Below are 110475 nucleotides of genomic sequence, written 5' to 3'. Positions count from 1 at the left end.
GGCAGCAGGGACATGATGCCGATAATCAGCACCAGGTTCGCGATCAGCGCGGAGGTCGCAATCAGACCAAACTTCTTATAGAAGAAGATCATGAAGAGGATAGAGACCACCAGACCGGCCAGACACGCTTCCAGGCCCTGCTGGATGTTTTGCATACCCAGAGTTGGACCAATGGTACGTTCTTCAACAATCTGAATTGGCGCTATCAGCGCACCGGCACGCAGCAGCAGGGAGAGCTGACGCGCTTCGTTCGGGTTGTTAATACCGGTAATACGGAAGCTGTTACCCAGACGAGACTGGATATTGGCGATGTTAATCACCTCTTCCTCTTTCACCAGCACAGCACGGCCGTTTGCATCTTTCTTACCGCTGTCTTTGTACTCCACGAACAGGGTCGCCATCGGTTTACCGATGTTGTCCTTAGTGAAGTTAGACATGATGTTACCACCCGCGCTATCCAGCGAGATGTTAACCTGCGGCTGGTTGTATTCATCCTGGCTCGACGTGGAGTCGGTGATGTGGTCACCGGTCAGAATCACGCGTTTGTACAGCACAACCGGCTGACCTTCGCGGGTCTGTTTCACTTCGGAGTCACCCGGAATACGGCCAGAAGCGGCAGCAGACTGGTCAACGTTGGTATTCACCAGACGGAATTCCAGCGTTGCGGTCGCACCGAGAATCTCTTTCGCACGCGCGGTGTCCTGGATACCCGGCAGTTCAACCACGATACGGTCAGCCCCCTGACGCTGTACCAGCGGCTCGGCCACGCCCAGTTGGTTTACACGGTTACGCAGAATGTTGATGTTCTGCTGAACGGCATATTCACGCGCTTCTTTCAGGCGCGCATCGGTCATCACCGCGCGCAGCTGGTTGCTGCCCTGCGAGGAGATCACCAGGTCACGGTGACGTTGGGTCAGGTAATCTACAGCCTGATCGCGCGCCGCGCTGTCGCGGAACGTGATGCTCATGCCGTAGTTATCTTCTTTACGCACGGTGGTGTAAGCGATGCCTTTATCACGCAGATCGCTGCGCAGGCTGTCGATATTCTGTTCCTGCAGCTTGCCGAGCGCGGTATCCATATCCACTTCCATCAGGAAGTGAACGCCACCACGCAGGTCAAGACCGAGTTTCATTGGCTCTGCATTCATCGCAGCCAGCCAACGCGGGGTTGCAGGGGCAAGGTTAAGCGCCACGACGTATTTATCACCCAGCACGCCCATCAGCGCTTCACGTGCGCGGAGCTGCGTGTCGGTGGTGTCGAAGCGAGCAAGAATTGCGCCCTCTTCCAGTGCCACAGACTTAGCGGTAATTTTTTCTTCTTGTAACGTTTTCTGGACCTGGATCAGCGTTTGCTCACTGGCGGCGACACCGCGCGCGCCAGTGATTTGAACAGCCGGATCCTCACCATACAGGTTGGGAAGCGCGTACAGCAGGCCGACGAGAATCACGACGACCAGCATGATGTACTTCCACAAAGGATAACGGTTTAACACGGCAGTTCCCTTTGGGAAAAGTTGGGATTACAGCGCCTTCATGGTGCCTTTCGGCAGAACGGCAGCTACGAAGTCACGTTTGATGACCACTTCAGTGGTGTCGTTCAGGGCGATTGCAATGTAGCCACTTTCAGCCACTTTGGTTACGCGACCGACCAGACCACCGTTGGTCAGCACTTCATCGCCTTTCGCGATGGAGTCCATCAGCTTTTTGTGCTCTTTGGTGCGCTTCTGCTGCGGGCGCAGGATCATGAAATAGAAGATCAGACCGAACACAACCAGCATCAGAATCAGAGACATTGGGCTGCCCTGCGCTGGAGCGCCTGTTGCTGCTACCGCATCAGAAATAAAAAAGCTCATTCAAATTCCCTCATTATTAAAATTAATCAACGTTCAACGGTGGAACATCCCGCCCCTGACGTTGGTAGAAATCGGTCACGAAGCTCTCTAATTTACCCTCTTCGATAGCCTTACGTAAACCAGCCATTAAGCGCTGATAATAACGAAGATTATGAATGGTATTGAGACGCGCGCCCAAAATCTCGTTGCAACGATCGAGATGATGCAGGTACGCGCGAGAATAATTGCGACAGGTATAGCAATCGCACTCGGAATCGAGCGGGCTGGTGTCACTCTTATGCTTCGCGTTACGGATTTTCACCACGCCATCGGTAACGAACAGATGGCCGTTACGCGCGTTGCGGGTTGGCATGACGCAGTCGAACATATCAATGCCGCGGCGTACGCCTTCAACCAGATCTTCCGGTTTGCCCACGCCCATCAGGTATCGTGGTTTATCCGCCGGGATTTGCGGGCAGACGTGCTCCAGAATGCGGTGCATGTCTTCCTTCGGCTCACCCACAGCCAAACCGCCGACAGCGTAGCCATCAAAACCTATCTCTACCAGACCTTTAACAGAGATATCGCGTAAATCTTCGTAAACGCTGCCCTGGATAATGCCGAACAGCGCATTTTTGTTCTGCAGGGAGTCAAAACGGTCACGGCTTCGCTTCGCCCAGCGCAGAGACATCTCCATGGAACGCTTGGCGTAGTCCCAGTCGGCCGGATACGGCGTGCATTCGTCGAAGATCATCACGATGTCAGAGCCGAGATCGTACTGAATCTCCATTGATTTTTCGGGATCGAGGAAAATCGGATCGCCGTTGATCGGGTTACGGAAGTGAACGCCCTGCTCGGTGATCTTGCGGATATCCCCCAGGCTGAAGACCTGGAAACCGCCGGAGTCGGTCAGGATAGGGCCTTTCCACTGCATGAAGTCGTGCAGGTCGCCGTGGAGCTTCATGATCTCCTGACCCGGACGCAGCCACAGGTGGAAGGTATTACCGAGGATAATCTGCGCGCCAGTGGCTTCAACTTCTTCCGGCGTCATCCCTTTTACGGTGCCGTACGTGCCCACAGGCATAAACGCGGGGGTTTCCACCACGCCGCGATCAAACACCAGGCGACCGCGGCGCGCGCGACCGTCGGTGGTATCGAGTTCAAATTTCATTTTTTCTCCGACGTCAGAAAAACAGTCCAACGTTGTAAAACGGTGCCGCGGACTTATTCCCCGACACGCTCATTCAAAGCCTGCGGATTGTACGTGATAAACATCGCGTCCCCGTAGCTAAAAAAGCGATATTTTTGTTCTACCGCAGACTTGTAGGCATTCATCGTATGCTGATACCCCGCGAACGCGGAGACCAGCATAATCAGCGTCGATTCAGGCAGATGGAAGTTGGTCACCAGCGCGTCAATCACTTTGTACTGGTAACCCGGGTAGATAAAGATCTGCGTATCGCCAAAGAACGGCTCAATCAACTCGCTTTTCGCGGCCTGCGCGGCGCTCTCCAGCGAGCGCACAGACGTCGTACCGACCGCCACGACGCGGCTACCGCGCGCTTTCGCCGCCAGCACCGCGTCCACGACATCCTGCGGCACTTCAGCATACTCAGAGTGCATGATGTGGTCTTCAATGCTGTCCACGCGCACCGGCTGGAAGGTTCCCGCCCCGACGTGCAGCGTTACAAACGCCATCTCAATGCCTTTCGCGCGCAGTTTTTCCAGCAGCGGTTCATCAAAGTGCAGGCCTGCCGTCGGGGCCGCGACCGCGCCAGGCTTCTGGCTGTAGACGGTCTGGTACAGCTCGCGGTCAGCCTCTTCGTCAGGACGCTCAATGTACGGCGGCAGCGGCATGTGGCCGATGGCGTTCAGAATATCGAGCACCGTCCGCTCGTCGTTGAACTCCACCTCGAACAGCGCGTCGTGGCGCGCGGTCATGGTCGCCTTGATGCTCTCGTCATCGCCCAGCAGCAGCTCCGCGCCCGGCTTTGGCGCTTTGGATGCGCGAATATGTGCCAGAATACGTTTATCATCGAGCATACGTTCGACCAGCACTTCAATCTTGCCGCCGCTGGCCTTACGGCCGAACAGGCGCGCCGGGATCACGCGGGTATTGTTAAAGACCAGCAGATCGCCAGGGTTGAGCTTGTCGAGCAAATCGGTGAAAGTACCGTGCGTCAGCTCGCCCGTTGGCCCATCCAGTGACAGTAAACGACAGCTGCTGCGCTCAGGCATGGGATAGTGAGCAATCAGGGATTCAGGTAGTTCAAAGGAGAAATCGGCGACGCGCATGACGTATACTCGTGACTTAAAAACAGGCGGCATAGTCTAGTGCTCACACCCTTTTGCTGCAACAACTAGCCGCCCCCGGACAAATAAAACGCATGAATTTTCTCGCTCACCTGCATCTCGCTCACCTCGCTGACAGCTCCCTGTCCGGCAATTTGCTGGCCGATTTCGTACGCGGCAACCCCGCGGAAGCGTACGCCCCTGAGGTTGTCGACGGGATTTTTATGCACCGCCGCATCGACGTGCTGACGGATAAGCTGCCGGAAGTGACGGAAGCCAAAGCGTGGTTTCGGCCGGAAACGCGCCGCGTTGCGCCGATTACCCTCGACGTGATGTGGGATCACTTCCTGTCGCGCCACTGGGCACAGCTCTCGCCGGAGCTTCCCCTGCCGGAATTTGTGCGTTATGCCCATCAGCAGGTGTCGATCATTCTGCCCGACTCGCCGCCGCGCTTTGTGAATCTGAATAACTACCTGTGGTCAGAGCGCTGGCTGGAGCGCTATCGCGAGATGGATTTCATTCAGAACGTGTTGAATGGGATGGCGAGCCGTCGCCCGCGCCTGGATGCGCTGCGGGATTCCTGGTATGACCTGGATGAACATTACGATGCGCTGGAGACCCGCTTCTGGCAGTTTTACCCGCGCATGATGGCGCAGGCGAAAAACAAACAGCTCTGACAGAATTCGTATTGATAGGTAAAAGCTGGCGGAACGATTGTCACCACCTCTTTGTCTTATCCATGAACACTCTCTATACTGGCTCGCGTTGCGTTCCAAATAACCTTAGTATCTACAGGAGAATCATATGGTTCTGGTAACTCGTCCGGCTCCGGATTTTACAGCTGCAGCAGTTCTGGGCAACGGTGAAATCGTTGAAAACTTCAACTTCAAACAGCACACCAACGGTAAAGCGACCGTTCTGTTCTTCTGGCCAATGGACTTCACTTTCGTTTGCCCGTCTGAGCTGATCGCGTTCGACAAACGTTATGAAGAATTCCAGAAGCGTGGCGTAGAAGTGGTTGGCGTCTCCTTCGACTCTGAGTTTGTACACAACGCATGGCGTAACACCCCTGTCGACAAAGGCGGCATCGGTGCGGTGAAATACGCAATGGTTGCGGACATCAAACGCGAAATCCAGCAGGCTTACGGTATCGAACATCCGGACGCTGGCGTTGCGCTGCGCGGTTCCTTCCTGATCGACGCGAACGGCATCGTTCGTCACCAGGTTGTGAACGATCTGCCGCTGGGTCGTAACATCGACGAAATGCTGCGCATGGTTGACGCGCTGCAGTTCCACGAAGAGCACGGCGAAGTGTGCCCGGCTCAGTGGGAAAAAGGTAAAGAAGGTATGGCTGCTTCCCCAGACGGCGTAGCTAAATACCTGTCTGAAAACGTATCCAGCCTGTAATCGGCACGGTTTACGAGAAAGGCCCGCTTATGCGGGCCTTTTTTTATGCCTTGCGCTGCGTTTCCCGCCAGATGCGCCAGGCCATGCCCGCCAGCAGGATTACGCCCGCGATCAGCACGCCCCACACCAGCAGGGCGTTCATCCAGCTCGCCCGCTCGCCTGCAGAGGTGGCGTTTAGCCGCCCCTCACCGCCCAACGCGACATCATCCAGAATATCGGCCTGCGGCAGGTTCGCCATATCATAGGTCTTGCGCAGATCGGCTGGGATCAGCATGTCAGGTTCCACCTGTGCAGGCTTTGCGGCGCCGTTGCCCCAGGCGAGCACGTACGGCGCTTTACCCTGCGCGTTGAACACCAGGTCATAGCGGTCGCGATGCCCCGTGACGCTCGGCAGGTATTCTGGCAGACGCGCATTCAGCGTCGTGATTTTCACGGCCTGCACCAGGTCCCCGTTAAGCGAAACCGGTCCGGATGTTTTCCCCTCCAGGCGGTAAATCACCTCTTTTTTCAGGGGATGCCATGTGTCTTTTTCCGTACGCCGCCACGCGATCTCCACGGGAAGGACGCCATCGCCGTTCAGCGAGATGCTGACAGCGCTCAGCGGCTGCGGACGCGTCCAGCGCCACTGAGCTTCGGTTGTCGATAACTGCTCCCCTTTCCCCTCAAGATTGATCTCTTCCGGGGCCGCCTGCGCAGGTGCGCTGATTGCGTTTACGCCGGTCAACGTTACCCCCTGGCTCTGCGTATTCAGCACCACCATGAGATAGCGATTCGCCTCGGGAGATAAAACCGTGTCGGTATCGATCCGATCGAGCTTAAGGCGATCCTGGCCGCTGGCGACGTCCAGCAGCGGCATATCTTCGCGAAGGGTATACCAGCGCTTAAGATCCTCGCTGTAATAGACCGACGCCGTTCCCTGCCACGGCGTCTGCGGGGTATTCCAGAGCAGCTGCAGCTGGGATATGGCCAGCTCACCCGACGTCTGCTCCGGCAAGCTCAGCAGGTAATGTTGCCCGGCTGCGGCGGCTTTTTGCCCCTCCAGCACAATCTCAACGCCGTTTCGGGAACGGAGCCGGATCTTATCGCTGTCACCGGCGTCTGAGGCAGCCGCGAGCGGCGAGGCGTCCAGCGGAAAGAGGCGCAGCGCCGTGGATTGCGCTGTGGCCTGCGGGCGCGTCGCGGCGATCAGGCTAAAGGGAACCGGCTCACCCGACTGGTTAAAGACGCGAACATCATGCAGATCCGCGGATGTGCTCTGCTCATAGACGGCAAGCGGCAGCATCACTCGATACCACCGGGAAGGAACGGACGTGTCGAGTGAACGACCAAAGGCGTAGTCACGTGGCGATTCCGTTGATACTTCGTCACAGAACGCCGGGCCGGAAAGCGCCAGCAGCGCGGTACACGCTACCGCTTTCATCCATTTCATTTTTCATCTCCTGTTTTTGGCGGTAGCGGCGAGAAATAGCCCACGATCAGCACCAGTATCGCCACGCCGATAAACGCCACCGCGCGCGACAGACCGCCTCCGCCAGCGCTGTCCACCAGCATCAGCTTAACCATCACCACACCCAGCAGCGCGGCCCCGCAGAGCCACTCCTGCCGGGAAGCCCGACGGGTGGCATGGATCATGACCACCAGCGCACTCAGCATCCAGAACAGGGCAAAGCTGGTCTGGATAAGCCGCGAATCCCACAGCGATGCCATATTCCAGGCCACGTCGCCGTACCAGGCCAGGGCGCGCATCAGCGCACCGTTCAGCCACCAGAAGCCAAACGCCATGAGCGCGACGCCAGGCCACGGACGCGCTTGCGCAAGCAATGCCGGGTAGTAGCGATCCACCGCCCGATAAAAGACCACCAGCCCCAGCAACGCGAACGCTGCGCCTTCCTCAAGCGGGTTTACCAGCGGGAGCCAGGTCTGGCGATAGACCACGCCGTCCTGGAAATTGGTCACCACCAGCAGTACCAGCAGCGCCACGACGGCAGGGATCGGTGCCAGACACGCATAGAGCGCAGGCCATTCCCGGAACGGCCACGCGCGACGCCGTACCGCAGCAGAGAGCGCCATAATCACCCCGCCGCCTGCGGCCATCGCTAATCCGCTGCCCCAGGCCGCCATGCCCCACGGCAGAGACCGGGCAAACCAGTAAAGCTCGGCGGCCAGCGCCAGTAAAATCATCCAGCACAGCGACAGATGCAGCCCCATCGCGATACGCGGCAGAACCCTTTCACCATCGCGCCGCAGCAGCATCAGCGCGGCAGGAAGCGAAATGCACCAGGCCAGGTTTGACCAGCCGGCGGCAACGATCTGCTGATGCCAGATCTGATACCCCACCATCAGCAGCATTACCGGCCACAGCAGCCATTTGCTGGCGTCCAGCTCTCGCCACGCCAGACGAGCGGCCACCTGCCGCCAGCCCCAGGCCGACGCCGCCGTCAGCGCCAGCACGCCCGCCAGAATCGGTAATTCTTTCGTGAGTACAAGCTGCGACGCACCCAGCTGCGCTACCAGCCAGAACAGCAGCCCGCCTGCCAGCAGCGCCCAGCTGACCGGCAGAAAAAGAGTCCGCCACAGCCAGGCCGCTGCCAGCCAGCAAAGGCTGAGGATGGCGAAGATAAGGAGCAGGCTCAGCGACGTAACGCCGTCCGTTTGCGCCCACAGCGCGCTGCCGAGGGCCAGCACCAGCAGCGCCGTCCCGCTATAGCTCATGCGCCGCTGGTGCTGCTGCACGCCCAGCCAGAGAATACCCAGCCCCTCCAGCGCCCAGGCCATTGCCGTCCAGCGCGCCGACAGCGCCAGCGGAATGGCGAGCGTGGCGAACCCGCCGCCGATCGCCAGCGCTGCCATGACCAGCGGCCGTCCGAGGGAGGGATAGCGCCGCAGCGCGAGGTACGCGAGGGTGAGATAAAATGCGCCGTATCCCAGCGCGCTCAGCGCCGGGCCATATTCCCAGTATCGAGTCATGCCGTACTGCATTCCGAAGCCGATCAGCGGCGGGGCAAACAGCAGCACACCGTCAACGATCTGCTTCCCTTTTTCCTGCGCCCGCAGCGACAGCGCCACGCTCAGCACGCCGAAGATCAGCGTATTGGCAATCAGGAACAGCTGGCAGATCCAATAGTCTTCAGGCTGGTAATCACTCAGCCCCCACAGGCCGCCCACGCCGAACGTGAACAGCAGCCCGAGCAGGTTCAGCTCGCGCCAGTGCTGCCAGATGCTGATAGCAAGAATGCCGATGGACAGCAGGAGATAGAAAGAGAACAGCGCGACAAAGCTGCCGCCCCCGGTAGACAACAGCAGTGGCGCAAGATACCCGCCGAGGCTCGCCAGCATGGCAAGGCTCAGGGCCTTCTGCAGCACCGCCAGCCCGACGCTCGCCGCGCAGATCACCACCAGCAGCGCAAAAGCCAGCGTCATCGGCAGCATTTGCCAGAGCCGGAAGGCGCCAAACACCGTCAGGTAGAGCACGCCGGTCGCCCCGCCCTGGAGGATCAGCGCATAGACCCGCTGCCTGTGCCGCAGTCGCCACCCAATCGCCAGCAGAACAACGGCAAACAGCGCCGCTGCCACGAGGCGCAGCTCAAGCGGGAACAGGGAATGTTCGACGGTATAGCGCAGCAGGAAAGAGAGGCCGAGGAAGAGCAGCAGAATGCCCAGCTTCGCCAGTGGATTGCCCTGCATGAACCAGCGCGCCAGCGACGTCAGGATGCCGCCAAAGGCTGAAGGCTGTTTTGCCGCAGGGGTCGGGGCCTGAGAAGAAGCGGGTTCTGCCACCGCTGCGGGAATATCGGGTCGCCAGGGGTCGACAGGCGCGAGAGCGTCCTCCACCACTGGCGCGGTAATTGCCTCCGGCGCGGCGGTCTGCACCGGTTCCGACGCGTTCTCAGGCACGCCGCGCTGCTCAAGCGCCTCTATGCGCTGGCGCAGCCGAGCGATCTCCTGCTGCGCCGCCGTACTGCGATTAAACCCGATAACCGCAAGCACGGGCGCAACCAGCAGCGCAAAAACCAGGAATAAACAGCCAAGGATGTAAAGCTCGTCCATGTTTCCACCTTCACCGTAAACGATCTGTTAAGATTGACACAAATCATTGCATTTGCGCCATCTTAAAAGGTGGAAACAATAGCGTATTAGCTGCCGAACCAGATCGTCGCGGATATTGCAGGCAGCGCCAGCACGCCGTCCTGTATTGTCGCCTTGCCCTCTTTACTCTTCCACGCAGCGACATTCAGCAGCGGTGAATCATCCAGCACCACTTCGCAGGCCTCGCCCCGGTTAATCGCCACCAGCACGCGCTGCTGGTTATAAACGCGGGCAAAGACCACGACGTTATCATGAGCGTATACCGCCTGGCAGCCGCCGTAGCGCAGGGCAAGACTCTGCTTACGCAGCTTCGCCAGCCGCTGATACAGGCTGAACAGCACTTTGTCCTGTTTCTCTGGTGCCCACGGGAAGGTTTTGCGGCAGAACGGATCGTTGTTGCCGTCCAGCCCCACCTCGTCTCCGTAGTAGATGCACGGCACGCCCGGCCAGGTGAAGAGCCAGGTGACCGCCAGCGGCAGACGCGCGACATCCTTGCCCAGCAGGGATTTAAAACGCGCGGTATCGTGGCTATCGAGCTGGTTAAACATCCGCAGCTGCTGCTGATGCGACAGCCCGGCGCGGTAGTTCTCCATCCACGCCATGCAGGTTTCCGCGTCGATATGATTTGGATCGTAGGAGATATCGGTGTTGGCGAGGAATCCCCACAGCGGGAAGGTAAAGCCGCGATAGTTCATCGCCGCATCTTCCGCATCATTCTGCAGCCACTGGCGCGCGTCACCAAAGTGTTCGCCAAAAACGAACGCTTCCGGCTGTGCGGCTTTTGCCGAGCGCGTTATGCCGGCGACGTGCTGAAGGTTGTTCCGCGCCCCGCCCGCTTCGCCGAGCATATGCACCACGTCCAGGCGCCAGCCGTCCATATTCCACGGCGCCTTCAGCCAGTGTCGGACGATGCTGTCTTCGCCGCCGTAGATTTCATTAACGAGCGTTGGCGACTGGAAATCCAGCTTCGGCAGGCTCGGGTAGCCCAGCCAGTCCAGCGCGCGGCCCTCCTCGTTAAAGCTGTACCAGTCGCGCTGCAGCGAATCCGGGTTATGACATGCCCCGCCCATCGACTGGTTATGCCGATCAAACCACGCATGCGAATCGCCGCTGTGGTTGAACACGCCGTCCAGGATCAGGCGCATCCCCTCTTTTTGCGTATTCTTACGCAAGCGCAGCAGCGCCTCGTCGCCGCCAAACTGCGCGTCAACGTGGCGATAATCTTCGGTATCGTATTTGTGTACGCTCGGGGCTTTAAACACCGGGTTGAGGTACAGCGCCGTCACGCCCAGTTTTTTCAGGTACGGCAGCTTTTCGCTGATACCGTTAAGATCGCCGCCGTAGAAGGTCGAGCCGCCCGCCTGCGCGGTTAACGGCTCATCCCACGCTTTCATGATAATGTCGTGGCCCGCTGCATGGTGGTAATAGATCTTATCCTGGTCGGCAGTGCGCTTTTCGCTGCGCGCAAAACGGTCCGGGAAAATCTGGTAAAAGACCTGATCGTTAACCCACTGCGGGCCGTTATCCGGATAATCGACCGCAAACTGCTCCAGCCGTGCAGGCGGGAAACGGCTAAACCCCTGCGGGGTAAACCACAGCTGGCGGTTGTTCCACAAAAGCTTAAAGCTGTAGCGGCGGCGCGGCTGTCCGCTACTCAGGTCGATATTCGCCCGCCAGGCGGTGATCCCCGGCTGCGGCTGGCTGCGCAGCTTGTGCATTTTCAACCCGGTCTCTTCGTTATCGATTTCGGCGCGGAGCGTCACGCGATCGGGCTGGTTTTCCCCCGCCAGCCAGAGCGTAATCACAAGGTTGTCTTTGTTTTGCTTAACAAATGGGGCAACCGGAAGGTGCCAGGCGTTTAACATCACGAATCCCCTCTGATGAAATTGACGTCACCTTGCCACAGGGTGGTTAAGGATAGCTCACCATGATGGGATTTATTGGGGGAGGAGGACGGGGGAGGAGTTTTTTGGGGGGTAAAAGGGAGTGTAGGCCGGGTAAGCGCAGCGCCACCCGGCATTTTTACCTTACTGCGCTTCCGCCAGCTGACGGTCGCGGCGGCATTTGAACACCCAGCCCACCAGCAGCAGCACGATCCACGCGCATCCCACGTAGAGCGAAATGCGGGTGTCCGGATGGTAGCCAATCAGGCCAATGATAAACACCAGGAAGATCAGCCCGACGACGGTCGTCGCAACGCCGCCCGGTACTTTGAACTTCAGCGCTTTCGCCTCATCCGGCGACAGGCGACGGCGGAAGGCAATCTGCGACAGCAGGATCATGATCCACACCCACACCGTCGCGAAGGTCGCCAGGGATGCAATCACCAGGAAGACGTTCTCCGGCATGATGTAGTTCAGATAAACCGAGAACAGCAGCGCCACGGTCATCACCACCACGGTCACCCACGGCGTGCCGCGGCGTGAGGTTTTGGCGAACACCTTCGGCGCGCTGCCCTGCTCTGCCATGCCGTGCAGCATACGCCCCACGCCAAAGACGTCACTGTTGATCGCCGAAAGCGACGCGGTCAGCACTACAAAGTTGAGAATGCTGGCGGCAAACGCAATGCCCATATGCTGGAAGGTCAGGACAAACGGGCTACCGTTGGTACCCACCTGATTCCACGGGTAAATGGACATGATCACAAACAGCGTACCCACATAAAACACCAGAATACGCATCGGCACCGAGTTGATCGCACGCGGAATGGATTTCTCCGGGTCTTTCGCTTCACCGGCGGTGATACCGATGATCTCGATACCGCCGTAGGCGAACATCACCATCTGCAGCGACATCACCATCCCGAGCCAGCCGTTGCTGAAGAAGCCACCGTTGCTCCAGAGGTTATGGATCCCGGTCGGCTGCCCGCCGTTGCCAATCCCCCAGATGATGATCCCGAAACCGGCCACAATCATGATGATAATGGTGGCGACCTTGAAGAAGGAGAACCAGAACTCCAGCTCGCCGAACACCTTCACGCTCATCAGGTTGACGGCGCAAATGATCAGCACCACGCTCAGCACCCAAATCCAGTGCGGCACCGCCGGGAACCAGACGCCCATATAGATGCCAAACGCCGTCACGTCGGCTATTGCCACGATCAGGATTTCGAAGCAGTAGGTCCAGCCGGTGATAAACCCGGCCAGCGGGCCGAGGTTTTCCTGCGCGTAGCGGGAGAAGGAGCTGGCGGAGGGGTTATGAACCGACATTTCGCCGAGGGCGCGCATGATGATATACGCCGCCACGCCGCCGATGATGTACGCCAGCAGCACGCTTGGACCGGCCATTTTGATGGCATCTGCCGAGCCATAAAAAAGACCGGTGCCAATAGCAGAGCCCAGCGCCATAAAGCGGATGTGGCGCGTGCTCAATCCACGTTTAAGTTTGTTAGTGCTTTCCATTTAAATCTTGCCATTCAACACGAAAAAAACAAAAAACCACGGGGCCTTAAGCCCCGTGGTTAAACAGTTTGTTGCCGTTGATTAATGGGCGTTCGATGCGACCTGACGCCCTGCAGCACGATCCCAGATAACCGCCAGAACCAGTGCAACAACGGTAGGCATCAGCCAGGCCAGGCCCTGCTCGGACAGCGGCAGACGCTGTGTCCAGGCTGGCAGAATTTCAGCGAACGCTGATGCTTTAATCCCGTCAAGGATACCAAAAATCAGGCTGATAAACATGGCTGGCGCAATAATTCGTGAGGAGTTGTTCCACCACGGGCGGGTGAAGCTCAGCACCACCAGCACGATGCACGGCGGATAGATCGCCGTCAGTACCGGAATAGAGACCTGAATCAGGTGGCTCAGACCGAGGTTGGATACCGCCATGGAGAAGATACCGAGGATAAACACCAGGGTACGGTAAGAGAGCGGCAGGTACTGCGCAAAGAACTCAGCACAGGCACAGGTCAGGCCAACCGCGGTAACCAGGCAGGCCAGGAAGATGAGCGCCGCCAGCAGCATACTGCCCGCACCACCGAAGGTGTGCTGGACGTAGGCGTGCAGGATAGCCGCACCGTTGGCGTTCTGGTCGACCAGCATCGCGCTATCGGAGCCCAGGCGGAACAGCGCCAGATACAGCAGCGTCAGGCCTACACCGGCCATCAGGCCAGCCCAGATGGTGTAGCGGGTCAGCAGACGCGCTTCGGTCACACCGCGGGAACGCGCGGCGTTAACGATAACGATACCAAACACCATCGCGCCCAGCGTATCCATCGTCAGGTAGCCGTTCACAAAGCCGTTAGAGAACGCGGCGTTTTTATAGGCGTCCATCGCGTCGCTAATCGGGCCTGCAGGCCAGACGATAGCCGCCACCGCCAGAACAATCAGCGCCACAATTTTCAGCGGAGCCAGGAAGTTACCCACGGTATCCAGCAGCTTGCCCGGATAGAGGGAAACCAGAATCACGATAGCGAAATAGATCAGGCTGTAGATGAACAGCGGCATCGCGCCGTCACCGGTCAGCGGAGCAATACCCACTTCGAAGGAAACGGTCGCGGTACGCGGGGTGGCAAACAGCGGACCCACGGCCAGGTAGCAGACGGTAGCCAGCAGAACGCCCGCCACTTTGCCAATCGGGGTGCTGAGGCTATCCACACCGCCGCCGACTTTCGCCAGCGCGATGACGGTCAGCACCGGCAGACCCACGGCAGTAATCAGGAAACCAAACGCGGCGGTCCAGACGTGTTCACCCGCCTGTAAGCCAACCATTGGAGGGAAAATGATGTTGCCTGCGCCAACGAACAGCGCAAATGTCATAAAGCCCAGCGCGATGATGTCACGCGATTTTAAGTGATGGGTCATAAAACCTTACTGCCTGTGGATGTGGTGTTGAAAACATTGAGATTTTCGCTGCCCCTGACGGGACGATACAGCCGAAAATTTGCTCAATTTTAGCGGGATATGCTCCCGTCCTGGCGTGGAGAAGAATAGTTTTTCGATTTACCACGCAAATACAGTCGGTCTGACAGTATCTGGGGGGCAATTTAAACGCTTATAACGTTTAAAGGCAAGGTGGGATCGTAAAACCAGAACAATATGCCAGCATGAAAATACACTCCAGCACAATACGCTAATTATAAGAAAAACCCATGGCTAATCATGCGAACAAAAAACAGCCAGCCGTATAAAATTCACACGCGTTTCGCTTGGCTGCAAAGCAAACGGGCCAGCGATGGCTGACCCGTGGAAAGGTAAAATGACACACCTGCCGTCAGGCGATCTTTTTGGCAATTAATCGTTCCGGGATCACGAAGCTGAAGCGGGTTCCTTTACCCAGGGTACTCTGAATATCGAGACGGCTTTCATGGTGATTCACCGCGTGTTTCACAATCGCCAGCCCCAGGCCGCTTCCGCCCGTCTGCCGCGATCGCGCTTTATCCACGCGATAGAAGCGTTCGGTCAGACGCGGAATATGCTCCGGCGCGATCCCCGGCCCGTTGTCCTCCACGCTAAACTCGGCCCCCGTTGGGGTATGCTGCCAGCGCACCACGATCTCCGTCCCTTCCGGCGTATGGTTTACCGCGTTATACACCAGGTTGGAGATAGCGCTGCGCAGCTCATCTTCACTGCCCAGCACCTTTAGCGTGTTGTCGACCTCAAAGGTCAGGTGATGCTTTTTGTGGCTTAACGTCTGCGCTTCACGCTCCACGACTCGCAGCATCATCGGCACATCGATGGTGTCATTCAGCGCGAGCGTGGGTGCCGCTTCAATCTTCGAGAGCGTCAGCAGCTGCTTCACCAGGCCTTCCATCCGGTGCGTTTGCTCGCGCATGGTGTGCAGCGCTTTTTCACGCGGCGCACCTTCCAGCGTTTGCTCCTGCATCATCTCCAGGTAGCCCTGCAGCACGGTCAGCGGGGTACGCAATTCGTGACTGACGTTGGCGAAGAAGTTGCGGCGCGCCCCTTCCAGCTGGTGCATCTGGGTGACATCGCGCGCCACCATAAGCCACTGCTTATCGCTGTAGGGCATCACGCGGATCTCCAGATGGCGACCGTTATTGAGCTTGAGATTGTGCGGACGGGTAAAATCACGCTTTTTCAGGTACAGCGTAAACTCGGGATAACGCAGAAGGTTGAGGATATTCTGGCCATTATCATCCGGCCAGCGCAGGCCCAACAGCTGCTGCGCCAGGCCGTTACACCAGAAGATCGTCCCTTCTTCGGTGGTCAGAATGACCGCATCCGGTAGCGACTCCGCACCGCTGCGAAAACGCTTAATCAGGCTTCCCAGCTCGCGGCGGCGCTTTTTATTTCGCATCTGCATCTGGTGCAGACCGTACAGCAGCGGCTCCCAGCTGCCGCTTCCGGGCGGCGGCGTCATGCTTCGGTCAACCCACAGCCACCAGGAGAGGCGCAGCAGGTTCCAGAAATGCCAGATCAGCAGCCCGGTGACCGACGCCAGCAGAAACCACGGCAGATGTCCAAGAAAGGCCCCCAGAATGAAGGCCGGAATACAGCATAAGATCAGTTCAAAGACGAGCCTTTTCCATGACAGACGTTCCAGCACGCGTCACACTCCTGTCATTGTTCAGAAACGGGTAGAAAAACGATAACCCGTGCCGCGGACCGTCTGCACCATGCGATCGTGGCCGCTCAGTTCCAGCGCTTTTCGCAGGCGGCGGATATGTACGTCAACCGTCCGGTCTTCGACATACACGTTAGTTCCCCAGACGTTATTCAGCAACTGCTCGCGGCTGTACACGCGTTCCGGGTGGGTCATAAAGAAGTGCAGAAGTTTAAATTCGGTAGGCCCCATGTCGAGGGGATTTTCACCGGTCATCACGCGGTGAGAAGTCGGATCAAGGCTCAGCCCCTGCATCTCAATCACCTCTTCCACCGCCATCGGCGAAATACGGCGCATCACGGCTTTAATGCGGGCCACCAGCTCTTTGGGGGAGAACGGTTTGGTAATGTAATCGTCCGCGCCGGTCTCCAGACCGCGCACACGATCCTCTTCTTCTCCGCGCGCCGTAAGCATCACAACCGGGATGTCGCGGGTCAGCGCTTCACGCTTCAGGTGTTTGATAAACTGCAGTCCGGAGCCGCCGGGCAGCATCCAGTCCAGCAGAATCAGATCGGGCCAGGGTTCATTCAGCTGGTTCACTGCGCTGTCATAATCTTCCGCTTCAACCGGCTGGAAGCCGTTTTGCTCGAGCACGAAGCACACCATTTCACGAATTGGAGCTTCATCTTCTACGACCAGAATACGTCTCGCCATACTTTGCCCTGTCTTATCTTATTTACGTTACAAGTTTGTAATTCGGCGCCATTATGCGTCAGATTTATGACAGATTTATGAAAAACAGTACCACTATAAATGGCAAACTGTTGTTTTATTACAGCGGTTATTTTCCCTTCTCTGAACGTTTATAATCCTGCTTTCTCTTTTTTGCCACGGATCAGCTATGCGCATACTTCACACCTCGGACTGGCATCTGGGTCAAAATTTTTACAGCAAAAGCCGTGCGGCTGAACATGAAGCGTTCCTGAACTGGCTGCTGGAAACGGCCCGGACGCATGAGGTGGACGCGATTATCGTGGCGGGAGATATTTTTGATACCGGCTCGCCGCCGAGCTATGCCCGTGAGCTGTACAACCGCTTCGTGGTGAATCTGCAGCAAACCGGCTGTCATCTGGTGATTGTCGCCGGCAACCATGATTCCGTCGCGACGCTTAACGAATCCCGCGACATCCTGGCGTTTCTCAATACCACCGTCGTCGCCAGCGCCGGGCACGCCCCGCAGATCCTGAAAAAGCGCGACGGGTCGCCCGGGGCGGTACTGTGTCCGATTCCCTTTTTGCGTCCGCGCGACATCGTGCAAAGCCAGGCGGGGCTGTCGGGCGCGGAAAAGCAGCAGCATTTGTTACAGGCGATCGCCGACTATTACCGCCAGCAGCACGCCGAAGCCTGTGCCCTGCGCGGTGACCAGCCGATTCCGGTGATTGCGACCGGGCACCTCACCACCGTCGGGGCCAGTAAAAGTGACGCCGTGCGTGACATCTATATCGGCACGCTGGATGCCTTTCCGGCGCAACACTTCCCGCCCGCCGACTACATTGCGCTCGGGCACATTCACCGGGCGCAGATCGTCGGCGGCTGCGAGCACATCCGCTACTGCGGCTCGCCCCTTTCGCTCAGCTTTGACGAAACGGGCAAAGCCAAATCCGTACATCTGGTGACCTTCTCCGACGGAAAACTCAGCGCCGTCGACACGCTGGAGGTGCCCGTAACTCAACCGCTGGCGGTGCTGAAAGGCGATCTCGATGCCATCACCGCCCAGCTGGAGCAGTGGCGCGGCGTCGAGCAAGATCCCCCCATCTGGCTGGACATCGAAATCACCACCGACGACTACCTGCACGATATGCAGCGAAAAATCCAGGCGCTGACCGAAGACCTGCCGGTAGAGGTCTTGCTGGTGCGCCGCAGCCGCGAGCAGCGCGAGAAAATTCTGCTAAGCGCTCAACGCGAAACGCTCAGTGAACTGGGGGTCGAAGAGGTATTTGAACGCAGGCTCTCACAGGAGGAGATTGACGATGCGAAGCGCGCAAGACTCAGCGAACTGTTCAGCCATACCCTGCATGCGCTCAATGACGAGGAAGAAAACGCGTGAAAATTCTGAGCCTGCGCCTGAAAAATCTCAACTCCCTCAAGGGCGAGTGGAAAATTGACTTTACCGCTGAGCCGTTTGCCAGCAACGGGCTGTTTGCCATCACCGGCGCAACCGGGGCAGGTAAAACTACCTTGCTCGACGCCATCTGTCTGGCGCTTTATCACGAAACGCCGCGCCTGAATAAAGTCTCCCAGGCGCAAAATGACCTGATGACCCGCGACACCGCCGAATGTCTGGCGGAAGTGGAGTTCGAGGTAAAAGGCATCGCCTATCGCGCCTTCTGGAGCCAGAACCGGGCGCGCAACCAGCCGGACGGTAACCTGCAGGCGCCGCGCGTGGAGCTGGCGCGCTGCGAAGATGGCAAAATCCTGGCCGACAAAGTAACGGATAAGCTGGAGCAAACCGCCGCGCTCACCGGGCTGGACTACGGGCGCTTTACCCGCTCGATGCTGCTCTCTCAGGGGCAGTTTGCCGCCTTCCTTAATGCCAAACCGAGCGATCGCGCCGAGCTGCTGGAAGAGCTGACCGGCACCGAAATCTACGGTCAGATTTCCGCCATGGTGTTTGAGAAACACAAAGCGGCCCGCAGCGTGCTTGAAAAGTGCGAGGCGCAGGCGGCGGGCGTCGTGCTGTTGAGCGAAGAACAACAGCAGCAGTTACAGCAAAGTTTGCAGGCACTTACTGACGAAGAGAAAACCCTGCTGGAACAGCAGCAAAACCAACAGAAACATTTTCAGTGGCTTACGCGCCATGATGAGCTCGTGCGCGAGCAACAGCGCGTCGCCGCAATGCAGCAGCAGGCGCAACAGGCGCTGACGGACGCTGCGCCTGAGCTGGCAAAGCTCCAGCTCGCTCTGCCCGCCGCCCAGCTTCGCCCGCTCTGGGAACATCAGCAGGAGCAAACCGCGCGTCTGGCACAAACGCAGCAGCGAATTATCGAAGTAAATACTCGCTTACAAGCCAGAACCGCGCTGCGTTCACGTATTCGCAATACCGCCCTGCGTAACCACGAGCTGCTTCAGACCGAACTGACGGCGCTGGCGCAGTGGCTGACGGAGCACGAGCGCTATCGTCTGTTAGGCCAGGAGATTGCAGGCTGGCGCGCCCAGTTCTCGCAGCTTAACCGCGATAAAACGCAGTTAGCCTCGCTTGCTGCGCGGATAGGTGAATTACGCAACAGGCTGGCTGCGATGCCGGAAAACGCGCTGACGCTGACGGCGGATGAGGTCAGCGCGGCCATGGAGCAGCAGTCCAGGTCCCGCACGCTGCGCCAGCAGCTGACGTCGCTGCATGCCCGCTATCAGCCGCTGCAAAAGCGCCTGCGCCAGAGCGGTGAAAACGTGCAGAAGGCGCAGGCCGAACAAAATAAACTCAATGAAACGCTGACCCTGCGCCGCCAGCAGTACAAAGAGAAAAACCAGCACTATCTCGACCTGAAAGCCCTGTGCGAAACCGAAGCAACAATCAAGAAGCTGGAGCATTACCGTTCGCAGCTTGAGGCGGGTAAACCCTGCCCGCTGTGCGGTTCCTGTGAACATCCCGCCGTTGAGCAATATCAGTCACTTGAGCTGACGGATAACCAGCGCCGCCGTGATGCCCTGGAAAAAGAGGTCGCCGCCCTTAAAGAGGAAGGCCTGCTGGTGCTGGGACAGGTCAATGCCCTGACTCAGCAGATCCAGCGCGAGACAGACGACGCGCAGACGCTTTCTCAGGAGGAGCAAGCGCTCACTAAAGAGTGGGTGGCGGCCTGCACGTCCCTGAACATTACCTTGAATATTCAGGACGATATCGCGCCATGGCTGAACGAACAGGAACATTACGAGCGCCAGCTTTATCAGCTCAGTCAGCGTCTCACCCTGCAGAACCAGCTCAACGAACAGGACGCGCAGGAGCGGCAGTATCAGCAGCAGCTGGCGGCCACGCGGCAGGCGCTGGAACATGCCCTGCTCGCGCTCTCGCTTAACGCACCTGAAGAAGGTCAGGAAGCCGCCTGGCTTCAGGCCCGTGAAGCGGAATTCGCGCAGTGGCAGGAGAAGCAAACGCAGCACGGCGTGCTTCAGGAACGCATAAACGCCCTGAAGCCGCTGCTCGACGCGCTTCCGGCAGCGAACAGCGAAGACGCCGAACCGGTTATTCCTGATAACTGGCGCGCCATCCACGACGAGTGCGTGTCGCTGCAAAGCCAGCTGACCGCGCAACAGCAGCAGGAAGCGCTGGAGCGAGAGCGCCTGCAGCAGTCGCAGACGCAGTTCACCGCGGCGCGCTCGGCGAGCTGCTTTGCCGACCAGGACGCGTTTCTTGCCGCGCTGCTGGATGACGATGCTATTCGCCACCTTGAACAGCTGAAACAGTCGCTGGAAAACCAGATCCAGCAGGCCGCGGCGCTGTCCGGGCAAGCGAACCAGCAGCTGCAGTCTCATCTGGCACTGCGGCCGGAAGGGCTCGATGCCGATGCCGCCACGCTGCAAAGCCAGCTGCAGCAGCTGGCGCAACAGCTGCGCGAGAACACCACGCATCAGGGCGAGATCCGCCAGCAGCTTAAGCAGGACAGCGATAACCGGCAGCACCAGCTGGCGTTGATGCAGCAAATTGAAGAGGCCGCGCGCCAGGCGGATGACTGGGGTTATCTGAACGCGCTGATCGGCTCCAGCACCGGCGACAAGTTCCGTAAGTTCGCCCAGGGGCTGACGCTGGACAATCTCGTCTGGCTCGCAAACCAGCAGCTTAACCGCCTGCACGGGCGTTATTTATTGCAGCGTAAGGCCAGTGACGCGCTGGAGCTGGAAGTGGTGGATACGTGGCAGGCGGATGCGGTCCGCGATACCCGCACCCTCTCCGGCGGCGAGAGCTTCCTGGTCAGCCTGGCGCTGGCGCTGGCGCTTTCCGATCTGGTGAGTCATAAAACGCGGATCGATTCCCTGTTCCTGGATGAAGGGTTCGGCACGCTCGACAGTGAGACGCTGGATACGGCGCTGGATGCGCTCGACGCGCTGAACGCCACCGGGAAAACCATCGGCGTGATCAGCCACGTCGAGGCGATGAAAGAGCGTATTCCGGTGCAGATCAAAGTGAAGAAGATTAACGGGCTGGGGTATAGCAAGCTGGATAAAGAATTTGCCGTGCAGTAAAGGTCCACTCAACATGTAGGCCGGGTAAGGCGTAGCCGCCACCCGGCTTTTTTATTGTGGCTGCCTGAATTCGCCCGATGGCGCTTCGCTTACCAGGCTTACAGAGCCGTTTATTCTGGCCACAGCCACGCCGCGCCGCGCACGCCGCTGGAGTCCCCGTGGACGGCTTTGCGGATCGGCGTTTCACACTCCCCGCCGAAGACCCACTGCTTCACCAGGTTCGGCACCGTGGCGTACAGCCGGTCGACGTTGCTCATGCCGCCGCCCAGCACAATTACGTCTGGGTCGAGAATATTCACCACGTGCGCCAGGGATTTCGCCAGCCGCATTTCATAGCGGCTCAGGGCCAGCTCCGCCACCGGATCCTGCGCTTCGACCAGACGCATGATCTCATTTCCCTTGAGCGGCTGGCCGCTCAGGCGGTGGTAATCGGTCGCAAAACCGGTACCGGAGATAAAGGTCTCAATACAGCCCTGTTTTCCGCAGTAGCACGGCACTTCGGTGCGGTATTTGAGTTCGTCTTCATCCATCCACGGCAGCGGGTTGTGCCCCCACTCGCCCGCGGTGCCGTTACCGCCGGTATGGGCGCGCCCGCCGAACGCTACGCCCGCACCGCAGCCGGTGCCGACGATCACGGCAAACACGGTCTGGGCACCGGCCGCCGCGCCGTCGATGGCCTCAGAGACCGCCAGGCAGTTGGCGTCGTTGGCCAGACGCACTTCCCGCTTCAGGCGCGCGCTTAAATCTTTATCAAACGGCTGACCGTTGAGCCAGGTGGAGTTGGCATTTTTAACCACGCCGGTATACGGCGAGATCGACCCCGGTATCCCCATCCCGACGCTGCCGGTTTGCCCTGTCGCCTGCTCGGCCATCTCGACCAGCCTGGCAATCGTCTCGATAGTCTGGTGATAATCATCGCGCGGCGTTGGCAGACGATGGCGAAACAGCTGCTCCCCCTGCTCGCTCAGTGCGATGACTTCTGTTTTGGTGCCGCCCAAATCGATCCCAATACGCACAAGACTCTCCTCATTATTTTGATTATCAACAGAGTAGAAGCACGCTTCCCGATTAGCAATGCAAGCGATGCGACAATTCGTTATCATGCCCGCTGATTTAACGACAAGGCCGTGGAAATTATCATGCTGTGGTTCAAAAATTTGATGGTTTACCGTCTCAGCCGCGACGTTTCGCTGCGTGCAGAAGAGATGGAAAAACAGTTAGCCGCTTATACCTTTTCCCCTTGCGGTAGCCAGGATATGGCGAAAACCGGTTGGGTTCCGCCAATGGGTTCACAAAGCGATGCACTGACCCACGCCAGCAGCACGGGTCAAATCATCGTCTGCGCCCGTAAAGAAGAGAAAATACTGCCGACGCCGGTGGTTAAGCAGGCACTCGAAGCGAAAATTCTCAAGCTGGAAGCCGAACAGGGCCGCAAGCTGAAAAAGACCGAAAAAGATTCGCTGAAAGATGAAGTACTGCACTCCCTGCTGCCGCGCGCCTTCAGCCGCTTCAGCCAGACCATGATGTGGATCGACACCGTTAACGGGCTGATCATGGTGGACTGCGCCAGCGCCAAGAAAGCAGAAGATACGCTGGCCCTGCTGCGTAAAAGCATCGGCTCGTTACCGGTCGTTCCGCTGGCGCTGGAAACGCCGATCGAGCTGACGCTGACCGAATGGGTACGCAGCGGTGCTGCGGCTCAGGGTTTCCAGATCCTTGATGAAGCCGAGCTGAAAGCCCTGCTGGAAGATGGCGGCGTGATCCGCGCGAAGAAGCAGGATCTGGTGAGCGATGAAATCGCCGTCCACATCGAAGCGGGTAAAGTGGTCACCAAGCTGGCGCTCGACTGGCAGCAGCGTATTCAGTTTGTGATGTGCGACGACGGCTCCGTGAAGCGTCTGAAGTTCTGCGACGAGCTGCGCGATCAGAATGAAGATATCGACAGGGAAGATTACGCTCAGCGTTTCGACGCGGACTTCATCCTGATGACCGGCGAGCTGGCCGCGTTGATTCAGAATCTGGTGGAAGGTCTCGGCGGCGAAGCGCAGAGATAACGGGCAAACCGTAGGCCGGGTAAGCGTTAGCGCCACCCGGCTAATTTTTTATTTCAGGTAGCGGCACAGATAAGAGGTAGGTTCAGCCACCTGCAGATGGAACTCACTGTGGCCAGGGACGTTGAAAACCTGTCCGGCTGCGTAAACTTTCCATTCCGTTTCACCCGGTAGTAAGACGTTCAGCGCCCCGCTGACGACCGTCATCTCTTCCGCTTCCGCCGTGCCGAAGGTGTATTCCCCTTCCGCCATGACGCCAACGCTGGCCCGGCCAGTGCTGCTGCTGGTAAAACCAATGGATTTCACTTTACCGGAAAAGTATTCGTTACTCTGAAGCATGAACTGGCCCTTATATTTTTAGATAAAAATTCACTATAGGGGCCATGCTCATCACCTGTCACGCAAAATCATTACATGAGCAGTTCCGAGGCCAGGCGAGCCATCAGAACGTTGGATAACAGCACCGGCACATCCAGCGCTTTTTGCAGTAAATCACGATGATGCTGGTGGAACCCCAGGCAGTCCAGAATCAGGACATCGGCCCCTCTTTCCAGCAGTTCCTTCCCGGCCGCAATGAGTTTGGCCTCGCTGTCCCAGAACGGATTCGCCAGCGCGTACAAGGGCACTTTTTCCAGCACGTGCCATTTTGCCTCCTGGTTATCCATGAGCTCCTCGATGGGGACAATCACCCCCACCTGATGACCATCCACGATGGAGGCCACCAGCGGCGGAATGATGCGCATCGGTTCCAGCAAAATCGCATTGCGCGCCGTAAGTCCCTTTATGGGGGCGGTGCTCATCAGCAAAATAACGTCATATCCCTGATTATCGAGCACTTCTATTACGCCCTGCAGCGAGCGCTCGATCTTCTGGCGGGAAACATGCGCCAGTTTACCGTCACTTAATAACGTCGCCAGGGGATCCTCCCCCGCCTCGACAGCGTAGTCTTCCATGACCTCTTCCCGACTCATCTTGCCCAGCAGGCTGAGATGCGTAATCTGTTGTTCAGATACATGCTCGGTTAAGAGCGGTAACACTTCGCTTACAGGGACCACACCAATGGTGAGGATCGCCAACGTTGCCTTCATCTTTATCGCCTTCCATTACTCCAACATCGTGCACACAGGTACAGGCTCACTACGCTGCACAGTTCGTTTTTTCAACAAAACAGCACCAAGCGTAGCAGGTGATCCCGACACCGAAATGTAAAGATCGCCTGCCGATACCAGAGTTACTTGTATTAACTAAATATTAACTCCTGCTTAACTTTTACGATGAGTAAAAAGTGTGATTCAGGCACGATCCTGGAGCGTTTAGGAAACCGCTCAGGTTATGTCGGGATCTTCATAGCGCCGCTTCGCATCCAGCGCTTCCTGTTCCGTCTCGTGTTCACTGATCAGCGAGTCTGGTTTGGGGTGATCGGCACGCAGTTGATACCAGGTCACAGTGTGACCTGTCTGGCCTTTTTCAACGGTCACAATGCGCGCTTCACGCGGATAGGGAGGTCTTGTTGGCATAGCTCATCCTTTTTTTATGTCTGAGCTATAAGTATAGACACCGCTTAGCTGGCACACGCCAAACGCAGGGCGGTAATAATCTGAATCACAACGTCTTCGGGAGAGGCGGACGCATCCACCACGTGGTGAGCCGCTTCGCGGTATAACGCATCGCGCTCGGCCAGCACTTCACTCACCTCTTCGTTCAGCGGCCTGGAGGTCAGCGCAGGGCGTTGCCCCTCTTCCGGAAAGGCTTCCAGACGCCCAACCAGGGCCGACACCGGCGCGCTGAGGTAAATCACAATCCCCTTTTCGCGCATAAAGTGACGATTACACTCCGCCAGAACAATGCCACCGCCGGTGGCGATCACCGCGGACGGGGTCGTGACCGCTTTCAGCGCGGCCGTTTCGCGTGCGCGAAAGCTCTCCCAGCCTTCCTGCTCAACAATGTCGGCGATAGTTTTTCCGGCCTCGGTTTGCAGCCAGTGGTCGGTATCCACAAACTGGCGATGACACACGCGTGCCAGCTCCAGGCCAACGGTGGTTTTCCCACAGCCGCGGGGGCCAACTAAAAAGATGGGTTGGGTCATAGCCAGGTGTTCCCCTTGATGCCGGAAGGCTGAAGAGTGTAAAGAAATAATTGCAGAAGATGTTGCGATTACTTTACTGCAAAGCGGTACGGGATGACAACCCTGTGGAGGCCACACTGTACCACACATTGACAATAATTATCATTTCGCTGTACGGCGCTTCACTTCCAGCAGCCATTTATCCAGCTCGGCAGCAAACTGCTGGCGATCGCGCTGTGAGAGGCTGTCCGGCCCACCGGTCTGCACGCCGCTGGCCCGCATGGTATCCATAAAATCGCGCATCGTAAGCTTCTCGCGGATGGTCGACGGCGAGTATCGCTCTCCGCGCGGATTGAGCGCCGCCGCCCCTTTCTCCAGCACGTCGGCCGCCAGCGGAATGTCCGCCGTGATCACCAGATCTTCCGCGCTGCACAGACGGACAATTTCGTTGTCTGCCACGTCGAATCCGGCAGGCACGCGCAAAGAACGAATGAAGCGCGAAGGCGGCACGCGAATGTTCTGGTTCGCCACCAGCGTCAGCGGCATCTGAACGCGCTCGGCGGCGCGAAATAAAATCTCTTTAATCACGTTCGGACACGCGTCCGCATCAACCCAAATCGCCATATTGTCTCCCCATAATGACTCTGCCGACTATTGTCGCCTGCATTTCGTTGTTAAGCTATCAATCAGAGAAAACAACGCATAATGACGGAGGATCGTGATGGACAAGAAAATCGGGTTTATCGGCTGCGGTAACATGGGCAAAGCCATTCTGGGCGGCCTGATCGCCAGCGGGCAGGTGCTGCCGGGTCAGATTTGGGTCTACACCCCGTCACCGGACAAGGTCGCCGCGCTGCGCGATCAATACGGGATTAACGCCGCCGAAAGCGCGCAGGAAGTGGCCCAGGTCGCCGATATCGTCTTTGGCGCCGTCAAGCCGAACATCATGATCAAAGTGCTGAGCGACATCACCTCCAGCCTGAATAAAGAGACGCTGGTGGTGTCGATTGCCGCGGGCGTGACGCTTGACCAGCTGGCGCGCGCGCTGGGCCATGACCGCAAAATTGTTCGCGCAATGCCCAATACCCCCTCGCTGGTTAACGCCGGCATGACCTCCGTCACGCCTAACGCGCTGGTGACCCCGGAAGACGTAGCCGATGTGCTGAACATTTTCCGCTGCTTCGGCGAAGCGGAAGTGATTGCCGAATCGATGATCCATCCGGTGGTGGGCGTGAGTGGTTCTGCGCCTGCGTATGTCTTCATGTTCCTGGAAGCGATGGCCGATGCCGCCGTGCTTGGCGGAATGCCGCGCGCCCAGGCGTATAAGTTCGCCGCGCAGGCCGTCATGGGCTCCGCCAAAATGGTGTTGGAAACCGGCAAACACCCGGGTGAACTGAAAGATATGGTTTGCTCCCCAGGCGGTACCACCATCGAAGCGGTGCGGGTGCTGGAGGAGCGCGGATTCCGCTCGGCCGTCATTGAGGCAATGGCAAAATGCATGGAAAAATCAGAGAAGCTGAGTAAATCCTGATCGTTTCAGTCGGGCGTCAGGCGGCCACTTCGGTGCGGCTGCGCCCGGCATTTTTCGCCCTGTACAGCGCCACGTCAGCCGCCTTTAGCCATTCCCGATAATGTGCAAACTGCGGCCCCCAGGGGGCAACGCCCACGCTGATGCGCAGCGCCTCTTTTGGCGCGCACGGTAGCGACAGCTTTTCCAGCCGCTCATGCACCCGGGACATGACGGCGATGGCGCTTTCCGCTGCGGTCTGCGACATAATCACCGCAAACTCATCCCCGCCAAACCGGCCGATGGCATCACCTGACCGCACCGACATCTGAAGCTGGCGCGTGATGGCAATGATCGCCTCGTCGCCCACATCGTGCCCCCAGGTATCGTTGATATTTTTAAAGTGGTCGATATCAATCAGTAAAATCGTGGCGGTGCAGCGATCGCGGCGGCAATGCTCAAATTCATTTCGCAGCAGCATTTCCCAGTGTCGGCGATTATAGACCCCGGTCATGCCGTCGCGGGTGCTCATCATTTCCAGCCGCTGTTTATGTTCCGCAAGCCTGACGGCGGTGCGGTGGCTGAGCCAGGCAAACAGCATGGGATAAAGCACCAGTACGGGAAGCGTTAAGCTCCACTCCACGAGGTCGGGGTTGAAGACGGCCACGCGCCCAACAAGCGGCAGCGTCACCAGCGCGGAGAGCAGAGTCAGCAGGATCCCCGGGATAAACAGACGACAGCCCCCGGAGCCCATCATATTCATCCCGACCATCATCACCAGCGCTGCCGTGGGTAACGCGCTCATCCCCATCACGCCGATCCAGAGCCCGGCAATAATGGCATCGATCTTAAGATTGAACTCTTCCTGCTGATGAGGTGACGCGGCCCGGCAGGATAACTGCCAGGCGAAATGGGGCCAGACGAACGCCCACCCCACCAGTAAAAGCCACCAGCCTCCGGGTAAAAAATGGGTGACCAGCATGCCCGCAACCGGGAAAAACATCGCTGCCAGCCCCACGGCGCGCGCCAGCCGAACCCGCCGGGCAAACTGAATGCCGGCGCGGTGAGGGTCATCCTGAGAAAGGGTTAAATTCCACTCTTCCCGAATGCGCTTTGTGTTGTAATACGTTTCATCATTCATCATTTTTGGGAATATTCTGAAACATTTTCCCAAATTATAGAGAGGGGGTCTGCGGGGAAAGTATGAAATTTCGGGTGAGCCGCCGGAGCCGCTCACCCGTTCGAACTACACTTTTTTCTTCAGGCAGGCACTCATGAACTTGCTGCGGTCATCCCCTTTCAGAGACTGTTCGGTGGCCTTGGCATTACACTCGCGCATCTTTTGCTGCTGAGGCGTCAGGCTTTTTTCAGCTGGCTTCGAGGCGCCGTTTTTGAGGCAGTCGCTCATGTAGGTCTTGCGGGCATCGCCCTTCAGACTCTGAGACGTCGCCTGTTGATTACAGGTGGTCATACGCTGCTGCTGCGGCGTTAATGTTTTCTCTTCCGCGTTCGCCGATGCGACCAGGAACAGGCCGGAGAGCAGAGTAACCAGTAATGTTGTTTTCATTGCACCATCCTTTTGTGAACATTCCCTGTAAGTCTGGTTCGTGACAGGAAAAAAACCACCCGGCAGATGTGATTTCCGCCGGGAATTTATCATTTCAGACCCAGCGCCGCCTTCATGGTGTAGAACAGATCCGTTTGATCGGTCAGGCCTACCACATTGGCCGCGTGCGGGCCGTAGGCGGCAATGCGCAGCTGGGTGCCGGTGTGCTCCATGGACTCTTCTTCAGAGTTGCCGTAGCTCATTACCATGACGGCGCCATCTTTTGTGTTGAGCGCCTGCGTCAGGCCAGGGGCTTTGGTATCTGGCGGAACGATCTGGCTGGCGTGCGCGTGATCCGCAGTGACGATCACCAGGGTGTTACCGTCTTTTTTCGCGAACGCGAGCGCCTTCTGCACCGCTTCGTCCAGATCGACGGTTTCGCCAATCTGACCGCACGGATTTGCCGCATGATCCTGCTTATCGATCGACGCCCCCTCAACCTGCAGGAAGAACCCTTTTTCGCTCTTGCTCAGCAGATCGATCGCTTTATCGGTCATCGCCGCCAGCGTCGGTACGCTGTCCGTGCGTTTAGGGTTAGGCGTACAGGTCACCGCTGGCTTATCGATATTGCCGTGATATGAGGCTTTTGGACCTTCCCAGCGCACGGGCATGTTGCCGTCAGAGAACAGCCCCAGCAGCGGCTTGTCCTGGTTCGCCTCGGTTATCGCCGCCAGCGAATTTGCGTCACTCACCAGCTGATAGCCGCGCGCCTGCGCCTGCTCGCGCAGCGTTTTGCCCTGCCACTCGCCCGCCGTCGCAGTTTCCGCGAAGGTTTTCGCGCCGCCGCCCAGCGTCACGTCAGGACGCGCATTCAGCAGCTGTTCCGTAATCGAGCCTTTGCCACCTTTTTCCAGCGCGTTCGTTGGGCATTTTTCGCTGGTCACTGACGGGCCGTAGCATTTACGCGAGGTCACGTGTGCCACCAGCGCCGCAGGCGTCGCATCCTGAAGTTCAGCGGTGGAGACGTTACCGGTCGCCAGGCCCGCCGCTTTTGCCATCTCCAGAAGGGTTTGACGATCTTTTTCGTGAATATCCACGCCCAGCGCGCCATTATAGGTTTTCACGCCGGTGGACCACGCCGTGGCCGAGGCCGCAGAGTCCGTTACGTAATCCGGTTTACCGGTTTTTTTATCCAGCGCGTAGTGGGTATATTGTCCGGTCAGCGGTAATGCGTCGATACCTTTAAAAAAGCCGCCCGCCCCCTCGGCATAATTTCGCGCCGCCGTGATTTCGGAATCACCCATTCCATCGCCAATCAGCAGAATAATATTTTTCGCCGGTTTTTCATTAAGCGAAGCGCGAATGGCGGCGGTTTGATCTTCCGACAATCGGCGCGCGCCGCCGGGCTGGGTGATATCCCCTTTTGCCGCACGATTATCCAGGACGCTGGTTTGCGTCGTGTCAGCATAAATGGCAGGGGTAATTAACAGAGGAAGTAATGCGATGAAAAGTGCGCTCTGTTTCAATTTATTTTCTCCATGTAAAAATACATAAAAATAAAAACAGAGCGACTATAGGCATCCTGCATGACAATTCTATGACACGTCGTTACGTCCTGTGACGGTTTAGCTGCGCGGATGCCTTAACAGCTTCTTTACGTACTGGTGGAGCATCTCAGCATCTTCAACCGGTACCTGCGATTCAGGCCTGACGCTCTCCAGCGCGCCTTCCACGCTCTCAATCAACGCCTGCTGATCGGTTTTCGCCATTTGTCGCAGCAGCGCGGTGACCACAATTTCAAGCGCTTCGACCTGGGCCACCAGCTCTTTTGACTCTTCTTCCTTTTGTGCCAGCTTGACCAGCAATTCAGCAATGAGGTTTTTCATCGTGCCAGTTCCTTTTCAGTTTTATCTGACGTTATCACTCTGAATCCATAATGCAAAGAGAAGAAATTAATTATGGTATGCAAAAGTGATACAGAAACGGAAATAAAGAGACCTCGCCGTGAGCGAAACGTTTTTCTATAAAAAGACGCCGCATTTTGTTATATAAAAATGCGGCTACCATAAGAATATATAATACATCTGCGAAAGCGTTATCTCGCCGATTTCGCCTCCGCCATTTGTCTGCGGCGTCGCAGCGCAATAGCCAGCTGGATAATATTGATTAAAACGACAATCGCCGTCGCCGCAAAAACCCAACGAAAACCGGCCATCGCGGAAACGGAGGCGCCAATAAGCGGACCGGCAACATTGCCCAGATACATAAATGACTGGTTATATCCAAAAATACGCCCCGTCACCTGGTCGCTGGAATATTTGACCAGCAGGGTCTGTACCGCAGGCAACATGGCGCCATCGGCAAACCCGAGCAGAAATCGCAGTACGCCAAGCTGAAGCGGAGAGGTGACGAACGACATCGCAAAGAAGAGCACCACCGCAAAGATCAGCGTCGCCATCAGGATGCGCGCCGTACCGATCCTGTCACCCAGTTTTCCGAAACGCGGCGCGGAAATCAGGGCGGATACGCCCGGCACGGCGGCAATCATGCCGCTTAAAAAAGCGATGTTCGTGCTCTCCGGCTCCATTGACTTGATAAACAGCGCCAGTATCGGCCCCACGGAACCGTTACAGAGCTGGATCACCATGGTGGTGACAAACAGGCTGATCATCAGCCCCGGATAAGGCAGCGAGGCGAAAACGGCCTTGCCGCTCAGGCGTTCAGATTTACTGATAACCGGGCGGCCTCCCTCTTTAATCAGAAAGAGCGTGACCAGAAAACTGACCACCAGCAGAACCGCAGTGATGATAAATACCGCGCGCAGTCCGACGTGGTCCGCCAGAAAGCCCCCCAGCAGCGGGCCACCGATGACGCCGCTGATCTGCGCCGTGGAGAGCGTGCTCAGCGCCCAGCCGCTCCGCTCGCGCGGCACCTGAGAGGCGACCAGCGCCATGGCGTTTGGAATATACCCGGACGTCAGCCCCATCACCGCCCGCAGGAAGAACAGCTGCCAGACGTTGGTGGCGAAGGCCTGCAGCAGAATGGCTATCGCCATCCCGAGCGAGGCGCGCAGCAGCATCAGTTTTCTGCCTTTTCGATCGGCCAGGCTGCCCCACATGGGTGACACAATCGCGGAAACCAGAAAGGTGACGCTGAACGTCAGGCCGGACCACATGGAGAGCGCTTCGTGCGAGGTGACCCCCAGCTGCGAGACGTACAGCGGCAGGAACGGCAAAATCTGGCTGATGGCCAGCCCGGTGAAGAAGCAACCGAACCAGACCGAGATGAGATTAACTTTCCAGGATTCCATACAGAATAGTCTTCATTTTTAGGCGAATTCGCCGTCAGATTAGCAAGTTACGCGTGTTAACGTCGCACCAGAGATGCGGCCTGACCGACTTTGGTGTTTTATCTTCCCAGTCATCATATTTGTGAAATAAGTCACAATTCATCCATTTTCTGGCGGAATATTATGCTTCACCGGCACAGGCCAAAACCGCGCATTCCGAGATGAAAATGGTTGGCATGCGCCGCGTTGTACTCTGGCCCCAGACCGTTCCCGTAGTACCCGCAGCTTGCCGCCAGCATCGCCTTCAGCCAGGGCTGCGTCGTGGCCGCCTTCCAGCCGTTCAGCACCGTGACGCGTTCGCCGTTCGCCAGACGAAAAGCGGCAATATCCAGCGCCTCCGCCGTGGCATGCTCGCTGCGGCGCGCGTCAGGGCGGTGGTAAATATTGCGGCAGGCAAAGCTGCCGAGGTGATCGATACGCGCGAGGTCGCTGCCCGTATAGCGTTTTGTCAGCGGCCGGGCCTGCTGGCTGATAAAGAGGGCTGAACTGAGCGCCAGCGGACAGCTGGCAAGAAAACTGCCGTTCAGGCCGACCGGGCCGAAGTTGCGCACGCGCACGACGTTGCTCAGCGGGCATTCCCCGGCGCTGTCAGCGACCGGCTGGGTGCGGATGAGATCGCGTTGATTAGCCTGCGCAAGCAGGCTTGCGCAGGCCTCGGGCGTTAAGCGCCGAAGCTTATACTGGGTGATTCGGCCTGGCGGATCGTCAAGCGTCAGCGGTATGAAAGGGTTGTAGTAAGGCGGCAACCAGCGGTAACCCACCGTTGCGACGGCGATAAGAATCAAAACGGTCAGCAGCGTTTTTTCTTTCACTCGCCCCCCTGAACATTCCCCCAAACATTATGGCAGAAGGTCGCGAAACCCGCCGGGCATCGTGGTATGTTATTGGCTTTTCGTCAGACTGGAAGAGAGTGAGATGGCTAAGCAGCGCGTAGGTATTGTCTTTGGGGGAAAATCAGCGGAACACGAAGTGTCATTGCAATCGGCTAAAAATATCGTTGATGCGATCGATAAAAGCCGTTTCGACGTGGTGCTGCTGGGCATTGATAAGCAGGGCCAGTGGCACGTTAACGATGCCAGCCAGTATCTGCTGAATGCTCACGATCCGGCCCATATCGCCCTGAATCCTTCAGAAATTAGCGTCGCCACCGTACCCGGCGTCGCGAAGGGGCAGCTTATCGATGCCGGCAATGCTCAGGCACTCGCCCAGATCGACGTCGTCTTCCCTATCGTTCACGGTACCCTGGGGGAAGATGGTTCCCTGCAGGGGATGCTGCGCATGGCCAACCTGCCGTTCGTCGGCTCGGACGTACTCGGCTCCGCCGCGTGCATGGACAAAGACGTCACCAAACGCCTGCTGCGCGACGCCGGGCTGAATATCGCGCCGTTCGTCACGCTCACCCGCGCCAACCGCGACAAGCACAGCTTCGCGCAGATTAGCGCTGAATTGGGTCTGCCGCTGTTTGTGAAGCCGGCGAACCAGGGCTCCTCCGTGGGCGTCAGCAAAGTGACAAGCGAAGCTGAGTTCACACAGGCCGTCCGCCTGGCGTTTGAGTTCGACCATAAAGTGGTGGTTGAGCAGGGTATCAAAGGCCGTGAAATTGAATGCGCCGTGCTGGGCAACGATTTTCCACAGGCGAGCACCTGCGGCGAAGTGGTCTTAAACAGCGACTTCTACTCGTACGACACCAAATACATTGATGATAAAGGCGCGCAGGTTGTCGTGCCTGCGGATCTCGATCCGGCGGTTAATGATAAGATCCGGGCGATCGCCATTCGCGCTTATCAGACGCTCGGCTGCTGCGGCATGGCGCGCGTGGATGTGTTCCTGACGGCGGAAAACGAGGTGGTGATCAATGAAATCAACACGCTGCCGGGGTTCACTAACATCAGCATGTATCCGAAGCTGTGGCAGGCGAGCGGCCTGAGCTACCCGGAACTGATCACCCGCCTGATCGAACTGGCGCTGGAGCGTCATGCTGCCGACAGCGCGCTTAAAAGTTCCGTAAACGGTTAATCGGCGCGCTTCGCCGACGCTGCCTCATCCGCTGTCGTCTCTTCAGGACGGCGGCGGATAATCAACCCCGCCAGCCAGAAACTGATGACCCAGGTCACCAGCCCAACGGCATAGGTTTGCCAGCCTTTTGCCTCAAACCCCAACAGGCCCACGACACCGTTAAGAATAAAGATCAGCCCGATAGCGAAGGCGTAGTAGTGCCAGTCACGGCGTAGTTTGGACGTGAGCTTCATAACAACTCCGGCAGGAAAAAAAGACATCCTCTCACAGTTTTACGGCCAGGTCTGTGGCAGATACGGAAATTCTGAAACGCGACGCAATTTCACTTAAGTTAATAAATTGTGACGTGCTGCAGAAATCAACAATCCAGGAGGATTCCGGCGCGTAAATTACCACGATTCTGATATTGACAAATGCGATGACCTGTCAAACTCACCCTGTACGAAGCGTATTAACAGAGCGATTTATCCGGAGGTCATCATGGCTGACTTTACATTGTCGAAACCGATTTTTGGCGGAAAACCAAAAACCTCCACGGCGGGTAATATCGCGTATGCCCTGTTTGTTCTGTTCTGCTTCTGGGCTGGCTCGCAGCTGCTCAATATGCTGGTCCATGCGCCTGGCGTTTATGAACACCTGATGCAGGTGCAGGATAACGGACGCCCGCGAGTTGAGATTGGCTTTGGCGTCAGCACCCTGTTCGGCCTGATCCCCTTCCTCGCGGGGTGCATGATTTTAGGCGTTGTCGCGCTCGTCCTGCGCTTTCGCCGTCGCCATTAAAGCCCCATACAGCGAGCCCGGCGATCGTCCACGCGTTTCGCGAACCACGCGGTGGTCAGGTTACGCGTGATCTTCGGGCTTTCCAGCTGGATCCCCGGCAGGATAGCCCTCGGTAACGTTTTCCCGCTTTTCTTATCGGCAAGCGCAAACACCTTCTTGTAGAGATCCGTTTTCTCAAAGGCCAGGCTGTCGCCTTTCTCAAGCTGACGGCGAATGTCGCTGTTGCTCATATCAAGCGTTGTCGATAATTTCCGGATCGCCCGCTCGGTGCTTCCCGCCTCGCTGCTGCCGTAGGCGATAAGATCGCCGTCCAGCGCCAGCTTAACGCCGCTTGCGCGGCTGACCGCACTCTGGAATGCCGCATTACGGCTGGCATACCAGCCCGCGTTAAAGTCGGCAAAGCGGTACAGCGGCTCATCGTAGTTCGCCGGGTAGTTCAGCAGGTGATACGTGCCGAACCACAGTCCGCCGCGCAGGGAGAAGACCTCCTGGCGCACCGTACCGTCGATTTTCCACGGATAGCCGTCGGTGTGTTTCTCCGCGAACGCGATGCTTACCTGCATTGGGCCACCGGTGTGGACCGGGTTCAGTGAGCCAAACAGCTTCTGCCCCATCGGCACCATGTTGATGAAATCATCGAAAATAGCGCTAAGCTGTTTTTCGGTTTTCACCGTATCCAGCCGTTCGCTGTAGCTTTTGCCGTTCGGCGAGGTGATTTTAAGCGCGGTATGCACGAGGAACACCGGGATATGCATGGACTCCGCGCGGCGGTCGATCTCTTTCCAGGCGATTTTATTCAGCCCCGGCACAGCCGGGTCTGACTGGTACATCGACTCCTGCTGTGCCACCGCCAGCACCGAACAGATGTTTTCCTCGGTCGGCGCAATCTTTTGGCTCTCAAAGGTTTTTGCCAGCGCGTCTGCCCACGCATTGCGATCTTTCACGCTGGCGGGCATTTTCTGCCGCACAACGCTCGCCACATCAACGGGCTTCTCGCCCTTTTTGAGCGGAGCGGCCCCCTTTTCGGCACAGCCTGCCAGCACAAAAGCGGCCAGTATGGTCAACGGTAACGCGCGCGGTACGGCAAAAGGCATAGCAACGTCCTGTATTAGCTAAATGTGTTGGTGACTTCCTGCAGGTCACGATCGTCCAGCTCGCGTTCAAAGCTGCGCAGACGTTTGTAGATGGACATCAGTTCCACCAGCGTGGTCCAGGAGCTGATCAGGTACTGGAATGAACTTCTGACCTGATCGAAAACGTTAGTAATTTGGGTCATCAGTCCCAGGGTAATCGTCCCTGCAACAATTGACGGGAACAACAGGACTATTCCAAAAACAGTATCGGCCTGAAGATATAAAATACGAGCTATGTTGAAATACATGTAGTGGAAGTAGAGCTTAAAGTAGTTAAAACGGACGTTCTGAAATAACTCTTTTACCGTTGGTGGCGCAGCTCGTGATGGGTCATCCTCACCGTAAACGAGTTCTTTACGGTAAGCCGCTTCCACGCGCTGATTTTTAAATTGTAACCCCGGCAATTTGATCCCCACCACAGCAAGAAGCCCCGTTCCCATAAGAGACCAGACCAGTGCGGCAATAACCAAACCATAGGGTAAATGACCAACAATTGGAAGTTCAGGCACATGGGGTGAAAGTGCAATCAGAATCGGTAAAAAAGCGATAAGTTTCATCACAGCATTAAGCAAGCTGACCCCCATGTCCTCCAGCGTTGAGGCAAAACGCATGGTGTCTTCCTGTACACGCTGTGCAGCACCTTCGATGTGCCGCAGTCGTTGCCAATTTGCCATGTAATATTCGTTCATAGCAGTACGCCAACGGAAAACGTAATGGCTAACGAAGAAATTGTTCAGCACTGCCACTGTTACTGCAATCATGGCAATGCCGGTAAAACTAACGAGACTGGCATAGAGTTCACCAATCGGAACCTTATTCGGGGCGCTTAGTGCTTTTTGGATCAAATCGTAGAAGGGTGCATACCATGCATTAATTGCAACGCTCACTTCCACCATGAACCAGGTAACGAAAATGATCAGTGCAGATCCCAAAATCGACCAAAACTGCCAACGATGCGGAGAATACTTGAACCAGAAGAGTGCAAACAGCCCCACACATACCGTGTAGTAGGCATAAAATACGATAAAGCTGAGCGACCAGAAGCGCGCCGCGCTAATCGGCACCTCACCTGTCGCCCCCGTGATGCGCGTCAGCCATGCGCCGCCGCCCGCCTGCCAGAAAATGACAGCGATCAGTGCCCAAATAAATGCCGACAGGAAAAAAGGCCCCGGCTTTGGGAAAAAAGACTTAAACATAATGCTTCCTTCTTGTTGTTATGGCTGTTGCTGTGTACAACACGTCACCACACGAAAACCTGCCCGCGCCAGACTCCCGGCCCGGGCAAAAAGGTCAGACCCACGGGTTGATTATTAGTTCGCTTTCCAGTTTTCGAGAATTGTTTCGGTGCGTTTCACCGCGAGAGGATTCGCTGGCGCAATGAAGTTACGCCAGACGTCGTTGTGATGGTTAATCAGGATCTGTGCGTCAGCAGCCGGACGGTTGGCGGTGGTATGGGCATCTTCGGCAACGGTGATGTGATAACCCCGGCTAACGCCGTTCTTGATCGTCGCATCGACGCAGTAATCGGTGGCGCAGCCGCAGATGACAAACTCGCGAATGCCCAGCTCCCGCAGCAGCGCCTCAAGCCCGGTGTTGTAGAAGGCATCGCAGGCCGTTTTGGTCACGTAAAGCGCGTCGGCAGGCTGATGGAGTTCAGGCAGTAACGCAAACCCTGCACTCCCCTCTTCCAGCCCCCCGGCCTCGGTATGCTGTATAAAAATCACCGTATCGGCTGCCTGCGTAAGCTGGTTGATCAGAGAGACACACTTTTCGCGCTGATGACGAGGGGTTTCAAACACCCCGTTTTGCATATCGACAACCATAACCACACGCTTCTCAGACATACCGTTCTCCATAAGATTGAGTGACACTGGTGCCTATCATAAGCCCGAAGTCACAAAATGGGAGATGGCTCGCAAGTAAATTGTTCATATTTACCCATGGTTACGTTTTTCTCGCTATCGTTATGCAATTCGGGGCATTGCACGGTACCGATTAGTAGTATAAATACCCATTACTTTCCTCATTCACTTCATGGATGCTTTTCGTTGAAACGTTGTCTGCTCTCTTTTGCCGCGCTGTGTGCGGTGAGCTTCTCTACCGCCCAGGCAGCCCAACCGCTGACGGCTCCCGTTTTAGCTTCAGATATTGCCGATCGCTACGCGAACCTTATCTATTACGGCAGCGGCGCGACCGGTATGGCGATGGTCGTTATCGACGGAAACCAGCGTGTATTTCGCAGCTTTGGCGAAACGCGCCCGGGCAATAACGTTCACCCGCAGCTGGATTCCGTTATCCGCATCGCATCCTTAACCAAGCTGATGACCAGCGAAATGCTGGTGAAACTGCTCGATCAGGGCGTGGTGAAGCTCGACGATCCGCTCAGCAAATACGCGCCGCCAGGCGCCCGGGTCCCCACGTATCAGGGTACGCCGATCCGGCTTGTGAACCTTGCTACCCACACCAGCGCCCTGCCGCGTGAACAGCCAGGCGGCGCGGCGCATCGTGACGTATTCGTCTGGCCAACGCGCGACCAGCGCTGGAGCTACCTGAGTACCGCCACGCTGAAGGCGGCGCCGGGTTCGCAGGCCTCATATTCAAACCTGGCGTTTGACCTGCTGGCGGATGCCCTCTCAACGGCGGCTGGCAAACCCTACACCCAGCTGTTTGAAGAGCAGATCACCCGTCCGCTGGGCATGAAAGACACCACCTTTACCCCGTCCCCGGACCAGTGCCGTCGCCTGATGGTGGCAGAGAAAGGCGCCAGCCCCTGTAATAACACGCTGGCGGCCGTGGGCAGCGGCGGGGTTTACTCCACGCCTGGCGACATGATGCGCTGGATGCAGCAGTTCCTTTCCTCGGATTTCTACTCTCGCAGCAGCCAGGCCGATCGTATGCAGACCCTGATTTATCAGCGTACTCAGCTGCATCGGGTCATCGGGATGGACGTGCCGGGTAAAGCCGATGCGCTCGGCATGGGCTGGGTCTATATGGCACCGAAAAATGGCCGGCCGGGGATTATTCAGAAAACCGGCGGCGGCGGCGGATTCATCACCTATATGGCTATGATTCCGCAGTCGAACGTGGGCGCGTTTGTGGTGGTCACTCGCTCCCCGCATACGCGTTTCGTCAATATGAGTGACGGTGTTAATAACCTGGTGGCGGAATTGAGTGCCAATAAAGCCCAGGTGCTTACCGCATCCAACTGAGATTAATATTCCGTGGGCAAGCGGTTGATGCTGACCAGCTTGCCCCGGCTCATATTGATATAATTTCCCTGTCGCAGGGCGGCCAGAACCTCGGCAACAACAGAACGTGAAATGCGTGTGCTTTGCTGAATATGATTCATCACACCGATTTTTGAACGCAGCGTTTCATCCCACTCGGCCATATTAAGCAGCATCGCGCGGATCTGGTGATAGGAGTTATTGCCAACCAGCTGCTTATCGCGCTTCTCAAGAATGTAATTTATCCAGGATAACCAGCTGAAGGCCTCTTTCCACAGTGAAAATTGCTGGATTTGTTGTCGGGTAGTTTCTGTGGATAAATAAAAACCGGTACAGGCCGTTTTAGCAATCACTCTGTATTCCTGTGAATGATTAATCATCACCGTAGCCAGACCAAAAATAAAGGGGGCAGTCGCAATCCCCACCAGAAGTTCATCAGAAGGGCGATAGATCTCAATAACGCCGGTTTGTAATACGATCGTGCGAGGCTCATTCGATTCGCCCGACGTAATTAATTGTTGGGGTGCACATGTAAAAGGGGTACTGGCTGCTATTAACCCCTGTTCGAGCCGGCGTAATTCAGAAAGTGGTTTCGCATTAACGTTCATGCAGACCTCAAGTCATCCGTATTTGTCGGTTCAATATTATTTTTATTGCTTCGCTAAAAAGCGGAGGAGATACCCCCTCCCCCGCTTTATTCATTACCAGGTATATTTCACACCCAGGTTTGCGCCCCAGTTCTGGTCAACGTCGCCGCCGCCAAGATATGTGGCATCCGTGTAAGCGCTGAAGTTCTTCGTGAAGCTGAACTGGGTGCCCAGCCCAACACGAACAGCTGAACCTTTCACGCCGTTATCAATGCTGTCACCGTTAATATCGGCATTGTTATCGGCGTCGTCATAAACCCAGGCCAGTTTGAAGTAAGGGGTCAGAGCCTGATCGCCGCCGTAGTTGAAGGTGTAACCCGTATCAACACCGAGTTCATAACGCGGGCTATCCTATGATTGTCCATCCATGCGCATGTCATTGCTGAGGCGATAATCATCGCCTGACTGGAACAGACCCGATACGGCTGCGTATGGCGTTACGTAGCCAGAGAGGTTTGGCTTCCAGTCATAGCCCAGCTTCAGACCAAAGCCAACAGCGTCACTGGTGGTATTGCCGTCAACATACTGACCGTTGCTCATGTTAGCGGAGAGATCGTTGTTGAAGCGGGTGTAGCTCAGGGAGCTGTCGAGGAAAAGATCGTTCATGAACTTCGCTGACGCGTAGATCATCGCCGTCTGGCTATCCTGATCGACCTGACCGGTACGATCGCTGATATCGCCCTTCGCGAAACCTGCCGCACCACCGACGATCCACTTCGCGTTATTACCGTCAATCTGGGTATCCAGACCCACCATAATACCGCTCACGTCCTGATCGTAGCTGATAACGCCGTTGTCACCGTCGAAGTTGCCGCCGAAGTAGCTCACCCACGCCCCGCCGTTATCCGCCAGGCCGTGACGGCTGTTGGTCAGACGCGCACCTACGGTATCCTGCTGCAGATTCCAGATATTGGTATTAGCAGAAGGGATGCTCAGCGCCATATTGGCATAGTCGGTCAGTTCTTTCTGCTGCAGAACGACGGTGTCACCCTGCTGCTGCGCCTGGTAGGTATAAGCACCTAAATCGGCTTTGTTTGCGGCAGTAAAGCTGGCCGACGTATCCGCGTTATTGTCATAGACACGGACAATCTCTTTATTTTTGTAATCAGCGACGGAACCTGCTCCGGTCGCGTCGTCGATACGGACTTTATAGTTGCCTGCGACGTCACCGTTCACCGCCAGATGGCCGTCAGAGTGAATGGCCACTACGCCGTAGTCATAATCGGCGCTGCGCTTGTCGTTAGTGATATAGCGTGCGTTGTTCAGATCGCTGTTCAGCACGTAATCGCGGCTGGCAACATTCAGCACGCCGCCATCGGTCAGAACCATAGTGTGCGTATCAACCTGGCCCAGACCCAGGGCCAGCTCTGCACCGTTATCCACGGTGATGGTGTTGGCATACAGCTCGGCCGTTTCTTCCGTCAGTGCCGCACGGCTATCGCTGTCCAGATACAGATGGTCGGTGGCCACGCCGCCGTTGTCGCCGATGTTCAATGAGGAAGCATTGGTCAGAGTGATGGTATCCGCCAGCAGGCCTGAGTTTTCAACATTGACCTGAGACTGGTTGTTTACCGTCAGCGTGTCAATGTTTGACATCTTGCGGGTATCCCACTCGGAGCCGTTATCCAGCGCAATGTTAAACAGACCGCTCTGATACACCGCTTCACCCGCAACATGTGCGTTGCTGTCATAGGTGGAATCCGGCCAAATGCTGTTCGGGGACAGCGTGCGCCAGTCTACGTTGCTGTAGCCCTGGCCATACATCTGCGTCGTGCCGATAGCCTCAACGCTGGACTGCGCAGCACCGACCCATTTGCTGCCGTTGGTCAGGGTGACATCCAGCTTATCGGTGCCGTCCCAGCCGTTGGTGGTAGGGTTATAGACGCCGTCTTCGGTGGTATCGGTTGCCGGATCGCCGTTCGGGTAGAAGTTGTTGTCGAAGGTGCTGGAGAACAGGATGTCGCCCGTAACGGTGGAGTGATCGAAGGTGGCAGCGGTCTGCATCGCGTTATCAGACGCGCTGGCGGTAACAATCAGCGCGGCATCATCTGCCCCTGTCGCGTCGGTTTCACTATAGTCGCTCGGCTTCGCAGTCTGGCCGTAGAATCCGCTGGTACCTAAATCGCGGTACGCACCGGAAGTCAGTACCGAATCTTTTACCAGTAGCGTGTCGGTAAAGACCTTGCTGCTGTTGGCTACGCCTTCAACGCCGTCGTACGGGGTATTATCCCGTTCCTGATACCCCTGCGTCAGGGTAATCCCCGCGACGTGAGAATTATTCTGGATAACAATATCTGATTCCACGTCCAGGGTAATCGCATTACCCATATCATATGTATCCAGATAGTGTCTTTCCGTATTTTCACCATTCACGACATCATACGCATAATGTTCATACGTATCGTTAATGGTGGAATTATCAACGGTCAGGCTAAAACGGTCGTATTGAGCATGTTGGGTGCCGTCGGCATCCAGACCATCAGCACAGGTGGCGGTCATACACTGAGAGGTAATCATGCCATTAATGGTGCTGTTGGAAATACTCAACGCATTCGCCCGACCATTGATGCCATCATCGAGATAGTACGTTGAAATAACACCATTCACGGTGGATTTATTAATCACCGGGTAAATATCACCATCGTGGATGGCATCTGAGAAATCCCAGTCGGCATAGCCATAATACCAGGGAGTGGTCGCTGTATTATCGTATCCGAAGGTATTATATGTCGTACCGGAAATATCCTTCGCATTGGCCTGAGAAGCGATAGCCAGGGTGCAGGCTAATGCAAGTTGAGATACAACGAGTTTCTTTTTCCATGTTTGCATTGGGTCATCCCTCCTCAGGGACGTAAGCAAGTTTGTCCATCAATGAATTTGCAATATTTAATTGCGGAGGGAATTATGCAGTTTCATTTCGAAAAGGTTCAATGAATGTTTCCATTAAGTCCGCATTCAGACAAAAAACAGATTCAGACCACAACGCACAGGGCGACATAAAATAAATATTATAAAAACAAAATGTTAATGCACAGGCAAAGCAATCAGGGAAATATCATAATAAATAATAAATCATTTTTAATGATACATTCATTTCCATATAGAAATAACACAAATATCTCATTCTTCTCTCAGCGTTATACTGTCCTGCATTATATATTATTGGTAACAAGCAAACTCATCTGCCGCATTTCGCAAAAGCAAAATGCCCACTTTAGTAAAACACCCGTCGCCACTTTGAGGTACACTAGCCCTCTTTGTTCCACAAACATCAGGCATACCATGACCGATTTAATTGCACGTCCCCGCCGTCTGCGTAAGTCACCTGCACTGCGCGCTATGTTTGAAGAGACAACCCTGACCTTAAACGATCTGGTGTTGCCGATTTTTGTTGAAGAAGAGATCGATGACTACAAAGCCATCGAGGCCATGCCGGGCGTCATGCGCATTCCGGAGAAATATCTGGCGCGTGAGATTGAACGTATCGCCAACGCGGGGATCCGCTCGGTGATGACCTTCGGCATCTCCCATCATACCGACGCCACCGGCAGCGACGCGTGGAAGGAAGATGGCCTCGTCGCCCGCATGTCCCGCATCTGCAAAGAGACGGTGCCGGAAATGGTGGTGATGTCCGACACCTGTTTCTGTGAATATACCTCTCACGGCCACTGCGGCGTGCTGTGCGATCACGGCGTGGATAACGATGCCACCCTGCTGAACCTCGGCAAGCAGGCGGTCGTCGCGGCCGCTGCGGGTGCGGACTTCATCGCACCGTCTGCGGCGATGGACGGACAGGTTCAGGCGATTCGTCAGGCGCTGGACGCGGCCGGTTTCACCGACACCGCCATCATGTCCTACTCCACCAAATTTGCCTCCTCCTTCTACGGTCCGTTCCGTGAAGCAGCCGGCACGGCGCTGAAGGGCGATCGTAAAACCTATCAGATGAACCCGCTGAACCGTCGCGAAGCGATTCGTGAATCCCTGCTCGATGAAGCCCAGGGCGCAGACTGCCTGATGGTAAAACCGGCTGGCGCATATCTTGATATCCTGCGCGACATCCGCGAACGCACCGAGCTGCCGCTGGGCGCTTACCAGGTGAGCGGCGAGTACGCAATGATCAAGTTCGCCGCGCTGGCAGGGGCGATCGACGAAGAGAAAGTGATCCTTGAAAGCCTGGGCGCGATCAAACGCGCGGGCGCGGATCTGATCTTCAGCTACTTCGCCCTGGATCTGGCCGAGAAGAAAATTCTGCGTTAATCCGCTTTAGCGCCGGGTGGCGGCTTCGCCTTACCCGGCCTGCTCTCTGCTCAAATCTTCACCCAACTGCAATACAATCGACATCTGCGCCTTCTACTGTCTTCGCAAGACGGCAGGAGGAGTGACCATGTTTAGCCTCGATAGCGTTCTCGACGATCTTTGGCCTCAGGCGAGGCCCGCACCCTGGCAAAAAAGTCTGTTAAAAAGACTGTTCTACGAAGACGAGTTTCAGCAGTTTGCCGCCGCCCACCGCCACCTGAAAGGGCTGGATATGGTGGAGCAGGTTCTGGAACACCTGGATATTCTCTGCACCGTTTCCGCCCGCGATCTCGAACAAATCCCCGAACATGGCCCGCTGGTCATCATTGCCAACCACCCGACGGGTACGCTGGACGGTCTGGCGTTGCTGTACGCCGTCTCCCGCGTGCGGCGCGACGTTAAAGTCGTGACCAACCGGATGCTGACCCACCTTGAGCCCCTCAGCTCGCTGTTTATTCCGGTGGACAATATGGGTGGCAGGACGGCGAAGTCGTCGCTGGTGCAGATGGAACAGCACCTGCAAAACGCGGGCGTACTGATCTTCTTCCCGGCAGGCGAAGTTTCCCGCCCCACGCGCAAAGGCATTCGCGATAAGAAATGGCACTCTGGCTTTATCAAACTCGCCGGCAAGCTGCGCGTCCCGCTGCTGCCGGTGCATATTCAGGCGCACAACAGCCTGCTCTTTTACGCCAGCACGCTGGTCTCTCCGACGCTGTCGATGCTGCTGCTGATGCAGCAGATGTTCCGCCGCCGTCACAGCCAGCTGCCGATTAAAATCGGCCAGCAGATTGCGTGGCATCACTGGCACAGCGCCACCCTTTCGTCGCGTGAGATGGCCGAGCAGTGCCGTCAGCACGTGATGCGTCTTGGCAAGGGAGTGCCCGGCGTCTTTAAAACCCAGTGCGCGATTGCCCGTCCGGAAGACCGGGCCACTTTGAAGCGCGCGCTGGCGCAGGCCGAATCTCTGGGCAAAACCAGCGACGGGAAAACCATCTATCTTTGGCAGCGCAACGGTCAGGAAGACGCCCCGCTGCTGCGGGAGCTGGGCCGCCTGCGCGAGATTGCCTTTCGCGCGGTGGAGGAAGGGAGTGGCAAACGCCGGGACACCGACAGCTACGACGATGATTATCTGCACCTGATCCTGTGGGATGAGGACGATCTGGAGATCGTCGGGGCGTATCGCTTTATGCCGACGGCCATGCAGATCGAAAAGCGCGGCGTTGAGGGGTTGTACAGCTATAGCCTGTTCCACTACGACGACAAAATGCAGGACGTGCTGGAACACGGCATTGAGCTGGGGCGCAGCTTTATTCAGCCGCGCTACTGGGGGCGCCGCGGCCTGGACTATTTATGGTCCGGCATTGGGGCGTATCTGGCGCGTTATCCGCACTACCGCTATCTGTTTGGCCCGGTCTCGATTTCCGGCGGCTTACCGCCTGCCGCGCGGGATCTGCTGGTCGCCTTTTACCGCCTGTGGTTCCCGGCGACGCATCCGCTCGCCGCCTCGCGCCAGCCGTATCCCGCGTCCCTGCCGGACGTGCTGGCGCAGTTTGGCGGCGTGGATTACGTGGACGATCTGACGAAGCTGAAATCCCTGCTCGGCAATCTTGGCTGCGGCATTCCGCCGCTCTACAAGCAATATTCCGAGCTGTGCGAGCCCGGCGGCGTGCAGTTTATTGATTTTGGCAGCGACCCGGCGTTCAACAACTGCGTTGACGGGCTGGTGCTGGTGGATTTGTGTTACCTGAAGGCGAACCGCTATCAGCGGTATATTGAGGCGCACCTTTAAATGTGCGGTATTTTGTAGGCCGGGTAAGGCGTAGCCGCCACCCGGCAATTGTGCACCGTTTTCGCCGGGTGGCGCTGCGCTTACCCGGCCTACAGGTACTACAGGATCAGGGGCGGTAAAACGGCTTATCGCCCAAAATTGTCGCCCGCTGCATAATCCGGCGCTGCGGCAGATAGTCCGCATTGGCATAATGCTGCGTCACGCGGTTATCCCAGATCGCCAGATCGTTCTCCTGCCAGCGCCAGCGCACCTGGAACTCCGGCTTGGTGATATGCGCGAACAGGAAACTGAGCAGCGCCTCACTCTCTTTTTCCGTCACGTCCACGATGCGCGTGGTGAACCCTTCGTTGACGAACAGCGCTTGCTTGCCCGTCACCGGATGGGTCCGCACGACCGGGTGCAGCAGCGGAGGATGTTTCGCCACCGCCTCCTGCCAGCGCTGATGCTCCTCTTCCGTTTTACGGTACTTGTACTCCTGGAACGATTTTTTGAAATCGTGCTCCGCCCGCAGCCCGCTCAGCAGCGTCCGGAACGGCGCGGAGAGCGCCTCATACGCCGCAATCCCGCTGGCCCACAGCGTATCGCCCCCCGTCTCCGGCAGCCGTTTCGCCGCCAGAATCGCCCCCGCAGGCGGCGTCTCGATAAAGGTCACATCGGTGTGCCAGTTATCGTTATCCGGCGGGTTATCGTTGTGGGTGTCGAGGACGATAATCTCTTCCACCCCTTCCGCATGCGGATAGACCGGGTGGATATGCAGATCGCCAAAGCGCAGGGCCAGCGCGCGCTGCTGCTGCGGGGTGATCGCCTGCTCGCGCAGGAACACCACCTGATGGCGCAGCACCGCGTGGTACAGCTGCTCAAACTGGTTATCGCTCAGCGGACGGGTCACATCCAGGCCCGATACCTGTGCGCCAATGTACGGCCCCAGCGGGGTAATGGTCAGACGTTCACTCATTGTATTTCTCCATGCCAGGGCGTCAGGCGGCGCTGTAACGCGCGCAGCCCCAGTTCTAATCCGAAGGCGATCGCGGCGATCACCGCGATCCCTGCCAGCACCACGTCAGTCGCCAGGAACTCTCCCGCCGACTGCACCATAAACCCTAACCCTCGCGTGGCGGCAATCAGCTCAGCCGCCACCAGCGTGGACCAGCCCACGCCGAGGCCGATGCGCAGCCCGGTTAAAATCTCCGGCAGTGCGCCCGGTAAAATCACGAACAGCAGCACCTGCGTACGGCTGGCCCCCAGCGACTGCGCCGCGCGGATCCGCACCTGCTGGGCGCTCTTCACGCCCGCCAGGGCCGACATGGCCACCGGGGCGAAAATCGCCAGATAGATCAGCAGGATTTTTGAGGTTTCACCGATGCCGAACCAGATCACCATCAGCGGCAGATAGGCCAGCGGCGGGACCGGACGATAAAGCTCAATCAGCGGGTCGAGGATGCCGCGCACCGTCGGGCTCAGCCCCATCGCAATCCCCACGGGAATGCCGATAATCACCGCCGCCAGCAGCGCCACCAGAATGCGCGCCAGGCTGGCGCCTAAGTGCTGCCAGAGCGTGGCATCCATAAAGCCCTGCGGCCCGGCGATGGTAATAAGTTTGCTCAGCACCTGTCCCGGCGGCGGCAGAAACAGCGGGCTGACCCACTGCAGGGCAGCAACCGCCCACCACACCGCCAGCAGCACCAGCAGCGTGCCGACGCTCAGCGTAATTTGACGTGAGAAAGGCCAGCGCAGCGCCAGACGCGTGCGGCGCGTTTTTTCACTGAAGACGATGCTCATGAGAAGGCCTCCCGCTGTTCAAACACGCGGCTTAAAACGTACTCACGCTGTTCGATAAACAGCGGATCGGATTTGATGCTGCGCACGGGTTCCCCCGCGACGTAGCGGCGGGCGAATTCCAGCGGCAAGCGCTCCAGCACGCGGCCCGGCCCCGGGGACAGCAGCACCAGCTCGGTGGCCATAAACACCGCCTCTTCGATATCGTGGGTAATCAGCAGCACCTGCTTGCCCGTCTCATGCCACAGGCGCAGCAGCAGGGTTTGCATCTGCTCGCGGGTGAAGGCATCCAGCGCCCCGAACGGCTCGTCCAGCAGCAACAGCTGCGGATTCGCGGCCAGCGCGCGGGCAATCCCGACACGCTGCCGCTGGCCGCCGGAAAGCTGCCAGATATAGCGTTTTTCCGCGCCTTCCAGCCCCACTTTTTTCAGCATCGCCCGCGCGGTTTCCAGCCGCTGTTCACGATGGATGCCCGCAAGCTGCAGCCCAAACGCCACGTTTTCCTGCACGTTGCGCCACGGGAGCAGGCCTTCATTCTGGAAGACCACGCCGCGCTCGGCGCCGGGGCCCTCCACCTTTTTGCCTTCCAGTTGAATGGTGCCATGCTGATAAGGGACAAACCCGGCGATGAGATTCAGCAGGGTGGTTTTTCCGCACCCGGACGGGCCCAGCACCACCAGCAGCTCACCGCTGTCCAGCGTCAGGTTGATGTCCTGTAAGGCGGGTTTACCACCGTAATCGGCAGACAGATTTGTAATATTCAGCATGGCGAACTCCTTATTTCACAAAACGATCGGTCACGTACTGGCTGTAATCCGCCGCTACTGCGGGCACTTTGCCCTGCTCCTTCAGGAAGGTGGCGGTATCCACAATCGCTTTGTTAACCGGCCCGGTCAGCTGCTGCACCTGCTGCGCGGGCGTCAGATAGGTATTGCCCTTCACCAGCCCCGGCACGTCCGCTTCCGGCACGCCGCTCAGGCGGGAGAGTTTTTCCAGGTTGGCGGGCTGCTTCAGCCATTCATCCGGGTTACTGATGTACGGCTGCTGGGCGTCAATCGCGCTTTTCGCGAAGGCTTTCACCACCTCAGGATGTTTCTCGGCGAAGTCTTTGCGCACGACCCACACGTCGAGGGTTGGCGCACCCCACTGGCCCACTTTTTCGGAGTCGGTCAGCACGGTGCCGTCTTTTTCCAGCTCGTTCACCGCAGGCGCCCACACATAGGCCCCGTCAATGTCGCCACGCTGCCAGGCCGCGATAATCGCCGGCGGCTGGAGGTTGATGATTTGAACCTGACCCGGCTTGATGCCCCAGTGTTTCAGCGCCGCCAGCAGGCTGTAGTGGGTGGTGGAGATAAACGGCACGGCGATGCGTTTGCCGATCAGGTCTTCCGGTTTGGTGATGTTTTTCTTCACCACCAGCGCTTCAGAGTTACCGAGCTGCGAGGCGAGCAGGAACACCTCAATCGGCACCTGCTGGCTGGCCGCAACCGCCAGCGGGCTGGAGCCGATATTGCCGATCTGCACGTCGCCGGAGGCTAACGCACGCACTACGGACGCGCCGCTGTCGAACTTGCGCCATTCAACTTTCGCGCCGCTCTCTTTGGCAAAGGTGTTATCCGCCTGCGCGACTTTCGCCGGTTCCGCAGAAGTTTGATACGCGACGGTGACGTCCACCGCCTGCGCCTGAAATGCCCACAGCGCCAGTGCGCCGAGTAGTGTGATTCGCGATGAAATTGCCATAGTGCCTGCTCCCCTTGTTGTTATGAGGGCAGTATTTCCAACGCGGGAATTTTGATAAAGGAATAAAAATGAATCGCTCATAACGATTCGTTTTTAGATAAAAAATGGGAAAGGATAGTTGGTTTTGTGCGGTTGTTTTATGCCGGGTGGCGCTGCGCTTACCCGGCCTACACATTGTGCGATCCGTAGGCCGGGTAAGGCGCAGCCGCCACCCGGCAAAAAACTCAGCGCTTCGCGTTAAGCTCAGCAATATCCTTCGGCGTGGTGCGACAGCAGCCACCAATCAGCTTCGCTCCGGCATCCAGCCACTGGGGCAGATACCCCGCCAGCGTCTCACACGCTTCGCCCTGGTGGTGCCAGGTTTTGGTCACCGCATCATAATGCTCGCCCGAGTTCGGGTAGACCACCAGCGGCAGCGACGTCAGGCTCTGCAGGTGCTTCAGCGCCGCCGTGGTATTTTCCAGCGCGATGCAGTTAATGCCCAGCGCGACGATATGCGGAGAGTCGGCCAGCACGCTGACCACGTCACGCAGCGGCGTGCCGTCGCTCAGGTGCTCGCTGTCCCGCAGGGTAAAGGAGAACCACGCCCGGGCGCGGGGATACCCGGCCAGAAGGGCCGCCAGCGCCTTAATCTCAATAAAAGACGGCAGCGTTTCGCAGGCCAGCAGGTCAGCGCCCGCATCCAGCAGCGCTTCCACGCGCGGGCGGTGGAAGGCAGTAAACGCCTCAGCGCTGCGCACGTAATCACCCCGATACTCTGAGCCATCCGCCAGATAGGCACCATACGGCCCAACGGAGCCCGCCACCAGCAGCGTGCCCGCATGCGGATTTTCAGCCAGATACGCTTCACGCGCCTTACGCGCCAGCTCCACGCTTTTGCCAATCAGCGCCCGGGACTGCGCCTCGTCCAGGCCGCGCGCCGCAAAACCCGCAGGCGTGGCCTGGTAGCTGGCGGTGATCGCCACCTGTGCCCCCGCGCGGTAGTAATCAAGGTGCACTTCACGGATAAGCTCCGGGTTTTCCATCAGCACTTTGGCAGACCAGAGGCTGTCTGCCAGGTTACAGCCGCGCGCTTCCAGCTCCGTCGCCATCGCGCCATCCAGCACCACAAACGGCTGCTTTTCAAGGAGGGCGGTAAGCGGATTATTCTGCGACATGTTCAGGCTCCTGCGATGTCATATTTCGGGTCAGGTAGTAGGCACCATAACACAGGGCGACAAACGGAATCCCGCAATAAAGGGCAATGCGCTGGCTTGGGTCAAACCACAGGCCGACACAGGCCACCACGCAGAGGATAAAACCGAGCACCGGCACCAGCGGATACCACGGCGCGCGGTACTGCAGCGCAGAGAGCGGCTGCCCGGACTGCAGATGGCGACGACGGAAAACGAAGTGCGACGCGCAGATGCTGATCCAGACGGCCACCACCGCGAAGCCAGAAATCGCCGAGAGCGCGACAAATACCGTGTCCGGTGCCACGACGCTTGAGAACAGCGCCAGCACGCCGCCGAGCATAGAAACCGAGAGCGCCGTCAGCGGCACGCCGTTTTTGTTCACGCGGGCAAAGCAGCGCGGGAGCGTTTTCTCATTAGAGAGCGACCACAGCATGCGCCCGGAGGCGTACAGCCCGGAGTTCGCCGCCGAGAGGATCGCCGTCAGGATCACGAAGTTAAAAATATCCGCCGCGTAAGGAATACCGACCTTTTCAAACACCAGCACGAACGGGCTCTTTTCCACGCCCGCCTGCTGCATCGGGATCAGCGCCGCCAGCACAAACACGGTGCCGATAAAGAAGATGATCAGGCGCGCAATGGTGGTACGGATCGCCACCGGAATCACCTTGTGCGGATTTTCCGTTTCCCCTGCGGCAATACCGATCAGTTCGGTCCCGGAGAAGGCAAAGTTCACCGCCACCATGGTCATCAGGATCGGCAGGCCGCCGTGCGGGAACCAGCCCTCGGCGGTGATGTTGCTTAAGCCCGGCGCGGGTGAACCGTCCTGCATCGGGATAAAGCCAAAGACCGCCGCGCCGCCAAGAATAATAAAGGCGATGATGGTGATGACTTTCACCAGGGAGAACCAGAACTCACCCTCCGCAAAGAAGCGCGTGGAAATGACGTTCAGGCCAAATATCACCACGCAGAAGACCACGCACCACGCCCAGACGGGCACCTGCGGGAACCAGTACTGCATGCAGAAGCCCGCGGCGGTAAAGCTCGAACCGAGCGCCACCGTCCAGGTGAGCCAGTAGAGCCACGCCACGGTGTAGCCCGTCGCCGGGCCAAGATAACGCGCGGCATAGACGTGGAACGCGCCGGTTTCCGGCATCGCCACGGAGAGTTCGCCCAGACACTGCATCACCAGCCAGACCACCAGCGCACCTATGAGGTACGCCAGCAGCGTGCCCGCCGCCCCGGTTGTGGAAATGATGTAGCCGGTATTAAAGAATAACCCTGTCCCAATCACGCCACCCAGCGAGAGCATTATAAGGTGGCGTGTTTTCATGGTGCGCTTAAGCTGCCCATTTTCTTGTTGTGTTTGCATATTACCTTCTATACGTATGGACATCTAAACATCCAAAGAAGGTGTGTTATACCGCGATTGTTAATAAAAAGCTAGATGACCAGACGCAAACGGGCGCGCCGCGCGCTGAGTCTGGGGTGGGTTGTGAGGATCACATAGAGAATCGGACGCCAGGCCATAAGCACCTCCGCAAGCAGATACTTACAGCATGGTGCGGGAAAAGTCGATCTTCGGTCAGTCGAAAGTGGTATCCGTAAAGCGCGAAGTCATACCGTAACACTCCCCGTAGGACGGGTAAGGCGCAGCCGCCACCCGGCGCAAGGTTGGTAATTCTCACAATCAGTTCTATAGTCGTCACAGTTTCTTAGTAACCAGGACTGACTGATGCGCTTTAACGGACTGACTAAAGGTTTCTTTATTTTCATTCTCGCCCTTGTGACCTGGGCCTTTTTCGACGTGCTGTCGCCCTACTTCTCCGCGATACTGTGGGCCGCCATTCTGACCGTTATCTTCAATCCGGTAAAAAACAAGCTTCGCGCCGCGCTGGGGGATCGCAACGGGCTGGCCTCGCTGTTGACCATCGGTATTATCTGCCTGATCGTCTTTATTCCGCTGATGGTGATCCTCTCCTCGCTCGCCATTGAGCTGAACGTGGTTTACACCAAACTGCAGGAGAACAATACCCAGTTCCCGGAAGTGGTGGCGAGCATCTTCAACCACCTGCCTGACTGGGCCAGCGGCTTCCTGGCGGATCACAACCTGACCAACGCGGCGCAGATCCAGAAAAAACTCTCCGACGTCGCGCTGCAGGGCGGACAGTATCTGGCGGGTAGCGCGTTCCTGATCGGCAAAGGCACCTTTGGCTTTGCGATTAGCTTCGGCATCATGCTGTATCTGCTGTTCTTCCTGCTGAAAGACGGCCCGTATCTGGTACGCCAGATCCTCGACTCCCTGCCCCTGTCCGATTTTGCCAAGCAGCATCTGTTCGCCAAATTCGTCGGCGTGTCACGCGCCACGGTAAAAGGGACGGCGGCGGTGGCCGTGGTTCAGGGCATCCTCGGCGGGATTGCCTTTGCCATTGCCGGTATCGACGGCAGCGTGCTCTGGGGCGCACTGATGGCGTTCCTTTCCCTCGTGCCCGCCATCGGCTCGGCAATTGTCTGGGTGCCCGCCGCTATCTTCCTGTTCGCCACGCACCAGATCTGGCAGGGGCTGTTTATTGTCGGTTTCTTCGTGATCGTCGTCGGGCTGGTGGACAACATCCTGCGCCCGCTGCTGGTGGGGAAAGACACCAAAATGCCGGACTACCTGATTCTGATCTCCACCCTCGGCGGCATGGAGCTGTACGGCATTAACGGCTTTGTGATTGGGCCGCTCATCGCCGCGCTGTTTATCGCCTGCTGGAACCTCTTCTCCGGACGCGATCACGAAGGTAACGCCGAAGAGCTGGACGCGGATTTCATCGAAGAAGGAAAAAATCCTCCAGATTTGTAAGGACGTGACGATAAAGACCACACCAGGCGGCGCCGTGCCGCCTTTTTTTTCGCCTTAAATCAGACGTTTTCTATAATTTGAAGAACGCCATCCTACTCATGTCGTAAAAGGATCATCTGGTGCGAATCGCGACGATAACAAACTGGGCCTATGGGGCCACGGTCTGCCTGACCATCGCCTCCGGCATCATCATGCTGATGGCGTCCAGTGCGGATACCCTCGAGCGTCAGGCCGTTGAACAACGGCAGAAATTTGATCAGCTGACGGAAGATATCGAAACCGATATCTGGGCGCAGTCTGATTTAGCGCGGCTGTACGCCATTAAAAAAGATCCTCAGGTACTCAAGGAATATAACCAGGCAGAAAACAGCCTGAAGCGCATCGAGCTTCGGCTTGAAAAGCTGCAGGATAACGGCGCATCGGATGAAGAACTGGCCCTGCTGCATGAAGGAATAAAGATCGTCGATGAGCTGCAGGACGAGCAGCAAACCGCCCTAGAAAGCCTGGAACGCGGTGAAGACGCCCAGGCCGTAGCCTTGCTCTATGGCCAGCCCTATGAGCAGGAGCTTGAGCGCGCGCAGAATCAGCTCGATCACTTCCGCCAGATACTCGACAAGCGCGTCATCGCTGCCGTTCAGGAGGCGACCAAAAAATCGAAAGCGCTGCGTACCGCCTCTGAGCTGACTGTCGGCCTGACCGCCCTGCTGTTCCTGTTTGTGCTCGGCTTTATATTAAAACGCCGCGTGCTGCGCCCCGTGGTCCGCCTGAGCGACGTGGTGCACCGCCTGGCATCCCAGGATTACGCGGTTGAAACGCCCAATTTCAACCAGATCGATGAGATAGGCGATATGGCTCAGGCCATCAGCATCTTCCGTGAAAACGGCCTGGCGCGGCAGCGTCTGGAAAAAGAGCGCGATGCCGACTGGGCCATCCGCGAGCTGCTGGCGCGCATGACCCAGCGGCTGCAGGGGTGTGAGAACTTTAACGATGTGATTAACGTGGCGGAGCTGTTTGCCCCCAATATCGCGCCGGGGATCGCGGGCCGGCTCTACGTCCTTGACCGCGAGCCGTGGCAGATGCGCTGCGTCGCGCAATGGCTTTCGCCGGTGGGTGAAGAGACGACGTTCCACCCGGACGAGTGCTGGGCCGTGCGTCGCGGGCAGAGTCACCCGCCGGTGAACGGCGAGCCGGATATTGCCTGCTACCATCTTCCGGCATCCCAGGCGGAAAGCGCGCTTTGCGTGCCGCTTATCGCTCAGGGCGAGGCCATTGGCCTGCTCTCCTTCCAGAATATTACAGCGGACAATGCACCTTCCCGCGCGTATCTGGAGCTGATGGCCGAGGCGCTCGGGCTGGCGCTGGCCAACCAGCGTCTGCGCGACGCGTTGCTGGAAAAAGCGTTGTTTGACCCGCTCACCGGCCTGCGTAACCGTCATCATCTGGAAGATACCCTGCAAACCCAAACGGCACAGGCGATACGCACCGGCGTGCCGTTAAGCTGCATGATGATTGATATCGACCACTTCAAGAGCATTAATGACCGTTTCGGCCATGAAGCGGGCGATCTGGTGATCAAAAGCGTGGCGTCAATTGTTCAGCGGGCCGCACATGACAACGGGCTGGCATTCCGCTACGGGGGCGAGGAGTTTCTGGTGCTGCTTTCCGGTGCCGATGAAGCAGAAGCGTACGCCTGCGCGCAGAAGATTTACACCGGCGTGCATGAGCTGTCGCTTCGCTACGGGCTGACCGAGATTGGGCCGGTGGACGTGTCGATTGGCATTGCCAGCTACCCACAACATGCCCAGACCGACAACCTGCTGCGCGCTGCGGATGTGGCGCTATACCGGGCAAAAGAGCTGGGACGCGCGCGTATTGTGAGTTTTGGGATGCTGGAGGCGGGTTAGCTATTATTTTCACGCCACTGCTTTACCATCTCATCTGTTACTTCATTTTTATAACAAATGGGAGCATAGCCTCCCGCCTTACTCCATGCGCTGCGTCTCCCGCAAGCGCTTCCGTTTCTGGCCCGGTTAAAAGGACAAGCGCATACACCGGGATAAGATGCTATCGACTCTGCAATAACGTTCTCTTTAACCTGTTCACTGGAAACTGAACTGTTTTTTGCCATGGCGATGTCCGCTACAAAAAAGCAGCACACAGCACAAAGCACCATCAGGAACGGTCTTTTTTTCATTTTTGATTCGTTTTAAGGAGGGGGTGTACACGATAGGCGGCGAATGAAAGAGACATCATGATTTAAGTCAATAAATCTGTTCCGGCAGGGACAACGAACCTTACGCGTTCTCGCAAAAGGTGGACGCATTATGCACGTTCTCGCTCAGTTGGGTACAAGGCAGCTATTGCAGTTCCCCTGGGAATTTTAGCCTGGCGCGTTTTACTTCGCGCTTCACCGAAGTAACGCACGTTTGCACAACGTAGACTGGGTCTCCTTTAATCAGAGGATGATAAAATGAAAACCCAGCAGGTCGATTTTGCTTCTTTATATTTTGGTACACCGGTCGCCATTATCTCCAGCCAAAATCCTGACGGTTCAACCAACCTGAGCCCGGTTTCATCATGGTGGATCCTTGACCGGAATATCGTGTTCGGGCTTGGCACCTCCGGAAAATGTTATGAAAATATCACGGGTAACCCCGATATTGTTCTGAACATACCGGACAGCAGGCTCTGGCAGAATATTGAAGCTATCGCAAATAAAACGGGAAAAGCATCGCCACCGGAATGGAAGAAAAAGAGGGGGTATGTTTTTGAACAGGACAAATTTAGCTGCGGGAATTTCCATAAGGAAAAAGCGGTGACGATTAACTCGTGGAGAATTAAAGAGTGTCCTGTACAAATAGAGGCTCAAGTTTGCGGGATATCGCCCCTGACCGGTTCGCAAGGGAACCTGGTGTCCGTTGATGCCACGATAACCTGCGTCCACATATCTGAGGCATTATTAATTCATACTCAGAGAGGAGTAAAATTTAATGTGGAGAAATGGAACCCCCTCTATTATCTATTTCGCCACTATTTCTCGCTGGGTCACCGACTCGGTCACAACTTCCGCCACGATGAGTAACCCGGTCTATTGCAGCGGAAAGGTTTAAACTTTTCGTGATATTCTTTCTTTACGCCCCTTAGTTCCTATACTCGAGCCATATTCGCCACTGTATTAACACCTGTCACGCGCAACACGTTGCGCATGACAGGTGAAGATATTTTGTTCTGGAAAAACGTCTATGTCGAAACTGGATTTGAGGTCCAAAAAAACCTGGGGCGCGCTGGCAGCGATCGCCGTTGTCGCCGGTACGCTGGCATCTGCTTTTGCATGGACGGCGGGCTGGCTTGGGTCACGCACGGTCAGCCAGGCACTGGTAGGGGAAACACCGAAACCCTTCCCGGCGGGTTTTCGCCGCGCGCATGGAAAAGGCATCTGCTTTGCCGGCACCTTTACGCCAAACGGCTCGGCGGATTCCCTTTCAACCTCCCGCCTCTTCTCACAGCAGGAAGTGCCCGTGGTGGGCCGATTCTCTATTGGTAATGGCGATCCGCATGCCCCGGATAGTACGACCAAAACCCTGAGCATGGCGCTACTGCTAAAGACAGATGACAAGCAACAATGGCGGATGGCGATGAACAACGAGCCTTTCTTCGCCACGCACAGCCCGGAAGGTTTTCTGGCCTTACGAAAAGCCACGGCCGTTGATGCGGCCACCGGGAAACCGGATCCGCAGCGTCTCAAAGACTTTTTAAAAGCGTACCCGGAGGCGGAGAAATACCTTAAATGGGCGGCACAAAAACCCGCTCCCGGCAGCTTCGCGGGCGCGACGTTTTACAGCATTAACGCCTTTTACCTTGTGAACGCGCAGGGGGAACGTCAAGCCGTTCGCTGGATGATGCGTCCGCACGAGCCTTTCCTGTCGATAAGCGATGAACAACGACAAAAAGCCGATGACAACTTCCTGTTCGAAAACCTGCGCCAGCGCCTGGCGCAGAAGCCACTCTACTGGGATTACGTTTTGCAGCTCGCACAGCCGGGCGATCCGGTGGATGACCCTTCCCAGCCATGGCCGGACGATCGCAAAAAGAGGGTGGCCGGCACGCTGGAAGTGACGCGCGTCGAAGCACAATCCACAGGCGCGTGCCGCGACGTTAACTTTGACCCTTCTGTCGTTCCTGCAGGCGTTGTGGTGTCTGACGATCCCATCTTAAACGCCCGCTCCGCGGCCTACTCCCACTCTTTCAGCCGCCGTGAGCGGGAAATTGGCTACGGCAAAGCCACCGAAGCCGTGCAAAAGCAGGAGGTAAAATGAGCTCAAATAAAGACAGGCGAGAGCACGCGCCGCAGCATTTCAATACCCTGGCGCGAAGCCTGCACTGGCTGATGGCGGTGATGATCCTGGCTATGCTGTTCATCGGTGCCGCGATGATGACGTCATTACATCACCGGATCTGGTTAATCGATCTGCACCGGCCGCTGGGTATCGCCATTTTACTGCTGGCACTGGTTCGTCTGGTCAACCGACTTCTGAGCCGGACGCCCCCACTTCCTGCCGATTTGCCCGTCTGGCAGGTGCTTGCCGCAAAGGCATCACACTGGATGCTGTATGGGTTAATGCTGGCAATGCCGCTGCTGGGCTGGGCGCAGCTGTCGGCAGCGGGCCTGCCAATTGTCATGTTTGATGGTGTCAACCTGCCGGCAATTGTCCCGACCAGTCCGGCACTCTTTGCCTGGTGTCACGACGCCCATAGCCTTCTGGCAAAGTTGCTTTTTGCTGTGGTGCTGGTCCATCTCTCTGCCGCACTCGTTCATGCGTGGATCTACCGAGACGCAGTGTTTGCCAGCATGGCGAAAGGGGGTAAGCCGGTGTCAGCCATCCGGGAGGACCTGAAGTAAGGCAAGCGGTAGGGGACACGCACTGTCGGAATGTTCGTGTCCTCGCTTGTCATCATCCTGAAACAACGGACACAACCGGAGCACGTATTTGGTCTCCAGATTCGCGCGTCAAAACGCCACGAACACCCCACAATTGTCTTAAAAGATAATATCCCTCAATTAAAGCGATTATTTTTTAATCAAAAGAGCATTTATGCCCGCAATTTTAGCTTTTATCAAAAAGTTAAGTGTCGCTTGAGTATCAAACACTCTGTCACCCACACCACCTAACAGATTGATTTTATTGACATCACATCAATAAAAACGATAAAACCCCTGACTTCCCAACAAAATATATCAACTCGTGTGATATCTAAATTATAATTCTTATACTTCTGTTAAAAGGTGGAGGTCAAAATGCGATTAACCCTACTGCTGTTATGCTGTCTGGTACAGAGTGTAACCTGGGCTGGCGACCTGCCAAAACCAGTTGGTAAACCCATTTTAACGATTTCCGGTAATATAGAAAATACCAATGAAAATGGAAAAGCAGTGTTTGATCTCGCCAGCCTTGAAAAACTGGGTGTCGTGAGTTTCGAGACAACCTCCCCCTGGTATAACGGTCGTACGAAGTTTGAGGGTGTGCCAATGAGCAAGCTCATGGATTATGTGGGTGCAAAAGGTACGAACGTGAATGTTATTGCGCTCAATGATTACTCAACCATCATCCCTCTCAGCGACTTTAAAAAATACAACGCCATCCTTGCCTTAAAGGTCAATGGCGAATATATGCGCATCCGCGATAAAGGCCCATCGTTCATTGTATACCCCTATGACAGTCTTCCTGAGTTGAATAATCAGATTTATTACTCACGATCAGCATGGCAGGTAAGCAAAATGAAGATTGAGTAGTCGTTCAGGAGAACATAATGAACAGGATACTGGTTGGTATCATTTTTTCTCTTTTTATCACGACAGGATATATTGCATACCTTGTTTATGATCGTCAGCAAGAATTGCAAAAACTGACTCAATACACTGAGTCCTGGTCCGTGGCACAACTGGTATCAGAGTATTACCGTTTTGAATCATGGCTTGGTCTATACGCAACCGATACCGATGACGTTACGATAGACCAGGTCCGCATGCGCCTCGAAATTATGCTCAGTCAGGGCGATTTAATGAAGGGGGGCGATTTAGGTCGCTACATTGACAGCGATAAAACGCATCAAGAACTCGCTTTACGCTTAGAAAACATACTGGCCTATCTGGATAGCCATCTTGAAAATATGAGCCACCCGGAGTTAAAAGCATACCTGACAAATATGCATGAACTTGATGCACCGCTAAGCCAGCTTTCTGCCACGGCATTAACAAAAGATATTAACACAGTTAACGAATCCAATAAGAAAATACAGATACTGTATTATATCTACTCGGCACTTTCATTGCTCCTGGTGATTTTAAGCTTTATTCTCGGCTTCTTAATGATCTACCAGAATAAAAACATTCTGAAAGCACATATGCAGGTTAAAAGCCTGGCTGACGAACTTCAAATATCAAAAGAAAAGCTGCAAATTCAGAACGCGAAGCTGGAGTATGATGTTTATCATGACTCCCTCACCGGCATGAAAAACCGCCTTTTCTTCTGGGACGATCTCAACAAAATTAATCTTCAGGCAGATAAAAACCACGTCCCCGTCACCGTAATGTTATTTGATTTAGACCGCTTCAAAGAGGTCAACGATACCTATGGCCATGATACGGGAGATTTGCTGCTGAATCAGGTCTCCCGACGGCTGACCTCGATGAGCAGCGCAACGGATACGTTTTACCGTTTGGGCGGCGATGAATTCGCCCTTCTCTCCAGCGGACTCACGGAAACCGCCGCTGTTTCGCGCGCCAAAGAAATCAGCGATCATATCAGCCAGCCCTATACGATTAATAATCAGCTAATAAAAATTGCCACCTGCGTGGGTATCGTTTTATCTGATAATGAACGACGCTCTGATTATCTATACAAATTTGCCGATCTGGCCCTTTACGAAGCGAAAAAAGAAGGTTCGCAGCAGATCAAAGTCTTCCGTCAGTGGATGCTGCAAAGACTGCAGGAAAGCAGAACCCTTGAACATGATATGGCTCTGGCGATCGATCACAATGAATTCGTTGTCTATTACCAGCCTATTGTCGATTCATTCAGCAATGAAATTTACGGCTATGAAGCGCTTATTCGCTGGATACACCCGGTGAAAGGGATACTCGCGCCAGATTATTTTATTTCCGTCGCTGAAAAAACGGGAATGATCAATGAGATCGGCAAGTCGGTGCTTGAGATGGCCTGCCGGGAAGCGGTGTCCTGGGCGGTGCCGGCCAGGATCTCGGTGAACGTCTCCCCCGTTCAGCTAGGCACAAAATCGTTTACGACGATGGTGCAGTCCATCCTGAAAGAGACAGGGCTACCGGCCAGCCGACTTGAGCTAGAGGTAACAGAGTCTTCGCTCTTCAGTGACAGCAACATGCCGATCACTATTCTCAAAAAGCTCCGGGCACTGGGTGTCAAAATTTCTATCGATGATTTCGGAACGGGATATTCCTCGCTCTCACGACTGAGTGAACTGAATTTTGATAAAATTAAAATAGATAAATCTTTTGTGAATCCGATATCCACGCAGGATGATGCCCTTAATATCGTTAAGTTAATTACCGGCATGGCGAAGAGCCTCAACATGCGGGTCATTGCAGAGGGTGTTGAAACCGAAGCGCAGCTTGAACGGCTTCAGGCGCTTGGCTGCGATCTCGTGCAGGGATACCTGTTCGGAAAGCCACAGGCTGAGATTGACAGGAAGATTAGATACGGTTGAAATGGTTGTCCGGTTGTTTCTGGCCAAAAATCACGTAGACGGTTGATAATCAAAGGTTAAACAATGAAAAAAACAGCCCCGGAGTATACGCCTGTTGATTTATCTCGTTGGCCAAGGAAGGAGCATTTTGAAGTCTTCCAGTCATTTGCTGAATGCACAATTAACCAAACCGTTCTCATCGACATTACCGCGCTGCGAAAACATATCAAAGCGGTGGGCTGGAAGTTTTACCCGACGATCATTTTTCTCCTGTCTAACATCATGAACCGGCATCCTGAGTTCCGTATGGCCATGAAGGACAATGAGCTTGTCATATGGAATGAAGTTCATCCCAGCTACACCATTTTCCACCCCGAAACGGAGACGTTTTCGTCACTGTGGAGCCACTATGACGGCAATATTCATCACTTCCAGAACACGTATGCAGAAGATACGGCCCGCTATGGAAATAGCCTTTCATACTGGCCTAAGGAAGAGTCCCGGGAAAATGTCTTTTTCGTCTCGTCTATTCCGTGGGTAACGTTTACCAACTTTAATATGAACATTGCGCACATGAAGAACTTCTTTTCGCCTATGTTCACGTTTGGAAAATACTACGAGCAGGATGGAAAAGTGCTGCTGCCGCTCGCGGTGCAGGTCCATCATTCGGTGTGCGATGGCTTCCATGTGGCAAGGATGTTTAATGAGTTGCAGGAGATGTGTGATGGTTTGTCGGGGCTGTCGGAAGAAAGTTATAGATGAGTCGCAATAAATCTCTATGAAAAGAGGTAAATGTTTTTTATTTGGTTGTAAAAGGACAGCGTGAAAGATGGTTCGATAATAGGAACAGCACCACACGCTTAAGGCATTGATTTTAAATCATTTTTTATAATGCGATTATGAAAGTACCCCCAAAGATACCCCCAATAACTATTCTATTTCTAAACTTTGTGGAGCTTAGAACTGCGATTATCATATTTAGGAATAATATACTTTAAGTGCTATGGCTGCGAAGGCATAGCACTTCTACTCACCTCGCAGAATTTACTCTCCTAATTTATACGCATAATCACCCACAATTGACGAAAACAACTCCAACAGTTCTAACTTAGTTCTTCCAGCAGCTGCTATTCTAACTAATTCATTGAAGTCAATTTCAATGTATTTGTTTGCTCTTGGATTTAGTAATACACCTGTCTTCCATTCATTCATACCGCCCTCAATTGAGGATGAAAAACTTAATAGCCAATAAATTAAAATCTGACGATAATCAGAAGACGAAAAATTTCTATTTGTGCATTTTACTTCAATCAGTCTCTGGCCGATTGAAAAATCTCCTTGGCCTTCTGCTATCCATTGAAATCCAGGAATGATGGGGGCCCTAACTACATTACCTCCCCCCCACCCCTCTCTCAAATACCTTATTGATTTTATTAGATTATTGGCAGTTTGATTAGCTATTTTAATCTCAACAACTGATAAGTGATCTGGTAAAACCGCATCAAAATATCTTGATTGCCGGCTCAGAGCTATAGACAAACATTCATTCCAATCTTCATTTTTTCCTTCAAGAATTTGCTCTGCTCTAACATAGGCAACTTCAAATAACATAGCTGCATTTGTATTTATCCCAACCAACATACCTTCATCAATAATAGTACAACCGGGTATAGGTTGGGCTTCGCGATTGAGATGTGCGATTATTGCTGGTAGCAATTGTGGAAATAACAAATCACAGATACCTGGAATATCTCGCGCTACAGTTCTCGGATCTTTGACAGGTAATCTTAAAAATCTCATTTATTATTTACCTCTTGGCACCAATTAATAAATATTTCAGAGAATGATGACTTTCCTTTTTGTTCAATTCCAAGTAACCATGAGTTAGATATTGCTTTTTTAACTTGATCCCTAAAATGTTTTCCATCATCACCGAATTTATAGGATGCGAGCCAAAGTATCCTTTGTACCTCCGGTGATAATTTTGACCATTTATTCCTCTCAGAAATAAATGAGGGTCTATCTTTCCAATTCCTTATACAATCGAGACACGCTCTTTTTATAGTTTCAGACGAGCTTTCATTTAGTAAACTATGAACATATGCAGCCCTATTATTTGTTCGTGTTACTCTTATAGAGCGTAAATAATGCAAACAGTTAGCTTCTGGTAGCAGTAGATGCTCAGAATGAACAAAAATATCGTCTACCATCCTATCAAGCATTTGATAGATTGAGGAATATCGCTCATCATTCCTGATAGAGTTTACACCCTTAATAATTGTAGAAAAAGAGCTTCTAAAAGAGTGTAAATTTTCAGGAGAGAGTAATGTTATACATAGCTGTAATGCTAAAGCAGGCTCCTGAAGTTTCAATGTTCTACTTATTTGATTAACTAAGAAAGTGTCAGGCTGACTTTTATGAATTTCCAAATCAAGCAAGGCTTGTACATTTAGTTTCTCAACAGTTTCAACTAGTTCATCATAATCAGCGACAGGGTTGTCAGAATATGGGTCAAAATGTAAGTCAATTTTTTTAAGTTTACTAGACTTATCATCATCTACAAACAATTGTGTATAAACAAAATTTTTATAATGCTGAGCTTTTAGAATTGTTGTTTTAGTTCTATTTAATGACAACCCATAATCAGCCAAAGCATTAGATAGAATTGAAATAGCACGATAAGCGTCAGCCTGATCACTGGCAATTATCGTAAAATCATCTACATACCTATGCCAATTGAGTTTTGATGATGTCAAAAGTTGGTCTACTGAGGTCATTAGTAGCTCAGCTAAAACTCTTGAGCACTGCCCTCCGACTGGCAAGCCAAATGATCTACCCGCTGACAACTGACTTAATAATCTATCTATTTGAGTTGCAACTGTTGAACCTTCCCCAAACAAATCATTAATACAATTTTCGATACGATGATGATAAATATGCTCGTAAAAGCTTGATATATCCGTTTGAATAACAACAGCACCCTCATTATTTAATGCCGCATCATTAATTGTTGCTTCTTTATATGCCCGCCACGACTTATCTCTATCAAATAAATTCACACCAGTTTCAACATAACGATATGAATGTGCATTTTGACTTCTTTTAGATTCATTTATTTCTGCAATCGCGATAGCCAGACCATTAAGATATACATTCCAAAATGGATGGATCTTCGTTGAAATTCTAAAGCCACTTGCACCAGTTGGAGAAAGCAATCTCTCCGAGTAAACCTGAATTCCATTTAAAATATTTCTTGCATTCGGCCTGCCATCTTTCTCAAGCCTTTTAAAAAAATCAAAAGCAATATTTGCTATCTGCTCCTTCGACTCCGAAATAAAAACAGTATCGATATCAAAAGGCAACATGTCATTATCGCCATGAGCGCCAACATCTTCAATAGCCCTTATAAAGTGCTCAAGTTTCACTGTATTCATCATACCCACCGACTCATTAATATCATTTATATTAAGATATAGAAAGTTAACTTATGACAAGATTCTTAAATAGGCAAGTTCTTATTTTTTGAAAAGCAAAATACAGTCAGGATTAATATCAGATGCCATTTCAGACAACTCAATTATTTCAATGACAATGATTTACATTGTTTATTATTCCAAAAAAAATTTATCAAAGTGCATCATTTTAAACTACAAGTATCGAATCTGACTGAATGAAGCAACTGTAACTTAGAGCGCGTTCTGCCAAAAATCCCCACTGGCGCTGCCGGTGGGTGACAACTTTTGACAACTCAATCTGAACGCCAGTGTCCGGGCAAACTAGAACAGCGATCTGAAAGAGGCTCGAGGATGGTTGCAAAGGGGGAGTGCTTAACACCTCCCCTTCACGAGTTCGTGTACCTGAAGTTTTCTGAAGCGGTAGCAGTTGACACTTCCCCCTAGTTTTCCCTAGTAAGGCATAACAAACCATAACAGGCTGACACCTGCCCTGCTTCGCATCAGGATTAACAAAAGTTAACAGCCAAGGCTCAACAAATCTCAACGCCAGCCCTTTACACTTCTGCTGTAGCTGCTGTTCGTAGGCGTCAGGATCCGTTAGGTTGGGTTGACACTTTTCCCAGTTTCTCGTGAAAAAGTGTCAAGTTTGAGGGCTGGGGGGTTTACAGTTTTTCGCCGTCCAGCAGGCAGAGCGCCCTTAATCTTGTTTTGCTCCAGTCATCCGGCGTATCGGGGTGCATTGTGGAAACGTAGGCCAGCTCAGAACGAAGAAACCGTAAAGCGCCCGCGGCACGGTCTTTGCCATAGAAGCTGTGGGTTTCTTCATCCGGCCGGAAGAGAATCAGCAATTGTTCATCGGGCTCGTGCTGAACATCAAAACCCAGCTCAGCGGCTGCTGCCTCTATTCGCTGGCCAGCATTAATATCAGCCGGCAGCTCTTTCCCGCCGTCATGCACCCATACCCACGCGGCGGCCTGCGCCCACGTCATTGCATTGTGATGATCACCAGCACCAGCACCAGCACCAGCACCAGCACCAGCACCAGCACCAGCACCAGCACCAGCAGAATTTTGTTTAGCCTGCGATGCTTCGACATCCACTTTATCGCCTGAAATTACAATTTCACCGCGGGCTATCCAGCCGTAAACAGTTTGCCGGCTGACGCCCATATGCCTGGCGTAGGCTGACTTACTTAATAGCATCGTGATGTTTCCCTCCGGGCAGAAAAAAGCCGCCCTCAGGCGGCCTGCTTCTCTTCTGAATGTGCCTGCCGCTGGCTGCCTTTGAGCATCGCGCTGACATGTTCGCTTAACTGGTCAAGGCCGGTCATGCGTGGCTGTACGTCTGATGGATCGTCGTTCTTCCCGTACACGAGATTGTTATACCAGGTACGGACAGCTGTAATTTGTGCGACGTCTTTCCTTACCGCGTCGACCAGATCGGCAACCGCGCTAATCACCTGCCCATTCTCTGATGCGATACGGGAGAAGCCGAGACGTTTTAGCTGTTCCGTATCGAGTCCCGAACACACAGCATGCGCCCTTAGTAAGGCGTCCGCCAGCTCCTGATGCTTTCCACTGTGCATCGACAGCAGCATTTTTTCCTGGCTGCGGCGATCCAGCCTTGCGAATGCCTGGCGCATTTCGCTGTCACGCATGAATCCCTGAACATCATCAGATGCCAGGGGATTAACCGGAGCGAGCTTGTTCTTCAGGTAATCGAGAATGTTTGCGGCCTGCTCGCTTACGGCTGCCACCCCGCGGGTAAAGTCTTTGAGCGTGTCCGGGTTCCGGGCTTCACCTGCCCTGCGGTTTTTTGCCTGTTCGTTCAGATCCGGATCGTTGCGGATAACGTCCAGCAAATCCGCCTCAGCTTCGGCCTGCTGCGCCGTTGTCCTCAGGCTGGTGAGTTCGCCCGCCATGCCACGGAATAAAGCGGCCATCTGAGTATTTGGCGCAACAACCTTACCGGCATAACCTGCCAGCTCGATACTGTGTTTCCCTATTTTGATTGAGTAGCTCACTTGCCAGCCTCCATTTTCGATAGCCCTGCATCAAATACCTTGCGTGCAACAGCATGGATTGACGGCGCGATCCCCATGCCCGACTTCTGGCGCTCCCTCTCCTGAATGGTTTTCAGAGCCTGAATCTGTTTCCCGTTCAGCAGAACGGGCTTAACGTTAACCTTGCTCATGATGCCCCCTGTAATAGCGACCGTTAAAGTTCCATTAATCGCAACAATCAAATAATTGATTGCGGTTTATGAAACGATGTTAATGAAATTGCAGGGGTGCACAACGCGGAAAGTATGAATGCGTTTTAAAGAATTTGCCCTCAAGGTATACATGGTGTTCATAAATCCAAAAAATTACTTATAAAACAAAATATTAACCTATGAACACCAGCCTACATTTTAGGATTTCAGGTCTACACGGTATACATCATTCTGTTTAATAAACCATCAGATGATTAATGAGAGAATGAACACCATGTACACCCTGTGTATACCTGAAAACAAGGTATACATGGTTTATTTAGCTGATTTATATATAAATTATCTTCTCGATGTATACCATGTATACCTTTCTCCATATTTATCTGAACTTCATTCTTTATGACCGGCTACAGGATGCGTCTGAGGTAACCAGTCTTCCGCACTTTCCGAAAGTTCGACGTTAGTCACCATGCCACGGGCTTTCCGTTCCTTACGGTACTCGTGATTAAACTCCCTCATCGCGCTTTCCATCCCCTCTGCGAATTTATTCAGCGTCAGCGGTTTGTCGAAACCGTTGGCCTCAAGGAATGCCAGATAAGCGTGATAGAGATAAATTCGCGGATAGTGAGGCGGATTGCGGTTTCCTACCATCATTCCCGCACAATCAGCCAGGCGCTCCAGATGCGCACAGAAGGCGTATAGCGGATCCGTTTTCTGTTTTACCTCTAATGCCTCTTCGCTGTTCCGTTGCTCCAGTAGCAGCGCCCGCGCTTTTTCCGGGTTCGCAAAGTTCGCCAGCAGCCGGCGAACAACCACCGGAATTTCAGCGGATATCTTTTCTGCCAGGTCGGGATCTTTATCCTCTTCGCTGACGCGCCGGTTAAACTGGAAAATTACGCGGCGCCGGGAAACGCCCCCGGCACGTTCGGTGAAAATCATCGGCGTGTTGTTCGTGGCCACAACCACCGCCCGCAGAACGGCGGTGTACTGGTGCTCGTGTTTCGGGTCGATCTCCACCGCATCCCCGCCGGTGATTGCCTTTATGCCGGTGCCCTCACCTGAATATTTGGGCTGATCAGGAAGCGTTATCATGCTCTTGCCGACGAACTGCGCCCGCCCGCGTGCGCTGTCGAGCGCCGCCATGTTCCCGCTGGCAGTGTTATGCGCGCCGGCCAGCATCGTGGCGATGTGGGTAAAGACGCTTTTCCCGCTGCCGCCCTCCCCGGTTATCTCGAGGAACAGCTGCCAGTCATACCGGTTCGCCAGCACCATAAAGAGCGCTGCAGCGATGCGCTGCATCTTAATTGCGTCTCTATCTGATGCGTAACTTAGCCACTTATGGAAGTTCGGCGCGTGGTCGCGGAGGTTTTCGCCCGGCACCGCCGGCGTGTAGGTCACGCCGTTGTGGTTGGTCAGCCAGTTATCCTGGCTGTGTTCGGAGAAAACGCCGGTTTCCATATCGTAGACACCGTTTGCAAAGGGGATCAGGCTGCGCCGCGGCTCCCCCATTACTGGGATAACAATTTTCAGGGCGTCGATAACGTTGTTGATCGCGCGCTTGCTGAAGTTGGTTTTGTTCTCGTTGTAGATAGCCACCATTTCGCGGCTCAGCTCGAGCAGAGACGTTTTCTCCCAGATGCCGGCACGGTAGACGTACACGCCTTCGCTGTTTTCATTGATCGCAATGCCGGTGTAACGCGCGGCCAGTATGAGCGCCTTTTCGTTATCAGCCAGGTCGCGAAGGTTTACATCCTTCAGCGGTTTGCCGATCACCATGCTTTTGCCGGCTTCCGCATCGGCTTTGAGGCGCGGCAGCTGTGGCGTCCAGTCCTCCAGAAGCTGATAACCTTCAGAGTAGAATTGCGCGCGCTCCACGCCGGCCACCGCCAGCTTTGTAGAGAGAATGGTTATCTGCCGTTCGGTCAGATGCCCGCCACGACAAACGCGGGCATAGAGCCGGCCATCATCCACAATCCGGATATTCTCCAGCTCCGCCAGCTGCTTTTTATCCAGCACGACCGGCGGCACGGTGTCGCCAATCGGGTTCATTTCCTGCCATGCTTTAGCGAACGTCCAGGCATCGGCGCCGGCAAAGATAATTGACTCCTCCATGAGATCCGCCGGCTGCTTTTTAAGGTTTGGTGCATTCTTCATTTTCTGTTCCCTCGCTCCCTGATGATTTCCCGCATAACCCGAATTCGTTCGATGCCCTGTACCCGCATAATCCGATCGATATCTTTCTCGCCGGCGACCGGCGCGGAAGAAACAAATTCAAACTCCCGCACCAGTCTTTCGGGCGTACAAAAACACGGTGAGCTGTACCCTTCACGGCAATATGTCACTCTGTCGAATCGGTAACTTTCGATAATTACGATATTGCCCCGACTGTCCTTCCATTTATCGCTCGGCCTGATTTCAGGGTGAGCGCGGCCACCAGCAGCTAAGCCGGAATTTTTAATCGTCATATTTTTAACCTCACGCCGCTGGCGGGATTACCTGATAACCAATTTTCCTCAGAAAGCGCGCGGCACTCTCCACCGTAAAAATGATTTCGTCGTCCATAAGGGGGCGCATCGACTGAAGACCATTTGACGTGTCCACCAGATAGCGGCCGCCGGCCGGGAAACTGAAAACGTTTTTGCCGTCGGCCCGGCGAACCAGATCGTAAACAGGAGTCATAATTTCACCTCCCCTTCCCTTAATGACTGGCTGGCAAAACAATATCGCGCACTATTTAATTGCTCAGATACGTGATCGGCAAAAGCGCCGAGACGGCAAAATTGGATAACCATTTTCATACAGATACCTCCATGGCCAGACGGGATTGAATGGCGGAGGCCTTACTGCCCAACTGGAGGTAAGTTCGGGTGATTGCCGGGTTACTGTGCCCGAGCATTTCAGAGGCAACCAGCAAACCCTGTTCGCCGCCGGCGGACATGAGATTAAAGGCGGCAATTTTGCGGCTGGAATAGGCGCTAAGGCGCAGACGCGTGTTTACAACGCGGGTAAACCACACCATAACGTTGTGCAGTTTCTTCCAGATTGTCTGGCGACTCACGCTACCTTCCAGAGACTGGCAACGGTTACTTTCAATCTGGCTGCGGGAAAATACCAGGTCGTCACCGATAAGATTGCGCTCCATGCGTTCACGCAGCCGCTTGATGATGCCCGGCGGCAGCTGTTTGGTATCGTGCTTAACTTCAGCCTTCGCCACCAGCTCAAACACGATCGCCTGTTCTTCTTCCGTCATGCCGGCGGCCAGCTCGTCGCAGCTCACGCTATCCCATTGCATGTAGGCAATGTGATCGCCAGCAAGCCGGGCAGCGTCCTTACGCTGCTGGCGAACAATCTCGATCCCCTTCCGGGTCGCCCTGGCTTCTGCTGCTTTGGTCTGCTTCGCTACGATGATTGTTGCAATGCCGGTTTCCCAGTTGATGCACGAGTAACGGAAGTTGCAAACGTCGCTGGTACGCCAGCCGGTAACGGTCGCAATATCCCACCAGAGCAAAACCCAGTCCGGCTGGGTCTGCTGGATGCGTTCGCGCAGTTTGCGCTGCTCTTCCCGTTCATAAACGGGGGTCATGGTGCGGGTGCCTTTCGTGGTAGTGGCTTTTATCACGTTGCCGCGCAGCTCGCGGGCTTTAGCTGTCAGGGTCTGGAGGTTAAGCATGGCTACCTCCCAATTTCGCAACATCCAGTTCAAACGCGCCGCTACTGTACTGATAAAGCGAACATTCAGAGCGAATTTTGGCGGCAAATATAAGATCCCAGCGGGAATACCACTCGCGGGCTTCTTGCTCACTGTCGGCAACGATGCGGATAACAACGGGAGTGCACGTTTGGCCTTTCGGCGTACCGAGGAAAAGCCAGGTGAATTTGGGCAGTTTTTGGGTTGGGGTAGTAGCCATGTGGCAGCCTCCATACAGTGGTCTAGATAACCACCACCGGAAACGCCAATTTCACTGGTGGTGGACTGAGCAGGGTTGGCGTAACCGGACTGTATGGACTCCGGCGCGGATTTCTCCGCCCCCACCCAGCCCACCATAATTTTGCTAGCAGAGCGGTTTTGAACCACAACGCGTGAAAATAGGTGAGACGGATCAACGGCACAAAAAAAGACGCTTGGCGCGTCATGTGTCGCCATACAGTCATTCAGGACGCCAATCCTGACACCAGATTTTGCTGGTGCTTTTAAAGCATACCCTTCAGTTGAATAACAAGGCAAGGAGTTTTTAGGGTGAGCGAAGCCCTGCCCCAGACGGGCATAATTGTTCTTCATGGCATTAACCTTTTTGAATTTTTTAGTGAGCTGTCGCGACGAACTTATTTTGAGTGCTCAACATCGCAAGAGCACGCAAGTTATTCACGAACTCAATTTTTTTTCATCCGTTAAAGGGCGAACTTCAGTAAACGGCTCCTGACCATCTTCGCCTAACAGCTCGGGCTGATACTTACGCCATAGCAGGCTCTCCTCCCGCACAAGAGCCTCTTTTACTCCCTTACACTGCTGCAACTTGTACCCGCGTTTGCTGGCCTCCTGCTGATAAGCAGCCATGCGCCGGCTGAAGTCGTTCAGGAACACGAACGGCACTCCATAGAAGCCAGTTTTACGAATTGAGGGAATGACCTCACGGAATACCCAATTACTGAAATGGTGCGCAAAGGTGCCGGGAGTAGTTGCCTTACGACTACGTGAGATCAGTTTGTAGAATCCTGACTCGCATACAGTTCGCATAGTCTGCTTTCCGCCAGGGGTGGGTATTAAACACTCCCCCTTTTCATCGTCATCCAGACGTCGCAAAGCAACCTTGTGATCTGTTATTTCCAGAGCTGCGCATACATCTGCTGCTACAAACCATGGCTCGCCCAGGATCTTAACAATTCGTACTTTTGCATCCTCAAATTTAATGACCGAAATATCATCGCTGCTGTTTTCAGGGTGAGCAAAACCCTGCCCGGCACGGGCATTTTTGATCGTCATGTTGGTTTTCCCGGGCTAAGTTACAGTTGTGGTTTTGTGGAAATTAGAGCATCACGCTCTTCAATACGCTGGCTAATCCATTCATCTACTTCGCTTTCAACAAAAGCTACAGACCGTGATCCAATCTTAACGGAGGAAGGAAAACGATTCTGACTAATAAGTCGATAAATCCAAGCTTTACTATAACCGGTGCGCCGTTGCACTTCAGGAAGACGGATAAGGACTTGAGACATGTTTAACTCCTGTAGTTGTTTGTGGTCTACAGGAGTGGATTTTGACTAAGATTCAACGCAGAAGCGGTACAAAACTGGAATATTTTTTTTGCCAGATTTTTATGCACTACCTGTTTCGATGAATTCTAAACCATCTAATCTTCAGAGAGTTTCAGTACATCTGAAAGTCGCATATTTTTTAGATAATCGTTTTTCTTAGCGTAAAATTTAACCTGCTGGAGTGCGTTATCATTTACAAATCGCTCTACAAATGGCCGAATAGTATCCTTGACCTGTGTACCACCAATGACATCAGAGTCAGGTTTCAAAGGGAATAAAATCCGAGCGATAAGTTCATTGCTTATTTTACGCTCATGTACTTTCTCCCACAGTAGTAAATCTATAAATGGTATTAATTTATATAGGAGGATTTTTTTCAGCGTAGAAATGCCAATTCGGAAGTTTCCTGACTCGGGTTCATCCATACCAACTTCCGAGCGCCACGATTTTAATAATCCTTTGAATTCACTCAAAAGTTCATCATCCGTATAAGATGCTAAATTTACCTTTATAACTACTTCACCTTCAAAATACTCACTTCCCTCTTCTAAGGCGCTGACGCTTGAGAAGATTTTCCCTTCTTTGATAGTTGGTTGTCTTTCCCCAACTTGGATGATATTAGCATTAGCAAAATGCCTGTAATAAGTTACTAAGTCTGCCATGGTGAAGGCTTGTATTGCTTCATCTTCGCTTAGTTCAGAACAATGGGGCTTTAGGTGGTGATCCTTGGATATTACAGACATTCCATTGACCAGAAATTCAACAGGTTCATTTAGCTCAATAGATTCATCATGGAAAACTTTTAGAATATCTTCAGGGATATCCTTTGAGACAACAGCTCCAGATTGAATGTTTTGGAGAAGAGATTTCTGTAACTGCTTCCATTGCTCACGTTCTTCATCGTCGTTAGGATCGTATTCACAAGCAAAAATGGTTCTAAACTCTATCTCCGACAGCACTTCTTCGACAGTAAGTGATTCGAAAACATCGTATTTCTCTACTGACATCCAACTTGTAATTTCTTTTACCTGAACTCGTGTTGCCATGTATAGCCTCGCGTCTTCTACTTAATTGGGCTAAGCCAGTCCACAGAGGTGTATAGATTTCGAAAATTTGCAAAGACATAGCCTATTCTTTGTTCATCTACAGAAGTCTACTACTGTCAATTAGCACTGTCTATACATACAGTTAAGCGCTTTTCCCAAACGTTCCATGCACTACATTTTCGCCGTTTTCCAACGCCTCCATATAGTCGGCATACCACTGGAGCATTTCGCGGCGGCCATCCAGATACTGGGCGTGGTTGTACGTTCCTCGAATAGAGTTTTTGTCGACGTGTGCCAGCTGCGTTTCTATCCACGCGGTGTTGTAGCCCTGTTCGTGCAGGATGGTACTCATGGTGTGCCGGAAACCGTGCCCGGTGACTTTTCCGTTATAGCCAATCCGCTTGAAGACTTGGTTTATGCTGGCTTCACTCATTGTTTTTCGCGGATCGTTACGGCCTGGGAACACAAGCGGGTAATTGCCTGTTAGCTCTTGGATCTGACCAATAAGCGTAAGAGCTTGCCTGGACAACGGCACCACATGAGGGCGACGCATTTTCATGCGTGAGGCGGGTATTTCCCATACCGCCTTACTGATATTGATTTCATCCCAAAATGCCCCACGGAGTTCGCCGGGACGCAATCCGGTGATAATCAGCAAACGAGCAGCCAAAACTACTAACTCGCTTCCTGAATATCCTGACAACGCATTGAAGAAATCAGGCAATTCTTTAGGTGTGAGGAAAGGAAAATGATTGGACTCGTGCCCTTGCATCGCGCTGGTGAGATCCGGGGCGGGGTTATACTCAGCTCGACCGGTGACTATTGCGTAACGGAAAACTTCCCCACAGCGCTGCCTAACTTTTCTTGCCTTTTCGGTAGCGCCGCGCCCCTCAATGCGCCGCAGCACATTCAACAGTTCAAGCGGTTTGATTTCGGCTATTGGTTTTTTGCCAATGTATGGGAACACATCTTTATTGAAGGCTTCGAGGATGTCTGAAGCATAACCAGCAGACCATTTTTTTAGTTTGCTGCAGTGCCATTCAAGGGCAATATCTTTGAAGGTGTTGTTTAACTGAATTTCACGGGCAATCTTCTCCTCCCGTTTCGCTTCCATAGGATCGATACCCCCAGCGATACCCCTTTTGGCTTCTTCACGTTTTGCCCGAGCATCGGCCAATGTGACATCAGGATACACGCCAAGCGCTAACAGTTTCTCTTTGCCGGCTACACGATACTTGAGCCGCCAGTATTTGCCGCCATTAGGTTTAATCAGGAGATACAAACCACCACCATCAGCCAGCTTGTAAGGCTTATCTTTAGGTTTGGCGGCATCCACCTGCCGGGCGTTTAGTTTCACTTGGGGGTACCTCCTCTAGACCGAACAGCAAATACCCCCATAAGTACCCCCAAACGACCGTAGATTTCAGGGAACTTTAGTAGACGTAGAGATACTAAAAGGGGCTGCAAAGCGCAGAGTATAAGGGGTTTTAGTGAACTTTAGTAGACTTGGGGAGACGTTAGAATGGTGCCGATAATAGGAGTCGAACCTACGACCTTCGCATTACGAATTAGTAGAATCACATTTAACTAACTGTTTTACATGCACATTGCCGCATTCACATTGCAAAACTCAACGGCACATGATGTAAGAAAGTGGATGGCGATTTACCATGTATGACACAAATCTGGCACACCGCCATAATGAGATTAAGCCGCTGGTGGCGTAGGCCAGGTGATATCCGGCGCAGCCGTTGTATCCACCGCCTCCAGCGCATCCAGATAATCAAGCCATGCATTGTATTGCGCGAGTTCGTCCCCCTTCAGTCTTCCGATAGCTGCCTTTCCAGGCCACTGCTTGCTGTTCATGAAGCTGTTTGCTTCAGCGATGCGTGACACCTTTTCATTATCAGCAACTGCAATCTGCTGCTCACGAGTGAGTGGAGGCGTTGAAACCCAGGCAGGATAACCGTTTTCGTCGCTCCCTCTCATCTTTCCTGCTGGGGGTGTTCCGCCGTATGTTGCAAATACAGTCTCGTCAACCTCAACCCCATCCTCAGGCCAGTCGCCTGCATCCTCATAAGAGCTTTTCAGAGCCACAGGATAAAAAGCATTACTGGTGGCGCTATATACATATTTCATTATTAAATCCCCACTGCTATCCACGAAATATTTGTCATCGTTCTGTTAAATACAGAGCCGGCAGCCACGAGCCACGCTGAAAGATAAAAACCCGACTTATCAATTACCTGACAACCTGCAATATTTGCTGCACTGGCATCTGTACCAGCTCCTGTTACTCCGAAACATTGTGTCGGGAAAGGGATAGGAAAGTTAACAATAACTGAACCGCTGCTACTGGATGTCTGATATCCATATTGAATAATTTTACCAGATGGAAATTTCATCCAACCAGAGCCTGAGGCAAATGAGTTCATGTCTGGGATTTGGTTGGTGCCTGTGCCAACATCACGCTGCGCCGCTGTTTTCAAACTGAGGTATGAGAGAAGATTCGCCACGCTTGTCTGGCCGATGACGTCCCTACCGACTGGTGTGAGGTCCGTTTGTGCCGCGGTATCTTCCCCGGAGAAATACGGAAGCTTGTTTGCTCCAGTAGCGAGGCCAGCAAGTGCTGTTAGCGTGGCATCAAGCGCCTGGAAATCCTTACCAAACGCGGTGGACATCTTCGCGATAAATCCTGCTACATCTCCATCATCAAGTACATCCTGCCCGCTCTTATTGGCGGTGTACTGCGCCAACGCTGCTGCGATAAAAGCAGCCTGCCGAATAGCTTTGTTCACCTGCGCTGATTTTGCTGGCCCACTAATAAAGCCGGACAAAAGCGCCGGTAGTGCTTCCCAGTCTGCCTGTGACATCACGTTAGCATTCGCAGCTGTCGCGAATGGTTTAAAGTCATTTTTAGCCATTACAGTAATTTCCCCCATGCGCCATCATCAAATCCGGCGATATATTCGTTGTCCATGTCAAAGCCAAAGAATTTAGAACCCTCGGATGGTGTTTCTACCGAAGGCGTTTCCACGTCACCGGCCCATACGCCAGCGGCTTTAACAGTGAGATATCCCTGTTTGATAGCAGCGATCAATTCGAGAGATACATCAGAAATATCAGTCTCGGGGAAAACCCAGACCGAAATCGTCATGTCCTGGTTGTCGACGATCTGCATCTTCAGGCCAGAGCCAGCAGTTGCAGCGTCCAGAATGGGTGGCAGCGAGTCGTTCCGCCCGTCCCAGTTGTTGATAGCGATCTTCGCTTTCAGAATGATGCGGTAGGTGTCATCACTTAGCGACGTATAACCAGAATCCGGGTCATACGGTCCCTGCCATACGCCCTGGTCATATCCAAGCCCTTCAGTGTCCCAACTGAAATAAACGCCGGTGATCGGTTGGCTGACTATGCGGCTTCGCCCAATCCAGATCCCGAGCGTGTCGAGCTGCACGCCGACCGCCGTATCGATATCGAAGGCTGTTACAAGCCCTGACATAGTGCTGGACACATCAATCAGCGGGCGGGTGCTCAGATCTATATGGTCAAAAAAGAGTGGCTTGGTAGCGTGGTAGTTAGTGATCAGTTCGGTGTATTTGCTCATGAGGTCACCGTGATTGTGATATTCGCGGTGCTACAGGACGCCGAAGCATCATAGGCAATATCAATATTTGATGCCGATACGCTGCCAGACGACTTACCGATCAGCAGGTCGGTAATGTCGTAATATCGGGCATTACCGCCGCTCACAACGCCAAGGTTTGCCGGGGAATAAATACGGCTCAGCAGCACATCATCGCCAATTGTCAGGCCATTTATATAATCGGCAACGGCCTGTTTAATCTGCTCGCCGATTTGAGAGGTATACCCGGTAAAAACTTTCAGGGTAATGGTTACGAAAATTGGCACATCGGTAGAGCGTGAAAAACTGATGACGTGAGGATTACCGTAAGTATCCGGCACCGTGACAGAAGTTGTCCCGTAGGTTGCCGTTCCCTGCCCTTTATTCCCCCTGATGGTCTGGGCTATTTCGGTAACATCCCCACCATCGACGATGGCGGAAATTGAGTGCGGCGGCAGCCCGTTGCTGTCGGTTGCCCCCGTGTCGTTCTCATACAGCTTGTGACGTGTCACGCCAGCAACGTTAGCTATTGCACCGTCGATACCTTCAAACGGTGTGATCGATGGTAGCGCGACGCTTTGCCCCTGCCGAATGCGCAGCTCTGCGTCGGTTTCGGCTGGTGAACCGACAGTAGCCGCAGCAGGGTTGGTTACCGACACCCAGCCGCGAGTCGGTGTGTTAATTGTGGTAATAGTCCCGGCCATCGCAGCAACCGAACCGCTATTCGCACATGTGGCCGTCACCAGCACAGTACCGTCAACGCCGATCGCTACACTCGCGGGAAAATTCCAGATAATGCCGTTTTTATCCCGTGCGGAGCCATTCGTGATAGTCGTGCCCGCCGTACCGGTTAACAGAAGGTCAGCAGTAGAGTTTGTCGCTACTTTTCGCGTAATCCCGTTAATTTTCACATTGCTGCTAAGCGCTGCGGCCTGCGCTGTCGTCGGTGAAAACGAGTTGTAGATCTCGATAGCGGTATTGTTAGCGTCATGCACGGCAAGAGCCACCAGCGCGACCATTTGCCCGTCTTTGCTGTCTGGTTCGAGATAGGCATCACTACCGTAAATCTGCCTGAAATAGCTGGTCAGTGTATCGAGGATTGTCTGGTAATCAGGCGCACTAATCCCCTGGGCGGTTACCGCTGCCGATAGCCCCAGCGTGTCGAGGTTCAAAGCCATTTATGCCTCGCTTGTTACAGTCGTCTGGCCGTAGATTGTGTCAATGGAGGAAGTGAAAGTGACGCGGCGGCTGGTGCCGTCATAATTGGTATCGAAGGAAAGAATCGACAGAACGCCCGGCGTGTCCTGAATGCGTTCTCGTATAGCCAGGATGTAGACGTCTGATCGCTGCTTCCCAAGCACTGACTGAACATACGGCGTGCCTTCCGTCAGATCGAGAAACCACTGACCGCGCCACAGCTCGAAACGGGTTTTTACGGCCTGGGCGACACACTCCGGACTGTCGATAAGGAAGGTGTCGTCACCCTGCCCGAAAGTGTAATCTCCGTCAGCATCTTCTCGTCGGTATCGCATTATTGCGGCCCTCCAGTAGTTCCCCCGCCTGTCTGAACTCCGCCATGTTTATGCGTGGCGACACTTATACCTGAAGCTGTCACATCATTCGTTACCGTAACCGGCCCAAGCATCGTCGCAGTACCACCACTTTCTCCCATTCCCTGAGACAGGTTACCGTTAATCGTTACGTTGCCGTTCAGCGTGATAGTCGGGGATGTGATTGTCGTTCCACCTTCAGCCGTAGCCGTAAGCTGGCCCGGCGTTTTAATGGTGATGTTATGTCCTGCGGCAACCTCTACGAACGCCGCGCCATCATCGGTTCGCAGCTGCGCTGCGCTGGTACTGATACCGCTGATTTTCTGCGCTTGCGACTGCGGGCCAACGATGGCGAACGCATCAGATAAGTCATGCTGGCGCGGGTCGACGGTCTCCTGAACGCCGCCGCACTGCCACCAGAAATCGATGCAACGGTCGGCGAAGATCAGCAGGCACTCGTCGCCTTCTTTTACCGGAAAGGTCAGCGTGCAACCGCCGCCGCGCGGAAAGATAACCGGCACATCCACCAGCGGTTTTAATTCGGTGGAGCCATCGCCAACAATACCGCGAAGCGCCACCTCTACTGTGCAGGTAACAGTGTCAGGATCGAACGACTGAATGATGCCGGGCATCGCTACGCGCATCTGGGTAGACACCGAATCGGCAATGGCCTGCGCGGTCTGCTGCTCGCCGCCGATCTGTGATTGAGTTGGAATTGGCATAAAAACTCCATAAAAAAACCCGCTCGGTGGCGGGTTAAATTCATACTTGAAATGAAACTATAGGTTCTTACTAAGCACAAGCTTACAATCTTCAGCGCTTAGACCAGTCATTTGAGCTGATTCAGGATAGCTACAATACATTTTCACTCGACGAAACCCGAGCACTGCGAATTGATCACCTTTACTACTCATCAACTCTTTTTCGCTGCCACCCTCTCTGCGTGCAAATCCAGCAGCCTCCATGCCAGAAGCTTTAGAAATCGCGGTGTGTATAGCAAGGTTATTATCCAAATCTGGATGTTTTACAAAAAAATCACTTAACGTTCCAGCGCAAACGGAGGTGGATAGCAGAAAAAGAAGAGATACAAATCCTTTCATTAATTTTATCCTTTTATTTTTACACAGTCATAAGTTGCATACTGACGTGGTGCATCCATATTTGCTTGCAGCCACTGAGCATTCAGGATTGCTTTACCATTACGGCCAATAAACTCCATTCCTACCCATCGCCCTGGTTGATTGGTCGCTAAGCGCCATTCAATTTTGACGTTGTTATAATCACCGTCATTTTTAAGAAATGTCACTTTTTGCGATTCAGGTTTAGCTCCGTTTACGCGAGCGAAACCATCATCAGCCCAATGGATGTTGAAATCACCACACTGAGAATCAGCAATAGCCTGGAAAGAAAATAATGCTGCAATGGTAAAAATTACGAGTTTCACGTCCCGTACCTCAGTAGTTTGTTTTTTGCATAGCACCAGCATTAACTAAATCACGACTGCCACGCGCAAAACACATCAAATCCATGTACCACGCTTGACCTCTGGTGTCGCCAGTATAGTCGATAGCTTTGACGATATAAACGCCATCTGTCGCAATGCTGGCAGCCTGTTGTTTGCTGGGTAACGTGTCACTTTCGATGTTCCCATTATATACAGACGTCCCGATCCGCCCAAGCGACTGCGCAATATCGGAGTTGCCAACTGTCGCGCGGTATACCGAAGCCTGATCGAGCTGAATAAGGCCATTGATGCGAATGTTGGGGTTTATCAGGCACCGCACATTTACGCCGCCGCCCATAGTCTGTTGCGGCATACCGATCAGGCCAGTATCAGCATTCAACACAATGGCTTCGTGAATATATTTATCTTCAGGCACCATCTGGACCTGACCATCCACCAGTTGCCATGTTGCCTTACACTGCGCAGCAATATTATCCATCACGTTGCGGGTGGATGAGTAAATTGCTCGGCCACGAGGAAACACGGTATCAGGAAAGTCGCCGGTAATGCCCTGCGTCACGCCGAACGCGTTAAAATCCTGCATCGTCGCCCGGTGCAGATCCGCTACGGTATAACCTGCTGCAAGCGTGGTGATAGTGGTGGCGTACAGAAATGCTTCATGGTCACCGATAGCCTGAATCAGCACCCAGGAATCGGTAATGTTGTCCTTCCCGGTGACGGTAAAGCGAATATCACCGTCAAAAATCAGGCCGTAGTTCTGACCGTTCACCTGCCCTATCTGGTCTGGTGAAATCTCACGGGCCACACCAACCTGGCTCGCATCAACATCCGGCGCTATACCATCATACCCGGCAATGATGCGAATTTTGGCAAACTCCTGCCCCAGTATCTTGTTCGTGGTATCGGTCGAAAGGTTGTAAATTTTCACGTTCGCCACGCGCGGCCAGCGTGTATCTGCCCACTCGATCTGGAACGTGACCTTAAAGTCAGACAGGGAAACGCCCTGCCCGTTCTGATCCAACAGTTGCAGCTCAAAATGGCGCATCCAGTTAAGAGACATTTCTACTCCTGTACGAAAATGAGGTGGCTGTATGTGCCGAGGTTGGTTTTGGTGGGCTCGTCTGGTGCGCCTACATCGCAGCCGACGAGCAGCGCCCCGTTAATACCTAGTTGAGGATATTGCTCAAGAAGATTTACACCGGTTACCAGCGGCACACCAGAAAGAAGTGGTTCGCCACTACTATCTTGTACATCCAGAATCCAGCCAGCAGAATCACGCCAAATGACTCTCAGCGTATATGTTGTCTCTGCTAACTGAATGCGAAATAGCTGGTTATCCGGCGATAAAGGGATTTCAGTTACATTCATTGGATACCTATAGAGTTACCAAGACTGGTTCCTTTTAGCCCATCAAACCACCCTGCTGACTTAATTACCGATTCATTTACTGGGGTGGTGGATTTAGTCCCGGAATTCTGTACCGCAGATGTGCTTACACCATCCTGCATATCGGATTTATCAGCAACGGTGACATTTTTTGTCTGCGTTATTATGACCTCACGCAGGGTAAGCGTGCAGTTCAGCACGTTCTCGCTGGTTTTGTCCGTTGTCACCTCGATGGCGCGCACCAGCATATTGCTGTACACCCGCTTGCCAGTCACCACGTCGAACGGCACGCGCTCAAGCTGCATATCCAGCAGCTTTTGGTATGTCTCCTTTGGGCTAAGCCCAGCGCTAAGACCGATTGAAGATGTATCAATGAAGTCCAGCAACGAACCGCCACCAGCGAAGCCGCATTCCATTGTGACTTCGCTGGGACGCTTATACGCATGATCGGCAATGAAACCCGAGGCGCTATTCGTTGTTGGTTTCTCCACCGGGTGCTCAGTAATTTCGAGCGCATCAGAATGCTTTTCGGAAACGACCACGCTGGGGATCACCAGGCCAATTCGCCGGGATTGCTGGCGAAAAATAGCGGAAAGAATATCCATTAGCTCGGCACCGTTCGAAGTTGTTGAGTTAGTTGTGAATTAACGTTCTTCTGCCGCTCAACTGTGATATTGGCAGCCTCACGTGGATCAGATACACCGTGAATATTAATAACCGTTTCTTGCTGGATGCTTTGTGAAGCGCCACCGCCAGCGGCCATACGAACCAATTCACCTGGGTAAGGGTTTCTCCCGTTCTCATGATGGATAATTCCATTCATCAGAGAGGTCATAACCTGCGGATCTTTGAGATTAAGAATGGCATCAGGAGCCACCCCCATCATTTTCGATAAATTAGCAATATAAGCGCCGGTGTTATTTTCATTCCCCGGTGCCCACGTAGAAATTATATCGTTTAGGGTTTGCAGAGGCTTACCTGTCGTCTTGCCTTCAAAGTAGCGCATTAGCTGCCGGGAAAGCGCTTTCAGGCCATCGTAAGCAGTCTCGAATCGCGCAAACCTGCCACCTGGCTTCTCCAGAGTTGCCCCCGACTGCCCTCTGAAATCGATATTGCCGGGGTTATTATTGCGAATACCACGAGGTTCACCCTGCCCGCCTGGCGATGGCTCCGCCCCGGGAATATCAGGCTGAATGTTGTTTCCGTATACCACACCATTACTTTGCCCCTGACGAATCACTTTACCAGGGCCACCATGTAACCAGTCCATCCATGCAGGCCACTCCCGTACCTCGCTAACGTCTTTGTGCCCAAGATCGGTTTTGATGCCGATCGCAGCAAGAGCGTCGCCAACGTTCCTTTTTGCGTAATTCCACGACGATTGCGCACTGGCTTTTATGTTTTCACGATCTGAAACCACATAACCGGCATACAATCCCCATAATTTAAGCCAAGGGGGTATCGGAAGGCCGGATATTTTTGCGAACGCTCCTAGCACTTTTGTTACCCAAACCCCAGCAATGAAGGTAGCCAAAATTTCCAGCGAGTTCTGCCACCCACCGACAGAATCTTTCAGCCCCAGCAGTTTATCGCGCAGCCAGAGAATTGCCTTTTTCGCCTTTTCTATTGCTGGCTCCCACTTACTCCAGTCAATCAGGCTTTTACCGCCTTCTTTCCACGTCTGGTAATCGTCGTACAGCAATCCGATCGCCAAAATCAGCGTGGTGATAATTCCAATCGGGGATTTCAGGAACGCAGAATTAAGCAGACGCCATGCGACCAGTAGAGCACCGAATATTTTCAGCAGGTTTTTACTGCCATCATCAAGACGCTTCCACCAGTCAATGACAGATCCAGCGGCCTGAATCACCCGCCACGCCATTCGTGTGAATGCGTTCGCAAGCCAGATCACGCCTTTAATGACTTTGGTCAGCGTCTCCTCAATCTTCGGGAAGTTGTCGAGGATGCGCCTCCGCAGGCTGTCCAGCGAACCAGCCAGGCCACCAGCGAGGTTTGAGCCGATCTTGTCCCGCATAATGCCGAACAGCGACGTAAGCCCTCGCATGGACGTCATAAATTTGTTGGACTGAACGGCTGCCTTATCAGCGTTGAACCCCGTCTTTTGCAGCATCGACTGGTAATCGGCGGTAAAGCCATTCATGCCGCGCCGCATCGCCATCAGCGTGTTTTCATCGATGCCGAGCATCTGCGCGTATTGCTTCGCGCGGTAATACGGCATGTTGTTGAGCTTTTGCCCAACGCCAGTAAAGATGGCCGCAGTATCACGCATCTTTCCGCTGGCATCGCGGGTCTGGACACCCAGACGGTTCAGGAACCCTTCCGCCCCCGGATTGCTACGCATGAACCCCGCCAGCCCTTCAAGGGAGGACATGGCCGACTCAGCGCTGGCACCGGTTTGCGATGCGGCATAGCCCAGCGCTTTGATGCCCTGGACGCTGGCACCCGTCCGCTGGGATGCCCAGTAAATCTTATCCAGACCATTCGCAATCTGGGTGGTAAATCCGACAATGCTCAGCGCTGCGCCTTCCACCACCGCGCCGACCTTCAGAACGTTCGCGGTAACGCCTTTCAGCACGGCTTCGAACTTATTAGCGCCAGCCTGATCGATATCGAACCCCAGCGAAACAAGGAAGTCTTTAATCGTATCTGCGTTACCGCTCATTGGCCGCTCTCCATTTATCTACCCGGGCGTCGTTATCCTCGCGCATGTCGAGGTAGTCATTGAGAAGCGCGATGCGGCAGAGGTCTACCGCACCACTGTTAAGGTCTTTCTGGTCAATATTGAAGGCAAGCGCCGGGCGAAGAATAAAATCTTCACCGCCCGGCAGGCTGTTGAAGGTTATTCCGCTGGCGGGGTGGGCGTCTCGCTGGTAGGGAGTCCTTGCAAAAAATTTCCCAGTGAGTCGGCGACCACCCGCGCCACCAGTTGCAGCATGGTCAGCAGGTCGATATCGTCAAACGCCATTTCGCCATGCTGGCAGACCGGCACCCAGCCTTTCATATGCTCGCGTGAAACGACGGAAAGGCAGGGGAACAGGATAGCGTCCACATCGCCATCACTCAGATCGGATACAGCATTGGCAATTTTGGGCAGGATGGTAGCCATCGCGCCTTCGGTGTCTTTGCTGCTGATCTTCTCCTGAACGCTCCGGAAGTCAGAAACCATCCCGGCCAGCACAGGCAACAGCTTGCGGGAAACCTTCAGCTGCTCGAAAACGCTGAGCTTTGCGGTGCGATATTTCACGCCTTTAATTTCGAATTCCATGCGTTAAAACTCCCCGAGCAGCTGGTCAATCTTGCCGCAATCGAATACCCAGGCGACGGTTCCGCCCTCTTTGGCGTTATTGAAATCAGGCTGTTTCTGGAATGCACACGAACGAGCAGTAGAAATATCACCCGATGCCGTGTTGCGAATGACGATCACGTTATTTCCCCAGGTGGCAGAGGACTGGCTTTGCGCGTTATACGCCAGAGACAGCTTCTTGTTCACGGGTGAGGTTTTCAGCAACGTTACCGTAATGGTGCCTGACTTATCGGCGTGCAGGCTGTGCATCACTTCGCCATCAGCACCGATGGTCATGGTGTTCTTGTTGCCGCCCATAGTCTGGGTGATACCTTCCTCAGAGTTCGCAGAACCCTGACCAAGATCGATAACGCCGGTCGGCCCGGTGAGCGACGCGGTTACATCGAGAAAAGAATAAGTTGCCATTTATCGCTCCTTAGCGAACCACGTTGATCTGCACATCGGCATAATGAACTGCGCCAGCCAGCTTACAGGCCACCTGGATTAACGGTGCTTTGCGCGCTTCGCGGTCGGCCTGCGCCTGTTCGGAAAGAGGTTGCGCATACACGTAATAGCCTTTGGTCAGCGTATCGCCGGAATTCAGTTGCCCGATAGGTCCACCATTCCACACGCCAGCCGCTACCAGACCGTTCGTGACGGACTGATCCATGGACTGTTCAACGTTGGAAAGCAGACGGGTCACACCGGCATCAGTCTGCGGAATTTTGGTGGTGCTGGTGTAAAGCAGGTTATAGAGGCTGGTCTGAACGTAGTTCTGCAACCAGTCGAGCCCGTGGCGCTCGTCGAAGAAGTCGCCGTTCGCCATGACACCCTGTTGCAGGATCGCCGTGTCGTTGGCGTAGTACACGAACACGTTCGCATTCTTCGCATCCACAGCCGCCGCCTGTCCTAACGTCAGCGTTTCGTAGGTTACGCTCGGTTCCTGTTTGAATTTCAGGGTAATGGTGGTATTGCTGCCGTTGAAATTGACGGTAAACGCGCGACCGAAAGCTGAAACCGCCGCATAAGGGCTGCTGGTGGAATACTGAATAAAGGTCCGGGAATACTTACCAGCCTTTAATTTTGACGCAACATCGGTCGTCGAGGTCGTGCTGATAATCTCGGCGTCGGCAGATGTTACCCCGAAAATGCGGCTCAGGCTGGACGCTTCGATGAGTTTAGCAACCTCAATCACGTCATCAGAATCAAGCACATCGCCACCAGCGCCAACATCATCAGCGACAACCAGCCCATACCAGTTGGTATATTGCAGGCAGGCATTAACAGCTTGCACGATGGTTTCCACGCTTCCACCTTCGGAAGAGGTCAGCGTCTTCGCCCAGCGGCCAACATAAACCTGCGTCGGCTTCGGCGACTGGCTGAAGAAAACCTGCGCCGCTTCATATTCCGGGCTATCGACTCCGAAGTCCTCGCCAATGTCCTCAACTGACGCATAAAGGCGAATGCGCTCCTGCACCGGAATGACAGTGGAAGAACCGAGGATCAGCAGCGCGCCGAAGTTACGACCAGTAGCCGCTTTCGGCGAGATGATCACATCAACGTTTACAACGTTGGATACAGGTAAGCCCTGCGTCATAGTTTATTCTCCAAAAAAGGTGACTGGCGCTTCCACCAGCGATTTAATGCCGTACTCGCGCACAACCTTCCGGTGCAGGCGCACCGTCATGTCGTAGCGGCGAACCCATTGCTGGTTGATAAGTTCGGGGAAAGGGGTCAAACCGGTATAGTCGCCCAGAGACAAACCAAGCGCGTTCAGCTCAGCATTGTTTTGCGGGACAGATATGCCATCGCGAAAACGGGACGCATAAGACATACCAGCCGGGCCATAGAACGACGCCATGCACTCGAACGTTTCATGCCGCCAGAGCTGAGCGCCCTCGTCGGTCTGCCTGGTGAATGCAGGGCTGTTATCAATGGGCCATCCAGTAACGCCGAACGCGCACCAGTTCGTTTCAATGGGCAGCAGTGGCGGCTGATCTTTCTGCCAGCGCGGGCGAACCATCCCAGCCGGCAAGCCGGAAACGTTGCGCATCCACTGGCTTAACAACCTGTCGAGCGCTTCGTCATAATCCGGATCGCCGCTGGTGGGTGTCAGCCAGCCGCGCTCTGTGCTGGTGTTATTGCTCAACGGGAGTTCCCCCATCAAACGGCAGTAATTCACAATGCGCCTGGACAAAGCCAGCACCGTAAGCCGTGTACGGGTCAACGAATGTCACACGATAATCACGGTTCTGGTACGTCACGATATCGGCGTCACGGCCAGTCTGCCCCTGCGTCAGCCGCTCAGTTGTCACGATGAGAATCGCGCCACTGATAACTTGCCCGGACTGCATACGGCGGTTCTCCAGGGAGCGGTCAACGGTAACAACTCCGGCAAACTGCGTTTTAACTTCGCTGTCAATGCCGATCCCGTCATCGTCCACCGTTTGCACGCGACGCGTTACCCACAGGTTGAAGTCGCAAAAATCGGGGTCCAAAAGCACGTCTGTTACATCAAGAGTCGGCATCTTTATCCCTCACAACATGGGTAATAGCTCTGCGATATTGCCCGGTGTCGATTAGCGGTTTCACCAGATCGGTTCCAGGAGACTCACCAGCAGCGCGCCGCGCAAGTTCCGCTTTTGCCCCTTTGCGCCCTCGACGTGCGCGGGCCTCAACGGTGCTATCAGCAAGCGGTGTAAAGCCGGTAATGGTCATGTAACGCCTGACGCCATTAGCGGCCAGCGTTCCGGCACGGTTGAGCGCTCTTTCCGCACCCGCCGCATTGCCATCAAGCGCAGCCTGCGCCGCTGCTTTGAGCTGCGGCACTGTCTGTTCCTCTACCGATTTAACGCCGGGGATCAGGTGCGGGCGTGGGGGGATGTTTTGCGCTGGTGAGCCGTATTCGTTGACGTAACCGATCCCGGCATTACCAAACGGAACATCCTCACGCTCGCTGTCTTCTTCCGGGATGCCCACCAGCACTTCTTTTTTACTGATGGATTTGAGCGCATCCAGAATGGCCTGAGCGTTATCCACCCTCGTTGTTACACCGCTTTTGAAACTCATAGCTGGCGACCGCCCGCACCGAACATCGTGATCAGCTGATAAAATTCAGCGCCATATCGGGTGTTATTCCAGAAGCCTGCGTCAGGGTTTAGCGTCGCGCTGGTGTCATAGCTGACGCTTACCTTGTCAACGGACTTAGAGGACTGAACACCATTGGTTGAACCGCCCGGGCCGCCAACCAGCATCGCCCGGCTATCTGCCGCCCAAAGCGTCATGTAGTGCGCAACGAACAACTCGGCAAAATACGGAAACAACTTTTTGCCGGTGACGTTTTCGCTTAGCAGCACATCGGCCAGATTCAGACGAAACTGGATTTGCGCTTCGGGATATTTGGCAGGGTCAGCAAACTGCGGGAAGTCGCGGCGAAAATCACTTACTGTTGGCAGGCTTTGATTCTTTGGCATCTTTCGCCCCATTACCGCCAGTCTGGGCGGCAGCAATCTGCGCTTGCAGGCTGTCGTTCTGCTCTTGCAGCTTGAGCAGCGCTTCTTTCAGATCGGCAATCAGCTGATCTTTATCGACAATCTGCTTATCTTTGTCGGCAATCTGCGCTTGCAGGCTGTCGATAATTGGTTGCAGATCATCGGTGTCGTTAATCACGCTTTCGGAAAGCTCAGAGTGCGCCTGGGTGAACCAGTGAGACGCGACCTCTTCCGGTACGTTATGCCGCCCCCGGCCAAACTCCTGTTTTGACTGATCGCCGAGCGTCAGCGTAAACGGAGTGTGAACATGGATGGTAACCAGCTTTTCTTTCGCCATTTTCAGTTTCCTTCTGGCCCCTTTCGGGGCCGTTCTGGTTATCAGATACCGTCCACGTAGGACAGGGTTTCTTTGTACACTGGCTCAACCGCACCGAGCTTGCCGTAGTAGGTCGCAATCTGGTACAGACCGCGATACTGGATAGGAACGCTCTGCAACGGCACTAGCGGATAGCGCACGTATTTCTTGTCGTTGGTGTAGGCGACCATACGGTCTTTACCGCCAACCCCGCGCCCTTTCAGCCATTTGACCGCTTTGATTTCCAGCGGAACGCCGTTCTGGTGGAAAGCGATAGTATTAACGGCCAGATAGGTCAGCAGTGACTGGTTACCCGCTTCGGAGACCTTACGGCTCGCCAGCAGTGAATACTGCTCTGGCGGAATACGCAGATCAGAAGGCACGACGGAATAACCTGATGCTGCCCAGGCATTCGACAGAATGCTGTTCACGCTATCGAGGATCTCGTCGTTGGTGGAGTTCGCCCAGGTCTTCGGCGCATTGTTCAGCGTCACACCGACAAGATTTGCCAGCCCTTTCAGGCCGAGCGCATCATCGCCGATGTAAACCTGCTCGTCGTTGTCCATCTGCCATTTGAGCTGCATCCCGTCGTACTTCTGGGTATCAATCGGGCGGCCTACCTGCTGAGCTGCTGCCAGCTCTACAACGGTCCAGCCCAGTTCCATACCCCAGAGGTTCAGCGGATTGCCGTCTTTGCCGATATCAACGTTCACGCCAGCAATAGCGGTGGAGTCTTTGCCTACCCAGTTTTTACCGTTCGGATTTGCGCCAGTACCCGCAGCGCCAAAGCTGGTGTTAGTCCAGCTGGAAATGTCATCTGCGATAGAAACGTCTTCACGCAGCTGAATATCGCGGGTCCAGGTGTAACCCACCAGCGGCAGGTTCAGCGTCTGGTCGAGTCGCTCCAGCTCCCCGATGAGAAAGGCACCAGAGCTATCAACGGTTGCCTGATCAAAAGTAATCATTCGTCTGTTCCTTAAATCTTCCAGGAGATTTCTGCATTGCCGTTAGCGTCACCGGCCCCTGTGAATTCGGCGTTGGTCAGCGCCACGTTTTTGCCACTGACGGACGTGGACATGAAGCCGCCCAGCGGCACGTCAATGGTTGAATCGAGCGAAACGACCACGTAGACAGGATCGCCTTTTTTGATGGTGCTGGCATCGAAGCCAGATCCGAGGTTAACGGTCATGTAGCCACGTTTCATGGCGTCGCCCGGGAAATTCTTATCCGTCCCCACCTGGCGAACCATGTCTGGCTGCGATGTGGTCGGATACGGACGAACGTAGATCCCCTTCACCTTGTCGGCGGTGTCACCGTCCGCCAGCGGCACGAAAAAGCCGTCAGCGTCGTATTTGCCAGCCAGACCATAGGCAGCGAAGGCGTTAGCGGATTTAAGGATCACCGGTTCGACGGTTAAGTCCTGCGGGCGAGAGATAGCCCCGGCAATGCCAACAGGCATCCGGTACAGATATGCAGTCATTGGATTATCCTTTGCGATTAGACCAGAAGTCGGCGTTTTGTTTGTTCAGGGAAGCGATGCTGGTCATGCCCATATTTTGGCGTTGTGCATCGCCCGTGGTGGTGCGGGTGTTTCGCCCTTTGGCAATCTCAGACACGGCGTTAAACGCCATATCTACTGATTGCTTGGGCAATTTGCGGATATCCGCATCACCGACAACCTGGCGAACCAGTGTTTTGTCAGCGGCAGCCAGCACATCACGTTTGAACGCGGTCGGTTTCACCTTACGGCTCAGATCGATACCCGGCACGATAACTTCGGCACGATAAGCAGAGTCACCGGTAATCGTGGTTTCCTCTTCTTTGTCCTCGTCGTCGCCGGTCGGGTTTTTGTTATCGTTTTCGCCAGGCTTATTGTCGTTATCGCCCGTCGCATTTCCTTCCAGCTTAGCCAGTAGGGCTTTGAGCAAGGTTTTGATATCATCCTCGCCGTCGCCAGTTGGCTCTCCGCCCATTTCCGGCTTTTTGTCCGGTAATGGTTGCTGCGGTGAAAGGTTAATGTTGAGGTTAACGCCGCTCGGCAGATCCCCTTCATCACCCGTTACCGCCGCTGGCGCAGAGTCCAGCAGTTCGTTCATGGTGTCAGCGTCACCCGTTTTGATGGCCGTGCGCATGCGGGTCCACCAGCTTTTCTTTTGATTTGCCATTGTGTCTCTGTCTCCAATTGCACAACGATTTCCGGCTCTGCCTTTAGGGACAAGAGCCACATGGTTTCCGGTAATATCGACCTGCTCGGCTTTACCTGGCTCGGTCTGATCGTACTCCGCGTCATAGCCGCACGACACTTCGCGCAGGCCATCTTCGATAAGCTGAATGGCGCTTTCGTCTTTGACGATAAGGTCAGCCAGCATCAAATCAGACTGGTCACCAGTCCCGCGCCGCACGTTCTGAAGATGCCCAACAGCAAGCTCTTTCCAGTTCTCGGGATTTACCAGCCGCACATTCCCGTTTTCATCTTCAGGATGCAGGATCGTGATGCTCATCCCTTCGAATGAGGCGAGCGTGGCCGGATGGAATACCTGCTCAGGAGAGCGCGTTACGACTATCTCACCGAGCTTGTCGGGTTTGAGGTTTGGCAGATCGGCAGCGCCGTAGAGCTGCTTACCCGTTCGACCTATCGGCACGTCTTTACACAACAGCGAGCCGTCAGCCAGCTGATAGCGGGTTTCCCCCAGCCGGGTATTGAAAAAATATTTCATGGTTTACCTGCGATTCAGGCGAGATAAGAATGAGGGTTGGGGAAGACGATTTCTTTGTAACAGCGACAGTTCGGGAGCTCGCCAGCGTGACCGGTCATGCCGTCAAGCGTTGGAGGTCGGCCCCATTCGACAAACTTACCTTCCATCTCCCGATGAGAATGCCGGACGTCGCCATCTTCGGCTGTACGCCAGATATAACCATTAGAGCCGATTGACAGCGCACGCGCCTGATCGAGCGCGCCGGTTGCGCGTCCAAGCTCGGTACGGGCGATAAGGTTCGCTCGCGAGCGTGACACGTCACCGGACGCTGCTATCTCTTTCGCGAATGGCTCAGCGCGACCACCAGCCACAACGGCCTCGATGGCTTTATTCTGAATGTCATACACCCGATCTGCGGCCTCAAGAGGCAGCGATTTGATGTACTTAATTTGCTCGGCGACGATGGATTTCATCACCTGGCCTACCGGGGCGCGGTCAACCATGTTGCGCAGCTCTGCGCTGATGTTTCTGCTGTGCTGACGCCACTGCTTTTCATTCTGGCGCGCTATGTCTGCGGTGAAGTTCTCAGCAACCTTCGTCGCCCAGGGGGTGATGATTTCGCTGTAGCGCTCCAGCGCATCCATTATTTCGGTGACGCTATCGTTTGAACCATCGTAGCGCCCATTTACGATATCCCCGACCGCCCGCGCTATCTGCCGTAGGCTCGTTCGATATCGGATCTCCGCCTGGCGACTCTGGCGGTTTGTCGCCAAGTTCGCCGATGCCTGGCGGCGCTTCGTCTTCGGCATTCTCGATATCCTCGTCGGTAATGGAAGCCCCGATGCCGGTGACGTCAGAGTTTTCGCGCAGGTCGGTCATCGCCGCCTTACGCGTCATCAATCCGTCGCCCAGCGCGGTGCTGATCGCGTTGGTGGTGTTTACGGCCACCGTTGAGCGGTCAACGTCAGACATTTGCCATAGCGGGTTAAACTCAAACGTGAAATCGTCCGGCAGCGGCTTACCGAGTTCCGAGCGGTGCATAATGTCCAGTATCCGGCGCATCGGCAGCCGTAGGCGGCGCTCCTGCAATGAGCTCACCCGGTCGTAATAGTTGGCGAGGTCTGCATCACCAGTAGAGAAGCCTTTCGGGGATTGACCGAACAGGCGTACCAGCGGGATACCAACGGCACCGCTGATCTGCTCAGCGAACTGCGAAAGAATGTCATCCAGACCACTGAAGCTGTACTGGTGGGTTTCGAAAGTATCTTCGGAATCCATCAGCGTCATGCCTTCATTGCTCTGGAACTGGCGGATCAGATCGATGTTCTTCAGCAGCGCTTCGAACGCCGGGCCACCAAGAGCAATAAGCTCACGGAGTTTTTTCACTTTGTAGGTACGCAGATGCGCTTTGTAGACCAGCTGCGCCGCGCCGACAGTGGCGCTGTCGAACGCAGTAAGCCGATCCCAGATACGCTCTACAACCGACATTCCCCATTCGTTCTCGGTCATCTTCTGCTGGAATGGCAGCGTCACCCCGTCGAAGCGAATCAGGCGGCTGTGATGGATGCGCCAGGCCGGGATGCCCGTTGCTGTTGTCACCACGTCATAAAACTCAGGCTTACCGAGATCTGGCCCCATCTCTTTAATGCGGCGGGTCAGGACCGGGTTAATCATCCAGCGGTCGAGCGGGAGAATGCCCTTAAACTTGCCTTCTCCAATGGTTTCGAGCCGCAGCGGGGTCATTGGTGCCTGCCCCTCAATCATGATGAAGCCAACCGCACCGCCATAGAGACGCGACCATTTCAGCACGTCGTTCAGAGCATCCCAGATCTGCAACTCATCCAGTTGCGCTTCGAGGGTGCCACGGTCTTTGGCGTCTATCTCCGAAGTGATGCGAATGCCCTTGCGGGTCATATCGTCCGGGATAGCGTCGACCGCTTCGCCGATGATCCAGGACGAACGATAGGACCATTCCACCAGCATGCGGTTACGGCTGGTGAAGTTAGCCCGGTAGGTCGATGCTGAGTGCTGGTTAGGCGTCTGCATCCCCACGCGGGCGACAAAGTTCTCATAGCCATCAGCGGTGGACTGCGCCGTTCGCTGAGAGGCTTGCTTGTTTCGTGCCATCAGGCCTGTCTCCCTAGCAGCTCCCAGATATTCAGGGCTGAATTCATTGGCGCGTAGCTGATCATCACCGAGTCGGCGAGGTTCGGCGACTTGGTGCCGTCAGGCTGTTTATCAACAACAATTTTCCCCACGCCGTTAATGGAGTAGGTCGGCTGCGACAGCTCGATGATGAGTTTGTCTTTGCTCGCCATGGCGCTGCTGATTGAGATGATTTCGTCCGGGTTGTAGGCCATGCCCTCAACCACGGCGCGATAGGTATTCTGGAAAAGCTTGCGTAACCGCCACCAGCTCTGGGCCTTGGCGTTAGCGAAGAAGTCCTTGTTCAGGCGGGCGGCCTGTCCGTTGTCGCCGCGCACCGCTTCGTCGTCCGGATCAAACACCGCGCCGCTACCGCGAAACGGTGTGGCGAGTATTGACGGTCGGCGCGCAGCGTTACGCAGTTCGTTGATGGCGCGCGCATCGCCGCGAACGCCAGCGCCCAGACCGTCCTCGTCGAAGCGAAACTCTTCGAGGTTGTCCTGTTCGCAAAAGCCGAAGACCTTCTCAACGGACTGGTAAATGTCGCTGCCCACGCCGGACCATTCCCGCACGTTCTCCAGAAGGAAGCCGTGACGGGTCGAAAAGGCGTTTTTGTCCCGGCCTTCGTCGGCGACGTCCATCGCGCCCAGTCGCTTGCCTGTTGGCTGGATGCCCAGCTTGATATGCGCGTCGACGGCAGCCTGTACCCAGTCGGACGGGATCAGGACGCCTTCCGCTGATGCGCTATAGTTCAGGTCAAGTTCCTGCGCCACCACCACCGGATTGTCGATTTTCTCGCATTCCCTGCGATACCACTCTTCATCCTTGCGCGGGTCATTTCGCCAGTGGAATGTGAATACCGGTATCTTCCCGCCGTGACGCTTCTGCGCGAACGGGTTCGCCATGCCGTTAACCGAACTCAGGTCGATACGGCAGCGGGTGGTTTGCGACAGCGCCGCATCAATCAGCAGAGGACGCTGGAGGAATGCAGCCTCATCCACCAGGTAGAGCGTGGTACGGTCACCACGACCGATATTGTCGCCAGCCTCGCCTTTGATGACCGCGCCAGTATCGGGAAACTCAACGCGCATGTACGGCGCGTGCTTCTTCTCGTCCCACGAACCGCGAAACTCGACGGGCAGCGTTTCCACGAACTTGCGCGCCTTCCAGAACAGCGCCTTCGGGTCACCGGTGCTGTCGACGTATTCCTCTTTACGGGAGCCGAAGCCGATAACCATTTCTTTGTTGAACAGGCAGAGTGAGCAGGCCAGCCCGATCGCCGTCCAGCTGAGCCCCATTTCGCGGCTCTTTTCGGTGATGCCGTTCTCCAGCCGTTCGCGCCGCTCCATGATCCAGTGAATCCACTCTTCCTGTTTCGGGAACAGCAGAAAAGGGATGGTGACCGGCAGGCCATAATCGATGTTGCGCGGGTCAGTAGTCATACCCCAGTCGATGATGAACTGGGCCGGGTTGGTACGGTAAAACTGTTTTAGTGCTGGCAGCATTTCGGGGTTCTGGCGAATGCGCTGTAAGCGCTCCATCCGCCATTCAAAAACCATCTGGTAATCAGGGTTCCTGAAGTCGAATTCAAACGGTAGAGGCATAATCACCCCATCATCTTGCGGTAAAGCTCTGCGGCCTGATCTGCGGTGAGGTTGGTCGTCTCGGTCTTGATCGGGCCGCCATCCTTGCCAGTGCTCTCAACCTTCAGCTTATTGGTGTAAGCGTCGCCAACCTCTTTCGCGGCCTGTTCAATCAGCTGCGCGGTCAGGGAGAAGTTTTTCATCCCCTCGGTTTTGGTTGCCATGCGGTCAAGCACGCGGAGGCGATAGGATTTGTTCGCGATCGGAATGTCGCTGGTTTCGGTCAGGAACCGTTCGCGCGTCGCGTGGAACATCTCGATCCACTTTTTGGCGAGCGTCTTACCGCTGGCCTTCGTGGGGTCGTGAGATTCAGCCTGCTGGCGGGTAATCTTGATCCCGAATTCTTTTTGGACAGCCTCGACCACCTGCGATGGCGTGTCATAGCACGCAAGCGACTGAATGATGAAGGCTTTCACATCAGGTTTTAATGCAGCCATAAATCACCATTCGTCTTATACAGTCCAGTATTTAAGCCAGTCGCAGCATGCACGTCCCGCACGCTCTGGCAATATCGAGATGAGCAACCTCCGCTGGCTGATTCGCCGCATCAATCATTTCCTGCACGTCCCGGCTTGCACCGTAACGGCGAACCACGCCCACAAACTCTTCCACGTCATGGCCGCGCAGCTTCAGCTTTGGCTGCCCTTCCTGCGTGAACTTCGGCGCGCCAAATTCATCTGTCGCCTGGCAGATGTGATAAAGCTCGTGCTCTATCAGCGCACAGAATTCCAGATCGGAACATTGCGAGCAGTAATCAGCGGCCAGCGTGATGATGAACTGCGGCACCCTGCCGAACCATTCATACATCTGCTGCTCCATCCGCGCTTTCTGCCAGCCTCCAGCCCGCATTGCCACTTCTTCCGCCTGCCCCAGCACGGAACGCCCTTTCTTCTCGAAAGCGTTAGACGCCCAGAGAAAGCACAGATCCGCTTCAAGCAAATGCTGGTGGTCAGGATTGTAGAGGTCACCTTCATCGCTCAGGATGTGCTGATTCAGCCACTCGCCAACATCACTGGCGGGCATTATGCTGATGTACGGCTTCGGGTCAGATGGCATCGTAAAATGCGCTGGTGGGTGTGGTCTGTTCATGAATAATTCCAGTGCTCCATTATCGAAACCCCTCAGCGAAGGGCTTCTGTAATGTCAGTCCCGGACGAACGTAACCTTTGTGGTTATCATTCGCCGTACAAGGCGCGTCGCTTCGCGTTGCATTTCGTCAATGACTTTTGGCGTCAGCGGCTGACGCGCATATTTGCGTTCAATCTCTGCAAAAATCCCGTTCAGCGCCTCGCGGTCTGGTGGGATAACTTCAACGTTTAATCGTGCCATCGGTTTGTCCTGCCCTGCTGTTCTCGAAAGTCCTGATATCAGCCTTATCCCTGTTGCACTGAGCCAGCGCAGACATCAACGCGACATTCAGGTTAAGACTTGCTCCCCACGTAAACGGGTCGGGTAAATCTGGCTGGGGTGTTTCAGCCGTCAGGCTGGCTGGTAACGGAACTACCGGAACCGGCACGTAGACCGTTCGCGTATTCGTGCATCCGCTTAACTGCGCCAGCAGGAACAACACGAACAGCGCAATCATCATCCGCAACAGCAGCCTTGATATCGTTCTCGGCTCTCTGTGACTCCAGTGCGATCTGCTGCTTAGCATGTTGGTTTGTCTCCAGAATGATGTTCGTTATTGCCACGGTGCGCAGGACATTCGCGGTGATTGTCTCAGAGGAATCAGCACGCTGTTCTGCATCGTCAGCGCGACGCTGTTCCTCCAGAAACTTTCCATGATAGTGATCCGCTGACCAGACAAGACCACCTGCAATACAGGCGATAAACGTCACAATGAGCACCCAATAACTCATTTTCATACCAGCAGCGCCGCCCGCGCTTTGTTGTAGCGGATCTTGCGGTCATCAATGCCATTCAGGCCGCCGTTAATGATGCGCGTAACACGAGTAATATCGGCACCGTAGGCCATGCACCCTTTGGATGTGTAGAACCAGGCGGCAGAGCGTGCTGCCTGAAGTTCCTGTTCGAGCTGTTCAGGTGAAGTAACGAGGTCTAACTTCAGCGCCGCCCCGCAGGTGCGATAATTGTCGAGGCCAGTGATTTGAATTAACCCTCTGCCGCGATATTTCCAGCCGTCGCCGGGCGCTTTGTTACCCAGGCGGTTGCTATACACGAGATTGGCGATGGCATCCTGGCGGGCTGCGTGTTCGGTTGTTCTGCCAAGCGCATCAGCCTGCTGCTGTGTGATCCTCTTTCCGAAGGTCGCCACCAGCGCAGATGGTGTGTAGTTCAAATTTTCTACTACAGCGCTAAAGCCGCCTGACTCATGACCTACCTGAGCGATGAACATGGCCTGATCCGCAGGTGCTGTAATGCCAAATTCTTTCATCGCCGCATCTACTGGCTGAAACCAGCGCGCAGCCAACCCGGCGCTGATACCAGCCGCCATTTGAAATTGAGATTGATTCATCTATGTTGCTCTCACAAATTTTGCCAGGTTCCCGCCAGCCACCCATACCGCGACGCAGACAGTCGCATTCAGCATGAATTCACCAGGGTCGACCTGTACGTAATCGCCATGGATAATCCGGAATGCTGTATATCCGGCTGAAAGAATAATCAGGTACGCAAACAATGAGACGCCAAGCAGGTACGCTTTCCCCGTCTTATTGAAGAACATCAGACGGAACATTATCAGCAGGCAAACCACCGCGTTTGCGTGAAGCATCAGCGAATCCCATGTCATTCATCACCCCCATCCAGTCCGGGAAGGCTCCCGTTTTTGGATTTGGACAAAATGCGAAGGAGGATGGCGACCGAAATGGATGCGGCGACCAGCGCGCCGATATTTGGTGATACTTCGATGGTCACTGGTGGTGTCAGCAAACTCAGTGCAGAGTTAATAACGCCAGCCATGATGGTCGCCATAGGCACCGCGAACGAGACGCCGCCAAGAAACGAAATAATCGCGAATACCGCCTGTTTCCATATCTGGTGCGGCTCAGACGTCAATACATAGAGCGCAGCACCTCCGAGGGAGAAAAGCATTACGCCGGGAGTGGCTTCGGGAAACAGAGTGGCAAGCGTCACCCCCACAGTCCCGGCAGCAAACCCACCAGCTACAGTTAATGGATCAGACATATGATTTCCGTGTGTAGGGTTCAGGCTATCGGGCTGGATTTAACACAAAGCACGTCGAGGATGATTCCCGTAGCCTGAAAAAGAGGCCCGCCGAAGCGGGCAAATGAGGGTTAACTCAAGTACGCCTGAAAGCGTAAGTGCCAACACCTTTGCGCCCGAGCTCACACTCGATATTGTTGTGTTCCACGCATTCAAAGCCCTGCTCTGTAAACCAGCGCCTGATACCCTCATCAGTGAAATACCAGATGTGCTCGTTCTTCCTGAAATGGTGCGAGCGAAGAATGTCTCCGGCATCAGTAAAAATGGGGATCGACACGAAAACAAACTCTGTAGCCTGCTGTACCGCCAGCTCCGGCTCGTCGATGTGCTCCAGTACATCCCACATCGTCAGCGCGCGCCACTTACTGGCGTAGAGGTCAGCGAATGCGCCCCGCTCGTTCAGCCAGGCGATACCAGCCGGATTAACGTCATACCCAAGCGTTCCCGGTCGGGTAGAGACGAACTGACCGGCACCGATACCAACATCTAGAACAGGACCGTGAAAATGGCGCTCCACCAGCTCAATACGGGATTGCGTTAAGGCTCTGCCCGTTTCGGTGTCGGCCAGCTGCTGATACTTCGCAAAATACTGCTCGTCATACGGGCGTGACGCCGGAACCGGATAACGACCGATGCCCAGCTCCGGGAGGAATACCAGCCCGCTGTTCAGTTCCTGATAAAACGACTTCATTCAGCCAGGCCTCGAATTTTGAATCAAAGTTGGAGATGCGTTTGTCGCAATGGTGATCCCACGCTTCGCACCGACAATAATTGTCCGGGATTGCCCAGCCAACGCGGGATAAATCCATCGCCGGATCGGTGACTATCTCGGGAGCGTTATGCCCACCGCGCCCACCAGCGACAACGTAAACAGGTGTTTTGTACGCAATGGCAGCAGGCAGCGCCCAGCCGACAGGAGAAACCACGACAGCGGCATGCGCTACCAGACGCATCAGCTCTTTGATACTGAGCTCGCCAGCGTGCATTTTCAGATCCGCCTCTGGTTCTTCACCCACCAGCCACTCTTCCCCGTCCTGCAAATCAGCGACGCTAATCACGCAGAAATGTTTCCGCAGAATTCGCGATGCACGCAGAAGGTAGTCGGGATCAGGGTTTCGGGAGTCGCTCCGCCATTCAGAACGAACCGTTGCCGGACGGATAACGGCGATCGGCTTTTGGTGCGTAAACTGCGCCGGGCCAAAGGAGGGTAAATCAAGCGCTGCTGGCGTTACGCCGAACTGGCGGCGCATCGCATCGAATATCGAACCGCGCCGCAGATCATCCGGACCGTAAAATATTCGCTTCGTCTGGCGTGGCGATGGCGGCGGATAAAACTTTGCTGAGCTGCGAAACTCGTTTTTTCGCTGCGTTCTGAGCGCGGTATCACTTCGGACAGCTTTTACTGGCAGGTCTTCGTAAAGTTCCGGCCATGCCGTCTTAATGAATGTCCCCTCAGGCAGCTGTTTGACGAAAGCGCGCTGGTAAATGGTGTCTCCCATTCCCAGCATGCCATCGATGTAAATCGGAGGATTCAGCATGTAACCTCGCTGATCGCCGCTTCAAGAGGTAGACGACGAAAGCAATTAAGCGCCGTCTGGCGGCTGCTGTTGATGATATTGACGCTTCCACGCAGTTGCCCCGCAACCCTGGCAAACTCGCTATGCCAGCGCTTCACGTTCGCTGCTGTCGGATTATCAAGGGCAGTATGATCACCGTGCCAGTGACTACCGTTTGAGATTGAGCAATCGAAGCCCAGCAGGATGATGCTACTGGCACCCAGCCATTGAGCGAACAGGATCGCTCTCTGCCCCGAATTGAATGTGCCGCTGGTATCTGTCGGGAAGAGGTTCACGCCGTATCGGGTGTGTGCTCTCCGGTTACATGACCAGCGTTCTGGGCCATCGGGCAGCGCGGGAATGTTCACATCCCACCAGCGCAGATCGCCAGCATAAATGTGGGTGCATTCCGGTATGGCTCGCCATGATGAATTAACCGCTATCACAGGAAGCCCTGAGCGTGCAGCTATTTGACAGTCAACGGGAGTAAGGGACGGGCCAGAAGCGCAGATGATCGCCGTGTGCATACATTATTCACCCGATGGCATTGAGCCAATAAAAAAGCCCCGCACAATGGCGAGGCTCTTAATTTGGTCGACAATCGAAGCTATGGCGACGATATCAGATTTACATGAAATGTATGCTATTTAATTGACTTTTGCAACACCCTGCTGAGAAAAAGTCGCCTTTTGTTGTGATCTTGTTCTCACAGCACAGAGAAGAGAATCACCATCAAGTCGTTTATAGATGGCGCACATACATCGCCAGTAATCGGCATAGTTATGGCACCAGTTATCCGCCTTAACGCCACACAGAGCTGCCAAGTCCTGATGCTGATACACATCCTTGCCCGCCAGCTCTGCTTTGACGTCCTGCGCCGCCAACCAGATCAGCTTCTTCAGGCGCTCCATCGTCTTGCCGGCCACCTTCTTCGCGCCGAGTCGCTCCCGGAACTCTGCCCATGCCCACTGGGTTATAGCCACCTGGAACTCAAAGCTGATGTTTTCGCTGTAGTTCCACAGTAGCCACGCTTTCTGGTGTTCTTCGAGTGCCAGCACAGCCCGCCGCCATGACGCAGTTGAAAATTCAACTGGGCTCACTAGAGCAATTGACGATCCCTTGGCACGGGATTGCTTACCGGGTATTGGCGGGTTATCCAGGGTGATCATTTTCCCTGTTACCTCATCCATTATTCGAGGTTTCTTTCGCTTAAAGGTGTCGGTATCAAACTGGGCGTTTTCCAGCCACGCCATTAATTGCCCTTTTGTCGCCCCACTCATATCAGCGGTCGCAACAATTAGTTGTTGCCGTATAAACTCCAGATATTGCGCAGTTGGAAACGTCGCTCGTTCGTTAGAACTCTTCTGGTAGGTGTTGATTTCGTTACGTGTCACTGTGAGTTCTCCCGGATGATGATCTGGCCATTCTCGCCCCATAGCTTTGTGATGCGACAATCCCAGACGCTGGAATCATCATCAAACAGGGCATCCATCAGTGCTTTAAGCATGTTGTCGCAGTCTGGTTTTGACTGGTGCGGCTTGCCGTTGAACTGTTCCCGCTTCTTTTTGCTCCAGCTCGGAGGCATTGGCATAACGAAGGTAATATGCGCGCCGGACTCAGGGAGATTGATTTTGCGCAGGCGTGCTTCATCGCAGAATGCGCGGTAACGCATGACCGCAGGCCGTGTTTTCCATTTGTCGGCGCGGGTCATCCGGGGCTTGCCGATCGGGGTGATGTCGTAAATTTTCATGCTGGCACCACCAGCCCAAGGCGGGCGATCTGGATAACAGTCAGAACGATAGCGCGGTCCATCAGCTGGCGGCGTTCGTCGCGCGATAGCTTGCTCCCGTTGTCGATGCTGTCGTGGCAGCAAACGCAGATCGCCGCCGTGGCGCAATCATCGGCTTTCAGGCCCATGCCTTTGCCTTCATTGCGATGCGCTACCTGCGTCCCCCACGAACCGCATAACACGCACTGTTCGATCTGCCCGACAGCAGCGAGCCATTTTTTGCTGCGGTAGGTTTTCTGGCTGGGGTTATTTCGCATTGCTGTCCCCCCAACGCTTTGCCCACTCGATTTCATTGCGGGATTGTTCGCTGAAGGTGACACCCTGCTGGGTGCCGAACCAGTAAATCGTCTCAATGACTTCGACCATCTGGGGAATGGTCATTTTGCTGGTGCGCTGGCCGAACATCACGACGCCGCCGTCAAGACCGGGGGCCATTCGCTGTTCCTGTTTTTTGGTCTTCGCCACCAGCGCGGTGATGAGGTCTTTCCAGTCGTCGGAATCGTATTTATTGCCGAACCAGAGAACCTGGTCGGAAAGGTCTTTCAGTAACGGCCACATCTTGCGGTTTTGAATGGCAGTGCGCGTAGACTCTTTGACGTCGAGAATCAGCGGGCGCTTGCTGTCGACCGGCAACTGACGAATGTAATTGATAGCGTTCTGCTTAACGCTTTCGTTAACGAGGTGGAATTGTTGGCTCACGCGTCACCCCCGAAGAGGTTAAGCGACAGATACGACAATTCGCTGACGTCGGATAACGTCAGGCGATTGTGTTTAAGCTGGTGGTGCTGCGCCATGGTGTTCTCCGTGGCGCGAATGTCCGGGTGTCAGTTGTTCAGGCTGACAGGGATATTATGGCTGGGCATTGGGGCAAAAGCAATTTAACGCCGACAAAAAAAGCCTCCAAAGAGGCTTGTATGTTATTGATTACATTGTGACATGTCACACTACTAGTTTAGTTTCGTGCCAGCCACGCGTAACCCAGCATTGCGAATCACCGTCGCACGGACACGACTTAACCGGTAGCGCATCGCCGCATTTACCGCAGCGGTTCGCGCGGATTGACTTGATACGACCACGAACGCGGGCATCGTCTTGGCGGATCAGCATTGCGACGTATTCGCTCATTTCATATGGCGCTCGCCCCGGGCGGCGTAATGCACAATTGCGCTCCAGCATCTCCAGTTCCTGCGTATCAAGTATGAGCTCAAATTTACGCCCACCAGCAGCGGCTTGCCGGGCCCGCTGCGCTGCTTTGCGTTCTGCTGCTGTCTTAGCCATTGTCCTTTCCCCTGCCCTGGATGATTTCCATCACTTCGCCTCCTGCTGCGGTGCTGGCTTGATAACGATCTCTTCTTTTTTCACAATGCTTTCCCCTGAGATTTAATCATCTTTTCAAGATCGTTAAGTCTGCTGGCCATGTAACTGTTACCCATGAGCAGCACGGCACCCAGCCACAAACTATTTTCGCCGCGTAAAAGCGCTCCCCCTAAAAGCAGTACCGCTAACACGCAGTTAATTACGATGTATCTCATTTCTTATCCCCTGAACGGAATTGGTCGGTAACTTCAGCAACGGCTTTGCTATGGGCGAGGAGCCTCTTCGCAAGAGTGCTTCCCATTTCGATCAATCCATTCTGGAGAGCAAGCCACCCAGCCATCAGGAATCACCGGAGAGTTGCTGGTAAGCGGGATGTAATCCAGCCCCCACACCGTTGAAGGGTCTTTTTTACCCAACACGAACAGTGGAGCATTACCTCGCAGACCACGATTATCATCCTGATAGTCGGCACGCAGCCAACCTAATACCGAATTGCTTGATGGTTGCTTGACGGTTACTTGATCGGCACCCTGAAGCATGGCGGCGCGGCGGTTCATGCCATCCAATGCAATGCGCATAGCCTGAATCCCTGCCGAACCATCAGGGTAAATCCCGTAACGCTCGAATACGTCGATGTGGTTACGCATGAACGTAGGTGTAAGCACTTTGTAGGCATGAGCAAGCGGACCAGAAACATCATCAGGCACAGATACCGGCGCTAGCGGGGCGGTGTAAAACTTCGTGCCAAGCGGCAACCGTTTCATCTTGCTAGCTCCCTTAATAATTCGGTGAGTTGATGCTCCACCGAGGTCTACCGTGCCGTCCATAACCAGTCCATCACGCTGCTCGGAAACCTCACCCACAGGCTCCGCTTCGAGCGATGCCAGCGCGATACGCGCCAGCGAAGAAGCCTCACCGCATTGAACGTGGTCAGTTTCGATAATTTGCTGTAACTGCTCTTTGGTGAATTCTTTGGTAATAGCGCTCATGGGCGAATCTCCGTCCTGCCACCAAGTAAGCGGATTGCCACTCGTTCCCGCAAGGTAAGCGGTCGATGGTGTCCGCGCGCATTAACAATTTCAGGCTTTCCATTCGGCGGATAATTAACCCTGACTGATTGACCATCCAGCGCGTGAGAAGCTTCAAGCAACGCTGACTTTAAGTGCGCAGGGCACTCTCTCTGCACCTTCTCGCCGTCAGAAATGACACCCGCAATGCCCTGAAGCATGCTCGCTAAATTACTGAGATAATTTTTCACGTTCACTCTCCTTTACCAGCTGCGGCGGCGCGTTCCGCGTCCCACTTCTGCATGTATTCTTCGATATCACTCCATTCCTCACCAGAACCAGCCAGCGCATCAATTACTGACTGGCGTTCACTGTGCTGTTCTTTACGCTCCAGCTCAGCAATCCGCCTGTCTTTGGCATCCAGCTCATCCAACATCCTACCCAGAGTTTTGGTGTGCATTTCTTCTCGCTCAAGCAATGCTGTTCCGCAATGTCGTTGCTCAAGTTCAGCAATCTCATTCAGCAGCGCCAGCATTGTTTCCGGGCTAGCTGCAGCGATATATCTCAATACGTTTTCAGACTGTTTCACTCCCCCTGCGGCTTTATTCAGACAGTAGATAGCCTCTGCTCCGCCTACTGTGATATATCCCCGCCCTGGGGCGCTGAGGTCGCTGGTGTAGACGTACTCCCAGTCATTTTGTCCTGCACGTTCAGCCGCTTCACGTAATGCGCGTTTGTCGATGTTGCTCATTGGGCGGTCTCCCTGCTAGCTACGTATTCTTCATCGGTCATTGCGTACGCTTCACGAATGAGCTTTGCTGCCTCGATGGCCACATTCGCACGGTTATCAGCAGGCATTCGAGGGTGCTGCTTAGCAATGGCTGCCGCGATATCACAAAACAATTTCATATGGTCGATTTCGTATGTCTTGCTCATAACTGCACTCCTTTGCGAAAAGTAGAGACAAAACCAGCTGCTCCAGCAGCACCACTTCGCAACTCTGGTGTTGGGCTGGTCTTTGATAATTCGGTGAACCGAGCTTCTAACTCATCAATCAGCTCATTTCGCGCCCGCACCCGCACTTCAGCCAGGAAAGCGTCGGTTGCCGGCATGTTTCCTGTCGCAATCATTGCTGCAAGGATGGCCTTCACACCGTCCTGCCCGACCTCTTCGCAGATGGCGTCTGTATTTGCACCAACAACATCACAGAATGTCTGCACCGCATTGCGAGCGTTCGCATTCTCCGCAGCCAGCGAATTACTGCGAGCCAGTTGCACATCCAGCTGCGTCGCCAGTTCACGCACCAGCGCGGCAGACTCAGCACAATGCAGCTCTTTAGCCAGAGCATGTCCGGCAGCTACGAGTTCTTTGGTTTTGTTGGTCATACCGCACTCTCCTGATGAATGATTTCCAGATCCAACTTTTGAGCCAGAGCGTGTTCCGCTTTTGCGCCTGCGGAGTTCTGCCAGCCGGACAGCAGGAAAATACCGTCAGCGCAGCGGAGCATCGCGAGACAAATATCCATGTACTCTGGCTGGCTCAGGCCATCGGGAAGCGTCGCGGGGTTTAACACCACATGGCCTTCCGAAGCCAGGCGCATAGCCTCGAAATGGAACGCAGGACGGTTATATTTCGGAATGCCGGTCATTGGCCCAGCAATGTAAATTTTCATCAAAATTCCCTCTTTTTGTTTGGTCTGGCATCATTCGCGCGGCGTTTCTGCTCAGCAGCTGCCTGGTCACAGTCGTAGATCGCACCGTTGCGCTGGTCGCAATACACAACGCCGGTAGGGCCGTGGCGGTTCAGGCGCAACAGCAATTCGGTAGCCGCCTGATCTGCGTTTTCGTCGTATGCGCCTTCGCGGTAGATGCCGATCCAGTAATCGCAATCCTGCTCAATCTGCCCGGTGTCGCGGGAATCACTTGGCATCGGGCGTTTGTTGGTGCGCTTCTCCAGATCGCGGTTCAGCTGGGTAAGCAGCACCACGATGCAGTTCAATTCCTTTGCCAGGTTCTTCAGCCCCTTCGTGATAATCCCGTAGGCCAAATCGTTACGGTCAGCCTTGTCGGCGGTCATCAGCGTCAGGTAGTCCACCAGCACCATGCCGACAGCGCCGCGTTCGCGTTTAATGCGGCGTGACTCTGCGACGATGTGCGCCAGCGTGACCCCGGGCGTGTCGTCGACGTAAAGATTCCCGGTCTGGGCAAGACGTCCACCAGCAGCAAAAGCCATTGCCACCTGCGCGTCGTCGTACCGATCGCCATAAAACACGTCGGTATTGACGCGGCTGACCTGGCCGATCATGCGTTCCACAATCTGCTTATCCGGCATCTCAAGGCTGAACATCAGCGCGGGGAGCTGTTCAACTTCGGCACAGTTGACGGCCAGCTGGCTATACAGCGTGGTTTTACCCATCTTCGGACGTGCGCCGATCACCATCAGAGCGCCTTTAACCAGCCCTTTCGGTTGAAGCAGTTCATCCAGCGAGCCGATCCCCGTCGACAGCCCGCGCGTTGCGTCTGAGTCGCTCCAGCGCGCTTCCACCTCGTCCACCCAGTCGCCCATCACTTCCGAAAACTCACGAAGCCCCCGGCGGTTACCGGTTTTCGCGTAGTCAGCGATATCAGTGAACAGGGTCTGAATAGCGTCAAACTTCTGGCTGGTGGTCATCCCGTTGCGGGAATACAGCAGCTCGGTGGCGCTGTTCAGCTTGTCAATGCCGTAACGCTCCATAGCTTTCTCGCGCACCAGCATGGCGTAGTGAACGATGTTCGCCGCGCTGGGAGTGTTTTTGGATATCTCGGCCATGTAAGCGAATCCACCAGCCTGCTCGCCAAGCCCTTTAGATTCCAGCGACTCAATCAGGGTGATCAGGTCGATAGGCTTCTGGTTGGCTACCAGCTCCCGCATCTCGGCGAAAATCACCTGGTGGGGGCGGATGTAGAACGATTCTGGTTTGAGCATCGACATGGCGGTCTGGCAGCGATCGCTACCGCTATCCAGCATCATGCCGCCCAGCACGCTTTGTTCGGCTTCGATATTCTGCGGGATCATGTTCATGTCGGTCATAGCGCTTTCTCCCTGGTTTTCAGCAGGGTGTCAGAACGCAGCAGATAATCGAAACTGGCGCGCCAGCCTCTGTCGTTTTCACCGAAGTAAAACTTTGGTGCTCGCTCAGCGAAAGCGGCGAAGTAATTCTCCACAGCCTCGACGGTTGGCTCTTTTAGTTCGGTCAGCAGGCGTTTGATAGCACGGCGACGTTTGTCGTTTAGTGCCTCTGCCTGGGGAAGGCGGTCTCCCAGGGTGGTGTTGTATGCAGACAGTACCGCCTGGTAGTCGATCTGGGTTTTCTTTGAGACGGATTTTTCTTCCTGCCCGACACACTCCCCCTCTGGGGGTTGGGGGGTATTTATATTGTCTTTGGTAAGACTGTTTAGGGTGTCGGGTGATTTCGCCCAATTCAAAACCTCTTTTCGCCCAACATTTTGGGTAATTCCGCCCAACCTTTTGGGTGATTTTTTTGGTGTCTTTTTGAGAACCCATTTATCAATGCTTACGTTAATACTTACCAGCTTGAACCCTCCCACTTTACGCAGATTAATAATCCTGCGTTCCGCTAGAACATTCAGGGCATCCGCTACATCCGAATCGTCCAGGTCGGTCACTTCAGCCAGGTAAGTATTTGTTACCTTGTCCTCTGACTTATTCCAGCCAAAGGTGCAGTAGATAACGGCATCCAGAACCTGATGTTCACGGCCTGCAAGTTTCAGTTTTGGCTTAAGCTTTCCGATGCTGGTAGCAATACGCATGTACCCGTCATCAAGACTCGCCACTTTACTCTCCAATACCTCACGCTGAGGCTGGTAGTCTGCTAACTTAACGACGCCCATTTTTCACTCCCGATGTAGCCAGAGCCAGACGGATCACGCCAACCAGACGTTCGGCGAACGCCCTGTTTTTTGACGCGGCGACCACCAGCCCATCAGGGGAATCCTGAAGGCGTCGCTCCTCATTTTCCTGGTACTTTTTGCGCTTTGGCATTAGAATTGACCTCGCAATTTACTCACGTTTGTTGCACCTGAGAGCCGCTTGTGTTGACGCACAGCGGCTTTCGCCTTTTCAGAACAGCCCAGCCTGGGCGTTCCGTTTAACTTTTCGCTTCTCAAATCGGTCAGCGGGTAACTGCTGCTTATCCGCCCACAGCTTTGCGTGTCGTAAAACATCATCAAAAATCTTCCCTTTCCTGCTTGCCTGGCTCATGCGCTTGTACATGTCGATAGCCTGGAATGCCCCCCCCTGAGCCACTCCCAGAGAGAAACCGAGCTTCAGCAGTTCTTCACGCACATGCTTTTCGATGAATTCGATATGGTTCATGGTTTAATCCCACCCCAGCGGCCCCGGCCTTGCCCGTTCGGCTTTCAGCCCGATATCAGCGAGCGTTTCGACTGAGGCCAGATATTCACGCGATACCAGCACTGCTTCCGGTGGTGCGGCCTGAATCCCCAGGAAGGCCAGCTCTTTCGCCATGGTGCTGAAATGCCCTTCGGCTTTACGTCTGCTGGCCGTCGACTCGCTGATGCCCATATGCTCGGCGTAAGACTTCTGGCCCACTGATGCAAGCCGGTTGAGCAGGACGCTTTCTATCTCAACCGGATTGATTACTGGCGGGTCTAACTTTCGTGCGATTGCGTTCTCCATGGGTGATAATCCTCATAAAGTGAGTTACGCCACTGGTTTGACTAAATGGCGTGGTTATTTGGATGTGGAAAAATGGATGGAAGATCAGGCCGAAATTCGTATGCCTGAATCTCTCCGTTAACGGCATTAACAAGGTCTGGGACATGAACAGGAGAAATACGCTTCTTCCCGTTCAACCAATCACAGATCGTTGATTGGGCCTTTCCACAGCGTTTAGCTAACTCTTTCTGACTACCGACAAGGGCAATCGCTTTTTCTACTGCGGGGTTCTTCATAATCACCTCAGCTATCAGTTTAAAGCGATTATGTATATCACTTTAGCGATTGTCAATCGCCTATGCGATTCTTTGCCAAACAATCGCCTTGGCGATACTATTTAAACAGGGCTTAAAAAGAGGCTTTTATGGGATTCTCAGAACGCTTAGGGCACGCAATGGACGTCGCTGGATACACGCAGGCTAGGCTGGCGAAAGATGTAGGCATGGCTCAGTCCAGCGTAAATAAGTTACTTAAAGGTGCGAACGGCTCACGAAAAACAGTAGAGATCGCATCTGTTCTGGGTGTGCGTCCTGAATGGCTTTCAACGGGGCAAGGTGAGATGTTGGAATCTGGAATTCGCGAAGCAAACACGCTATACCAAATTAAACCAGTTATGAATGAGGTTTACCGCGTGGATGTGCTTGACGTTAAGGCCAGCGCCGGTCCTGGCTCGCTAGTTACCAGTGATTTTATCGAAACCATAAGAGCAATCGAATACACAACTGAACAGGCTCGCGCACTTTTCGGAAACCGCCCCGCAGATAATGTAAAAGTTATCACTGTTAACGGCGACAGCATGGATGGAACCATCTCACCAGGAGATCAAATTTTTGTTGATACTGGCGTGACTCATTTTGATGGTGATGGCGTTTACGTATTTGTGTTCGGAAAAACTCTGCACGTCAAAAGACTTCAGATGCAAAGAGATCGGCTTGCTGTCATCTCAGACAACCCTATCTACGAGAAATGGTATGTTGAGTCAGAAGACGAAGATCAGTTCTACGTAATGGCTAAAGTGCTACTAAGACAATCAATAGAGTACAAGCGCTTCGCATAAACCCGGCTTGCCGGGTTTTTTATTGTCCCTGACCTGATTAAAATTCCCCCAACCCCTTCGCTAATGTCATTTCATCGCACATTTTCCAATCAAATAAATAACCTTATAGATCATAAAATTATCGCTTTAGCTAAATAAATTATCGTTTAAGCGATTGACTCAAATAATCGCTTTAGCTATTGTTAGCTCATCCAAACAACGCATTCAAACGCGAATGCCCGGGTAAAAGTTCTGGCAGCCGGGAAGACGGCAAGGGGATGAGATGAAAACTAACCACGCAGTACCAAACAACGGTCGTGCTGTCGTCATGCGCAACAGTCGCACCGGCGCAGCATGGCAGGTTTCCTACGACTACCGCGATGGCACCTACTGGCACGAACCGCAGGGCAATCTGCGCAACATTCGCCGCCCTTATGCCTCACGCACCATCGAACCAAATCTTGTGCCTGCGGGGACTCACTGATGGGAGCCCTGTACGCATTAGTGCTGACCATCACCATGACGAACGGTGATTATCAGGACGCTGTTGTCGGTATTTTCGACAATCAGCAGCAATGTGAAGCGGCAGCGAGTGAGCAAATGGGCGTCACTAACTGCTATCCAGTCGAAGGCATCATTCACGCTGACGAAACGCCAGCTGGTTATGACGCGAAATTTTGAGGGATAAGGGATGTGCAACTGCATTAATGAGGTCGGTGCTCAGATCGAAGCGCGACTGAAAGAGAAGGTTCCGGAAGGTGCTGAAGTAAGCGAAAGCACTTTTGATACCGGTTGGGATAATCAGATTCTTTCTCTTTCCGAAGGCAAACTGTTTGTGATGCTGAAATACAAACTGGCGTACCGGGCCAAAAAGAAAAACGGCGAAATGGCTAAAAACCTGAACCGCCTGGAAACCAACGTAAAAATGAGTTTCTGCCCGTTCTGCGGCGAATCGCAGGGCTGACACCACCAGCAAAACCGAATTTAACCGAACAGTCGGCTATTAAAGCGACAGGATTGTTACACCAAAAATTTAAGGATCAGCAATGTTCGACTTAATTAAGCACCTCGTTAAAAACGATATTCAGCACACTGTTTCCGATAACGGGAATATTACCGTCACCCACAATCTGGATCTGGATGATGTTAGCGGCGTCGACGCCTTGCCGGACAATCTGACCGTGGGCGGCTCGCTCGACCTGGAAGGC

Annotated in this window: 128 protein-coding genes and 2 pseudogenes (1 of these 130 only partly in view); 23 read left to right on the top strand and 107 right to left on the bottom strand. The window is 54.4% G+C overall.

What is annotated here, in order from left to right; all coding sequences use genetic code 11:
- The 4 genes in view from secD to queA are tightly spaced (at most 53 nt apart) and all read right to left on the bottom strand, a layout consistent with a single transcriptional unit that may run on beyond the window.
- Nucleotides 1–1493, bottom strand: partial view of a protein translocase subunit SecD gene (gene secD / locus ACVCAM_RS02375; protein WP_021241665.1) — the 5' portion only. Its footprint begins 355 nt before the window's first position; 1493 of the gene's 1848 nt are visible here — the first part of the coding sequence; the start codon lies at nucleotides 1491–1493; the stop codon falls past the left edge of the window.
- A 27-nt stretch (nucleotides 1494–1520) separates the two neighbouring features.
- Nucleotides 1521–1853 (bottom strand): preprotein translocase subunit YajC, encoded by a 333-nt coding sequence (gene yajC, locus ACVCAM_RS02370; protein ID WP_000007630.1) that lies wholly within the window; start codon nucleotides 1851–1853, stop codon nucleotides 1521–1523.
- Nucleotides 1854–1875: 22 nt separating this feature from the next.
- Nucleotides 1876–3003, bottom strand: coding sequence for a tRNA guanosine(34) transglycosylase Tgt (tgt, locus tag ACVCAM_RS02365; RefSeq protein ID WP_003859110.1), 1128 nt, complete (start codon nucleotides 3001–3003; stop codon nucleotides 1876–1878).
- Nucleotides 3004–3056: 53 nt separating this feature from the next.
- Nucleotides 3057–4127: a tRNA preQ1(34) S-adenosylmethionine ribosyltransferase-isomerase QueA gene (gene queA / locus ACVCAM_RS02360; RefSeq protein ID WP_008503345.1), complete on the bottom strand. Its 1071-nt coding sequence runs from the start codon at nucleotides 4125–4127 to the stop codon at nucleotides 3057–3059.
- A 92-nt stretch (nucleotides 4128–4219) separates the two neighbouring features.
- On the opposite strand from queA, the gene acpH reads away from it, so the two are divergent.
- Nucleotides 4220–4801, top strand: a complete 582-nt coding sequence (gene acpH, locus ACVCAM_RS02355; protein ID WP_021241667.1) for an ACP phosphodiesterase — start codon at nucleotides 4220–4222, stop codon at nucleotides 4799–4801.
- A gap of 127 nt (nucleotides 4802–4928) precedes the next feature.
- Entirely contained in the window at nucleotides 4929–5531 is a 603-nt protein-coding gene (locus tag ACVCAM_RS02350) for a peroxiredoxin (protein WP_008503347.1), read from the top strand.
- A 43-nt stretch (nucleotides 5532–5574) separates the two neighbouring features.
- Here ACVCAM_RS02350 and ACVCAM_RS02345 read toward each other — a convergent pair whose 3' ends face one another.
- From ACVCAM_RS02345 to phoB, 7 genes are all read right to left on the bottom strand, one after another.
- Nucleotides 5575–6960 carry a DUF3999 domain-containing protein gene (locus ACVCAM_RS02345; protein ID WP_407223101.1) on the bottom strand — a complete coding sequence of 462 codons (1386 nt, stop codon included), beginning with the start codon at nucleotides 6958–6960 and terminating at the stop codon, nucleotides 5575–5577.
- On the bottom strand, nucleotides 6957–9578 hold the full coding sequence (locus tag ACVCAM_RS02340; RefSeq protein ID WP_407223100.1) for a DUF2339 domain-containing protein: 2622 nt from the start codon (nucleotides 9576–9578) through the stop codon (nucleotides 6957–6959). The genes ACVCAM_RS02345 and ACVCAM_RS02340 overlap by 4 nt, the downstream gene beginning before the upstream one ends.
- 86 nt (nucleotides 9579–9664) lie before the next feature.
- Nucleotides 9665–11482, bottom strand: a complete 1818-nt coding sequence (malZ, locus tag ACVCAM_RS02335; protein WP_045416710.1) for a maltodextrin glucosidase — start codon at nucleotides 11480–11482, stop codon at nucleotides 9665–9667.
- A 162-nt stretch (nucleotides 11483–11644) separates the two neighbouring features.
- On the bottom strand, nucleotides 11645–13018 hold the full coding sequence (gene proY / locus ACVCAM_RS02330) for a proline-specific permease ProY (RefSeq protein ID WP_008503261.1): 1374 nt from the start codon (nucleotides 13016–13018) through the stop codon (nucleotides 11645–11647).
- 81 nt (nucleotides 13019–13099) lie between these two features.
- The gene (brnQ, locus tag ACVCAM_RS02325) at nucleotides 13100–14419 is read right to left on the bottom strand and encodes a branched-chain amino acid transporter carrier protein BrnQ (RefSeq protein ID WP_008503262.1); all 1320 of its coding nucleotides are present in this window, start codon (nucleotides 14417–14419) and stop codon (nucleotides 13100–13102) included.
- Between the two features lie 409 nt (nucleotides 14420–14828).
- Nucleotides 14829–16124, bottom strand: a complete 1296-nt coding sequence (gene phoR / locus ACVCAM_RS02320) for a phosphate regulon sensor histidine kinase PhoR (RefSeq protein ID WP_008503264.1) — start codon at nucleotides 16122–16124, stop codon at nucleotides 14829–14831.
- Nucleotides 16125–16145: 21 nt separating this feature from the next.
- The gene (gene phoB, locus ACVCAM_RS02315) at nucleotides 16146–16835 is read right to left on the bottom strand and encodes a phosphate response regulator transcription factor PhoB (RefSeq protein ID WP_008503265.1); all 690 of its coding nucleotides are present in this window, start codon (nucleotides 16833–16835) and stop codon (nucleotides 16146–16148) included.
- A gap of 187 nt (nucleotides 16836–17022) precedes the next feature.
- Between phoB and sbcD the strand changes: the two genes are divergently transcribed.
- Together sbcD and sbcC are read left to right on the top strand one after the other, a co-directional pair.
- Nucleotides 17023–18228: an exonuclease subunit SbcD gene (gene sbcD, locus ACVCAM_RS02310; RefSeq protein ID WP_045371761.1), complete on the top strand. Its 1206-nt coding sequence runs from the start codon at nucleotides 17023–17025 to the stop codon at nucleotides 18226–18228.
- On the top strand, nucleotides 18225–21356 hold the full coding sequence (gene sbcC, locus ACVCAM_RS02305; protein WP_248225291.1) for an exonuclease subunit SbcC: 3132 nt from the start codon (nucleotides 18225–18227) through the stop codon (nucleotides 21354–21356). Before sbcD ends, sbcC begins: the two co-directional genes overlap by 4 nt.
- A 110-nt stretch (nucleotides 21357–21466) precedes the next feature.
- Here sbcC and mak read toward each other — a convergent pair whose 3' ends face one another.
- A complete protein-coding gene (gene mak, locus ACVCAM_RS02300) occupies nucleotides 21467–22372 on the bottom strand; it encodes a fructokinase (RefSeq protein ID WP_045416715.1) in 906 nt (301 codons plus the stop codon).
- Nucleotides 22373–22495: 123 nt separating this feature from the next.
- Between mak and rdgC the strand changes: the two genes are divergently transcribed.
- Entirely contained in the window at nucleotides 22496–23410 is a 915-nt protein-coding gene (gene rdgC / locus ACVCAM_RS02295) for a recombination-associated protein RdgC (protein WP_008503269.1), read from the top strand.
- Between the two features lie 48 nt (nucleotides 23411–23458).
- Here the strand turns inward: rdgC and ppnP are convergent, their stop codons facing one another.
- The 5 genes from ppnP to ACVCAM_RS02270 form a co-directional block, all read right to left on the bottom strand.
- Nucleotides 23459–23746 carry a pyrimidine/purine nucleoside phosphorylase gene (ppnP, locus tag ACVCAM_RS02290; RefSeq protein ID WP_008503270.1) on the bottom strand — a complete coding sequence of 96 codons (288 nt, stop codon included), beginning with the start codon at nucleotides 23744–23746 and terminating at the stop codon, nucleotides 23459–23461.
- 71 nt (nucleotides 23747–23817) lie between these two features.
- The gene (locus tag ACVCAM_RS02285; protein WP_008503271.1) at nucleotides 23818–24495 is read right to left on the bottom strand and encodes an AroM family protein; all 678 of its coding nucleotides are present in this window, start codon (nucleotides 24493–24495) and stop codon (nucleotides 23818–23820) included.
- 237 nt (nucleotides 24496–24732) lie between these two features.
- Nucleotides 24733–24924: a protein YaiA gene (gene yaiA, locus ACVCAM_RS02280; protein WP_008503272.1), complete on the bottom strand. Its 192-nt coding sequence runs from the start codon at nucleotides 24922–24924 to the stop codon at nucleotides 24733–24735.
- Nucleotides 24925–24968: 44 nt separating this feature from the next.
- Entirely contained in the window at nucleotides 24969–25493 is a 525-nt protein-coding gene (gene aroL, locus ACVCAM_RS02275; protein ID WP_008503273.1) for a shikimate kinase AroL, read from the bottom strand.
- 141 nt (nucleotides 25494–25634) lie between these two features.
- Nucleotides 25635–26096, bottom strand: coding sequence for a YaiI/YqxD family protein (locus tag ACVCAM_RS02270; RefSeq protein ID WP_021241674.1), 462 nt, complete (start codon nucleotides 26094–26096; stop codon nucleotides 25635–25637).
- Nucleotides 26097–26193: 97 nt separating this feature from the next.
- Here ACVCAM_RS02270 and proC point away from each other — a divergent pair, with 97 nt between their 5' ends.
- Nucleotides 26194–27003, top strand: a complete 810-nt coding sequence (proC, locus tag ACVCAM_RS02265; RefSeq protein ID WP_021241675.1) for a pyrroline-5-carboxylate reductase — start codon at nucleotides 26194–26196, stop codon at nucleotides 27001–27003.
- Nucleotides 27004–27019: 16 nt separating this feature from the next.
- Here the strand turns inward: proC and adrA are convergent, their stop codons facing one another.
- From adrA to ACVCAM_RS02235, 6 genes are all read right to left on the bottom strand, one after another.
- Nucleotides 27020–28123: a diguanylate cyclase AdrA gene (gene adrA / locus ACVCAM_RS02260; protein ID WP_070531527.1), complete on the bottom strand. Its 1104-nt coding sequence runs from the start codon at nucleotides 28121–28123 to the stop codon at nucleotides 27020–27022.
- Between the two features lie 102 nt (nucleotides 28124–28225).
- Nucleotides 28226–28546: a phosphate starvation-inducible protein PsiF gene (gene psiF, locus ACVCAM_RS02255; protein WP_008503278.1), complete on the bottom strand. Its 321-nt coding sequence runs from the start codon at nucleotides 28544–28546 to the stop codon at nucleotides 28226–28228.
- Between the two features lie 89 nt (nucleotides 28547–28635).
- Nucleotides 28636–30051: an alkaline phosphatase gene (gene phoA, locus ACVCAM_RS02250; RefSeq protein ID WP_021241677.1), complete on the bottom strand. Its 1416-nt coding sequence runs from the start codon at nucleotides 30049–30051 to the stop codon at nucleotides 28636–28638.
- A gap of 99 nt (nucleotides 30052–30150) precedes the next feature.
- Nucleotides 30151–30411, bottom strand: a complete 261-nt coding sequence (gene iraP / locus ACVCAM_RS02245; RefSeq protein WP_023293178.1) for an anti-adapter protein IraP — start codon at nucleotides 30409–30411, stop codon at nucleotides 30151–30153.
- 209 nt (nucleotides 30412–30620) lie between these two features.
- The gene (locus tag ACVCAM_RS02240; protein WP_407223099.1) at nucleotides 30621–31835 is read right to left on the bottom strand and encodes a multidrug efflux MFS transporter; all 1215 of its coding nucleotides are present in this window, start codon (nucleotides 31833–31835) and stop codon (nucleotides 30621–30623) included.
- Nucleotides 31836–32002: 167 nt separating this feature from the next.
- Nucleotides 32003–32686 (bottom strand): extensin-like domain-containing protein, encoded by a 684-nt coding sequence (locus ACVCAM_RS02235; RefSeq protein WP_407223098.1) that lies wholly within the window; start codon nucleotides 32684–32686, stop codon nucleotides 32003–32005.
- Between the two features lie 103 nt (nucleotides 32687–32789).
- On the opposite strand from ACVCAM_RS02235, the gene ddlA reads away from it, so the two are divergent.
- Complete coding sequence (gene ddlA, locus ACVCAM_RS02230; protein WP_021241680.1) at nucleotides 32790–33890, top strand: D-alanine--D-alanine ligase; 1101 nt, start codon at nucleotides 32790–32792, stop codon at nucleotides 33888–33890.
- On the opposite strand, the gene ACVCAM_RS02225 is transcribed toward ddlA, so the two are convergent.
- Nucleotides 33887–34123 (bottom strand): DUF2754 domain-containing protein, encoded by a 237-nt coding sequence (locus ACVCAM_RS02225; protein WP_008503286.1) that lies wholly within the window; start codon nucleotides 34121–34123, stop codon nucleotides 33887–33889. The genes ddlA and ACVCAM_RS02225 overlap by 4 nt on opposite strands.
- A gap of 247 nt (nucleotides 34124–34370) precedes the next feature.
- Between ACVCAM_RS02225 and ACVCAM_RS02220 the strand changes: the two genes are divergently transcribed.
- Nucleotides 34371–34670, top strand: coding sequence for a DUF2755 family protein (locus tag ACVCAM_RS02220; protein ID WP_021241681.1), 300 nt, complete (start codon nucleotides 34371–34373; stop codon nucleotides 34668–34670).
- Here the strand turns inward: ACVCAM_RS02220 and ACVCAM_RS02215 are convergent.
- The 3 genes from ACVCAM_RS02215 to ACVCAM_RS02205 form a co-directional block, all read right to left on the bottom strand.
- Nucleotides 34667–35764 carry a DUF1615 domain-containing protein gene (locus tag ACVCAM_RS02215; RefSeq protein ID WP_023293181.1) on the bottom strand — a complete coding sequence of 366 codons (1098 nt, stop codon included), beginning with the start codon at nucleotides 35762–35764 and terminating at the stop codon, nucleotides 34667–34669. The two genes, ACVCAM_RS02220 and ACVCAM_RS02215, sit on opposite strands and share 4 nt — an antisense overlap.
- 14 nt (nucleotides 35765–35778) lie before the next feature.
- Nucleotides 35779–36999, bottom strand: a complete 1221-nt coding sequence (gene sbmA, locus ACVCAM_RS02210) for a peptide antibiotic transporter SbmA (protein ID WP_025912609.1) — start codon at nucleotides 36997–36999, stop codon at nucleotides 35779–35781.
- A 114-nt stretch (nucleotides 37000–37113) separates the two neighbouring features.
- Nucleotides 37114–37647, bottom strand: a complete 534-nt coding sequence (locus ACVCAM_RS02205; protein WP_025912608.1) for an isochorismatase family protein — start codon at nucleotides 37645–37647, stop codon at nucleotides 37114–37116.
- Nucleotides 37648–37851: 204 nt separating this feature from the next.
- Between ACVCAM_RS02205 and ampH the strand changes: the two genes are divergently transcribed.
- Nucleotides 37852–39012 carry a D-alanyl-D-alanine-carboxypeptidase/endopeptidase AmpH gene (gene ampH, locus ACVCAM_RS02200; protein ID WP_008503291.1) on the top strand — a complete coding sequence of 387 codons (1161 nt, stop codon included), beginning with the start codon at nucleotides 37852–37854 and terminating at the stop codon, nucleotides 39010–39012.
- A gap of 2 nt (nucleotides 39013–39014) precedes the next feature.
- Here ampH and ACVCAM_RS02195 read toward each other — a convergent pair whose 3' ends face one another.
- Nucleotides 39015–39638, bottom strand: a complete 624-nt coding sequence (locus ACVCAM_RS02195; RefSeq protein ID WP_008503292.1) for a helix-turn-helix domain-containing protein — start codon at nucleotides 39636–39638, stop codon at nucleotides 39015–39017.
- Between the two features lie 93 nt (nucleotides 39639–39731).
- Nucleotides 39732–42506, bottom strand: a pseudogene (locus tag ACVCAM_RS02190) (autotransporter outer membrane beta-barrel domain-containing protein).
- Nucleotides 42507–42959: 453 nt separating this feature from the next.
- Between ACVCAM_RS02190 and hemB the strand changes: the two are divergent.
- On the top strand, nucleotides 42960–43934 hold the full coding sequence (gene hemB, locus ACVCAM_RS02185; protein ID WP_021241687.1) for a porphobilinogen synthase: 975 nt from the start codon (nucleotides 42960–42962) through the stop codon (nucleotides 43932–43934).
- Between the two features lie 127 nt (nucleotides 43935–44061).
- Nucleotides 44062–45762 carry a lysophospholipid acyltransferase family protein gene (locus ACVCAM_RS02180; protein ID WP_045416737.1) on the top strand — a complete coding sequence of 567 codons (1701 nt, stop codon included), beginning with the start codon at nucleotides 44062–44064 and terminating at the stop codon, nucleotides 45760–45762.
- A gap of 106 nt (nucleotides 45763–45868) precedes the next feature.
- Here ACVCAM_RS02180 and tauD read toward each other — a convergent pair whose 3' ends face one another.
- From tauD to mmuP, 6 genes are all read right to left on the bottom strand, one after another.
- Nucleotides 45869–46717 carry a taurine dioxygenase gene (gene tauD, locus ACVCAM_RS02175; protein WP_063418733.1) on the bottom strand — a complete coding sequence of 283 codons (849 nt, stop codon included), beginning with the start codon at nucleotides 46715–46717 and terminating at the stop codon, nucleotides 45869–45871.
- Nucleotides 46714–47541 (bottom strand): taurine ABC transporter permease TauC, encoded by an 828-nt coding sequence (tauC, locus tag ACVCAM_RS02170; protein WP_045630661.1) that lies wholly within the window; start codon nucleotides 47539–47541, stop codon nucleotides 46714–46716. The genes tauD and tauC overlap by 4 nt, the downstream gene beginning before the upstream one ends.
- Nucleotides 47538–48305, bottom strand: a complete 768-nt coding sequence (gene tauB, locus ACVCAM_RS02165; protein WP_023293187.1) for a taurine ABC transporter ATP-binding subunit — start codon at nucleotides 48303–48305, stop codon at nucleotides 47538–47540. The genes tauC and tauB overlap by 4 nt, the downstream gene beginning before the upstream one ends.
- Nucleotides 48306–48315: 10 nt before the next feature.
- Complete coding sequence (gene tauA, locus ACVCAM_RS02160; RefSeq protein ID WP_021241692.1) at nucleotides 48316–49278, bottom strand: taurine ABC transporter substrate-binding protein; 963 nt, start codon at nucleotides 49276–49278, stop codon at nucleotides 48316–48318.
- Nucleotides 49279–49502: 224 nt separating this feature from the next.
- Nucleotides 49503–50435 carry a homocysteine S-methyltransferase gene (mmuM, locus tag ACVCAM_RS02155; RefSeq protein WP_045416740.1) on the bottom strand — a complete coding sequence of 311 codons (933 nt, stop codon included), beginning with the start codon at nucleotides 50433–50435 and terminating at the stop codon, nucleotides 49503–49505.
- Nucleotides 50422–51822, bottom strand: a complete 1401-nt coding sequence (gene mmuP, locus ACVCAM_RS02150; RefSeq protein ID WP_008503244.1) for an S-methylmethionine permease — start codon at nucleotides 51820–51822, stop codon at nucleotides 50422–50424. Before mmuP ends, mmuM begins: the two co-directional genes overlap by 14 nt.
- A 363-nt stretch (nucleotides 51823–52185) precedes the next feature.
- Here mmuP and ACVCAM_RS02145 point away from each other — a divergent pair, with 363 nt between their 5' ends.
- Both ACVCAM_RS02145 and ACVCAM_RS02140 read left to right on the top strand, forming a co-directional pair.
- Nucleotides 52186–53295, top strand: coding sequence for an AI-2E family transporter (locus ACVCAM_RS02145; RefSeq protein ID WP_008503245.1), 1110 nt, complete (start codon nucleotides 52186–52188; stop codon nucleotides 53293–53295).
- A 119-nt stretch (nucleotides 53296–53414) separates the two neighbouring features.
- Entirely contained in the window at nucleotides 53415–55199 is a 1785-nt protein-coding gene (locus tag ACVCAM_RS02140) for a diguanylate cyclase (protein ID WP_023293190.1), read from the top strand.
- On the opposite strand, the gene ACVCAM_RS02135 is transcribed toward ACVCAM_RS02140, so the two are convergent.
- Complete coding sequence (locus ACVCAM_RS02135; protein WP_071884809.1) at nucleotides 55196–55489, bottom strand: hypothetical protein; 294 nt, start codon at nucleotides 55487–55489, stop codon at nucleotides 55196–55198. The genes ACVCAM_RS02140 and ACVCAM_RS02135 overlap by 4 nt on opposite strands.
- A gap of 276 nt (nucleotides 55490–55765) precedes the next feature.
- Between ACVCAM_RS02135 and ACVCAM_RS02130 the strand changes: the two genes are divergently transcribed.
- The 6 genes from ACVCAM_RS02130 (at nucleotide 55766) to catA (ending at nucleotide 61776) form a co-directional block, all read left to right on the top strand.
- The gene (locus tag ACVCAM_RS02130) at nucleotides 55766–56377 is read left to right on the top strand and encodes a flavin reductase family protein (RefSeq protein ID WP_128302202.1); all 612 of its coding nucleotides are present in this window, start codon (nucleotides 55766–55768) and stop codon (nucleotides 56375–56377) included.
- Between the two features lie 160 nt (nucleotides 56378–56537).
- Complete coding sequence (locus tag ACVCAM_RS02125) at nucleotides 56538–57611, top strand: catalase family peroxidase (protein ID WP_407223093.1); 1074 nt, start codon at nucleotides 56538–56540, stop codon at nucleotides 57609–57611.
- Complete coding sequence (locus ACVCAM_RS02120; RefSeq protein WP_288450089.1) at nucleotides 57608–58195, top strand: cytochrome b; 588 nt, start codon at nucleotides 57608–57610, stop codon at nucleotides 58193–58195. Before ACVCAM_RS02125 ends, ACVCAM_RS02120 begins: the two co-directional genes overlap by 4 nt.
- Before the next feature lie 396 nt (nucleotides 58196–58591).
- Entirely contained in the window at nucleotides 58592–59086 is a 495-nt protein-coding gene (locus tag ACVCAM_RS02115; RefSeq protein ID WP_008503255.1) for a molybdopterin-dependent oxidoreductase, read from the top strand.
- A gap of 17 nt (nucleotides 59087–59103) precedes the next feature.
- The gene (locus ACVCAM_RS02110) at nucleotides 59104–61035 is read left to right on the top strand and encodes a putative bifunctional diguanylate cyclase/phosphodiesterase (protein ID WP_032674225.1); all 1932 of its coding nucleotides are present in this window, start codon (nucleotides 59104–59106) and stop codon (nucleotides 61033–61035) included.
- Between the two features lie 63 nt (nucleotides 61036–61098).
- A complete protein-coding gene (gene catA, locus ACVCAM_RS02105; protein WP_407223091.1) occupies nucleotides 61099–61776 on the top strand; it encodes a type A chloramphenicol O-acetyltransferase in 678 nt (225 codons plus the stop codon).
- A gap of 282 nt (nucleotides 61777–62058) precedes the next feature.
- On the opposite strand, the gene ACVCAM_RS02100 is transcribed toward catA, so the two are convergent.
- The 71 genes and pseudogenes from ACVCAM_RS02100 to ACVCAM_RS01750 form a co-directional block, all read right to left on the bottom strand.
- On the bottom strand, nucleotides 62059–62814 hold the full coding sequence (locus ACVCAM_RS02100) for a hypothetical protein (RefSeq protein ID WP_407223090.1): 756 nt from the start codon (nucleotides 62812–62814) through the stop codon (nucleotides 62059–62061).
- The gene (locus tag ACVCAM_RS02095) at nucleotides 62811–64451 is read right to left on the bottom strand and encodes an RNA-directed DNA polymerase (protein ID WP_447093521.1); all 1641 of its coding nucleotides are present in this window, start codon (nucleotides 64449–64451) and stop codon (nucleotides 62811–62813) included. Before ACVCAM_RS02095 ends, ACVCAM_RS02100 begins: the two co-directional genes overlap by 4 nt.
- 680 nt (nucleotides 64452–65131) lie before the next feature.
- Nucleotides 65132–65458 carry a hypothetical protein gene (locus tag ACVCAM_RS02090; protein WP_407223088.1) on the bottom strand — a complete coding sequence of 109 codons (327 nt, stop codon included), beginning with the start codon at nucleotides 65456–65458 and terminating at the stop codon, nucleotides 65132–65134.
- Nucleotides 65459–65706: 248 nt separating this feature from the next.
- Entirely contained in the window at nucleotides 65707–66492 is a 786-nt protein-coding gene (locus ACVCAM_RS02085; protein ID WP_014830801.1) for a hypothetical protein, read from the bottom strand.
- The gene (locus tag ACVCAM_RS02080; RefSeq protein WP_407223087.1) at nucleotides 66489–66662 is read right to left on the bottom strand and encodes a hypothetical protein; all 174 of its coding nucleotides are present in this window, start codon (nucleotides 66660–66662) and stop codon (nucleotides 66489–66491) included. The genes ACVCAM_RS02085 and ACVCAM_RS02080 overlap by 4 nt, the downstream gene beginning before the upstream one ends.
- Before the next feature lie 411 nt (nucleotides 66663–67073).
- Nucleotides 67074–68837 (bottom strand): DNA primase family protein, encoded by a 1764-nt coding sequence (locus ACVCAM_RS02075; RefSeq protein ID WP_407223086.1) that lies wholly within the window; start codon nucleotides 68835–68837, stop codon nucleotides 67074–67076.
- Nucleotides 68834–69148, bottom strand: a complete 315-nt coding sequence (locus ACVCAM_RS02070) for a DUF4222 domain-containing protein (protein ID WP_407223085.1) — start codon at nucleotides 69146–69148, stop codon at nucleotides 68834–68836. Before ACVCAM_RS02070 ends, ACVCAM_RS02075 begins: the two co-directional genes overlap by 4 nt.
- A 10-nt stretch (nucleotides 69149–69158) precedes the next feature.
- Nucleotides 69159–69362 (bottom strand): hypothetical protein, encoded by a 204-nt coding sequence (locus ACVCAM_RS02065; protein ID WP_020686326.1) that lies wholly within the window; start codon nucleotides 69360–69362, stop codon nucleotides 69159–69161.
- Nucleotides 69359–69481: a hypothetical protein gene (locus tag ACVCAM_RS02060; protein ID WP_407223084.1), complete on the bottom strand. Its 123-nt coding sequence runs from the start codon at nucleotides 69479–69481 to the stop codon at nucleotides 69359–69361. The genes ACVCAM_RS02065 and ACVCAM_RS02060 overlap by 4 nt, the downstream gene beginning before the upstream one ends.
- Nucleotides 69478–70353, bottom strand: a complete 876-nt coding sequence (locus ACVCAM_RS02055; RefSeq protein WP_407223781.1) for an integrase — start codon at nucleotides 70351–70353, stop codon at nucleotides 69478–69480. Before ACVCAM_RS02055 ends, ACVCAM_RS02060 begins: the two co-directional genes overlap by 4 nt.
- Nucleotides 70346–70591 (bottom strand): host cell division inhibitor Icd-like protein, encoded by a 246-nt coding sequence (locus ACVCAM_RS02050; RefSeq protein WP_219323689.1) that lies wholly within the window; start codon nucleotides 70589–70591, stop codon nucleotides 70346–70348. Before ACVCAM_RS02050 ends, ACVCAM_RS02055 begins: the two co-directional genes overlap by 8 nt.
- A 47-nt stretch (nucleotides 70592–70638) precedes the next feature.
- A pseudogene (locus tag ACVCAM_RS02045) lies at nucleotides 70639–70827 on the bottom strand (ash family protein); the annotation flags it as partial.
- Nucleotides 70828–71046: 219 nt separating this feature from the next.
- A complete protein-coding gene (locus tag ACVCAM_RS02040) occupies nucleotides 71047–71664 on the bottom strand; it encodes a BRO-N domain-containing protein (protein ID WP_219323634.1) in 618 nt (205 codons plus the stop codon).
- Nucleotides 71665–71684: 20 nt separating this feature from the next.
- Entirely contained in the window at nucleotides 71685–71897 is a 213-nt protein-coding gene (locus ACVCAM_RS02035; protein WP_219323636.1) for a helix-turn-helix transcriptional regulator, read from the bottom strand.
- A 134-nt stretch (nucleotides 71898–72031) separates the two neighbouring features.
- Entirely contained in the window at nucleotides 72032–72982 is a 951-nt protein-coding gene (locus ACVCAM_RS02030; protein ID WP_219323638.1) for a DUF6387 family protein, read from the bottom strand.
- A 142-nt stretch (nucleotides 72983–73124) separates the two neighbouring features.
- The gene (locus tag ACVCAM_RS02025) at nucleotides 73125–74339 is read right to left on the bottom strand and encodes a tyrosine-type recombinase/integrase (protein WP_407223081.1); all 1215 of its coding nucleotides are present in this window, start codon (nucleotides 74337–74339) and stop codon (nucleotides 73125–73127) included.
- Nucleotides 74340–74689: 350 nt separating this feature from the next.
- A complete protein-coding gene (locus ACVCAM_RS02020; protein WP_447093520.1) occupies nucleotides 74690–75121 on the bottom strand; it encodes a tail fiber assembly protein in 432 nt (143 codons plus the stop codon).
- Nucleotides 75122–75123: 2 nt separating this feature from the next.
- A complete protein-coding gene (locus ACVCAM_RS02015) occupies nucleotides 75124–75906 on the bottom strand; it encodes a gp53-like domain-containing protein (RefSeq protein ID WP_447093519.1) in 783 nt (260 codons plus the stop codon).
- Complete coding sequence (locus tag ACVCAM_RS02010; RefSeq protein ID WP_447093518.1) at nucleotides 75906–76586, bottom strand: DUF2612 domain-containing protein; 681 nt, start codon at nucleotides 76584–76586, stop codon at nucleotides 75906–75908. The genes ACVCAM_RS02015 and ACVCAM_RS02010 overlap by 1 nt, the downstream gene beginning before the upstream one ends.
- On the bottom strand, nucleotides 76583–77782 hold the full coding sequence (locus ACVCAM_RS02005) for a baseplate J/gp47 family protein (protein ID WP_447093517.1): 1200 nt from the start codon (nucleotides 77780–77782) through the stop codon (nucleotides 76583–76585). The genes ACVCAM_RS02010 and ACVCAM_RS02005 overlap by 4 nt, the downstream gene beginning before the upstream one ends.
- A complete protein-coding gene (locus tag ACVCAM_RS02000; RefSeq protein WP_016239889.1) occupies nucleotides 77783–78136 on the bottom strand; it encodes a hypothetical protein in 354 nt (117 codons plus the stop codon).
- Entirely contained in the window at nucleotides 78136–78876 is a 741-nt protein-coding gene (locus tag ACVCAM_RS01995; protein ID WP_447093516.1) for a phage baseplate assembly protein V, read from the bottom strand. The genes ACVCAM_RS02000 and ACVCAM_RS01995 overlap by 1 nt, the downstream gene beginning before the upstream one ends.
- 57 nt (nucleotides 78877–78933) lie before the next feature.
- A complete protein-coding gene (locus tag ACVCAM_RS01990) occupies nucleotides 78934–79254 on the bottom strand; it encodes a hypothetical protein (protein ID WP_045356309.1) in 321 nt (106 codons plus the stop codon).
- A gap of 5 nt (nucleotides 79255–79259) precedes the next feature.
- Nucleotides 79260–79598, bottom strand: coding sequence for a hypothetical protein (locus ACVCAM_RS01985; RefSeq protein WP_087855371.1), 339 nt, complete (start codon nucleotides 79596–79598; stop codon nucleotides 79260–79262).
- A gap of 10 nt (nucleotides 79599–79608) precedes the next feature.
- Nucleotides 79609–80679: a hypothetical protein gene (locus ACVCAM_RS01980; protein ID WP_439208252.1), complete on the bottom strand. Its 1071-nt coding sequence runs from the start codon at nucleotides 80677–80679 to the stop codon at nucleotides 79609–79611.
- A 2-nt stretch (nucleotides 80680–80681) separates the two neighbouring features.
- Nucleotides 80682–80987: a phage baseplate plug family protein gene (locus tag ACVCAM_RS01975; RefSeq protein ID WP_032177179.1), complete on the bottom strand. Its 306-nt coding sequence runs from the start codon at nucleotides 80985–80987 to the stop codon at nucleotides 80682–80684.
- Nucleotides 80984–81610, bottom strand: coding sequence for a phage baseplate protein (locus ACVCAM_RS01970; protein WP_447093515.1), 627 nt, complete (start codon nucleotides 81608–81610; stop codon nucleotides 80984–80986). Before ACVCAM_RS01970 ends, ACVCAM_RS01975 begins: the two co-directional genes overlap by 4 nt.
- Nucleotides 81610–83688 carry a lytic transglycosylase domain-containing protein gene (locus tag ACVCAM_RS01965; protein WP_447093514.1) on the bottom strand — a complete coding sequence of 693 codons (2079 nt, stop codon included), beginning with the start codon at nucleotides 83686–83688 and terminating at the stop codon, nucleotides 81610–81612. Before ACVCAM_RS01965 ends, ACVCAM_RS01970 begins: the two co-directional genes overlap by 1 nt.
- Nucleotides 83678–83761, bottom strand: a complete 84-nt coding sequence (locus tag ACVCAM_RS01960; protein WP_371831623.1) for a DUF6889 family protein — start codon at nucleotides 83759–83761, stop codon at nucleotides 83678–83680. The genes ACVCAM_RS01965 and ACVCAM_RS01960 overlap by 11 nt, the downstream gene beginning before the upstream one ends.
- A 104-nt stretch (nucleotides 83762–83865) precedes the next feature.
- Nucleotides 83866–84291 (bottom strand): phage tail assembly chaperone, encoded by a 426-nt coding sequence (locus tag ACVCAM_RS01955; RefSeq protein WP_000393957.1) that lies wholly within the window; start codon nucleotides 84289–84291, stop codon nucleotides 83866–83868.
- 3 nt (nucleotides 84292–84294) lie between these two features.
- Nucleotides 84295–84735, bottom strand: coding sequence for a DUF3277 family protein (locus tag ACVCAM_RS01950; RefSeq protein ID WP_000257257.1), 441 nt, complete (start codon nucleotides 84733–84735; stop codon nucleotides 84295–84297).
- Between the two features lie 10 nt (nucleotides 84736–84745).
- A complete protein-coding gene (locus ACVCAM_RS01945) occupies nucleotides 84746–85906 on the bottom strand; it encodes a DUF3383 family protein (protein ID WP_447093513.1) in 1161 nt (386 codons plus the stop codon).
- Between the two features lie 3 nt (nucleotides 85907–85909).
- Nucleotides 85910–86458, bottom strand: a complete 549-nt coding sequence (locus tag ACVCAM_RS01940; RefSeq protein ID WP_447093512.1) for a phage neck terminator protein — start codon at nucleotides 86456–86458, stop codon at nucleotides 85910–85912.
- The gene (locus ACVCAM_RS01935; RefSeq protein WP_447093511.1) at nucleotides 86448–86837 is read right to left on the bottom strand and encodes a head-tail adaptor; all 390 of its coding nucleotides are present in this window, start codon (nucleotides 86835–86837) and stop codon (nucleotides 86448–86450) included. Before ACVCAM_RS01935 ends, ACVCAM_RS01940 begins: the two co-directional genes overlap by 11 nt.
- Nucleotides 86824–87378, bottom strand: a complete 555-nt coding sequence (locus tag ACVCAM_RS01930; RefSeq protein WP_211924740.1) for a hypothetical protein — start codon at nucleotides 87376–87378, stop codon at nucleotides 86824–86826. Before ACVCAM_RS01930 ends, ACVCAM_RS01935 begins: the two co-directional genes overlap by 14 nt.
- Nucleotides 87375–87782, bottom strand: a complete 408-nt coding sequence (locus ACVCAM_RS01925; protein ID WP_044702581.1) for a DUF4054 domain-containing protein — start codon at nucleotides 87780–87782, stop codon at nucleotides 87375–87377. Before ACVCAM_RS01925 ends, ACVCAM_RS01930 begins: the two co-directional genes overlap by 4 nt.
- The gene (locus tag ACVCAM_RS01920) at nucleotides 87748–88137 is read right to left on the bottom strand and encodes an STY1053 family phage-associated protein (RefSeq protein WP_202811970.1); all 390 of its coding nucleotides are present in this window, start codon (nucleotides 88135–88137) and stop codon (nucleotides 87748–87750) included. Before ACVCAM_RS01920 ends, ACVCAM_RS01925 begins: the two co-directional genes overlap by 35 nt.
- A gap of 41 nt (nucleotides 88138–88178) precedes the next feature.
- On the bottom strand, nucleotides 88179–89120 hold the full coding sequence (locus ACVCAM_RS01915; protein ID WP_021241729.1) for a DUF2184 domain-containing protein: 942 nt from the start codon (nucleotides 89118–89120) through the stop codon (nucleotides 88179–88181).
- Nucleotides 89121–89131: 11 nt separating this feature from the next.
- Nucleotides 89132–89635, bottom strand: coding sequence for a structural cement protein Gp24 (locus ACVCAM_RS01910; protein ID WP_058657540.1), 504 nt, complete (start codon nucleotides 89633–89635; stop codon nucleotides 89132–89134).
- A gap of 4 nt (nucleotides 89636–89639) precedes the next feature.
- Nucleotides 89640–90872, bottom strand: coding sequence for a DUF2213 domain-containing protein (locus tag ACVCAM_RS01905; protein WP_447093510.1), 1233 nt, complete (start codon nucleotides 90870–90872; stop codon nucleotides 89640–89642).
- Between the two features lie 14 nt (nucleotides 90873–90886).
- On the bottom strand, nucleotides 90887–91495 hold the full coding sequence (locus ACVCAM_RS01900) for a phage head morphogenesis protein (protein WP_223566694.1): 609 nt from the start codon (nucleotides 91493–91495) through the stop codon (nucleotides 90887–90889).
- Between the two features lie 13 nt (nucleotides 91496–91508).
- The gene (locus tag ACVCAM_RS01895) at nucleotides 91509–92978 is read right to left on the bottom strand and encodes a DUF1073 domain-containing protein (RefSeq protein WP_447093509.1); all 1470 of its coding nucleotides are present in this window, start codon (nucleotides 92976–92978) and stop codon (nucleotides 91509–91511) included.
- On the bottom strand, nucleotides 92978–94600 hold the full coding sequence (locus ACVCAM_RS01890; RefSeq protein WP_063217301.1) for a TerL protein: 1623 nt from the start codon (nucleotides 94598–94600) through the stop codon (nucleotides 92978–92980). Before ACVCAM_RS01890 ends, ACVCAM_RS01895 begins: the two co-directional genes overlap by 1 nt.
- A 2-nt stretch (nucleotides 94601–94602) precedes the next feature.
- Nucleotides 94603–95076 (bottom strand): DUF2280 domain-containing protein, encoded by a 474-nt coding sequence (locus ACVCAM_RS01885; RefSeq protein WP_000729396.1) that lies wholly within the window; start codon nucleotides 95074–95076, stop codon nucleotides 94603–94605.
- Nucleotides 95077–95107: 31 nt separating this feature from the next.
- Complete coding sequence (locus ACVCAM_RS01880; protein ID WP_447093508.1) at nucleotides 95108–95728, bottom strand: putative metallopeptidase; 621 nt, start codon at nucleotides 95726–95728, stop codon at nucleotides 95108–95110.
- Between the two features lie 54 nt (nucleotides 95729–95782).
- The gene (locus tag ACVCAM_RS01875; protein ID WP_447093507.1) at nucleotides 95783–95968 is read right to left on the bottom strand and encodes a hypothetical protein; all 186 of its coding nucleotides are present in this window, start codon (nucleotides 95966–95968) and stop codon (nucleotides 95783–95785) included.
- The gene (lysC, locus tag ACVCAM_RS01870) at nucleotides 95949–96293 is read right to left on the bottom strand and encodes an Rz1-like lysis system protein LysC (RefSeq protein ID WP_447093506.1); all 345 of its coding nucleotides are present in this window, start codon (nucleotides 96291–96293) and stop codon (nucleotides 95949–95951) included. The genes ACVCAM_RS01875 and lysC overlap by 20 nt, the downstream gene beginning before the upstream one ends.
- A 207-nt stretch (nucleotides 96294–96500) precedes the next feature.
- The gene (locus tag ACVCAM_RS01865; RefSeq protein WP_031275085.1) at nucleotides 96501–97115 is read right to left on the bottom strand and encodes a glycoside hydrolase family 19 protein; all 615 of its coding nucleotides are present in this window, start codon (nucleotides 97113–97115) and stop codon (nucleotides 96501–96503) included.
- On the bottom strand, nucleotides 97116–97391 hold the full coding sequence (locus tag ACVCAM_RS01860; protein WP_447093505.1) for a phage holin family protein: 276 nt from the start codon (nucleotides 97389–97391) through the stop codon (nucleotides 97116–97118). It abuts the gene before it with no gap.
- On the bottom strand, nucleotides 97388–97786 hold the full coding sequence (locus tag ACVCAM_RS01855; RefSeq protein WP_032666047.1) for a putative holin: 399 nt from the start codon (nucleotides 97784–97786) through the stop codon (nucleotides 97388–97390). The genes ACVCAM_RS01860 and ACVCAM_RS01855 overlap by 4 nt, the downstream gene beginning before the upstream one ends.
- Before the next feature lie 115 nt (nucleotides 97787–97901).
- Entirely contained in the window at nucleotides 97902–98516 is a 615-nt protein-coding gene (locus tag ACVCAM_RS01850) for a methyltransferase domain-containing protein (protein ID WP_447093504.1), read from the bottom strand.
- Nucleotides 98422–99363 carry a hypothetical protein gene (locus ACVCAM_RS01845; protein ID WP_447093503.1) on the bottom strand — a complete coding sequence of 314 codons (942 nt, stop codon included), beginning with the start codon at nucleotides 99361–99363 and terminating at the stop codon, nucleotides 98422–98424. The genes ACVCAM_RS01850 and ACVCAM_RS01845 overlap by 95 nt, the downstream gene beginning before the upstream one ends.
- Nucleotides 99357–99827, bottom strand: coding sequence for a hypothetical protein (locus ACVCAM_RS01840; RefSeq protein WP_439210319.1), 471 nt, complete (start codon nucleotides 99825–99827; stop codon nucleotides 99357–99359). Before ACVCAM_RS01840 ends, ACVCAM_RS01845 begins: the two co-directional genes overlap by 7 nt.
- Before the next feature lie 201 nt (nucleotides 99828–100028).
- Nucleotides 100029–100661, bottom strand: a complete 633-nt coding sequence (locus tag ACVCAM_RS01835) for a bacteriophage antitermination protein Q (protein ID WP_447093529.1) — start codon at nucleotides 100659–100661, stop codon at nucleotides 100029–100031.
- Nucleotides 100662–100771: 110 nt separating this feature from the next.
- On the bottom strand, nucleotides 100772–101131 hold the full coding sequence (locus ACVCAM_RS01830; RefSeq protein WP_201405586.1) for a RusA family crossover junction endodeoxyribonuclease: 360 nt from the start codon (nucleotides 101129–101131) through the stop codon (nucleotides 100772–100774).
- Nucleotides 101128–101427 carry a DUF1364 family protein gene (locus tag ACVCAM_RS01825; protein ID WP_001245609.1) on the bottom strand — a complete coding sequence of 100 codons (300 nt, stop codon included), beginning with the start codon at nucleotides 101425–101427 and terminating at the stop codon, nucleotides 101128–101130. Before ACVCAM_RS01825 ends, ACVCAM_RS01830 begins: the two co-directional genes overlap by 4 nt.
- On the bottom strand, nucleotides 101417–101869 hold the full coding sequence (locus ACVCAM_RS01820; protein ID WP_087449896.1) for a recombination protein NinB: 453 nt from the start codon (nucleotides 101867–101869) through the stop codon (nucleotides 101417–101419). The genes ACVCAM_RS01825 and ACVCAM_RS01820 overlap by 11 nt, the downstream gene beginning before the upstream one ends.
- Nucleotides 101870–102109: 240 nt before the next feature.
- On the bottom strand, nucleotides 102110–102448 hold the full coding sequence (locus ACVCAM_RS01815) for a hypothetical protein (RefSeq protein ID WP_447093502.1): 339 nt from the start codon (nucleotides 102446–102448) through the stop codon (nucleotides 102110–102112).
- 80 nt (nucleotides 102449–102528) lie between these two features.
- Nucleotides 102529–102702, bottom strand: coding sequence for a hypothetical protein (locus tag ACVCAM_RS01810; protein ID WP_447093501.1), 174 nt, complete (start codon nucleotides 102700–102702; stop codon nucleotides 102529–102531).
- A 48-nt stretch (nucleotides 102703–102750) separates the two neighbouring features.
- On the bottom strand, nucleotides 102751–103476 hold the full coding sequence (locus tag ACVCAM_RS01805) for a hypothetical protein (RefSeq protein WP_447093500.1): 726 nt from the start codon (nucleotides 103474–103476) through the stop codon (nucleotides 102751–102753).
- Complete coding sequence (locus ACVCAM_RS01800; RefSeq protein WP_049004995.1) at nucleotides 103473–103745, bottom strand: hypothetical protein; 273 nt, start codon at nucleotides 103743–103745, stop codon at nucleotides 103473–103475. Before ACVCAM_RS01800 ends, ACVCAM_RS01805 begins: the two co-directional genes overlap by 4 nt.
- A gap of 2 nt (nucleotides 103746–103747) precedes the next feature.
- The gene (locus tag ACVCAM_RS01795) at nucleotides 103748–104245 is read right to left on the bottom strand and encodes an ead/Ea22-like family protein (RefSeq protein ID WP_447093499.1); all 498 of its coding nucleotides are present in this window, start codon (nucleotides 104243–104245) and stop codon (nucleotides 103748–103750) included.
- The gene (locus tag ACVCAM_RS01790; RefSeq protein WP_407223112.1) at nucleotides 104242–104430 is read right to left on the bottom strand and encodes a hypothetical protein; all 189 of its coding nucleotides are present in this window, start codon (nucleotides 104428–104430) and stop codon (nucleotides 104242–104244) included. Before ACVCAM_RS01790 ends, ACVCAM_RS01795 begins: the two co-directional genes overlap by 4 nt.
- On the bottom strand, nucleotides 104427–104879 hold the full coding sequence (locus tag ACVCAM_RS01785; protein ID WP_447093498.1) for a hypothetical protein: 453 nt from the start codon (nucleotides 104877–104879) through the stop codon (nucleotides 104427–104429). The genes ACVCAM_RS01790 and ACVCAM_RS01785 overlap by 4 nt, the downstream gene beginning before the upstream one ends.
- The gene (locus ACVCAM_RS01780; protein WP_045399478.1) at nucleotides 104876–105166 is read right to left on the bottom strand and encodes a DUF4406 domain-containing protein; all 291 of its coding nucleotides are present in this window, start codon (nucleotides 105164–105166) and stop codon (nucleotides 104876–104878) included. The genes ACVCAM_RS01785 and ACVCAM_RS01780 overlap by 4 nt, the downstream gene beginning before the upstream one ends.
- Nucleotides 105166–106563 carry a DnaB-like helicase C-terminal domain-containing protein gene (locus ACVCAM_RS01775; RefSeq protein WP_447093497.1) on the bottom strand — a complete coding sequence of 466 codons (1398 nt, stop codon included), beginning with the start codon at nucleotides 106561–106563 and terminating at the stop codon, nucleotides 105166–105168. Before ACVCAM_RS01775 ends, ACVCAM_RS01780 begins: the two co-directional genes overlap by 1 nt.
- The gene (locus ACVCAM_RS01770) at nucleotides 106560–107384 is read right to left on the bottom strand and encodes a replication protein (RefSeq protein WP_275211772.1); all 825 of its coding nucleotides are present in this window, start codon (nucleotides 107382–107384) and stop codon (nucleotides 106560–106562) included. The genes ACVCAM_RS01775 and ACVCAM_RS01770 overlap by 4 nt, the downstream gene beginning before the upstream one ends.
- Complete coding sequence (locus ACVCAM_RS01765; protein ID WP_021241755.1) at nucleotides 107371–107535, bottom strand: hypothetical protein; 165 nt, start codon at nucleotides 107533–107535, stop codon at nucleotides 107371–107373. Before ACVCAM_RS01765 ends, ACVCAM_RS01770 begins: the two co-directional genes overlap by 14 nt.
- A gap of 78 nt (nucleotides 107536–107613) precedes the next feature.
- Nucleotides 107614–107868 carry a hypothetical protein gene (locus ACVCAM_RS01760; protein ID WP_447093496.1) on the bottom strand — a complete coding sequence of 85 codons (255 nt, stop codon included), beginning with the start codon at nucleotides 107866–107868 and terminating at the stop codon, nucleotides 107614–107616.
- 3 nt (nucleotides 107869–107871) lie between these two features.
- Nucleotides 107872–108192: a CII family transcriptional regulator gene (locus ACVCAM_RS01755; protein ID WP_000426372.1), complete on the bottom strand. Its 321-nt coding sequence runs from the start codon at nucleotides 108190–108192 to the stop codon at nucleotides 107872–107874.
- Nucleotides 108193–108233: 41 nt separating this feature from the next.
- Entirely contained in the window at nucleotides 108234–108467 is a 234-nt protein-coding gene (locus ACVCAM_RS01750; protein WP_000795144.1) for a transcriptional regulator, read from the bottom strand.
- Nucleotides 108468–108595: 128 nt separating this feature from the next.
- On the opposite strand from ACVCAM_RS01750, the gene ACVCAM_RS01745 reads away from it, so the two are divergent.
- From ACVCAM_RS01745 to ACVCAM_RS01730, 4 genes are all read left to right on the top strand, one after another.
- Nucleotides 108596–109288, top strand: a complete 693-nt coding sequence (locus tag ACVCAM_RS01745) for an XRE family transcriptional regulator (protein ID WP_047063801.1) — start codon at nucleotides 108596–108598, stop codon at nucleotides 109286–109288.
- Nucleotides 109289–109550: 262 nt separating this feature from the next.
- The gene (locus ACVCAM_RS01740; protein WP_021241757.1) at nucleotides 109551–109751 is read left to right on the top strand and encodes a hypothetical protein; all 201 of its coding nucleotides are present in this window, start codon (nucleotides 109551–109553) and stop codon (nucleotides 109749–109751) included.
- Nucleotides 109751–109948, top strand: a complete 198-nt coding sequence (locus ACVCAM_RS01735; protein ID WP_000501155.1) for a DUF1482 family protein — start codon at nucleotides 109751–109753, stop codon at nucleotides 109946–109948. Before ACVCAM_RS01740 ends, ACVCAM_RS01735 begins: the two co-directional genes overlap by 1 nt.
- A 10-nt stretch (nucleotides 109949–109958) precedes the next feature.
- Entirely contained in the window at nucleotides 109959–110231 is a 273-nt protein-coding gene (locus ACVCAM_RS01730; RefSeq protein WP_447093495.1) for a hypothetical protein, read from the top strand.
- Nucleotides 110232–110475: the final 244 nt, after the last annotated feature.

It is taken from the genome of Enterobacter sp. CFEC122 (genome assembly GCF_052983755.1).
Note: the sequence above shows the minus strand (reverse complement) of the source record. Positions and strands in the feature narration are given on the sequence as shown.

Excerpts from the sequence above, each read along its gene's own strand:
- ACVCAM_RS02225 (WP_008503286.1), bottom strand. The coding sequence starts at position 34,123 with ATGAAGCTCACGTCCAAACTACGCCGTGACTGGCACTACTACGCCTTC.
- rdgC (WP_008503269.1), top strand. The coding sequence starts at position 22,496 with ATGCTGTGGTTCAAAAATTTGATGGTTTACCGTCTCAGCCGCGACGTT.
- ACVCAM_RS02215 (WP_023293181.1), bottom strand. The coding sequence starts at position 35,764 with ATGCCTTTTGCCGTACCGCGCGCGTTACCGTTGACCATACTGGCCGCT.
- ACVCAM_RS01980 (WP_439208252.1), bottom strand. The coding sequence starts at position 80,679 with ATGTCTCTTAACTGGATGCGCCATTTTGAGCTGCAACTGTTGGATCAG.
- ACVCAM_RS02180 (WP_045416737.1), top strand. The coding sequence starts at position 44,062 with ATGTTTAGCCTCGATAGCGTTCTCGACGATCTTTGGCCTCAGGCGAGG.
- tauB (WP_023293187.1), bottom strand. The coding sequence starts at position 48,305 with ATGCTGAATATTACAAATCTGTCTGCCGATTACGGTGGTAAACCCGCC.
- ddlA (WP_021241680.1), top strand. The coding sequence starts at position 32,790 with ATGGCTAAGCAGCGCGTAGGTATTGTCTTTGGGGGAAAATCAGCGGAA.
- ACVCAM_RS02000 (WP_016239889.1), bottom strand. The coding sequence starts at position 78,136 with ATGCGATACCGACGAGAAGATGCTGACGGAGATTACACTTTCGGGCAG.
- ACVCAM_RS02205 (WP_025912608.1), bottom strand. The coding sequence starts at position 37,647 with ATGTCTGAGAAGCGTGTGGTTATGGTTGTCGATATGCAAAACGGGGTG.
- ACVCAM_RS01770 (WP_275211772.1), bottom strand. The coding sequence starts at position 107,384 with ATGGGCGTCGTTAAGTTAGCAGACTACCAGCCTCAGCGTGAGGTATTG.
- ACVCAM_RS01845 (WP_447093503.1), bottom strand. The coding sequence starts at position 99,363 with ATGCTGAATCCTCCGATTTACATCGATGGCATGCTGGGAATGGGAGAC.
- proC (WP_021241675.1), top strand. The coding sequence starts at position 26,194 with ATGGACAAGAAAATCGGGTTTATCGGCTGCGGTAACATGGGCAAAGCC.
- ACVCAM_RS01965 (WP_447093514.1), bottom strand. The coding sequence starts at position 83,688 with ATGAGCGGTAACGCAGATACGATTAAAGACTTCCTTGTTTCGCTGGGG.
- ACVCAM_RS01795 (WP_447093499.1), bottom strand. The coding sequence starts at position 104,245 with ATGAGCAACATCGACAAACGCGCATTACGTGAAGCGGCTGAACGTGCA.
- ACVCAM_RS01990 (WP_045356309.1), bottom strand. The coding sequence starts at position 79,254 with ATGAAAGGATTTGTATCTCTTCTTTTTCTGCTATCCACCTCCGTTTGC.
- ACVCAM_RS01730 (WP_447093495.1), top strand. The coding sequence starts at position 109,959 with ATGTGCAACTGCATTAATGAGGTCGGTGCTCAGATCGAAGCGCGACTG.
- brnQ (WP_008503262.1), bottom strand. The coding sequence starts at position 14,419 with ATGACCCATCACTTAAAATCGCGTGACATCATCGCGCTGGGCTTTATG.
- yajC (WP_000007630.1), bottom strand. The coding sequence starts at position 1,853 with ATGAGCTTTTTTATTTCTGATGCGGTAGCAGCAACAGGCGCTCCAGCG.
- ACVCAM_RS01900 (WP_223566694.1), bottom strand. The coding sequence starts at position 91,495 with ATGGATGCGCTGGAGCGCTACAGCGAAATCATCACCCCCTGGGCGACG.
- ACVCAM_RS02075 (WP_407223086.1), bottom strand. The coding sequence starts at position 68,837 with ATGAAGAATGCACCAAACCTTAAAAAGCAGCCGGCGGATCTCATGGAG.
- ACVCAM_RS02120 (WP_288450089.1), top strand. The coding sequence starts at position 57,608 with ATGAGCTCAAATAAAGACAGGCGAGAGCACGCGCCGCAGCATTTCAAT.
- ACVCAM_RS01785 (WP_447093498.1), bottom strand. The coding sequence starts at position 104,879 with ATGACCAACAAAACCAAAGAACTCGTAGCTGCCGGACATGCTCTGGCT.
- ACVCAM_RS01890 (WP_063217301.1), bottom strand. The coding sequence starts at position 94,600 with ATGCCTCTACCGTTTGAATTCGACTTCAGGAACCCTGATTACCAGATG.
- ACVCAM_RS01815 (WP_447093502.1), bottom strand. The coding sequence starts at position 102,448 with ATGGCTAAGACAGCAGCAGAACGCAAAGCAGCGCAGCGGGCCCGGCAA.
- ACVCAM_RS01855 (WP_032666047.1), bottom strand. The coding sequence starts at position 97,786 with ATGTCTGATCCATTAACTGTAGCTGGTGGGTTTGCTGCCGGGACTGTG.
- ACVCAM_RS02040 (WP_219323634.1), bottom strand. The coding sequence starts at position 71,664 with ATGACGATCAAAAATGCCCGTGCCGGGCAGGGTTTTGCTCACCCTGAA.
- ACVCAM_RS02055 (WP_407223781.1), bottom strand. The coding sequence starts at position 70,353 with ATGCTTAACCTCCAGACCCTGACAGCTAAAGCCCGCGAGCTGCGCGGC.
- ACVCAM_RS01920 (WP_202811970.1), bottom strand. The coding sequence starts at position 88,137 with ATGGCGAAAGAAAAGCTGGTTACCATCCATGTTCACACTCCGTTTACG.
- ACVCAM_RS02100 (WP_407223090.1), bottom strand. The coding sequence starts at position 62,814 with ATGAGATTTTTAAGATTACCTGTCAAAGATCCGAGAACTGTAGCGCGA.
- ACVCAM_RS01875 (WP_447093507.1), bottom strand. The coding sequence starts at position 95,968 with ATGGCACGATTAAACGTTGAAGTTATCCCACCAGACCGCGAGGCGCTG.
- ACVCAM_RS02005 (WP_447093517.1), bottom strand. The coding sequence starts at position 77,782 with ATGGCTTTGAACCTCGACACGCTGGGGCTATCGGCAGCGGTAACCGCC.
- sbmA (WP_025912609.1), bottom strand. The coding sequence starts at position 36,999 with ATGTTTAAGTCTTTTTTCCCAAAGCCGGGGCCTTTTTTCCTGTCGGCA.
- ACVCAM_RS02240 (WP_407223099.1), bottom strand. The coding sequence starts at position 31,835 with ATGGAATCCTGGAAAGTTAATCTCATCTCGGTCTGGTTCGGTTGCTTC.
- ACVCAM_RS01975 (WP_032177179.1), bottom strand. The coding sequence starts at position 80,987 with ATGAATGTAACTGAAATCCCTTTATCGCCGGATAACCAGCTATTTCGC.
- ACVCAM_RS02145 (WP_008503245.1), top strand. The coding sequence starts at position 52,186 with ATGCGCTTTAACGGACTGACTAAAGGTTTCTTTATTTTCATTCTCGCC.
- ACVCAM_RS01860 (WP_447093505.1), bottom strand. The coding sequence starts at position 97,391 with ATGACATGGGATTCGCTGATGCTTCACGCAAACGCGGTGGTTTGCCTG.
- ACVCAM_RS01945 (WP_447093513.1), bottom strand. The coding sequence starts at position 85,906 with ATGACGCAGGGCTTACCTGTATCCAACGTTGTAAACGTTGATGTGATC.
- ACVCAM_RS01750 (WP_000795144.1), bottom strand. The coding sequence starts at position 108,467 with ATGAAGAACCCCGCAGTAGAAAAAGCGATTGCCCTTGTCGGTAGTCAG.
- ACVCAM_RS01740 (WP_021241757.1), top strand. The coding sequence starts at position 109,551 with ATGAAAACTAACCACGCAGTACCAAACAACGGTCGTGCTGTCGTCATG.
- ACVCAM_RS01810 (WP_447093501.1), bottom strand. The coding sequence starts at position 102,702 with ATGAGATACATCGTAATTAACTGCGTGTTAGCGGTACTGCTTTTAGGG.
- aroL (WP_008503273.1), bottom strand. The coding sequence starts at position 25,493 with ATGACCCAACCCATCTTTTTAGTTGGCCCCCGCGGCTGTGGGAAAACC.
- ACVCAM_RS01935 (WP_447093511.1), bottom strand. The coding sequence starts at position 86,837 with ATGCCGACTCTTGATGTAACAGACGTGCTTTTGGACCCCGATTTTTGC.
- ACVCAM_RS02095 (WP_447093521.1), bottom strand. The coding sequence starts at position 64,451 with ATGATGAATACAGTGAAACTTGAGCACTTTATAAGGGCTATTGAAGAT.
- tauD (WP_063418733.1), bottom strand. The coding sequence starts at position 46,717 with ATGAGTGAACGTCTGACCATTACCCCGCTGGGGCCGTACATTGGCGCA.
- ACVCAM_RS01930 (WP_211924740.1), bottom strand. The coding sequence starts at position 87,378 with ATGAGTTTCAAAAGCGGTGTAACAACGAGGGTGGATAACGCTCAGGCC.
- ACVCAM_RS01970 (WP_447093515.1), bottom strand. The coding sequence starts at position 81,610 with ATGGATATTCTTTCCGCTATTTTTCGCCAGCAATCCCGGCGAATTGGC.
- ACVCAM_RS01790 (WP_407223112.1), bottom strand. The coding sequence starts at position 104,430 with ATGAGCAAGACATACGAAATCGACCATATGAAATTGTTTTGTGATATC.
- ACVCAM_RS01805 (WP_447093500.1), bottom strand. The coding sequence starts at position 103,476 with ATGAGCGCTATTACCAAAGAATTCACCAAAGAGCAGTTACAGCAAATT.
- tauA (WP_021241692.1), bottom strand. The coding sequence starts at position 49,278 with ATGGCAATTTCATCGCGAATCACACTACTCGGCGCACTGGCGCTGTGG.
- ACVCAM_RS02350 (WP_008503347.1), top strand. The coding sequence starts at position 4,929 with ATGGTTCTGGTAACTCGTCCGGCTCCGGATTTTACAGCTGCAGCAGTT.
- ACVCAM_RS02130 (WP_128302202.1), top strand. The coding sequence starts at position 55,766 with ATGAAAACCCAGCAGGTCGATTTTGCTTCTTTATATTTTGGTACACCG.
- ACVCAM_RS01910 (WP_058657540.1), bottom strand. The coding sequence starts at position 89,635 with ATGACTGCATATCTGTACCGGATGCCTGTTGGCATTGCCGGGGCTATC.
- ACVCAM_RS01995 (WP_447093516.1), bottom strand. The coding sequence starts at position 78,876 with ATGCCAATTCCAACTCAATCACAGATCGGCGGCGAGCAGCAGACCGCG.
- acpH (WP_021241667.1), top strand. The coding sequence starts at position 4,220 with ATGAATTTTCTCGCTCACCTGCATCTCGCTCACCTCGCTGACAGCTCC.
- ACVCAM_RS01885 (WP_000729396.1), bottom strand. The coding sequence starts at position 95,076 with ATGGCTGCATTAAAACCTGATGTGAAAGCCTTCATCATTCAGTCGCTT.
- ACVCAM_RS02135 (WP_071884809.1), bottom strand. The coding sequence starts at position 55,489 with ATGAAAAAAAGACCGTTCCTGATGGTGCTTTGTGCTGTGTGCTGCTTT.
- ACVCAM_RS02065 (WP_020686326.1), bottom strand. The coding sequence starts at position 69,362 with ATGACTCCTGTTTACGATCTGGTTCGCCGGGCCGACGGCAAAAACGTT.
- mmuP (WP_008503244.1), bottom strand. The coding sequence starts at position 51,822 with ATGCAAACACAACAAGAAAATGGGCAGCTTAAGCGCACCATGAAAACA.
- psiF (WP_008503278.1), bottom strand. The coding sequence starts at position 28,546 with ATGAAAACAACATTACTGGTTACTCTGCTCTCCGGCCTGTTCCTGGTC.
- proY (WP_008503261.1), bottom strand. The coding sequence starts at position 13,018 with ATGGAAAGCACTAACAAACTTAAACGTGGATTGAGCACGCGCCACATC.
- ACVCAM_RS02115 (WP_008503255.1), top strand. The coding sequence starts at position 58,592 with ATGCGATTAACCCTACTGCTGTTATGCTGTCTGGTACAGAGTGTAACC.
- ACVCAM_RS01835 (WP_447093529.1), bottom strand. The coding sequence starts at position 100,661 with ATGAGTGGGGCGACAAAAGGGCAATTAATGGCGTGGCTGGAAAACGCC.
- ACVCAM_RS01880 (WP_447093508.1), bottom strand. The coding sequence starts at position 95,728 with ATGAACAGACCACACCCACCAGCGCATTTTACGATGCCATCTGACCCG.
- ACVCAM_RS01830 (WP_201405586.1), bottom strand. The coding sequence starts at position 101,131 with ATGAAAATTTACGACATCACCCCGATCGGCAAGCCCCGGATGACCCGC.
- ACVCAM_RS01865 (WP_031275085.1), bottom strand. The coding sequence starts at position 97,115 with ATGAATCAATCTCAATTTCAAATGGCGGCTGGTATCAGCGCCGGGTTG.
- ACVCAM_RS01775 (WP_447093497.1), bottom strand. The coding sequence starts at position 106,563 with ATGACCGACATGAACATGATCCCGCAGAATATCGAAGCCGAACAAAGC.
- ACVCAM_RS01825 (WP_001245609.1), bottom strand. The coding sequence starts at position 101,427 with ATGCGAAATAACCCCAGCCAGAAAACCTACCGCAGCAAAAAATGGCTC.
- iraP (WP_023293178.1), bottom strand. The coding sequence starts at position 30,411 with ATGAAAAACCTCATTGCTGAATTGCTGGTCAAGCTGGCACAAAAGGAA.
- ACVCAM_RS01950 (WP_000257257.1), bottom strand. The coding sequence starts at position 84,735 with ATGGCAACTTATTCTTTTCTCGATGTAACCGCGTCGCTCACCGGGCCG.
- adrA (WP_070531527.1), bottom strand. The coding sequence starts at position 28,123 with ATGATGAATGATGAAACGTATTACAACACAAAGCGCATTCGGGAAGAG.
- ACVCAM_RS01755 (WP_000426372.1), bottom strand. The coding sequence starts at position 108,192 with ATGGAGAACGCAATCGCACGAAAGTTAGACCCGCCAGTAATCAATCCG.
- ACVCAM_RS02340 (WP_407223100.1), bottom strand. The coding sequence starts at position 9,578 with ATGGACGAGCTTTACATCCTTGGCTGTTTATTCCTGGTTTTTGCGCTG.
- yaiA (WP_008503272.1), bottom strand. The coding sequence starts at position 24,924 with ATGCCAACAAGACCTCCCTATCCGCGTGAAGCGCGCATTGTGACCGTT.
- tgt (WP_003859110.1), bottom strand. The coding sequence starts at position 3,003 with ATGAAATTTGAACTCGATACCACCGACGGTCGCGCGCGCCGCGGTCGC.
- ACVCAM_RS02110 (WP_032674225.1), top strand. The coding sequence starts at position 59,104 with ATGAACAGGATACTGGTTGGTATCATTTTTTCTCTTTTTATCACGACA.
- ACVCAM_RS02050 (WP_219323689.1), bottom strand. The coding sequence starts at position 70,591 with ATGGCTACTACCCCAACCCAAAAACTGCCCAAATTCACCTGGCTTTTC.
- ACVCAM_RS01905 (WP_447093510.1), bottom strand. The coding sequence starts at position 90,872 with ATGAAATATTTTTTCAATACCCGGCTGGGGGAAACCCGCTATCAGCTG.
- ACVCAM_RS02080 (WP_407223087.1), bottom strand. The coding sequence starts at position 66,662 with ATGAGCAAGGTTAACGTTAAGCCCGTTCTGCTGAACGGGAAACAGATT.
- ACVCAM_RS02285 (WP_008503271.1), bottom strand. The coding sequence starts at position 24,495 with ATGAAGGCAACGTTGGCGATCCTCACCATTGGTGTGGTCCCTGTAAGC.
- ACVCAM_RS02030 (WP_219323638.1), bottom strand. The coding sequence starts at position 72,982 with ATGGCAACACGAGTTCAGGTAAAAGAAATTACAAGTTGGATGTCAGTA.
- ACVCAM_RS01955 (WP_000393957.1), bottom strand. The coding sequence starts at position 84,291 with ATGGAATTCGAAATTAAAGGCGTGAAATATCGCACCGCAAAGCTCAGC.
- ACVCAM_RS02270 (WP_021241674.1), bottom strand. The coding sequence starts at position 26,096 with ATGGCGATTTGGGTTGATGCGGACGCGTGTCCGAACGTGATTAAAGAG.
- ACVCAM_RS01850 (WP_447093504.1), bottom strand. The coding sequence starts at position 98,516 with ATGAAGTCGTTTTATCAGGAACTGAACAGCGGGCTGGTATTCCTCCCG.
- ACVCAM_RS01745 (WP_047063801.1), top strand. The coding sequence starts at position 108,596 with ATGGGATTCTCAGAACGCTTAGGGCACGCAATGGACGTCGCTGGATAC.
- lysC (WP_447093506.1), bottom strand. The coding sequence starts at position 96,293 with ATGCTAAGCAGCAGATCGCACTGGAGTCACAGAGAGCCGAGAACGATA.
- ACVCAM_RS01765 (WP_021241755.1), bottom strand. The coding sequence starts at position 107,535 with ATGCCAAAGCGCAAAAAGTACCAGGAAAATGAGGAGCGACGCCTTCAG.
- ACVCAM_RS02010 (WP_447093518.1), bottom strand. The coding sequence starts at position 76,586 with ATGAGCAAATACACCGAACTGATCACTAACTACCACGCTACCAAGCCA.
- sbcD (WP_045371761.1), top strand. The coding sequence starts at position 17,023 with ATGCGCATACTTCACACCTCGGACTGGCATCTGGGTCAAAATTTTTAC.
- ACVCAM_RS01925 (WP_044702581.1), bottom strand. The coding sequence starts at position 87,782 with ATGCCAAAGAATCAAAGCCTGCCAACAGTAAGTGATTTTCGCCGCGAC.
- ACVCAM_RS01735 (WP_000501155.1), top strand. The coding sequence starts at position 109,751 with ATGGGAGCCCTGTACGCATTAGTGCTGACCATCACCATGACGAACGGT.
- ppnP (WP_008503270.1), bottom strand. The coding sequence starts at position 23,746 with ATGCTTCAGAGTAACGAATACTTTTCCGGTAAAGTGAAATCCATTGGT.
- catA (WP_407223091.1), top strand. The coding sequence starts at position 61,099 with ATGAAAAAAACAGCCCCGGAGTATACGCCTGTTGATTTATCTCGTTGG.
- ACVCAM_RS02090 (WP_407223088.1), bottom strand. The coding sequence starts at position 65,458 with ATGACGTGGGCGCAGGCCGCCGCGTGGGTATGGGTGCATGACGGCGGG.
- ACVCAM_RS02060 (WP_407223084.1), bottom strand. The coding sequence starts at position 69,481 with ATGAAAATGGTTATCCAATTTTGCCGTCTCGGCGCTTTTGCCGATCAC.
- ACVCAM_RS02195 (WP_008503292.1), bottom strand. The coding sequence starts at position 39,638 with ATGAACGTTAATGCGAAACCACTTTCTGAATTACGCCGGCTCGAACAG.
- phoB (WP_008503265.1), bottom strand. The coding sequence starts at position 16,835 with ATGGCGAGACGTATTCTGGTCGTAGAAGATGAAGCTCCAATTCGTGAA.
- ACVCAM_RS01895 (WP_447093509.1), bottom strand. The coding sequence starts at position 92,978 with ATGGCACGAAACAAGCAAGCCTCTCAGCGAACGGCGCAGTCCACCGCT.
- ACVCAM_RS02345 (WP_407223101.1), bottom strand. The coding sequence starts at position 6,960 with ATGAAATGGATGAAAGCGGTAGCGTGTACCGCGCTGCTGGCGCTTTCC.
- mmuM (WP_045416740.1), bottom strand. The coding sequence starts at position 50,435 with ATGTCGCAGAATAATCCGCTTACCGCCCTCCTTGAAAAGCAGCCGTTT.
- tauC (WP_045630661.1), bottom strand. The coding sequence starts at position 47,541 with ATGAGCATCGTCTTCAGTGAAAAAACGCGCCGCACGCGTCTGGCGCTG.
- ACVCAM_RS01915 (WP_021241729.1), bottom strand. The coding sequence starts at position 89,120 with ATGATTACTTTTGATCAGGCAACCGTTGATAGCTCTGGTGCCTTTCTC.
- ACVCAM_RS02035 (WP_219323636.1), bottom strand. The coding sequence starts at position 71,897 with ATGTCTCAAGTCCTTATCCGTCTTCCTGAAGTGCAACGGCGCACCGGT.
- ACVCAM_RS02070 (WP_407223085.1), bottom strand. The coding sequence starts at position 69,148 with ATGACGATTAAAAATTCCGGCTTAGCTGCTGGTGGCCGCGCTCACCCT.
- ACVCAM_RS01780 (WP_045399478.1), bottom strand. The coding sequence starts at position 105,166 with ATGAAAATTTACATTGCTGGGCCAATGACCGGCATTCCGAAATATAAC.
- malZ (WP_045416710.1), bottom strand. The coding sequence starts at position 11,482 with ATGTTAAACGCCTGGCACCTTCCGGTTGCCCCATTTGTTAAGCAAAAC.
- ACVCAM_RS02125 (WP_407223093.1), top strand. The coding sequence starts at position 56,538 with ATGTCGAAACTGGATTTGAGGTCCAAAAAAACCTGGGGCGCGCTGGCA.
- ACVCAM_RS02015 (WP_447093519.1), bottom strand. The coding sequence starts at position 75,906 with ATGGCTAAAAATGACTTTAAACCATTCGCGACAGCTGCGAATGCTAAC.
- ACVCAM_RS01760 (WP_447093496.1), bottom strand. The coding sequence starts at position 107,868 with ATGAACCATATCGAATTCATCGAAAAGCATGTGCGTGAAGAACTGCTG.
- queA (WP_008503345.1), bottom strand. The coding sequence starts at position 4,127 with ATGCGCGTCGCCGATTTCTCCTTTGAACTACCTGAATCCCTGATTGCT.
- ACVCAM_RS02020 (WP_447093520.1), bottom strand. The coding sequence starts at position 75,121 with ATGAAATATGTATATAGCGCCACCAGTAATGCTTTTTATCCTGTGGCT.
- ACVCAM_RS02220 (WP_021241681.1), top strand. The coding sequence starts at position 34,371 with ATGGCTGACTTTACATTGTCGAAACCGATTTTTGGCGGAAAACCAAAA.
- hemB (WP_021241687.1), top strand. The coding sequence starts at position 42,960 with ATGACCGATTTAATTGCACGTCCCCGCCGTCTGCGTAAGTCACCTGCA.